The 115,343-nt window shown below is 60.5% G+C and carries 87 protein-coding genes, 1 other RNA gene, 1 pseudogene and 1 riboswitch (1 of these 90 running past the window's edge); of the genes and pseudogenes, 53 read left to right on the top strand and 36 right to left on the bottom strand.

From position 1 onward, the window contains the following. The 4 genes in view from Q7V20_RS21415 to rfbF are tightly spaced (each overlapping or abutting the next) and all read right to left on the bottom strand, a layout consistent with a single transcriptional unit that may run on beyond the window. Positions 1 to 1,071, bottom strand: partial view of a class I SAM-dependent methyltransferase gene (locus tag Q7V20_RS21415; RefSeq protein ID WP_304795745.1) — the 5' portion only. Its footprint begins 156 nt before the window's first position; the window shows 1,071 of its 1,227 coding nt (coding positions 1-1,071); the start codon lies at positions 1,069 to 1,071; its stop codon lies beyond the left edge, outside the window. Then, on the bottom strand, positions 1,068 to 1,628 hold the full coding sequence (locus Q7V20_RS21410) for a dTDP-4-dehydrorhamnose 3,5-epimerase family protein (protein WP_304795743.1): 561 nt from the start codon (positions 1,626 to 1,628) through the stop codon (positions 1,068 to 1,070). Before Q7V20_RS21410 ends, Q7V20_RS21415 begins: the two co-directional genes overlap by 4 nt. Further along, positions 1,625 to 2,701, bottom strand: coding sequence for a CDP-glucose 4,6-dehydratase (gene rfbG, locus Q7V20_RS21405; RefSeq protein ID WP_304795742.1), 1,077 nt, complete (start codon positions 2,699 to 2,701; stop codon positions 1,625 to 1,627). The genes Q7V20_RS21410 and rfbG overlap by 4 nt, the downstream gene beginning before the upstream one ends. Next, positions 2,686 to 3,456 carry a glucose-1-phosphate cytidylyltransferase gene (gene rfbF, locus Q7V20_RS21400; RefSeq protein WP_304795740.1) on the bottom strand — a complete coding sequence of 257 codons (771 nt, stop codon included), beginning with the start codon at positions 3,454 to 3,456 and terminating at the stop codon, positions 2,686 to 2,688. Before rfbF ends, rfbG begins: the two co-directional genes overlap by 16 nt. Before the next feature lie 167 nt (positions 3,457 to 3,623). Here rfbF and Q7V20_RS21395 point away from each other — a divergent pair, with 167 nt between their 5' ends. The 21 genes from Q7V20_RS21395 to Q7V20_RS21295 all read left to right on the top strand — a co-directional run bounded on the left by Q7V20_RS21395 (position 3,624) and on the right by Q7V20_RS21295 (position 24,955). Then, positions 3,624 to 4,301 (top strand): DUF4254 domain-containing protein, encoded by a 678-nt coding sequence (locus tag Q7V20_RS21395; RefSeq protein ID WP_304795737.1) that lies wholly within the window; start codon positions 3,624 to 3,626, stop codon positions 4,299 to 4,301. Then, positions 4,301 to 5,248 carry a lipopolysaccharide heptosyltransferase I gene (waaC, locus tag Q7V20_RS21390; RefSeq protein ID WP_304795736.1) on the top strand — a complete coding sequence of 316 codons (948 nt, stop codon included), beginning with the start codon at positions 4,301 to 4,303 and terminating at the stop codon, positions 5,246 to 5,248. The genes Q7V20_RS21395 and waaC overlap by 1 nt, the downstream gene beginning before the upstream one ends. Next, positions 5,248 to 6,978, top strand: coding sequence for an ABC transporter ATP-binding protein (locus tag Q7V20_RS21385; protein WP_304795734.1), 1,731 nt, complete (start codon positions 5,248 to 5,250; stop codon positions 6,976 to 6,978). The genes waaC and Q7V20_RS21385 overlap by 1 nt, the downstream gene beginning before the upstream one ends. Before the next feature lie 79 nt (positions 6,979 to 7,057). Next, positions 7,058 to 8,791, top strand: coding sequence for a type IV-A pilus assembly ATPase PilB (gene pilB / locus Q7V20_RS21380; protein ID WP_304795732.1), 1,734 nt, complete (start codon positions 7,058 to 7,060; stop codon positions 8,789 to 8,791). Between the two features lie 44 nt (positions 8,792 to 8,835). Next, entirely contained in the window at positions 8,836 to 10,053 is a 1,218-nt protein-coding gene (locus tag Q7V20_RS21375) for a type II secretion system F family protein (protein WP_304795731.1), read from the top strand. A gap of 6 nt (positions 10,054 to 10,059) precedes the next feature. Continuing rightward, positions 10,060 to 10,923, top strand: a complete 864-nt coding sequence (locus Q7V20_RS21370) for an A24 family peptidase (RefSeq protein ID WP_304795729.1) — start codon at positions 10,060 to 10,062, stop codon at positions 10,921 to 10,923. Beyond that, a complete protein-coding gene (coaE, locus tag Q7V20_RS21365) occupies positions 10,905 to 11,525 on the top strand; it encodes a dephospho-CoA kinase (RefSeq protein WP_304795727.1) in 621 nt (206 codons plus the stop codon). Before Q7V20_RS21370 ends, coaE begins: the two co-directional genes overlap by 19 nt. A 33-nt stretch (positions 11,526 to 11,558) precedes the next feature. Continuing rightward, on the top strand, positions 11,559 to 12,317 hold the full coding sequence (gene zapD, locus Q7V20_RS21360; RefSeq protein WP_304795895.1) for a cell division protein ZapD: 759 nt from the start codon (positions 11,559 to 11,561) through the stop codon (positions 12,315 to 12,317). Between the two features lie 10 nt (positions 12,318 to 12,327). After that, positions 12,328 to 12,537, top strand: a complete 210-nt coding sequence (locus Q7V20_RS21355) for a DNA gyrase inhibitor YacG (RefSeq protein ID WP_304795725.1) — start codon at positions 12,328 to 12,330, stop codon at positions 12,535 to 12,537. Positions 12,538 to 12,662: 125 nt separating this feature from the next. After that, positions 12,663 to 13,784 (top strand): glycosyltransferase, encoded by a 1,122-nt coding sequence (locus tag Q7V20_RS21350; RefSeq protein ID WP_304795723.1) that lies wholly within the window; start codon positions 12,663 to 12,665, stop codon positions 13,782 to 13,784. Between the two features lie 110 nt (positions 13,785 to 13,894). Then, positions 13,895 to 14,893, top strand: coding sequence for a UDP-N-acetylglucosamine 4,6-dehydratase (inverting) (gene pseB, locus Q7V20_RS21345; RefSeq protein WP_304795721.1), 999 nt, complete (start codon positions 13,895 to 13,897; stop codon positions 14,891 to 14,893). A gap of 3 nt (positions 14,894 to 14,896) precedes the next feature. Next, positions 14,897 to 16,057 carry a UDP-4-amino-4,6-dideoxy-N-acetyl-beta-L-altrosamine transaminase gene (pseC, locus tag Q7V20_RS21340; protein ID WP_304795719.1) on the top strand — a complete coding sequence of 387 codons (1,161 nt, stop codon included), beginning with the start codon at positions 14,897 to 14,899 and terminating at the stop codon, positions 16,055 to 16,057. Beyond that, entirely contained in the window at positions 16,054 to 16,755 is a 702-nt protein-coding gene (gene pseF, locus Q7V20_RS21335) for a pseudaminic acid cytidylyltransferase (protein ID WP_304795718.1), read from the top strand. The genes pseC and pseF overlap by 4 nt, the downstream gene beginning before the upstream one ends. Positions 16,756 to 16,795: 40 nt before the next feature. Next, the gene (locus tag Q7V20_RS21330; RefSeq protein WP_304795716.1) at positions 16,796 to 17,824 is read left to right on the top strand and encodes an NAD(P)-dependent oxidoreductase; all 1,029 of its coding nucleotides are present in this window, start codon (positions 16,796 to 16,798) and stop codon (positions 17,822 to 17,824) included. Between the two features lie 10 nt (positions 17,825 to 17,834). After that, the gene (locus Q7V20_RS21325) at positions 17,835 to 18,374 is read left to right on the top strand and encodes a DapH/DapD/GlmU-related protein (RefSeq protein WP_304795714.1); all 540 of its coding nucleotides are present in this window, start codon (positions 17,835 to 17,837) and stop codon (positions 18,372 to 18,374) included. Positions 18,375 to 18,394: 20 nt separating this feature from the next. Continuing rightward, complete coding sequence (locus Q7V20_RS21320) at positions 18,395 to 19,390, top strand: glycosyltransferase (protein WP_304795894.1); 996 nt, start codon at positions 18,395 to 18,397, stop codon at positions 19,388 to 19,390. Beyond that, positions 19,390 to 20,295, top strand: coding sequence for a hypothetical protein (locus Q7V20_RS21315; RefSeq protein ID WP_304795712.1), 906 nt, complete (start codon positions 19,390 to 19,392; stop codon positions 20,293 to 20,295). Before Q7V20_RS21320 ends, Q7V20_RS21315 begins: the two co-directional genes overlap by 1 nt. A gap of 12 nt (positions 20,296 to 20,307) precedes the next feature. After that, the gene (locus Q7V20_RS21310) at positions 20,308 to 21,078 is read left to right on the top strand and encodes a WbqC family protein (protein ID WP_304795710.1); all 771 of its coding nucleotides are present in this window, start codon (positions 20,308 to 20,310) and stop codon (positions 21,076 to 21,078) included. Continuing rightward, positions 21,059 to 22,096, top strand: coding sequence for a pseudaminic acid synthase (gene pseI / locus Q7V20_RS21305; RefSeq protein WP_304795708.1), 1,038 nt, complete (start codon positions 21,059 to 21,061; stop codon positions 22,094 to 22,096). Before Q7V20_RS21310 ends, pseI begins: the two co-directional genes overlap by 20 nt. A gap of 121 nt (positions 22,097 to 22,217) precedes the next feature. Next, positions 22,218 to 23,492: a lipopolysaccharide biosynthesis protein gene (locus tag Q7V20_RS21300; protein ID WP_304795706.1), complete on the top strand. Its 1,275-nt coding sequence runs from the start codon at positions 22,218 to 22,220 to the stop codon at positions 23,490 to 23,492. 26 nt (positions 23,493 to 23,518) lie between these two features. Continuing rightward, positions 23,519 to 24,955: a hypothetical protein gene (locus Q7V20_RS21295; RefSeq protein WP_304795704.1), complete on the top strand. Its 1,437-nt coding sequence runs from the start codon at positions 23,519 to 23,521 to the stop codon at positions 24,953 to 24,955. 90 nt (positions 24,956 to 25,045) lie between these two features. Here Q7V20_RS21295 and Q7V20_RS21290 read toward each other — a convergent pair whose 3' ends face one another. From Q7V20_RS21290 to Q7V20_RS21270, 6 genes are all read right to left on the bottom strand, one after another. Then, positions 25,046 to 25,810, bottom strand: a complete 765-nt coding sequence (locus Q7V20_RS21290) for a glycosyltransferase family 2 protein (protein WP_304795702.1) — start codon at positions 25,808 to 25,810, stop codon at positions 25,046 to 25,048. 44 nt (positions 25,811 to 25,854) lie between these two features. Then, positions 25,855 to 26,391, bottom strand: coding sequence for a WcaF family extracellular polysaccharide biosynthesis acetyltransferase (locus Q7V20_RS24415; RefSeq protein ID WP_370652537.1), 537 nt, complete (start codon positions 26,389 to 26,391; stop codon positions 25,855 to 25,857). Positions 26,392 to 26,419: 28 nt separating this feature from the next. Further along, a complete protein-coding gene (locus Q7V20_RS21285; RefSeq protein ID WP_304795700.1) occupies positions 26,420 to 27,592 on the bottom strand; it encodes a glycosyltransferase in 1,173 nt (390 codons plus the stop codon). Positions 27,593 to 27,758: 166 nt separating this feature from the next. Next, a complete protein-coding gene (locus Q7V20_RS21280) occupies positions 27,759 to 29,156 on the bottom strand; it encodes a hypothetical protein (protein WP_304795699.1) in 1,398 nt (465 codons plus the stop codon). A gap of 44 nt (positions 29,157 to 29,200) precedes the next feature. Continuing rightward, the gene (locus Q7V20_RS21275) at positions 29,201 to 30,355 is read right to left on the bottom strand and encodes a Wzz/FepE/Etk N-terminal domain-containing protein (RefSeq protein WP_304795697.1); all 1,155 of its coding nucleotides are present in this window, start codon (positions 30,353 to 30,355) and stop codon (positions 29,201 to 29,203) included. An 11-nt stretch (positions 30,356 to 30,366) separates the two neighbouring features. Further along, positions 30,367 to 32,868 (bottom strand): SLBB domain-containing protein, encoded by a 2,502-nt coding sequence (locus tag Q7V20_RS21270; RefSeq protein ID WP_304795695.1) that lies wholly within the window; start codon positions 32,866 to 32,868, stop codon positions 30,367 to 30,369. Between the two features lie 112 nt (positions 32,869 to 32,980). On the opposite strand from Q7V20_RS21270, the gene Q7V20_RS21265 reads away from it, so the two are divergent. The 4 genes from Q7V20_RS21265 (at position 32,981) to Q7V20_RS21250 (ending at position 36,177) form a co-directional block, all read left to right on the top strand. Then, complete coding sequence (locus tag Q7V20_RS21265) at positions 32,981 to 34,168, top strand: ATP-binding protein (protein WP_304795694.1); 1,188 nt, start codon at positions 32,981 to 32,983, stop codon at positions 34,166 to 34,168. Between the two features lie 116 nt (positions 34,169 to 34,284). Further along, positions 34,285 to 34,770, top strand: a complete 486-nt coding sequence (locus Q7V20_RS21260) for a rubrerythrin family protein (RefSeq protein ID WP_304795692.1) — start codon at positions 34,285 to 34,287, stop codon at positions 34,768 to 34,770. A gap of 51 nt (positions 34,771 to 34,821) precedes the next feature. Next, positions 34,822 to 34,986, top strand: coding sequence for a rubredoxin (locus tag Q7V20_RS21255; RefSeq protein WP_230181663.1), 165 nt, complete (start codon positions 34,822 to 34,824; stop codon positions 34,984 to 34,986). A 15-nt stretch (positions 34,987 to 35,001) separates the two neighbouring features. Beyond that, positions 35,002 to 36,177 (top strand): NAD(P)/FAD-dependent oxidoreductase, encoded by a 1,176-nt coding sequence (locus Q7V20_RS21250; RefSeq protein WP_304795690.1) that lies wholly within the window; start codon positions 35,002 to 35,004, stop codon positions 36,175 to 36,177. Positions 36,178 to 36,192: 15 nt separating this feature from the next. On the opposite strand, the gene Q7V20_RS21245 is transcribed toward Q7V20_RS21250, so the two are convergent. After that, positions 36,193 to 36,522, bottom strand: coding sequence for a DciA family protein (locus Q7V20_RS21245; RefSeq protein WP_304795688.1), 330 nt, complete (start codon positions 36,520 to 36,522; stop codon positions 36,193 to 36,195). A gap of 40 nt (positions 36,523 to 36,562) precedes the next feature. Between Q7V20_RS21245 and Q7V20_RS21240 the strand changes: the two genes are divergently transcribed. Next, positions 36,563 to 37,534, top strand: a complete 972-nt coding sequence (locus tag Q7V20_RS21240) for a M23 family metallopeptidase (RefSeq protein WP_304795686.1) — start codon at positions 36,563 to 36,565, stop codon at positions 37,532 to 37,534. On the opposite strand, the gene Q7V20_RS21235 is transcribed toward Q7V20_RS21240, so the two are convergent. Beyond that, entirely contained in the window at positions 37,506 to 39,500 is a 1,995-nt protein-coding gene (locus Q7V20_RS21235) for a TonB-dependent receptor (RefSeq protein ID WP_304795684.1), read from the bottom strand. The genes Q7V20_RS21240 and Q7V20_RS21235 overlap by 29 nt on opposite strands. A gap of 109 nt (positions 39,501 to 39,609) precedes the next feature. Next, positions 39,610 to 39,975, bottom strand: coding sequence for a hypothetical protein (locus Q7V20_RS21230; protein WP_304795682.1), 366 nt, complete (start codon positions 39,973 to 39,975; stop codon positions 39,610 to 39,612). Positions 39,976 to 40,066: 91 nt separating this feature from the next. On the opposite strand from Q7V20_RS21230, the gene secA reads away from it, so the two are divergent. The 7 genes from secA to Q7V20_RS21195 all read left to right on the top strand — a co-directional run bounded on the left by secA (position 40,067) and on the right by Q7V20_RS21195 (position 50,308). After that, positions 40,067 to 42,811, top strand: coding sequence for a preprotein translocase subunit SecA (secA, locus tag Q7V20_RS21225; protein ID WP_304795681.1), 2,745 nt, complete (start codon positions 40,067 to 40,069; stop codon positions 42,809 to 42,811). Positions 42,812 to 42,999: 188 nt separating this feature from the next. After that, on the top strand, positions 43,000 to 45,162 hold the full coding sequence (locus tag Q7V20_RS21220) for a TRAP transporter large permease subunit (RefSeq protein ID WP_304795679.1): 2,163 nt from the start codon (positions 43,000 to 43,002) through the stop codon (positions 45,160 to 45,162). 10 nt (positions 45,163 to 45,172) lie between these two features. Further along, the gene (locus Q7V20_RS21215; protein WP_304795677.1) at positions 45,173 to 46,348 is read left to right on the top strand and encodes a sensor histidine kinase; all 1,176 of its coding nucleotides are present in this window, start codon (positions 45,173 to 45,175) and stop codon (positions 46,346 to 46,348) included. Further along, positions 46,345 to 47,163, top strand: coding sequence for a LytTR family DNA-binding domain-containing protein (locus tag Q7V20_RS21210; RefSeq protein ID WP_304795675.1), 819 nt, complete (start codon positions 46,345 to 46,347; stop codon positions 47,161 to 47,163). The genes Q7V20_RS21215 and Q7V20_RS21210 overlap by 4 nt, the downstream gene beginning before the upstream one ends. A gap of 31 nt (positions 47,164 to 47,194) precedes the next feature. Next, positions 47,195 to 48,424, top strand: a complete 1,230-nt coding sequence (gene argJ / locus Q7V20_RS21205) for a bifunctional glutamate N-acetyltransferase/amino-acid acetyltransferase ArgJ (RefSeq protein ID WP_304795674.1) — start codon at positions 47,195 to 47,197, stop codon at positions 48,422 to 48,424. Positions 48,425 to 48,492: 68 nt separating this feature from the next. Then, positions 48,493 to 48,864: a transfer-messenger RNA gene (gene ssrA, locus Q7V20_RS21200) on the top strand. Between the two features lie 178 nt (positions 48,865 to 49,042). Continuing rightward, positions 49,043 to 50,308, top strand: coding sequence for an integrase arm-type DNA-binding domain-containing protein (locus Q7V20_RS21195; RefSeq protein WP_304795672.1), 1,266 nt, complete (start codon positions 49,043 to 49,045; stop codon positions 50,306 to 50,308). A gap of 24 nt (positions 50,309 to 50,332) precedes the next feature. Here Q7V20_RS21195 and Q7V20_RS21190 read toward each other — a convergent pair whose 3' ends face one another. After that, on the bottom strand, positions 50,333 to 51,199 hold the full coding sequence (locus Q7V20_RS21190) for a phage integrase N-terminal domain-containing protein (protein WP_304795670.1): 867 nt from the start codon (positions 51,197 to 51,199) through the stop codon (positions 50,333 to 50,335). A 1,167-nt stretch (positions 51,200 to 52,366) separates the two neighbouring features. On the opposite strand from Q7V20_RS21190, the gene Q7V20_RS21185 reads away from it, so the two are divergent. Both Q7V20_RS21185 and Q7V20_RS21180 read left to right on the top strand, forming a co-directional pair. Continuing rightward, complete coding sequence (locus Q7V20_RS21185; RefSeq protein WP_304795669.1) at positions 52,367 to 53,341, top strand: site-specific DNA-methyltransferase; 975 nt, start codon at positions 52,367 to 52,369, stop codon at positions 53,339 to 53,341. Next, positions 53,259 to 54,467, top strand: coding sequence for a NotI family restriction endonuclease (locus Q7V20_RS21180; RefSeq protein ID WP_304795667.1), 1,209 nt, complete (start codon positions 53,259 to 53,261; stop codon positions 54,465 to 54,467). The genes Q7V20_RS21185 and Q7V20_RS21180 overlap by 83 nt, the downstream gene beginning before the upstream one ends. Before the next feature lie 217 nt (positions 54,468 to 54,684). Here Q7V20_RS21180 and Q7V20_RS21175 read toward each other — a convergent pair whose 3' ends face one another. Then, the gene (locus tag Q7V20_RS21175) at positions 54,685 to 55,734 is read right to left on the bottom strand and encodes a Fic family protein (protein WP_304795665.1); all 1,050 of its coding nucleotides are present in this window, start codon (positions 55,732 to 55,734) and stop codon (positions 54,685 to 54,687) included. A 327-nt stretch (positions 55,735 to 56,061) separates the two neighbouring features. On the opposite strand from Q7V20_RS21175, the gene Q7V20_RS21170 reads away from it, so the two are divergent. Beyond that, positions 56,062 to 56,271 (top strand): hypothetical protein, encoded by a 210-nt coding sequence (locus Q7V20_RS21170; protein WP_304795663.1) that lies wholly within the window; start codon positions 56,062 to 56,064, stop codon positions 56,269 to 56,271. Between the two features lie 287 nt (positions 56,272 to 56,558). On the opposite strand, the gene Q7V20_RS21165 is transcribed toward Q7V20_RS21170, so the two are convergent. The 3 genes and pseudogenes from Q7V20_RS21165 to Q7V20_RS21160 form a co-directional block, all read right to left on the bottom strand. Continuing rightward, on the bottom strand, positions 56,559 to 56,738 hold the full coding sequence (locus Q7V20_RS21165) for a CsbD family protein (RefSeq protein WP_304795661.1): 180 nt from the start codon (positions 56,736 to 56,738) through the stop codon (positions 56,559 to 56,561). Between the two features lie 96 nt (positions 56,739 to 56,834). Further along, positions 56,835 to 57,167, bottom strand: a pseudogene (locus tag Q7V20_RS24410) (BLUF domain-containing protein); the annotation flags it as partial. A 33-nt stretch (positions 57,168 to 57,200) separates the two neighbouring features. Beyond that, complete coding sequence (locus tag Q7V20_RS21160) at positions 57,201 to 57,722, bottom strand: glycine zipper domain-containing protein (RefSeq protein WP_304795660.1); 522 nt, start codon at positions 57,720 to 57,722, stop codon at positions 57,201 to 57,203. Between the two features lie 149 nt (positions 57,723 to 57,871). Between Q7V20_RS21160 and Q7V20_RS21155 the strand changes: the two genes are divergently transcribed. Together Q7V20_RS21155 and Q7V20_RS21150 are read left to right on the top strand one after the other, a co-directional pair. Further along, positions 57,872 to 58,204: a thioredoxin family protein gene (locus Q7V20_RS21155; protein ID WP_304795658.1), complete on the top strand. Its 333-nt coding sequence runs from the start codon at positions 57,872 to 57,874 to the stop codon at positions 58,202 to 58,204. 60 nt (positions 58,205 to 58,264) lie between these two features. Then, positions 58,265 to 58,612 (top strand): YggL family protein, encoded by a 348-nt coding sequence (locus Q7V20_RS21150; RefSeq protein ID WP_304795656.1) that lies wholly within the window; start codon positions 58,265 to 58,267, stop codon positions 58,610 to 58,612. On the opposite strand, the gene Q7V20_RS21145 is transcribed toward Q7V20_RS21150, so the two are convergent. After that, positions 58,602 to 58,733, bottom strand: coding sequence for a hypothetical protein (locus Q7V20_RS21145; protein ID WP_304795654.1), 132 nt, complete (start codon positions 58,731 to 58,733; stop codon positions 58,602 to 58,604). The two genes, Q7V20_RS21150 and Q7V20_RS21145, sit on opposite strands and share 11 nt — an antisense overlap. Here Q7V20_RS21145 and Q7V20_RS21140 point away from each other — a divergent pair. From Q7V20_RS21140 to Q7V20_RS21130, 3 genes are read left to right on the top strand one after another with little or no spacing between them, the layout of a single operon-like run. Then, on the top strand, positions 58,732 to 59,280 hold the full coding sequence (locus Q7V20_RS21140; protein WP_304795653.1) for a hypothetical protein: 549 nt from the start codon (positions 58,732 to 58,734) through the stop codon (positions 59,278 to 59,280). The two genes, Q7V20_RS21145 and Q7V20_RS21140, sit on opposite strands and share 2 nt — an antisense overlap. Before the next feature lie 4 nt (positions 59,281 to 59,284). Next, entirely contained in the window at positions 59,285 to 59,533 is a 249-nt protein-coding gene (locus tag Q7V20_RS21135) for a hypothetical protein (protein WP_304795651.1), read from the top strand. A gap of 2 nt (positions 59,534 to 59,535) precedes the next feature. Further along, a complete protein-coding gene (locus Q7V20_RS21130) occupies positions 59,536 to 59,880 on the top strand; it encodes a hypothetical protein (protein WP_304795649.1) in 345 nt (114 codons plus the stop codon). A 15-nt stretch (positions 59,881 to 59,895) separates the two neighbouring features. On the opposite strand, the gene Q7V20_RS21125 is transcribed toward Q7V20_RS21130, so the two are convergent. Continuing rightward, the gene (locus tag Q7V20_RS21125; protein ID WP_304795647.1) at positions 59,896 to 60,963 is read right to left on the bottom strand and encodes a DMT family transporter; all 1,068 of its coding nucleotides are present in this window, start codon (positions 60,961 to 60,963) and stop codon (positions 59,896 to 59,898) included. A gap of 16 nt (positions 60,964 to 60,979) precedes the next feature. Further along, positions 60,980 to 62,512 carry a methyl-accepting chemotaxis protein gene (locus Q7V20_RS21120; RefSeq protein ID WP_304795645.1) on the bottom strand — a complete coding sequence of 511 codons (1,533 nt, stop codon included), beginning with the start codon at positions 62,510 to 62,512 and terminating at the stop codon, positions 60,980 to 60,982. 203 nt (positions 62,513 to 62,715) lie between these two features. Between Q7V20_RS21120 and Q7V20_RS21115 the strand changes: the two genes are divergently transcribed. From Q7V20_RS21115 to Q7V20_RS21105, 3 genes are read left to right on the top strand one after another with little or no spacing between them, the layout of a single operon-like run. Further along, on the top strand, positions 62,716 to 63,117 hold the full coding sequence (locus Q7V20_RS21115; protein ID WP_304795643.1) for a hypothetical protein: 402 nt from the start codon (positions 62,716 to 62,718) through the stop codon (positions 63,115 to 63,117). A gap of 42 nt (positions 63,118 to 63,159) precedes the next feature. Next, on the top strand, positions 63,160 to 63,495 hold the full coding sequence (locus tag Q7V20_RS21110) for a hypothetical protein (RefSeq protein WP_304795641.1): 336 nt from the start codon (positions 63,160 to 63,162) through the stop codon (positions 63,493 to 63,495). Continuing rightward, on the top strand, positions 63,492 to 63,959 hold the full coding sequence (locus Q7V20_RS21105) for a CreA family protein (RefSeq protein ID WP_304795639.1): 468 nt from the start codon (positions 63,492 to 63,494) through the stop codon (positions 63,957 to 63,959). The genes Q7V20_RS21110 and Q7V20_RS21105 overlap by 4 nt, the downstream gene beginning before the upstream one ends. Here Q7V20_RS21105 and Q7V20_RS21100 read toward each other — a convergent pair. Beyond that, the gene (locus Q7V20_RS21100) at positions 63,949 to 65,637 is read right to left on the bottom strand and encodes an FAD-dependent oxidoreductase (RefSeq protein ID WP_304795637.1); all 1,689 of its coding nucleotides are present in this window, start codon (positions 65,635 to 65,637) and stop codon (positions 63,949 to 63,951) included. The two genes, Q7V20_RS21105 and Q7V20_RS21100, sit on opposite strands and share 11 nt — an antisense overlap. A gap of 103 nt (positions 65,638 to 65,740) precedes the next feature. Here Q7V20_RS21100 and Q7V20_RS21095 point away from each other — a divergent pair, with 103 nt between their 5' ends. Further along, positions 65,741 to 65,971 (top strand): hypothetical protein, encoded by a 231-nt coding sequence (locus Q7V20_RS21095; RefSeq protein WP_304795635.1) that lies wholly within the window; start codon positions 65,741 to 65,743, stop codon positions 65,969 to 65,971. A 10-nt stretch (positions 65,972 to 65,981) separates the two neighbouring features. Here Q7V20_RS21095 and Q7V20_RS21090 read toward each other — a convergent pair whose 3' ends face one another. Then, entirely contained in the window at positions 65,982 to 66,722 is a 741-nt protein-coding gene (locus tag Q7V20_RS21090; protein ID WP_304795633.1) for a YbhB/YbcL family Raf kinase inhibitor-like protein, read from the bottom strand. 38 nt (positions 66,723 to 66,760) lie between these two features. Between Q7V20_RS21090 and Q7V20_RS21085 the strand changes: the two genes are divergently transcribed. Continuing rightward, positions 66,761 to 67,465 carry a glutathione binding-like protein gene (locus tag Q7V20_RS21085; protein ID WP_304795631.1) on the top strand — a complete coding sequence of 235 codons (705 nt, stop codon included), beginning with the start codon at positions 66,761 to 66,763 and terminating at the stop codon, positions 67,463 to 67,465. Here Q7V20_RS21085 and Q7V20_RS21080 read toward each other — a convergent pair. After that, positions 67,455 to 68,621, bottom strand: a complete 1,167-nt coding sequence (locus tag Q7V20_RS21080) for a D-alanyl-D-alanine carboxypeptidase family protein (RefSeq protein WP_304795629.1) — start codon at positions 68,619 to 68,621, stop codon at positions 67,455 to 67,457. The two genes, Q7V20_RS21085 and Q7V20_RS21080, sit on opposite strands and share 11 nt — an antisense overlap. Before the next feature lie 125 nt (positions 68,622 to 68,746). Further along, on the bottom strand, positions 68,747 to 69,844 hold the full coding sequence (locus Q7V20_RS21075) for an NADH:flavin oxidoreductase/NADH oxidase (RefSeq protein WP_304795627.1): 1,098 nt from the start codon (positions 69,842 to 69,844) through the stop codon (positions 68,747 to 68,749). Between the two features lie 86 nt (positions 69,845 to 69,930). Between Q7V20_RS21075 and Q7V20_RS21070 the strand changes: the two genes are divergently transcribed. After that, the gene (locus Q7V20_RS21070) at positions 69,931 to 71,808 is read left to right on the top strand and encodes a PAS domain-containing protein (protein ID WP_304795625.1); all 1,878 of its coding nucleotides are present in this window, start codon (positions 69,931 to 69,933) and stop codon (positions 71,806 to 71,808) included. 9 nt (positions 71,809 to 71,817) lie between these two features. On the opposite strand, the gene Q7V20_RS21065 is transcribed toward Q7V20_RS21070, so the two are convergent. Then, positions 71,818 to 73,395 carry a methyl-accepting chemotaxis protein gene (locus Q7V20_RS21065; RefSeq protein ID WP_304795623.1) on the bottom strand — a complete coding sequence of 526 codons (1,578 nt, stop codon included), beginning with the start codon at positions 73,393 to 73,395 and terminating at the stop codon, positions 71,818 to 71,820. Between the two features lie 129 nt (positions 73,396 to 73,524). Beyond that, positions 73,525 to 74,211 (bottom strand): response regulator transcription factor, encoded by a 687-nt coding sequence (locus tag Q7V20_RS21060; RefSeq protein WP_304795621.1) that lies wholly within the window; start codon positions 74,209 to 74,211, stop codon positions 73,525 to 73,527. 442 nt (positions 74,212 to 74,653) lie between these two features. After that, positions 74,654 to 74,771, top strand: a riboswitch (guanidine-I (ykkC/yxkD leader). 57 nt (positions 74,772 to 74,828) lie between these two features. On the opposite strand from Q7V20_RS21060, the gene Q7V20_RS21055 reads away from it, so the two are divergent. The 6 genes from Q7V20_RS21055 to uca all read left to right on the top strand — a co-directional run bounded on the left by Q7V20_RS21055 (position 74,829) and on the right by uca (position 81,914). Continuing rightward, a complete protein-coding gene (locus Q7V20_RS21055; RefSeq protein ID WP_304795620.1) occupies positions 74,829 to 75,008 on the top strand; it encodes a hypothetical protein in 180 nt (59 codons plus the stop codon). 61 nt (positions 75,009 to 75,069) lie between these two features. Continuing rightward, positions 75,070 to 75,888, top strand: a complete 819-nt coding sequence (locus Q7V20_RS21050; RefSeq protein ID WP_304795618.1) for an ABC transporter permease — start codon at positions 75,070 to 75,072, stop codon at positions 75,886 to 75,888. Between the two features lie 4 nt (positions 75,889 to 75,892). Continuing rightward, on the top strand, positions 75,893 to 76,768 hold the full coding sequence (locus Q7V20_RS21045) for an ABC transporter ATP-binding protein (RefSeq protein ID WP_304795616.1): 876 nt from the start codon (positions 75,893 to 75,895) through the stop codon (positions 76,766 to 76,768). Between the two features lie 140 nt (positions 76,769 to 76,908). Next, complete coding sequence (locus tag Q7V20_RS21040; RefSeq protein WP_370652541.1) at positions 76,909 to 77,607, top strand: urea amidolyase associated protein UAAP1; 699 nt, start codon at positions 76,909 to 76,911, stop codon at positions 77,605 to 77,607. Between the two features lie 13 nt (positions 77,608 to 77,620). Beyond that, positions 77,621 to 78,268 (top strand): urea amidolyase associated protein UAAP2, encoded by a 648-nt coding sequence (locus Q7V20_RS21035; RefSeq protein WP_304795613.1) that lies wholly within the window; start codon positions 77,621 to 77,623, stop codon positions 78,266 to 78,268. A 7-nt stretch (positions 78,269 to 78,275) separates the two neighbouring features. Then, the gene (uca, locus tag Q7V20_RS21030; RefSeq protein WP_370652536.1) at positions 78,276 to 81,914 is read left to right on the top strand and encodes an urea carboxylase; all 3,639 of its coding nucleotides are present in this window, start codon (positions 78,276 to 78,278) and stop codon (positions 81,912 to 81,914) included. A gap of 86 nt (positions 81,915 to 82,000) precedes the next feature. Here uca and Q7V20_RS21025 read toward each other — a convergent pair whose 3' ends face one another. The 9 genes from Q7V20_RS21025 to Q7V20_RS20985 all read right to left on the bottom strand — a co-directional run. Continuing rightward, positions 82,001 to 82,996 carry an acyltransferase domain-containing protein gene (locus Q7V20_RS21025; protein WP_304795611.1) on the bottom strand — a complete coding sequence of 332 codons (996 nt, stop codon included), beginning with the start codon at positions 82,994 to 82,996 and terminating at the stop codon, positions 82,001 to 82,003. Beyond that, a complete protein-coding gene (locus tag Q7V20_RS21020) occupies positions 82,954 to 83,706 on the bottom strand; it encodes a 4'-phosphopantetheinyl transferase superfamily protein (protein ID WP_304795609.1) in 753 nt (250 codons plus the stop codon). Before Q7V20_RS21020 ends, Q7V20_RS21025 begins: the two co-directional genes overlap by 43 nt. After that, the gene (locus tag Q7V20_RS21015; RefSeq protein WP_304795607.1) at positions 83,696 to 84,493 is read right to left on the bottom strand and encodes a thioesterase II family protein; all 798 of its coding nucleotides are present in this window, start codon (positions 84,491 to 84,493) and stop codon (positions 83,696 to 83,698) included. Before Q7V20_RS21015 ends, Q7V20_RS21020 begins: the two co-directional genes overlap by 11 nt. Next, positions 84,490 to 85,356, bottom strand: coding sequence for an ACP S-malonyltransferase (fabD, locus tag Q7V20_RS21010; protein ID WP_304795605.1), 867 nt, complete (start codon positions 85,354 to 85,356; stop codon positions 84,490 to 84,492). The genes Q7V20_RS21015 and fabD overlap by 4 nt, the downstream gene beginning before the upstream one ends. After that, positions 85,353 to 86,204, bottom strand: coding sequence for a class I SAM-dependent methyltransferase (locus tag Q7V20_RS21005; protein ID WP_304795603.1), 852 nt, complete (start codon positions 86,202 to 86,204; stop codon positions 85,353 to 85,355). Before Q7V20_RS21005 ends, fabD begins: the two co-directional genes overlap by 4 nt. Before the next feature lie 48 nt (positions 86,205 to 86,252). Next, positions 86,253 to 88,271: a polyketide synthase gene (locus Q7V20_RS21000; protein WP_304795602.1), complete on the bottom strand. Its 2,019-nt coding sequence runs from the start codon at positions 88,269 to 88,271 to the stop codon at positions 86,253 to 86,255. 31 nt (positions 88,272 to 88,302) lie between these two features. Continuing rightward, complete coding sequence (locus Q7V20_RS20995; RefSeq protein WP_304795600.1) at positions 88,303 to 108,138, bottom strand: non-ribosomal peptide synthetase; 19,836 nt, start codon at positions 108,136 to 108,138, stop codon at positions 88,303 to 88,305. A gap of 17 nt (positions 108,139 to 108,155) precedes the next feature. After that, a complete protein-coding gene (locus tag Q7V20_RS20990) occupies positions 108,156 to 111,581 on the bottom strand; it encodes a beta-ketoacyl synthase N-terminal-like domain-containing protein (RefSeq protein WP_304795598.1) in 3,426 nt (1,141 codons plus the stop codon). Positions 111,582 to 111,599: 18 nt separating this feature from the next. Continuing rightward, positions 111,600 to 115,343, bottom strand: a 3,744-nt coding sequence (locus Q7V20_RS20985) for a type I polyketide synthase (protein WP_304795596.1), incomplete at its 5' end; no start/stop codon positions are given.

Genomic DNA, 115,343 nt, shown 5'->3' with positions numbered 1-115,343 from the left:
CACGCGGCAGCCTGGCATGTACTGGCCTTGCTTGGCCGGGTTGCGGTCCACCACATAGGGCAGCAGGTCGGGCTTGATGCCGGCGAAGTTCATCAAGGTATTGCCTTTGGCGGCGGCACCGTAGGCTCCCACGCGCTTGCCTTCGCGGCGCGCCTCGATCAAGAAGGCGAGCAGGTCGTTCTTCACGCGCTCGGCCTGGGCCTGAAAGCCCTCGTAGTAGGCGGCCGAGCTCACGCCCAGCGCCTGCTCTTGCGCAAGCAGCGCACCCACCGCGCCTTCGACCGCATGCCGCCCGGTGCCCGATGGCTGCGCATACACGCGCAGGCTGCCACCGTGCGTGGGCAGTTGCTCGACGTCGAAAACCGTCAGCCCGTTGTGCGCGAAGATGCGCTGGGCGGCCGTCAAGGAAAGGTAGGAATAGTGCTCGTGGTAGGCCGTGTCGAACTGGCTGTCGCGCACCATGTTGACCAGGTGCGGGAACTCGAAGGTGGCCACGCCTTGCGGCTTGAGCAAGCGCGCGAAGCCCGACACGAAATCGTTGATGTCCGGCACGTGCGCCAACACATTGTTGGCCGCCATCAGGTCTGCCTGCTTGCCTGCGGCCACCAGTTCATCGGCCAGGGCCACGCCAAAGAAGCGCTCCACGATCTCGATGCCCAGGCGCCGCGCCGCCACGGCGGTGCTGGCCGTGGGTTCGATGCCGTAGTTGGGGATGCCCGCCTTCTGCACGTATTGCAGCAGGTAGCCATCATTGGCCGCCACTTCGACCATGCACGCATCCTTGCCCAGCTTGAAGCGCTCGACCATGGCAGAGACATAGCGCTCCGCATGCTTGAGCCACGAGCTGGAGAAGGAGCTGAAGTAGGCGTAGTCCTCGCTGAACAAGGCTTCGCGGCCTGCATAGTCTTCGGTCTGTACCAGCCAGCAGGTCTCGCACACCAACAGTCGCAAGGGGAACCATGTCTCGGGCGCGTTCACCTTGTCGGCCGACAAATAGGCGTTGGAGGGCGGGGCAACGCCCAGGTCCAGAAAAGGCAGGTGGAGTCCACTGCCACAGTGGCGGCATTTCACAATCGAATTCCTTTGAAACTTTCACTGATCCAGGGGTGCGCTTGGTCCCTGGCCGACAGCTCGGTCATGGGCAAAGGCCAGGCAATGTCCAGGATGGCATCGCGCGGATTCAGGCCTGCCTCGGACTGCGGGGCATACGCGGCCGAGTGGCAATACAGCAGTTCGGCATCATCGCTCAGGCTTTGAAAGCCATGCGCGAAACCCTGAGGGATGAGCAAGGCCGTGAGGTTGTCACTGGACAGGCGCTCGGCGTGCCATTGCAGGTAGGTGGGCGAGCCCGCGCGCAGGTCCACCGCCACATCCCACACCTCGCCACGCACGCAGCTGACCAGCTTGATCTCGGCATGCGGCGGGTGCTGAAAATGCAGGCCGCGCACGGTGCCTCGCAAAGCGGTGTAGGTGTAGTTGATCTGCGCGATGGGCTGGTGCCAGCCAGCTGCGCCCAGTTCTTCAGCGCAAAACAGGCGGGACAAGAAGCCGCGGCTGTCGCCCAGGCGCTGGCGTTGCACCCTCTTCAAGCCCGCCAGCGGCAGGTCGGTGACGCTGAAGCGGCTCATGCAGCGGCCTCGAAAGCGGCGATGTCGCGCTCGCACAGCGCCCGGGTATCGGTGCCCGGCTGCAGCTGGTGGCGGTACCAGGCCATGGTCCGGCTCACCGATTCGTGCAGGTCCCAGCGCGGCACCACGCCCAGCCGCGTGCGGGCCTTGGCAACGTCCAGCGCCAGCCAGCCAGCTTCGTGCGGGCCCGAACTGCCATCGCCATAGCTCACTTCGCCTTGGCCAAAACCCACCCGCGCCAATTCCACCACCGTTTGCACAGTGGCGGCTTCGCTGGTGTCCGGACCCAGGTTGTAGGCCCCGCTCAAATCCGGCAAGTCCCATAGTTTTTGCGCCAGGGTCAGGTAGCCGTGCAACGGCTCCAGCACATGCTGCCATGGCCGGATCGCCATGGGACGGCGCACTTCCAACGGCTGTTGGGCGCTCCAGGCGCGCACCGCGTCGGGGATCAGGCGGTCTTCCGACCAGTCGCCCCCACCGATCACGTTGCCCGCCCGTGCGCTGGCCACGGCCACGCCCTGCGCACTCAGGAAGGCGTCGCGGTAGCTCGCGATCACGATCTCGGAGGCCGCCTTGCTGGCGCTGTAGGGGTCATGGCCGCCCAGCACGTCATCCTCGCGGTAAGGCCAGCACCATTCGTTGTTGCGGTAGACCTTGTCGGTGGTAACCATGACGGCCACACGCACGCAGTCCAGGCCGCGCAGCGCCTCCAGCAAGTGGGCCGTGCCCATCACATTGGTCGAGAAGGTCTCCAGCGGCTGCCGGTAGCTGGCGCGCACCAAGGGCTGGGCCGCCAGGTGCAGCACGATCTCGGGCCTGGCCTGGCGAACGATGGCAGCCAGCCCGGCCGCATCACGAATGTCGGCCAGATGGCTGTCCATCCCGGCGGCGATGCGCGCCAGCTCGAACAGCTGAGGCGTGGTGTTGGGTGGCAAGGCCACACCCGTGACCTGGGCGCCCAGCTTTTGCAGCCACAAGGCCAGCCAGCCGCCCTTGAAGCCCGTGTGCCCGGTCAGCAGAACGCGCTTGCCAGCCCAGAATGCGGCAGGGTCCGGATTCACCATGTTTTCCATGGCGCGGCACCTGAGCTCCACAGCTCTTCGAGCTGGGTTTTGTCACGCAAAGTGTCCATGGGCTGCCAGAAGCCGCCGTGCTCCCAGGCCCGGAGCTCGCCTTGCTTGGCCAGGGTCTCCAGGGGGCCGGATTCCCAGGTGGTGCTGTCGCCGCCGATCAGCGACAGAACCTTTGGTGACAGCACGAAGAAGCCGCCATTGATGAGCCCGCCATCGCCCCGGGGCTTTTCGGTGAAGCCCGAGACCTGCTGGCCTTGCAACTGCAAAGCGCCATAGCGGCCCGGCGGCTGCACGGCGGCGATGGTCGCCAGCTTGCCGTGCGCGCGGTGGAACGCGATCTCGCTCCGGATGTCGATGTCCGACACGCCATCACCGTAGGTGAAGCAAAATGCTTCGTCGTCCCGGATGTAATCGGCCACGCGCAGCAGTCGCCCGCCCGTCAAGGTGTTGTCGCCAGTGTCGACCAGGGTCACGCGCCACGGCTCGGCCTTGCGCTGGTGGACTTCCATCGTGTTGGCCTGCATGTCGAAGGTCACGTCCGACATGTGCAAGAAATAGTTGGCGAAATATTCCTTGATGACATAGCCCTTGTAGCCGCAGCAGATCACGAAGTCATTCACGCCATGGGCCGAATACATCTTCATGATGTGCCAGAGGATAGGCTTGCCGCCAATCTCGATCATGGGCTTGGGCCTCAGGTGCGTCTCTTCAGATATGCGGGTCCCGAGACCGCCCGCCAGGATGACGGCTTTCATGACTCATGCTCCATTTTCAACAAACGGGTGAGCACAGCTCCCCGGCTTCAAGCCCACCATTCGGCGGGAGGGATCATACCCGCACCGGGCAAACGCCCGTCCTCACGGCGATAATCTCGCGCTGACACCCGACGACCACGGTGCCTTTTCGCTGAAAGACCTGCCCTATGTCCCTGTTCACCGCCCTGGCGTCCAACGTCAGCAGCCAGCACGACGACGCCCTGCTGGCCGCAGGCGGCCCGCCGGTGCCCGTCCCCGCCTCGCTGCCAGGCGGCAGCGACCGCCGCACGCTGTTGTGGCACTGGATTGCCACCAACCACTTCTTCAACAGCAGCCTGTGGGCCGAAGAAGACCTGGCTCGCCGCACCACCGTTAGCAGCGATGAGATCGCCCAGAACAAACGCGCAATCGACCGATTCAACCAGGCCCGCAACGATGCCACCGAGCGGGTGGACGAAATCTTGCTGACCGAACTCGGCCTGGTCGATGCTGCCTCGGCGCAAACCGACGCCCCCGTGTCAAAAGTACCGCCCAACGCACGCCTGAACAGCGAAACCGCCGGCAGCATCATCGACCGCATGTCCATCATGGCCCTCAAGATCCACGCCATGCGCGCCCAAACCCTGCGCACCGACGTGGACGATGACCACCGAACAAACAGCCGAGTCAAACTCGAAAAATTGCTGCAACAACGCGCCGACCTGGGCGACTGCCTGGACACCCTGATCGCCGACACCCAAGCGGGCCGTGCCTACTTCAAGGTTTACCGCCAGTTCAAGATGTACAACGACCCGCGCTTCAACCCCGCGCTGGTGGCAGAGCAGCAAGCTCGGACCAAGGCCTGATGCGCATCCTCATCGTCAAAACCAGCTCCATGGGCGATGTCGTCCACGCCCTGCCCGCCATCAGCGACATCGCCCATGCGATCCCGGGGGTCCAGATCGACTGGCTGGTGGAGAAAAGCTTCTCCGCCATGCCCAGCCAACACCGGGCGGTCAACCGCGTGATCACGCTGCAATGGCGCAAGTGGCGCAAAAGCCTTCGAGCCCCAGACACCCGATTGGCCATCAAAACCTGGCGGGCTGAAATGGCGCTGCACCGCTATGACATGGTCGTCGACATGCAAGGCCTGCTCAAAAGCGCTCTGTTTGCCTGCTTTGCACAAGGCCCCCGCGCTGGTTACGACCGCCACAGCATCCGCGAGCCCCTGGCCAGCCTGTTTTACCGCAGCAAAGCCCATGTCCCACGCGACCTGCACGCAGTGGACCGCTGCCGTCAATTGGCGGCGCAAGTGCTGGGCTATCCCCTGCCCACCACCGCCCCCGATTTTGGCCTTCAGGCCGACGCCCAGGCCTGGACGCCCGGCCCCGAACCCTATGCGGTCCTGATCCCCTGCGCCAGTCGCCCGGAAAAACTCTGGCCCGAACAAGACTGGATTGCCGTGGCCCATCAGTTGCGACAACAGGGAATGGGCATCGCCGTGATGTGGGGTAGCCCCGAAGAAGAGCAGCGCGCCAAGAGCATTGCTCAGGCCTGTGACGGCGTGGTGCCGCCCTTCCTGACTGTCGCCCAAGCCGGCGACACCTTGGCACACGCCCAATTGGTCGTGGGCCTGGACACGGGCCTGACCCACCTGGCCGCGGCACACGGCCGCCCAACCCTGGGCATTTACTGCGATCACGAACCCGGCCTGGCGGGCGTCACCGGCTCGGGCCACGTCATCAGCCTGGGTGGCAAAGGCCAAGTACCATCGCGCACCGAAGTTCTCGCCTCAATGGACCAGTTGCTTTAATGGAATCGAAAGAAACCGCTCAACAGTTGTTGAGCTACGCCCGCCCCCAATGGCGCATGCTGAGCATGGCCCTGGTGTTTTTCATGCTGGGCGCTGCGGTTGAGCCCCTGCTGCCCGCCTTGTTCAAAAAACTGATCGATTCGGGCTTTCAGGAAGGCCTGAAATACCCGCTGTGGCTGGTTCCCGTGGTGGTGATTGGCCTGTTCGTGGTCCGAGGCACCTTCAACTTCGGCGGCGCCTACGTGATGAACTCCGCCTCATCGACCATGGTGCTGAACCTGCGCCGCGATTTGATGCGGTCCTTGCTCAAGGCCGATGCCAAGTTGTTCACTTCCATCAGCCCAGGCGTGGCCGTCAGCAAGGTCATCAGTGATCCGCAAGGCGCCTCCACCTTGATGAGCAATGCGATCGTCTCCATCGTGAAAGACGCTTCGACTCTGTTCTTCCTGATCGCGTACCTGATCTACCTCAACCCTCAGCTCACCCTCATCGCCTTCATATCCATGCCCTTGCTGGGCCTGACCGTCAAACTGGTGCAAAAGCGCCTGAACAAGGTCGGGAAGGCTCAGTACCAGACGCAATTGCGTCTGGTGACCACCGTGGACGACAACGCCCGCGCCTGGCGTGTCGTGCGTACCTTCGGCGCCGTTGATTTTGAGTTGCAGCGCTTTGACCGAGAAGCCACCCTGCATCGCCGCATGACGATGAAGCAAGTGGCCACCAGCTCGCTCGTCACGCCCTTGACGCAGATCGTGGCCGCCATCGGTGTGTCCATCATCCTCACCCTGGCCCTTTGGCAAGCCAGCCAAGGCGCCTCCACCGTGGGTGAGTTCGTCTCCTTCATCACCGCCTTGTTGATGACGATTTCGCCCATGCGCCATTTAACGGACGTGTTCCAACCCATCAACAGCGCCCTGATCACGGCCGGGGGTGCGTTTGAGTTGCTCAACACCCCGCCTGAACCCGACACCGGCACGGTGGAGATGCCCAAAAGCCAGGGGCGAATTGATTTCAACGATGTGACGGTTCAATTTGACGGGGCCACCCATCCCGCCCTGGATGGCTTGAACCTGCATGTCGCACCGGGCAGCACCATTGCCCTGGTCGGCTCATCGGGTGCCGGCAAAACCACCGTCGTCAACACCCTCCTGCGCTTTGCCTACCCCAGCAGCGGCCAGATCACCCTGGATGGCGTGCCCACAGAGCAACTCAAACTGGCCAGCTTGCGCAGTCATTTCGCCGTGGTCTCGCAAGACATCGTGCTGTTCGAAGGCTCCATCGCCGAGAACGTCGCCTATGCCAGCCCCTTGGGCCTGGACCGCGCCAAGGTCGAGCACTGCCTGAAAGCCGCCAACCTCTGGAACCACGTGCTGACCTTGCCCGAAGGCATCGACGCCGCCATCGGCACCAACGGCAGCCGCCTGTCCGGCGGCCAACGCCAGCGCCTGGCCATCGCCCGGGCCCTGTACCGCGACGCGGCCGTCTGGATTTTCGACGAAGCCACCTCCGCCCTCGATTCCGAATCCGAGGCCGTGGTCCAACGCTCCATCGAAGACCTGCGCGGCAGCAAAACCCTGATCCTGATCGCCCACCGCCTCAGCACCATCCGCAACGCCGACTGCATCTACGTCATGTCCGAGGGCAGAGTGGTTGAGCAAGGCACCCATGCCGAGCTGATCGCCCGGCAAGGCCTTTACGCAGGCATGGTGAAAATCCAGTCCGCCGATTGAAACTGAACCGCCATAATCCAAGGTGATAAGCGGTCTTTTGTGGTTTACAGACGGTATTGAATCGCGGATGATTTATTAAATGGTCGATAACACCCTGGTAGAAGCTCCCGGATCCGGATCGTTGACTGGCGTGGCCCGTGTGTTGGTCAACGCCGGCAAGCTCGACGTCAAATCCGCCGGAGACCTCACCCGCTCGGCCAAAGACCAAAAGCGCAGTTTCATCAGCGCGCTGATGTCCAGCGGCGCCATCTCGGCCAGCGACCTGGCCCAGACCCTGTCCACCTCCCTGGCCGTGCCCGTGCTCGACCTGGCCGCCGTCGATCTGCAGCGCCTGCCCAAAGGCGTGATCGACAACAAGCTGTCGACCCAATACCAGGTGGTCGTGCTGTCCAAGCGCGGCAACCGCCTGTTCGTGGCCGGTGCAGACCCCACCGACCAGGAAGCCATCGAGCGCATCAAGTTCGCCACCCAGCTGACGCCAGAATGGGTCATCGTCGAGCACGACAAGCTGTCGCGCCTGCTGGAAGGGCAAACCGCCTCGGCCGAAGAGCAACTCAACGCCCTGACCTCCGGTGATTTCGAATTCGACATCACCGATGACCTGAACAACCCCAGCCAGCCCGAGGCGGCCGAGCTGTCCACCGAGGTGGAAGACGCCCCGGTCGTCAAATTCCTTCAGAAGATGCTGGTGGACGCCATCAACGCCCGCGCGTCTGACTTGCATTTCGAGCCCTACGAGTTCAACTACCGTGTGCGCTTTCGGGTCGACGGCGAACTGCGCGAAGTCACCCAGCCCCCGATCGCCATCAAGGACAAGCTGGCCTCGCGCATCAAGGTCATCTCGCGGCTGGACATCGCTGAAAAGCGCGTGCCGCAAGACGGCCGCATGAAGCTCAAGTTCGGCAACAAATCGATCGACTTCCGGGTCAGCAGCCTGCCCACCCTGTTTGGCGAGAAGATCGTGATCCGGATTCTGGATTCATCTTCCGCCAAGATGGGCATCGAGGCCCTGGGTTACGAGCCCATCGAAAAAGAACGCCTGATGAACGCCATCAGCCGCCCTTACGGCATGGTGCTCGTCACCGGGCCCACCGGCTCGGGCAAAACCGTGTCGCTGTACTCCTGCCTGAACATCCTGAACCAGCCTGGCGTCAACATCTGCACGGTCGAAGACCCGGCCGAAATCAACTTGCCCGGCATCAATCAGGTCAACGTGAACGACCGGGCGGGCCTGACCTTCGCGGCCTCGCTCAAGGCCTTCCTGCGGCAGGATCCCGACGTCATCATGGTCGGCGAAATCCGCGACCAGGAAACAGGCGACATCGCCATCAAAGCGGCCCAAACCGGCCACATGGTGATGTCCACCCTGCATACCAACGATGCACCCACCACCTTGACGCGGCTGTTGAACATGGGCATCCCGCCCTTCAACATCGCCTCCGCCGTGATCTTGATCACGGCACAACGCCTGGCGCGCAAACTTTGCGAAGTGTGCAAAGCACCGGCGGAGTATCCTAAAGAAGCATTGCTACGCGCCGGTTTCAAAGACCATGAAATCGATGGCTCATGGCGCCCCTACAAGGCCGTGGGTTGTTCAAGTTGCAACAATGGTTACAAAGGACGGGTTGGCCTTTACCAAGTCATGCCCATCAGTGAAGAAATACAACGCATCATCCTCCGACTGGGCACAGCCATGGATATTGCGGAGCAAGCCAAGCGCGAAGGCGTGCGAGACTTGCGCGAGGCCGGCTTGGTCAAAGTCAAAGCCGGCATGACTTCTCTGGAAGAGGTGATCTCGGTCACCAACGAATAGTCAACTAAATCAGATCAGCGCGACGCGCCCTCGGAGTTCCCCACATGGCCACGGCAACCGCCTCTAAAGCACAAGAATTTGTCTTCGAATGGGAAGGCAAGGACCGCAACGGCAAGGTGGTGCGCGGCGAAATGCGTTCGGCTGGCGAGGCTGTGGTCAGTGCCACCTTGCGCCGCCAAGGTATCCTGGTGCAAAAGGTCAAGAAGCGCCGCACCAAGGGCGGTGGCTCCGTCAAGCCCAAAGACATCGCGATCTTCACGCGCCAGTTGGCCACCATGATGCGCGCCGGCGTGCCTTTGCTGCAGTCGTTCGACATCGTGGGCCGGGGCAGCACCAACCCCCGCGTCACCAAATTGCTCAACGACATCCGCACCGATGTCGAAACCGGCACCAGCTTGTCGGCCGCGTTCCGCAAGCACCCTTTGTATTTCGATGCCCTGTACTGCAACCTGGTTGAAGCGGGTGAAGCCGCCGGTATTTTGGAAACCCTGCTGGATCGCCTGGCCACCTACCAGGAAAAAACCATCGCAATCAAGCAGAAGATCAAGTCAGCCCTGACCTACCCCATCGCCGTGCTGGTGGTGGCCTTCGTGGTGGTGGCCGTGATCATGATCTTCGTGATCCCGGCGTTCAAGGAAGTGTTCACCTCCTTCGGCGCCGAACTGCCCGCCCCCACCTTGTTCGTGATGGCCATGTCAGAGATTTTCGTGGCGTACTGGTGGGCCATTTTCGGGGCCATTGGCGGCAGCGTGTACTTCTTCCTGCAAACCTGGCGGCGTTCTGAAAAGATGCAGAAAACCATGGACCGCCTGCTGCTGAAAATGCCGGTGTTTGGCGACCTGATGTTCAAATCCGCCGTGGCCCGCTGGACGCGCACCTTGTCCACCATGTTCGCCGCTGGCGTGCCCCTGGTCGAGGCGCTTGATTCCGTGGGCGGCGCCGCCGGCAATGCCGTGTTCGCCGAGGCCACCGAGCAGATCCAGCGCGATGTGTCCACCGGCACCAGCCTGACCACGTCGATGCAAACGGCCAACCTGTTCCCCGTCATGGTGCTGCAAATGGCCTCCATCGGTGAAGAATCCGGCTCGCTGGACCACATGCTGGGCAAAGCCGCCGACTTCTACGAAGAAGAGGTTGACGAAGCCGTCAAGGCCCTGTCCAGCCTGATGGAGCCCTTCATCATCGTGATCCTGGGCGGCATCATCGGGGGCATCGTGGTCTCCATGTACCTGCCCATCTTCAAACTCGGCCAGGTGGTCTAAAGGCCCATGCAGTTTCATGAACTGTTGGCCATCCTCACAACGCCGTGGGGATTGGCCGTGCTGGGCCTGTGCGTCGGCAGCTTCCTGAACGTCGTCATCCACCGCATGCCGCTGATGCTGGAGCGCCAATGGCGCGCCGACAGCGCGGCCATGCTGGAGTTGCCCGCCAAAGAAGAAGACACCGCGGCACCACTGACGCTGTCCAAGCCCGCCTCGCGCTGCCCCTCCTGCGGCCACACCATCAGCTGGTACGAAAACATCCCCCTGGTCAGTTGGCTGGTTTTGCGCGGCAAGTGCTCCGCCTGCAGCGCCCGCATTTCTGTGCGCTACCCCCTGATCGAGCTTTCCACGGCCTTGTTGTTCGCGGCCTGCGGCTGGCGTTTTGGCGCCGAGCCCACCACCTTGCTGTGGTGCGGTTTTGTGGCCGTGCTGGTGGCCGCCTCCGCCATCGACTGGGACACCACCCTGCTGCCCGATGACCTGACCCTGCCTTTGCTGTGGGCGGGCTTGATCGCCGCCGCCCTGGGCTGGACCTTGCCCTTGAGCCAAGCCGTGTGGGGCGCCGTGGTGGGCTACCTGTCCCTGTGGTCGGTGTATTGGCTGTTCAAGCTCGCCACCGGCAAAGAAGGCATGGGCTACGGCGACTTCAAGCTGCTGGCAGCACTGGGCGCCTGGTTGGGGTGGCAGATGGTGTTGCCGGTGGTGCTGGCCTCGTCCATCCTTGGCGCCATCGTGGGCATCGGCATGAAGCTGTCCAGCACCCTGCGTGAAGGCCGCTACATCCCCTACGGCCCGTTCCTGGGTGGCGCAGGCCTGGTGGTCATGCTGGCCGGACCGCAACGGGTGCTGGGATGGCTGGGCTGGGCCTGACCAAAACCATCGGCCTGACCGGCGGCATTGGCAGCGGCAAATCCACCGTGGCCCAGATGCTGGTCGATTTGGGTGCGCACCTGGTTGACCTGGATGCCATCTCGCGCACCCTCACCGCGCCAGGCGGGGCCGCCATCGCCCACATCCAGCAGCAGTTCGGCCCGGACTTTGTGGACGCCCACGGCGCCATGAACCGCACCCGCATGCGCGAACTCGCCTTCACCGATCCAGGAGCCCTGATCCAGCTGGAGGGCATCCTGCACCCCTTGATCGGCCAACATGCCGATCAGCATGCCGATCAGGCCCAGCCCGACCAAATCGTCGTCTACGACGTGCCGCTGCTGGCCGAATCAGGCACGCGGTGGAAGCAAAAAGTTGACAGCGTGCTGGTGGTGGACTGCCCGGTCGAAACCCAAATTGCCCGGGTGATGGCCCGCTCCGGCTGGACTCGCGAGGCGGTGGAAAAAGTCATCGCGCAGCAAGCCACGCGCGAGATGCGCCTGGCCGTGGCCGACCAGGTGATTTTCAATGACGGTTTGAGCCTGGATGAATTAAGGGAAGAGGTCCAGAAGGTCTGGCGCCTGTGGAACAATCACGCTTGACTGCTGGTGTCCCAACTTAGCTCAGGTGGCGCGTTGATTCTGTACGAATATCCCTTCAACGAAAGCATCCGCACCATGTTGCGGCTTGAACATCTGTTCAACCGCCTGATTTTGCTGATGTGGCGCGAACACCCGACCGACCACCACTACGCCCTGGCCACCATCTTCGAGATCATGGACGTGGCCTCGCGGGCCGACCTCAAGGCCGATCTGCTCAAAGAGCTGGACCGCTTCAAATCACAGTTCATGGGCTGGCGTGGCAACCCGGCCATTCAAGAAGCCGTGCTGGACCAGGTGCTGGGCCGGATCGAACAAACCCACCACAGCCTGCAGCAAGTGCCAGGCAAAGCCGGACAAACCTTGGCCAGCAACGATTGGCTGATGAGCATCCGCAGCCGCATCAGCATTCCAGGTGGCACGTGTGAGTTTGATCTGCCTTCTTACTTTGCGTGGCAACACGAAGCAGTCCAGAAGCGGCAGGCCGATTTGCAGCAGTGGGTGGCCACCCTCACCCCGTTGGCGGAGGCCTTAAAGTTGATGCTCAGCCTGTTGCGCGACACAGGGCACCCTCACATGGTGGCCGCGCCGGGTGGGAGCTATCAGCAGAGCCTGAAAGAGAACAAGCCGTTTTTGCTGTTGCGCCTGCGCATCGACCCCAGCATGGGGCTGGTGCCCGAGATCAGTGGCAACAGGCTCATGGTGGCCATTCGCTTGATGCGGCAGGACATCGAGGGTAAGCTGAAACTGGCCTCCGACATTGATGCGGCTTTTGAATTGACCCTTTGCGCTTGAGTTTTGAGACATGAGTGAACCCCAGCCCAGTGCGGCCACCACCAAGCAGGTCATGGTGCGGTGCCCGTCGTGCAGTGAAACGGTGCCTTACCGGACCGACAATCCGTATCGGCCGTTTTGCAGCAAGGGATGCAAGGCGATTGATCTGGGGGCTTGGGCGAGTGAGCAGTTTCGGGTTGAGGTGAAGCCAAAAACAGAAGATTTTCCTGACATTGATTGAGGCAATCATCGGCGATGAAAAAGCGTCGCCTTTTAGCCATCGCACGACAGACGTCACAATTCAAGCCATAAAATTAAAATTACCCTTTTGCTGTCAGGAAGGGCCATCCGCAGGACGCTGAAACTATGTGGCACCCAGGGCTTCTGACACTTGTAGCTGTTTTCGGCACGGCATTGCTTGTTTGCTCAGGCCTGATCCTCACGCAACGTTGGCATGGCAAGCTCACGCTTGACCACGATCTCAATGGCGTTCAAAAAATCCACCAACGTCCTGTGCCTCGCATTGGCGGGGTGGCATTGTTTGCGGCCCTCTTGGCCGGTGGATCTGCAGCATGGTGGTTTGACGATCCCTTGACGCCACAAATCCTGACCTTGCTAGCCTGCGGAATTCCGGCCTTCTTGGCCGGCTTATTTGAAGATTTGACCAAGCGTGTGGGCATACGTACCCGGCTCTACGCATCATTCATCTCGGCAATCTTTGCTGTCTGGGCGATGGGTGCCCACCTCACGAGGCTCGACACCCCCGGCCTGGATTACGTCATCTCGTTCTTGCCTGTTTCGGTGTTCTTCACCTGTTTTGCTGTGGGGGGTATCACCAACTCCGTCAATATCATTGACGGACTCAACGGCTTAGCCGCAGGCAGTGTGTTGTTGATGCTTGCTGGACTGGCGGCCATGGCCTGGATGGTGGGTGACCCACTGGTTCTGAAACTCTGCTTATTAGGCATGGTTGCCATGGCGGGTTTTCTATTGCTCAATTATCCATTTGGCGGGATTTTTTTAGGTGATGGTGGCGCGTATTTGGCCGGATTTTGGTTGGCAGAATGTGCTGTGCTTTTATTGGCCCGCAACCCTGGCGTGTCCACGTGGGCAGTGCTCTTGGCTTGCTTCTACCCATTTTGGGAAACCGCTTACTCCATTTACAGGCGCCATATTGTGGGGCGGGTCAGCAGCGGGCAGGCCGACATGGGGCACCTGCATCATTTGATTTTCAAACGGATTTCGACATCGGGCTTGGTACCTTCAGTGCCAGCTTGGCTCAGGCATGGCGTGACCAGCGGCGTCATTTGGATGATGGTTCTGGGCTGCCAGTTGATCGCGGTGACCTTCACAGAAAATACCTTGGTATTGGCCTTATTCACCGCAACAATGGCCATTGTTTACCACACCGCCTACGGCAGGCTATCTGCAAACGACCAATTTACCCAGTCATCAGATGAAGGTGTCATTTCCGTCAAGGGCGTTTAATTTGGAAAGAAAACTGACACTGACGTTTGTCCTCAGGCTCAGGTTAGCAGCGCGATTCACAGTTCAGCAGACCCGCGGCACTCAACCGTTTTGAACGTAATTTATTCAATATGATGCAAGACGCTACCATCCTCATCACAGGAGGAACGGGTTCATTCGGCAATACTTTTGTACCGATGACATTGGCCAAATACAACCCTAAGAAAATCATCATTTTCTCTCGTGATGAAATGAAGCAATGGGACATGGCCAAGAAATTCGAAGGCGATGGTCGAGTCCGTTTTTTCATTGGCGACGTTCGCGACAAAGATCGCCTCTACCGCGCCCTTGACGGGGTGGATTACGTGGTTCATGCCGCCGCTACCAAGATCGTTCCAACAGCGGAATACAACCCCTTTGAGTGCGTCAAAACCAACATCAATGGGGCCATGAACCTCATTGATGCCTGCATTGACAAAGGCGTTAAACGCGTGGTGGCCCTGTCCACAGACAAAGCCAGCAGCCCTATTAACCTTTACGGAGCGACAAAGCTAGCCTCCGACAAATTGTTTGTGGCGGGCAACTCGTACTCAGGTGGTCATGACACGCGCTTTGCCGTGGTTCGTTACGGAAATGTCATGGGATCACGTGGCTCGGTCATTCCATTCTTCATGTCCATCAAGGATAAGGGCGTATTACCAATTACCGACGAACGCATGACTCGCTTCATGATTTCGCTGGAAGATGGCGTTGGCCTTGTCTGGCATGCCTTTGAAGACATGATTGGCGGAGAAATCTACGTCAAAAAGATTCCGTCCATGAAGATCACTGACCTGGCCCGAGTAGTGGCACCAACAGCACGTCAGGAGGTGATTGGCATCCGCCCCGGAGAAAAGCTGCACGAACAGATGATCAGCGCTGAAGACGCCTACTACACCTACGAGTATCCGGAACACTTCAAGATCCTGCCGACCATCAATGGTTGGTCGACCTGCGCGAAGCGCATCAAAAACGGCAAGAAAGTACCTGAAGGATTTGTGTATGCCAGTGACAACAATCATGAATGGATGACGGACGCGGACCTGCAAACCTGGATCAAGGCCAATGACGGGAAGATCGGGAGCGTGTAATCCATGATTCCGTATGGTCGCCAAGACATTACCCAAAACGACATTGATGCGGTCATTGCCGTACTGCAATCCGACTTTCTGACCCAAGGTCCCATGGTCCCGCGCTTCGAGCAACGCGTGAGCGATCACGTTGGCGCCAAATACGCCGTGGCCGTGAACAGCGCCACTTCAGCGCTGCACGTTGCTTGCATGGCCCTTGGTCTCGGTCCAGACGATTGGTTATGGACCACGCCGATCACCTTTGTCGCCTCAGCCAATTGCGCGCTGTACTGCGGGGCTAAGGTCGATTTCGTCGACATTGATCCGCACACCTACAACCTGAGCCCGCAGGCCCTTGAACGCAAGCTGGAGCAAGCCGAACGCGAAGGCAAGCTCCCCAAGGTTCTGGTGCCTGTTCACCTGTGCGGCCAATCGTGCGACATGCATGCCATTCACGCATTGGCACAACAATATGGCTTCAAGGTCATTGAGGATGCCTCGCACGCCATCGGCGGCCGTTATAAGGGCCAACCTATCGGCAACTGCGGATACAGCGACATCACGGTGTTCAGCTTCCACCCAGTCAAGATCATCACCACGGCTGAGGGCGGCATGGCACTGACCAACGATGCCGAACTGGCTCGTAAGATGGGGCTCTATCGCAGCCACGGCATCACACGCGATGCGACTCAGATGAGCCATGCGCCTGACGGTCCTTGGTATTACCAACAGATTGCGCTTGGCTACAACTACCGAATGACCGACCTCCAGGCCGCGCTGGGCTTGAGCCAGATGGATCGACTCGATGCCTATGTCGCCCGCCGCCACGAATTGGCGCGTCGATATGACGACTTGTTGGCCAACCTGCCCATCACCTGCCCCCGACAACACCCGGACAGCTACTCTGGTCTACACCTATACGTGATTCGACTGCAGCTGGGCAAGATCAGTCGCAGTCACCGAGAAGTGTTTGAGTCCTTGCGCGATCAGGGCGTCGGGGTCAATCTGCACTACATCCCCATACACACCCAGCCTCACTATGCACTAATGGGCTTCAGGGCCGGAGACTATCCTCAGGCTGAGGCTTATTACCGAGAAGTGATCAGCCTTCCCATGTACCAGATGCTGACGGATCAGCAACAGGACCAAGTGATCACCGCGGTAAGCAAAGCACTCACTACATGAGAATCGCCATCATCCCAGCTCGCGGTGGCAGCAAACGCATTCCGCGCAAGAACATCAAGCCATTCAATGGCAAGCCGATGATCGCCTGGTCGATCGAAGCTGCCAAGACATCCGGGCTCTTCGAAGAGATCATCGTCTCAACAGATGACGCAGAGATCGCGGAAATTGCTCGGCAATGCGGCGCAAAAGTACCCTTCATGCGCCCGCCAGAACTCGCTGACGATCACGCGGGCACCGGGCCAGTGATTGCCCACGCAACGCAATGGGCGTTGAACCAAGCCCCCGAAGTGACGGCAGTTTGCTGCATATATGCAACCGCACCCTTCATCGATGTCAATGATCTCAAGCGAGGTTGTGAAGCATTGGAAACCGGTTCTTGGGACTATGCATTCACAGTCACGGATTACCCGGCTCCCATTTTTCGCTCGTTCAAGCAAACTCCTGGAGGGGGGATCGAGATGTTTTACCCTCAAGAATACGAAACCCGATCTCAGGATTTGCCGACAGCCCTGCATGATGCAGGGCAGTTCTATTGGGGACGGCCAATTGCTTGGCTGGAGCAGAGATGTGTTTTTCAGTTAAATTCCAGCCCAATTTTCATACCTCGCTGGAGAGTTCAGGATATCGATACGCAGGATGATTGGATAAGAGCCGAGATGCTGGCACCGATCATCATGAGGCCCAATCAGGCAGCTTGAAGCAAGAAAATTTTCATTCATAGAATCATTCAATATTTCCATGAAGAAAAAAAATATTCTGATATTTGGCGCGTCAGGGTTCATTGCAACATACCTGATGGACGAACTATTGCGTCAAGGGTATGAAATCACTGCCTCGGACATGGGGCCCCACCGCAACGACTATTGTGAAGCCATGGGCGTGAACTACGTCCAGATCGACATCACAAAGAATGAACAGTTTGAACGCCTTGAAAACAACAAGTTTGACGTCGTTATTCATCTTGCCGCATGCCAGCCAGCCAATGTGGCAGAGGTTAAATATGATCCCCGAGACTACATCAACGTCAACATCAACGGCACCCTGAATGTGCTCGATTATTGCAAATGCAGCCAGTCCGGAAAAATAATATACGCAAGTTCTCATCGTAATACGCAAGGCCTTTGGGCCGCCCAAAGGGCCATATCGGAGGAAGATGGTCGAGCCATAAAATATGATGGTGAATACACGATGTTCAGCATTTCGGAGAGTGCTGCTCAAGATTGCGTGACCCACTATCAATGCCAGTATGGACTTCGAGGAATAATATTCAGATTGCCACCGGTCTACGGATATGGACCACACACTGAGATTTTCAAGGGCGGCGTTCCCATCAAAACAGGTTTTCAGGTTTTCATTGAAAAAGCCATGTCATGCGAACCTCTTGAGGTGTGGGGTGACGGCGGTATTGGTCGTGACATCATTTACGTCAAAGATGTTGTATCAGCATTCGTCAAAGCCATCGATCATCCCAGCGCACACGGACTTTACAACATCACCTCCGGTCAATACCTCACATTACGAGCCCAAGCTGAGGCGATTGCAAAAATATTCTGGGGATCAGGCGAGCCTCCCATCATCGTGGAGAAGCCAGAAAAGTCCAACGGCATGGACGCATTCCTTTATGATATTAGTAAAGCCAAAAAAGAACTGGGATGGAGTCCGCTTTACTCATTCGAGGATATGCTGATCGATTACAAAAAGGAATTTGACAGCAAAAGGTTTGAATGCTTGGTCACCAAAAGAAAAAGAATGTTTGAAACACTTTAAGGAGTAATGCATGGACCACTACAAATTAGACGGCATCGAGTTGATGGGCGAGAATGTTAAGGACAAATTGAGGTCTTGTGGCGAGGAAGTAAAAATATACCCAATGGCCAAGATTGCATTCCCTCATGTTGTTGATTTGGGCAGTCACAGCAAAATTCGAGATTTTGCCTTCATATTTGCAGGGGAAGGCGTCAAAATTGGCGAATACACCGACGTACAGCCCCACACAACCATTTGGGGTGGCGGGCTAACCATCATCGGTGATCGTGTCTCAACCGGGCCTGGCACGGTTTTTTTGTCTGCAACGTATTCTCACGCAGCAGGACTGAAAATGGTGGATGGGATGGCCGAAGGCGAAAGCAAGGTGCTGGGTGGGTGCCTTGAAGTTGGCAATGATGTGTATATCGGGGCACGCTGCATCATCATGCCTGTGAAGATCGGTGAAGGCTGTGTGATTGGTGCTGGTAGTTTTGTCAACAAAGATTGCGAACCCTGGGGAATCTATGTTGGCAGCCCCGCGCGGAGAATTGGCGAACGCCCAAGGCTTTAAGGCGCGGTGGATTGAACGCGATGAATATATGTTTTGTGACGGATGGGGGTGCCCACCTCGGGCTGGGCCATGTCCAGCAATCCATGGCGCTTGCGCGTGAATTAATCTCCCATGCCGATATTACCTTCATCACGAAAAGTGATCATACCGTACGCAATAAAATCACCGAAAATGGCTTCAAGACCATTGGCCTCGAAAACGACGGCGAAATTTTCAATCATCTGGAACTGATGGATCCGGACGTTGTTATTTTTGACAAATTGGATGTCGCGGAAGCCCTGGCTTGCAAGATCAAACAAGAACTTCGTGCGCGGCTAATCATATTCACTAACCTCTCTACCGCCAATCGGTTTGCCGACGTGGCGGTCACTGCAGACATTGGAAGTCGATTTGAGAATATACGCTTCCTCGATGAACAGACCAATACGGAATATTTGTATGGGCCAAGGTATTGGGTGCTCAGACGAGATTTTTACGAATACCAGAAACGTGGAAAAGAACAGGTCAAAAGTCCTACGAAAATTTTACTGATTTTTGGTGGCAGCGACCCAGCCAATTTAACATCTGCGGCGCTGGATCAACTGCTCGGCCTGAAGCGCCATTTAATCATTGAGGTGGTACTGGGCGCTCATTTTTTCCATGATGAAGATTTGCAGACTATTTTGCAAAAGCATCAAGACAAACGAGAGAATGTCAAAGTGCATCGAAATATATCCAATGTTGCGGAGCTGATGCATCGTTCGCATCTGGTCATTGCCTCCCCAGGATTGTCGGCATTCGAAGCACTTAAAGTGGGGACCCCCATCATCATCGTGCCGCATGATGAACTTCAGCGTGATACTTACCACGGCTTCATGCGCATGCTCGGCCGGGACGAGTTGGAAAGGCTGGGGGTGATGATTGAGCATAAGGATTTCACCTACCCTGCGGATGAAGCCATCACCCGGATGCAAATCGGCGAAGGTTTGGAAGATTTAAAAGATATCATCTTGAGTAACACTAGGAGAGCTGTCTAATGGGGTGGGTAAAAAAGGGTTTGATTTTCAAGCCAGATGGCCAGCATGACTGGGTAAAAACGCATGCCATGCTGCCGGTCGCAGATCACCTTGGCGGCGATCTCTACCGAATTTACTTCTCCGGCCGTGACGAGCAGAACAGGTCCCTGACTGGGTATGTTGAAATCGACATCACCAACCCACAAGATATTCTAAAAATATCTTCCGAGCCGGTCCTTGGTCTGGGCAGCTTGGGTGCATTCGATGACAATGGTGTATCTCCAACTTGGATGGTCAATCACCAAGGAAGCAAATATCTTTACTATTTCGGATGGAACAAGGGATCGCTCGTCCGTGCTGCAGAGGTCTCCGGACTTGCCATCAGCAAAGATGCTGGCGCCACTTTCCAGCGGTTTTCAAGGGCTCCGGTCATCGATCGAACAGATGCGGAGCCGTATCAAATACTGGTCATTTCCTGCATTCTCATTGAAGGCAATTTATGGCGGATGTGGTATGACTCTGCGGATGAATGGCAGACACCTGAACTACCTCGCTATAACGTCAAATATGCAGAATCGGCTGATGGTATCAATTGGGTCCGAAAAGGTATTGTCAGTGTCAACTACAAATGCCGGGATGAAAGCCGCGTATCCAGGGCATCGGTGATCAAGGAGGATGGCATCTACAAGATGTGGCATTGCTACGCGATGAACAGTGGCGGGTATCGCATGGGCTATGCAGAATCCACTGACGGCTACCAGTTTGAACGCAAAGATGATGGCTTGACCATTCAGGTTTCGCCATCAGGCTGGGACTCGGAAATGGTGTGTTACCCGCACGTCTTCAAACACCGCGGACAAAAGATGATGCTTTATTGCGGCAATGGATACGGGCGCACGGGATTCGGCCTCGCGGTTGAAGAGTAAATGACACCACGGATGACGATTGCCATTGCGCAGCCGACCTTTCTACCTTGGACAGGTTGGTTTGATCTGGCCGATCAAGTTGATCTGCTCGTGATCCTGGATGACGTTGCTTTTTCAAAGCAATCTTGGCAGCAACGCAACCGCATACGAACATCCAAGGGGCTTGAGTTCCTGACTGTTCCCGTCAAGACGTCGGGACGCATGGGGCAGTTGATCTCCGATTGCGAATTGGCAGATCAACCTTTCGCAGAAAAGATGCTCAAGTCGCTTCGCCTCAATTATGCAAAGGCGCCATTTTTTCCCGAGGCCATTGATGATCTGGCCGTCACGCTCAAAGCAGGTGCCAATTCAGCTCGATTGGTCGAGTTGAACTGCAGTTTGATTTCCTGGATGGCAGCCAGGCTCGGCGTGTCCACGCCCATGGTTCGCGCCAGCACAATGGGCGCTGGCGGGGAGCGTGGTGAGCACGTGGCGGCCATCTGCGCGCATGTCGGAGCCGACAGATACATTTCTCCGGCCGGATCTGAAGGCTATTTGATTGAAGATCGAGAGGCCTTCGACAGGCGCGGCATCTCCATTGGTTTGCATGTCTACGAGCATCCCCAATACGTCCAATGCTCGATGCCGTTCCTGTCTCATGCGTCCGCCCTCGATCTGATTTTTAACAGCGGCCCCACCGCGCCCCAGCTGATGCGATCGGGAAGACGCCCGTCAAGAGCACTTGGGACGAAAGCTTTACCACCCGATCAACAGGAGCCTTGTCGTGAAAATTCAGAATCGTGAGATTGGCGAAGATCAGCCTCCTTTTGTCATCGCAGAGATGTCAGCGAACCACAACGGGAGCATCGAAGCCGCCTTTGAGATCATTTCCAAGGCCAAGGCCGCTGGTGCCGACGCGGTGAAGTTGCAGACCTACCGTGCCGACACCATCACGATTGACAGCGACGCCGAGGAATTTCAGATTCACGGAGGCCTTTGGGGCGGCCAAACGCTTTACCAGTTGTACGGTGAAGCCCATACGCCTTGGGAATGGCATGCGCCGCTGTTCGAACATGCCCGCAAGAATGACATCATCATCTTCAGTTCGCCATTCGATAACACCGCTGTCGACCTCCTGGAAGATCTGAATGCACCTGCCTACAAGATTGCTTCGTTTGAGGCGGTGGATATCCCGCTCATCCGGTATGTGGCTCGTACAGGCAAGCCGATGATCATCTCGACCGGGATGGCCAACATCGAAGAAATTCAGGAAGCCATTGACGCGGCGAAGGGCGCCGGGTGCAAAGACTTGGCCATTTTGCATTGCGTGAGTGGTTATCCATCTCCAGCATCCGATTACAACCTGCGAACTATTCCAGACATGATTCGGCGCTTCGGCTTGATCACGGGTCTGTCGGACCACACGTTGGACAACACCACTGCCATTGCCAGCGTGGCGCTCGGCGCCTGCGTCATCGAGAAACACTTCACCTTGGATCGAAGTCGTGGTGGCCCTGATGACAGTTTCTCACTGGAACCCGCAGAGATGGCCGCCCTGTGTTGCGGCGCACGTACAGCCTGGGAGGCCCTTGGGGGCGTCAACTACGCACTCAAGTCCAGTGAAGCAGGTAATGTTAAGTACCGGCGTTCGCTCTATTTCGTCAAAGATTTGAAGATAGGCGATATCGTCACGCATGATGCTGTAAAAAGCATAAGACCTGGCTTTGGCTTGGCGCCAAAACATCTGGATGAAGTCCTTGGAAAAACAGTCGCAAAGGCAACAAAATGGGGCCAACCAGTGAATTGGGAAAGCTTTGAGTAAATATTACCTCTGTCGAATTATCAAACCAAGTTGGGGTAAGCCTCGATTTGGTAAAGATTTAACTTAGAAAAGTAACCGCGCGGGATACGGTCATGGCAGAAATTTTCTGTATCAAAATCCTATGAGCGGCAGAAAGCATCTGTTAAACGCCGCCTTGATCTACACCATGGCCAACATCGCCAATGCAAGCATCCCCTTCTTGCTGATTCCGGTGCTCACGCGCGCGCTATCGCCGTCTGAATATGGCATTGTTACCATGTTTGGCCTTTTAACTTCTCTCGCAGGCACACTTACAGGGCTAAGTGTACATGGGGCAATAGGTATCCGCTTTTTTGAAGGTACCAAATGGAACTTACCCCGTTACATCACTTCCTGTATTACTATTTTGCTTCCGAGCAGCATCGTAGTAATAACTGCCACCCTAGCATTCCATTTCTGGATTGAGCGGCTTACATACGTACCGCTAGGTTGGTTAATGATCGCCGTGCTGGTTTCAACGGCGCAATTCATAGTTCAAATCCAACTGGTGATATGGCGCGTTAATCACGAACCTATTAAATATGCCACATTCCAAATTGGACAAAGTTTAGTTAATGCTAGCCTATCGCTATTCACGGTTTTGTATATTGGAATGGCTTGGCAAGGCAGGCTTTTCGGCATCACCGCAGCATCAATTATTTTCGCGACATTATCAGCTTGTTTTTTGTGGAAATCTGGTTGGATAAAATTCCCACCCGCCACTTTCTACATGATAGATGCATTGAAATTCGGGACTCCATTAATTCCGCACGCATTAGGTATGATGGCAATCTCAATGATGGACCGTCTTTTCATCACCTACCTAATGGGCATATCACAAACCGGAATATACGCTGTAGCGATTCAAATTGGAATGGCATTGGAATTAATAGCAAGCTCTTTTAATATGGCTTTTTCGCCTTGGTTATTTGGAAAACTAAACAACATCAAAATTCCAACAAAAATCAAAATCGTGAGACTCACCTATTTATATTTCGCCGTCATTCTAGCAAGCGCCATAATTATATCATCGATCACCCCATACATAATACCAATCATTGCAGGCAACGAATACCAGCAGGCGGAAGGCATGATAAAATTTATTGTAATGGGATCCGCGTTCAAGGGGATGTACTACATGGTCACGAACTACGTCTTTTACGCTGGCAAAACAAAGCACTTAGCTGTCAACACCTTCATTTGCGGCATATTCAGCTTCACACTTAGCTACTTTTTTATAATTAAATTTGGCCTTGCTGGCGCCGCCATTGGTTTTATGATCTGTCAATTCCTGCTGTTTGCTGGAACATGGTGGATTGCAAACCGTGCATATCCAATGCCTTGGTTCGCAGCAATGAAAATTCAGTCAAAGCCATGACTATATTTAATATAATACGATTATCAATGGAGGCATTTCGACGAGAGGACGAAGCGTCCCTGGCTTATATTTTCGGGAAGAAAAATAAAAGCCCTGAATTAAAACACCTACATGAATCCAAGATAAAGTGGAGCGGCATTTTTTTTCAAATTTTGAAAATTTGCCGCTTTGTTTTCTTGCGAGGGGCAATCAAAGATCATCGCCAACCCGCTGTCAACGTGATTTTTTATGCGGGAACAGATAACCAGTTGAAAGCGTTGATTTCAACAATATCATCAATAACAACAAAGGATTTACTCATTACCACCTACATTGACCGGGAGGTTAGTTGTAAAGAATCCAAAGAAATTGAGGGCTGCGTTCAATTAAATTTTTCGCCAACCTTGGTTATCGTGGCATTTTTGTTGCTTTGCATTCGCGCGCCAATATTTTATATAAAGCTTCGAAGGTCCGGGGGAAAGAACGTATTGGAAAGACACTTCAATATATTTTGCAGATCGTTCTATTATGTTCCATTTTTTATCAAAAAAATACAAGAAGGCAACCCTGACCTAGTGGTCGTGGCAAATGACCACAACGTAGATACTAGAAGTATGAAACTGGCAGCGGAGATTTTAAAGGTCCCAACAGCTTATCTACAGCACGCGTCAGTATCGAATATATTCCCGCCTCTCGAATTTGATTATGCATTCCTTGATGGGAAAGTTGCCATGAAGAGATATATTGAATGCTACAAACTCTGGCAAACAGACGCAAGCGCCAATTACGCCTCAGAGAAAGTTAATATATTCCTCTCTGGGCAGAAAAAAAGGCTTAATTTAGAAACCACTCCTAAAAAAGAATTCGCTATCGGAATCGGTGTAAACGCAGCCGACCAGTTTGACGCCTTGTTGACGCTATTAAATTCACTGGCGAGAAAGGATACTCCATGCATCATCCGTACACACCCCAATCAATCGCAAGATTTCATAGAAGCCCTTGAACATTTCATAAAAAATAATTCAAACTTTCAACACTCTTGTAGCGTCAAGTCAGATTTATCCACTTTCTTCAAAGAATGCAGCATATTAATTGCAGCCAATACGGGCTTACATTTAGAGGCAGCTCTTGCCGGGATACCAACTTATTATCATGAATTCAGTACCTGCGAATCGGTATCTGATTACTATGGATTCGTAAAATCAGGCATATCCAACCATCTACCCCGGGAGTTCAAAGATATGGGGAAGAATGAACTCCTCGGGTTACTTGCTACAAATGAAAACAGACAAGCCGCCATTCAAGAATATAGCACCTCCTTTGGAACAATATGGCAAAATCAAGAGGGCGATTTGGTGGCTGAAACAATCCGTCGAATTATCAACGGAGACGAACTTTCTTCTATTTATGAGAGACTTGACGAGTCCGCATGTTTTAAGCAGGTTTTTGATTTAATATCAAATACTAAAAAAACACCCGCATAACCTGCATTTTCTGAGTATACACACGCTCACAAAACGTATTGAAGTAAGAACTTTACGGGCACAGGCCAATACTTGGAGTGAGTAGAAGTGTCATCGATGCCAAAATTGCCCAACTTTTCTTAAATTCTTCTTTAGAAGAGTTAGACTGCCGCCAACCTTGTTTTTCCTAAGTGCACGGAAGTCTTCCAGTGACTTCAATGCGATCGTTTTAAGCGAGCGGTTGCTTATACCTCCTGTACGCATTCTGACGAGCACTTCTGGTATATAGGCAACTCGAATTTTGCCAATTGCCAAGAAACGCAGTACTGCATCGAAATCGGCAGATATTTTATAGCTGGTGTCAAACCCCCCAAGGCGCTCATATACAGACCGACGAACATAGAATGTCGGGTGAGGGGGCATCCATCCTTGGTGTAATGCGGCCACATGAAATTGACCGGATTTCCAATATCGTACTACTTTACTCATGTCGTCTTGTTGTACATAGACAAGGTCGCCATAAATTGCGTCGATTTTTGGATTTTGAAAAGCCGTAGCCACCTTCATAAGAACATCATTGCTCTCGAAAATATCATCGGCATGCAAAAATCCGATTACGTCACCAGTAGCATACTTAATTCCCTTATTCAAGGCCTCGTAGATACCTGAATCGGGCTCACTAATCATAAAGTCCAAACGCGATCGTAAACTTCTTAGAACATCCATCGTTCCGTCGGTCGATGCTCCATCAATAACGATATATTCAATATCGGAATAGGTCTGCGATAGAACCGAATCAATAGATTGGCCAATCGTTTTCTGATTGTTATAAACGGCAGTAATGATAGAAATTTTCAACTCGCTGCACCATTTCATGACCAAGCAAATCATTCCTTCACTTAGTCAGTTGGAATTCATTATTAATGGGAACGGTCCTTCGTTTGAAATATGACTGATGTTTTGTTTATAGTCCAAGGGTCTACGGCTTGTAGAACAACACTCCCAAAACCCAAGATAGCCCCCTCACCGACGTGAACTCCAGGGGCTATTCTGCTCATCGCTCCGACCCAGACATGGGAATCAATAGTGATCGGTTTAACTATCAAATCAAATGTTGGTTTCGACCAATCGTGACTACCGGTACATATATATGTACCTTGCGATAAGCACACGTGGGAGCCTAAGCGAACATGGTCTAAATTATCTATCCAAACCGCTTCACCGATCCAGCAATGATCCCCAATCGACAGGCGCCACGGAAATTTAACTTTTATATTTGGCTTGATAACGACCCCAATTCCAATTCTAGCGCCGAACAGTCGAAGAGCAGTAACCCGCCATGAACTTCCAGGCAGCCAAGTTGAAAATAGAAAACCGCAAAACAGCAACCAACAAAACTCTTTGAAGTCGGACGCGCCACGATCAAAGTTTTGATTATTAAAATCATCTAATCGCATAAACTACGTCTGCTTTCCCTCATTAAAACTAGTCGGTATGGACAAAGTTAGGTTTTAGCGCCTTACCAAGTGTCCAGTGATATACATCTAAAGTCTGACTTGCGATGTCTCGCCAGTCAAACCTTCTAACATAGCGCATGCCATTGATACCCATGATCCGACGCTCCTCGTCACATAATGCCATCGCCACTCGTAGCGCCTGAACCAGCGGCTCCACTCCAACATCGATCCACCAACCGCAACGATGCGTAACCAAGTCCCCCCAGGGAGCTGCCCGCGTCGTGATAACTGGCACGCCGCATGTCAAAGCCTCAGCGACGACAACCCCGAAATTTTCACTGAATGTTGGCAGTACAAACAAATCTGCATCTTCGTAGCACATTGTCTTCGCGCTACCATCGCGTTCACCAAGGTATTTAACTGATTGCGTAAGTCCTCTCTCGTCAATTAAATTTATCACCTCGGCGAGATGCCCTCCTTCATCCGGTCCTACTAAGCCTAGCTCCCAGCCAACCGGCGCGGCTTGCGCCCAGGCATTGATAAGATTGAATAAACCCTTTTTGGGGTGTATTCTTGATAAGAATAGAACTTTTCTATTTCCACTGCGGTGTATTTTCTGCTCCACCGGCTGATTTTTCGTACTATTTATATTTACGCCATTTGGAATTACCGCTATTGGATGACGCAATCCTAATTTACGCAAATTTTCACACTCTTGCATTGAGGTCGCGAACAGCACGCTTGCAGATCTGATGTCCTCCTGCTGATATAGATACATCCCAATTTTTTTCTTTAAAAACTTGTGATCGAGTGCCCAAGGCTCCAGCATGCCTCGGGGGTGAATGAAAAGTGGGATTCGGTTATGCCTCGCCACTTTTGAAACCCAGTGATTTGCAGGAGACCACACACCATGACTATGAAGAAGATCAGGCGGAGCACCGCTCATGATTAGATTTAGTCCACGCAGAACAGGGATTCCAGATTTCATTGCAAATTCGGATGAAGACGTCGTGAAGTGACGCTCAACCGCAGTATTATTTGACTCTATCGCAGGTTCACCAATTTTTCCTTGAAACATTAATCCCACGCTTGTACCCGGAGTTCTCGCGAGTTCGTCAGTGAGTTGTACTACTGTGCGTGATGGGCCTCCAGAATGCGGGTGCAGATTTTGGACTACATGCAAAACGTTCAGGTTTTTCATCGAACATCAATCCGTTTTCGACGAAAAATCGCCGTTTTATCAACCCCAAATTATTGGAATTTCCCTGGCATCTGTATAGGTATCTATCACCATTTAGATTCCATCATCTTATGTAAGTGCTGTGCTTTTTTGAGGTGCTTCGACCTCCCGGCAAGTTCCGCTATGCCTAACGGCTTGACAAAATTACCATTAGTTTTCTTGCTGAGCCGATTAGAGGCGTTACGGTGACCATAAGCAGCGTTGCTACCAAGAATAGCATAGCCAGGTTAATCAAACCCGCCACGGATAATGAAGGGGCCCCGCCCACAGCAAATACGCTATATATGCAAGTGGCAAAAATAGGGAAATTGTTACGCACGAGATATCCGTAAAATCCGCCCAGCAAATATCCAGATACATAAAAAAGGAAGAAGAACCCAGGGAATCCCCAGTTCATATATCCAGCCCAGTTACCTTCAGGCCATCCAGAGGATCCAAGAGTTGAAACAGGTTGAGGTGGTGAAACCCTGTCGCCCAGAGCCATCACACGCAGATACATTCCAGTGTCATTGGGCGGCTTTTCCGGGAATAACGACCGCGGTATTGGCGCATAGATAAGGCCCAAATATGAGGCACCAAACCAGAAGTCATTGTCATCAAAATATTTCAATATAACCATATCACGTTCTATCCGCCCAATTCTCGCAATGAAGCCTTGCTCAATGCTCCCAATACTATTGGACGCCAGTTCTGAAAACTCTTTTGATGGTCCGCCGGGTGAGTTGCCTCGAAACTGCAGCATTGCAACCACAAATATCGGCACAAACAATGATAGGGCCACCAACTGCGGACTAATGAGTTTCTGGAATTTTTTTATCTTAAAGTGATACAAAAGCAAGATTGACAGCAAGAAAGTCAATACAGGACCCCTTGCGCCGATAGACCCCAACACGAAGGCGGATAGCAGTATTATTATTATTGACCTCCCAGTTCTATCGTATTTGAATGAAATATAAAGCATACTTGTTGCACCAATTTGTATCGCCATCATAAAGAAAGTCTGGAGATAACCTAGACCTGCATTCTTTACTGAACGAAGATGCAACTCAGCCCATAAAGCAAATAGCCCGCCGATAATTGTTAGAAATGCTACATAAGCAACCAACCCAAGCGCAAAAACAATTCCCCCGAATAACCATACTCTTTTATCAATGTTTTTTTCGCCCCTATCGCCCGATTCAAAACCCCGAAACATGAACACACGATTAAAGACGAACGTCGTCACCTCACCTCTTGCAAAATACCCCATTGCTATACCAACATACACCGTAATATTGCTCAGCATAGTTAGCAGCAGCGCCACATTCGCATAATACCTATCGTGGTAAGCCGCATCCAGCTGGGCCAATATTATTTCATCAAACTTATCACTCCTGAATGAGAAATAAATACCTGACAGCGCTGGAAGCAACGCAAAATATGCGAATATCGCCCCCGGCGAAAATACATTACCTCTAAAGATTTTTCGATCGATTAATATAATTAGCAGAAGCACTACTGCATTGATAAGCGAGAGTGCTATCATTTATCTGCTCAAAATATATTGCTATATAAAATACTTAAGTGTGCTTACTGCTTACGCCATGCATTGCGCAGTCGGGCCAACTTGACTGAAGACTCGGAGTCCCGTTGCATGTTTTGCACTGCTTGCCTTGCAAAGACGAAGAGCAACAGCGCGAATCCCGTAGATATCGTTGCTAAAATTGATAACATAGCCTTCTTCGGTTTGCTTTTTCGCTCAGGTGGATAGGCCACATCAATTACTTGGATCATCGCGCCCTCCCTTGATTCGTCAATTTTTGCCAACTCGAATTGCTTGGCAAAAAGTTCAAACAATGTCTCGTGATATTTCATCTCCCGGTATTTTGAAATGTAATCCGAATTGCCCACATCATTCAGCTGCGTTGTATTTGCAGCTTTTCGCGACTGTTCACGCAATGCGGCAAGCTCACTTTGTGCTTTTTTGAATTGCGGCGCGGACTCAGTCAGATATCCACGCATACTTCCTAGTTTTATTTCCTGGGCTGCTACTTGTGCTTGAAGAAATGCGATTGCTGCCACAGCCGACCCAGGATTCATTTTTAAATCTGCGCTGTTAATACCCGTTTCTTTCAATGCGATCTCAGCGCGCGTCAAATTCTTTTTGGTTTGCTGTAATTGCTTGTCAAAGAATTGGCGGCGTTGCTGCGCCTCCGTGACGGCAAGCCTTCCCACCAGCTTTTCAAGCTCTTCAACGTAACCATTAGCTAGTCGCGCCGCAAATATTGGATCAATATCATCTACCTCTATTTTTATTAACCCATCTTTCCCCGCACTAATCCGGGTATTGGCTGCCAGCATTGATGCTGCCTCCTCGTTTAATTCGGCTTTATAGCGCGACTTAAGCTGAAAGCGTTTAATCAATTCGCCTTCAATAGTTTTACTGGTTAAAAAAGAAATATACTGATCTGCTGGATTTTTAAGCCCTGCAGCCGCACCGGCTAATCCACTAAAAGACCCGAGGCTTTGCAACATCACAGCAGCAGCACTCTGCTGTTGTTGAGGAGGCAAAAATTCAGTGGTTGCTGTGTATGTTGGCCTGATTAGAAATGTAGCCCCTAACACAATCAGACCAATCATAAGGGGTCCCATCAAAAGTAGGCGCCAGCTTGCCACGACCGGATATATAAGATCTAAAAAGCTGATATCACTGCCATAGGCGTTTACTTGTGTGTTTTGAGTCATGTCTTGGGCCATTAGTCGCGTAAGGTCTTGATTGCGGCCGCACCTAAACTGAACTGATACACAATTTGTGTAATATCCTTCGCATTGCGGGTGAACGCACTCCAGCCACTTTCATGATCGGTCTTTTCCGGCAGCACGATCAAATCCCCCGCCAACACTTTGGTGCTCGTGATCCGATTGAACCAATGGTCAGCATCCGACAACACACTGCCATCTGCACGAATGATGAACAGTTCGTCCTTGTCTGCACCGCTCGTCAAGCCAGCCAGATCCAGGTAATTCTGAACCGTTCTACCCGGCTGCCATATCAATGAAGACTCGGTATTGACCGATCCCAGCACGTGGACGAAGTCAGGCCGAGCAGGCACTACCAAACGATCCTGGTTTTCCAGCTTCAACACTGGCAAGGCATCTGCAGTGGCTTGATCATCCGCCAACCCCAACATGATCCGCCCAGTCGGTTTGAGTTTGCGCAAGCGATCCAACGCCTGCTTTTGAGCCGCGGCCTCGGCTTGCACTCGCAACTGCGCCACCGCATCGCCGCTCACGTTCGACAGACTGGCCGCCGATGAACTGAGCTTGGTCTGGCTTTGCGCCTCCAGGCGCCTCACCAAACGCTCCAAATTCTCAGCCTGCGTCTTGCGCACTTCCTCGCGGTAGAAGCTCGAACCGAACAGGTAAGCATCCGGCGTCAAACCACCCGCCATCGCCACCAGCTGCGGCAAGCTGTCACCAGGCTTCATTTGATAGATGCCCGGCCGCTGCACCTCGCCCTCAACCCGAACAAACACCTGCCGCTTCGCCTGAGGCACCCGCACATCGTTGACCGAGAACACCGTGACGATGTCGCCAGGTTGCAGGGCCAAATTCTCTGGGCTGGCCGCGTCTTCCAGCGCTTTGCCAAGGTTGAAAGGCACCAGCTTGACCGACACGTCGTTGCTGTCCACCCGTTCAATCACGGCGTAATCAAGATTCACCTCATCCACGAGATTGCCAATGCGCTGAGCGAGCGTATCCGCAGTTTCACGCGCATCGCGCGGACCAGAACTGTCAGCATCGTTCACCCGTCCTTCCAAACCCAATGAACTGTCGGGCAGCGGCTGTTCGTTGTTGTCCATTCGGCTGCGGCGCAAGGCATTTCGGTCAATCCGCCGTTTCTCATCCTCCGTCAACAACACCTCGTTCTGCCGCTTCACCGACGCACGCGACATCAGGAATGCCTTGTTGGGAATCAGGTCGCGCACCTTCATGCCCTGCTTCCAGGGCAAGCGCACAGGCTGGTCCACATTGCCCCGCAAGGTGATGGCGTTGCCAAACTCGGCGGTGAGCGATTGAACGGTCAGCAAATCCCCATTCTTCAAAGAACGCTTCAGGCCTTCTCCATCCAGCGCGAAGCTTTCAACGCTGCGCGATGGCTTGCGCGAAGGGTCAACACGCTCCAGATAAGCGCGCTTGGGGTCGGCCACCACGGGCAAGCCACCCGCCAAAGCCAGCATGCTGTCGATGCTGTCGTTCTTGCCAGCCAGCTCGTAAACGCCTGGTGTGTTGACCTTGCCGGTCAGGGCCACATAGCCGCGTGCGGCAGGGATCACGATGGTGTCGCCATCCTGCAGCTTGATGTCCGCGCTTTTGTCGCCCTTGGACAAAAAGGCGTAGAGGTCCAATTCCGCCACCACGCGGTCAGCCCGCTTGACTTGCACGTGGCGCAAACTGCCATTGGCCCCGGGGCCACCGCTGGCAAACAAGGCAGACACCAAGGTGGACGTGCTGGCCAGCGTGTAAGCACCGGGCTTGCGCGCCTGCCCAACCACGTACACAGTCACGCCGCGCAATTGGCCCAGCGTGACGCTCAGTTGAAAGTCGCGGTAGTAGCGGCCCACGGCCGCGTGGATGACGCCTTCGGCTTGCGAAGACTTGACGCCGCCCAGTGACACGGCCCCGACACGCGGGATGTGAATCAGCCCATTGCGATCGACCACCGCCTTGACGTCGACGTCCACCGCACCCCACCCACGGATCAGAACCTCGTCACCGGGGCCCAGGGTGTAGTCAGGTGAGACGGGGGTGTTGGCCAGCGGCTGATAACTGCTGCCCGCTTGAGAGAAAAACGTGGCGCCATACAAGGGCAACGCTTGCCCTGTGCTGTCCAGAATGAACTTCTGAAAATCGTTGGGCGGCAGCGGTTTGAGGCTCTGGTCTGCGCTGAAGATCTGCGGGTTACCGTTGCTGCGCCCCTGCGCACCCAGGCCTTGATTCGGATAGACGATGCTGCGATCGTCGCCTGACGATTGGCGAATCTGAGGGCTGCCCATGCTGCCCATGCTGTCCATCTGACCCATGCCAGTGCCCTGGCGCGCGCCTCCCAGGGAAGAACCAAAGCCGCTCGATCCATAGGGGGCCTCGTCGCCAAACCCACCCAGCCCCTGCCCATGCGCCAAAGGCGCCACCAGCACCGAAAACGAAGTCAATAAAGCAATGATCTGGCGGAACGGATGCGACCTGCGTTGAGTCATGAGCCCACTTCTTCCATGTGAAATCGTCAACGGATTGTAGGGGGGCATTTCATGGATTAAGAACAACCGATTGATCCTTGCAATTATTCCTTGTTATGGAACAATTGCAAGGATGATCGACCGCATTGCTTTTGCCCACATTCGCCAGTTGCTGCAGGAGTTCTCTGCGGTCGCCATCTTGGGGCCACGCCAAGTTGGGAAAACAACGCTTGCGCTGAAAATGTCTGATGCGTTGGGGGCCAACGGTGTTTACCTGGATCTGGAGTCTCCTTCCGACTTGGCCAAGCTGGCAGATGCCGAAGCTTTTCTGGAGGCCCATGCAGGGCAGTTGGTCATCCTTGACGAAGTGCAACGCGCACCGGATTTATTCGCCATGTTGCGTGGCGTGATCGACCGGCGACGTCGCAGCCATCAACGCACAGGCCAGTTTTTACTTTTGGGCTCGGCATCTGGGCAATTGCTGGCGCAGTCTTCTGAAAGCTTGGCGGGCCGCTTGGCCTACGCTGAATTACCCACATTGCTGGCCATTGAGGCGCCCGACTTGGCGGCAGCGCCCCATGAGCGTTTATGGGTCAGGGGCGGCTTTCCAGACTCGGTTTTGGCCAGCTCTGATGCAGCCAGCATGCGCTGGCGCCAACAGTTCATCACAACCTACCTGGAGCGCGACATTCCCCAACTGGGGCCACGCATTCCTGCACAAACACTGCGACGGCTGTGGACCATGCTGGCCCACGAACAGGGCCAATTGATCAACGCAGCCAAACTGGCGGCTTCACTGGCGGTGAGTGGTCAGACCGTGGCAAGGTATGTCGATTTGCTGTGCGATTTGATGCTGGTGCGCCGCTTGCAGCCATGGGCATCCAATGAGGGCAAACGGCTGGTCAAGGCCCCAAAAATCTACGTGCGCGACAGCGGGCTGGTTCACGCCTTGCTGGGCCTGCCCACCCGGGATTCAATCCTGGGCCACCCTGTTGCAGGCGGCAGCTGGGAAGGCTGGGCCATCGAAAACATCATTGCCGCAGCACCTGAAAGCACCACCGCTACCTTTTACAGAACATCGGCAGGCGCAGAGGTTGATTTGGTGTTGGAGCTGCCAAACGCGCAGCGGTGGGCCATTGAAATCAAGCGGTCTAAAGCCCCGGTCGTCAGCAAAGGGTTCCACACCGGATCGGCGGATGTTCAGGCCACGCACCAATGGGTGGTTTATCCGGGTGATGACGTGTTCCCCATGGCACCTCACATCAACGCGACGCCTTTGACGCATCTGATGAATGCCTTGCAGAAGATGAACTCAGATTGATCATAGTCAAAACAAATCGATGACATTAAGTTGATTGCCTTTTGTTAATTATCAGCAAAGCCTAAAGTCAGCTCATTGGCATTCACTGCCACCCACCTGACAACAAAGGACCACACATGGCCAGCCCCTTCCACGACCCCGCCTCGGTCACCATCCACAACCTGGAGGCCGCCTTCGCAGGCGAATCCATGGCCCACATCAAATACCGCTATTTCGCCAAGCTGTGCCGCGAGATGGGCGACGAGGAAACCGCCAAACACTTTGAAGAAACCGCCAACCAGGAGGTGATGCACGCCTTCGGCCACCTGGATTTGCTGTTCCCCAAGGCCAACATGACCCCGGCCAAGGCGCTGCAGTTCGCCATCGAGGGTGAAACTTATGAGTTCACCACCATGTACCCCGGTTTTCGCAACGCCGCCGTGGCTGAAGGGCATGACGCGGCCGTGAAAGAAATCGATGAGCAGATCGCCGAATCGAAGGAACACGCCGCGCAGTTCAAGGCCGTGCTGGAGAAAGCCGCCAAGCGTTTTGCCGCCCTGACCAAGGTGGAAGAACGCCATGCCAACGCTTACCAAGCCGTGCTGGACAAGATTTCGGCCTGAAAATTGGCTTTTTGCCTCAGAATCCACCCCCTGTTTTTGAAAGTTTGCGAAATGAAGACCTTCCAATGCGTCGTTTGCGGTTTTGTGTATGACGAAGCCGCTGGTATCCCCAGCGAAGGCATCGCCGCCGGCACCCTGTGGGCCGACGTGCCCGACACCTGGACCTGCCCCGATTGCGGCGTCGGCAAGTCCGACTTCGAGATGATCGAGATCTGAAAGAGAAATCACCCCATGTCGTCTGATTCGGTCGTCATCATTGGTTCTGGCCTGGCGGGCTACAACGTGGCCCGCGAGTTGCGCAAGCTGGACGCGCAAGTGCCCATCGTGGTGGTCAGCCGCGACCACGCGGGCTTTTATTCCAAGCCCATGTTGTCCAACGCGCTGGCCGGCAAGAAAACGGCCGCCACGCTGGTGATGAAGGCCGCCGACAAGATTGGCGCCGAGATCAATGCACGGGTGCTGCCCCACAGCACGGTCGAGCGCCTGGACACCCAGGCCCGCACCTTGTTGTTGAACAGCGGCGAAGTGCTGCCCTACCGCGACCTGGTCCTGGCCATGGGCGCCGACCCGATCCGATTGCCTTTGAAAGGCAACGCCGCTGACAGCGTGCTGTCGGTGAACGACCTGGACGATTTCGCCAAGTTTGCTGAGGCGCTGGACCACCCCGATGGCGTCAAGCACGTGACCATCCTGGGCGCGGGCCTGATTGGCTGCGAGTTCGCCAACGACCTGCTGCACCGCGGCATCGAGCCCACGGTGCTGGACCTGGCCGACCGCGCCTTGGGCCGCCTGCTGCCCGAAGCCGCCAGCCTGAATTTGCAGACCAAGTTGGAAGCCGCTGGTGCGCGCTTCCGCTTTGGCGTGGCCATGCAATCGGTCGACCTGGCCAGCGATGGCCCGGGCCTGCAAGTCACCCTGACGGATGGCTCGACCTTCAAGACCGACCTGGTGCTGTCGGCCATTGGCCTGAAGCCCCGCACGGCCTTGGCAGCCAGCGCTGGCTTGCAGGTCAACCGTGGCATCGTGGCAGACAGGCACCTGGCGACCAGCTCCGAGCACGTCTACGCCGTGGGCGATTGCGCCGAGGTCGATGGGCACACCCTGCCCTATGTGCTGCCGCTGATGCAGCAGGCTCGCGCCTTGGCGGCAGGCCTGGCCGGACAGAAAACACCCGTGGCCTACCCCGCCATGCCGGTGATCGTGAAAACGCCCGCTTGCCCCACCGTGGTGTGCCCGCCTCCGCTGGATGCGCAGGGTGAATGGACCGTGACCACCACGGACGATGCCCTGGAAGCCCGCTTCACGGCCCCAGGTCAGCCTGAGCAATTGCTGGGCTTTGCCCTGCAAGGCAAGGCCGTGAGCCAACGCCAGGCTTTGGCCGCACTGATCCCGCCTTTGTGGATCTGAGCTAGCCCGGTGTTTTCACTGGGTTTGTACACGAACCCGGATTGCGTTAACCTTGAGCCCCTTTTGACGCAGCGCCTCCATGAGATGCGGCTGCAGCTGCCGCAACTTGGCCGAAACGGCTGAGTTGGCGGCCAGCAAGGTCCAGCCTTCTTCGTCCAGGGGGCCAGGGCGCACATGGGCAGCCAACCCGGCTGGCAGGATTGCCCGCACGGCCTCCAGGCACTGCTTGGAAGCTTCCAGCCGCTGCAACAAGCTCACCAAGGGCGTGGCCTTTGACAAAGCCGCCGTCAGCCCAGGCACGTCGGGCACGCTGGGCTTGAAGTTGAAGGTGGTCTTGCGGCTCATGGGCGGCTCATGAAAATCAGGTCGGCGAAAGGTTCGTTGCATGCAAATTCTGTTCACCACCAGCTCCCTGGCCCGCACCCGGGTGTTGCAGTTCACCCCGTGGTCACTGGGCTTGGCCGTGCTGGCCTTGCTGGTGCCGCTGATGCTGGCGTCTCTGGGCTTTTACCACGCCATTGTGCTCAAGGCCGCGCACGAACACTGGCCGATCATCTCCGAAGCGGTTCGCTACGTTGAGCGCAAGGAGCTGGCCCAGCGCGACCGCTTCATGCGCGAGAACCTGGACGCCATGGCCGAACGCGTGGGCGAAATGCAGGCCCGCCTGCTGCACCTGGAAGCCGTCAACGAACGCGTGGCTGGCCTGGCGGGCATCAAACCCGAAGAGCTGAAACACATCGAGGGCTTGCCCTCGTCGGCCAGTGGTGGCCCGCTGGTGCCCTTGCGCCAGCCACCCACCCCGTCCAGCACGACACTGGAAACGCTGAACAGCCAGATGGCGCAGATGGGCACCTTGAGCGACCGCAATGCCGACGTCCTCACGCTGATCGAATCGCGCCTGTTTGAAAAACGCCTGGAGGCCTTGATGGTGCCCAGCAGCGCCCCGCTTGAAGGCCCGGTGGGCTCGGGCTTTGGCTTCCGCCGAGATCCCTTCACACGCGCACCGGCCCTGCACACCGGCCTGGACTTTGCCGCCGACGTGGGCACGCCCATCAACGCGGCGGCCGGTGGCGTGGTGCTGTCGGCCGGGCCCCATCCGCAATATGGTTTACTGGTGGAGCTGGACCATGGCAATGGCCTGGTGACCCGCTACGCGCACGCCTCCAAGATGCTGGTGCACCAAGGTGACCTGGTCAAACGCGGCCAGCCCATCGCCGAAGTGGGCACCACAGGCCGATCCACCGGCCCCCACCTGCACTTCGAGGTGCTGGTGGAGGGCGTGCAACAAAACCCGGCCAAGTTCCTGGCCGGGCAGGGCAAGGCACCGGTCAAAACCGCGTCCGCAGGCCCACGATGAAGTTGCGGCCGGGCAAGGGCGCCACGTCCTTGAGCACCGAGGTCGACAAGCGGATGTCTTCGTTCAGCAGGTTCTTGCCCAGCAGGAACCAGGTCACGTCGTTGCTGCCGATGCGCTGCGTGTAGGACAGGTTGGCGTCAAGCTGGGTGTAAGAAGGTGTGGGCGTTTCAGACGCGGCCAAGCGGTCTTGCGACTGCGCATGGATCACCGAGGCCCCCGTGCGCCACGGCCCGTGCTTGAAGCCGATGTCGGCACCGAAGCGGGTGGCCGGTTGCAGCGGCAAGCTGCCCCCATCGTTCAGCGAACCGCGCGAGGTGTCGGCAAAGCCGCGCCATGACAGGCCCTGCCCGCGCAAGTTGTAGCTCACCTCGGCCTCGGCGCCACGGATGACGGCGTCGGCCTGGCCGAACACGCGCTCACGCAAGTCGCCACCCGGCAAGCCATCCTCGTCCACCAGGTTGCCGGTGATCTGGCCGTAGATGAAATCCTTGACGTGGTTCTCGAAGACGTTGGCCTTCCAGCGGACCAGTCCGTGGGTCTTTTGCAGTGACAGCTCGAAGTTCTGCGACGTCTCTTTCTTGAACGCGGCGCTGCCGATGTCGAAGGTGCCGGTGGCATCGTGCGGGCCGTTTGAATAGAGCTCTTCGGTGGCGGGTGCGCGCTCGGCCACCGAAACGGTCAGGCCCAGGCCATAGCCCGGCGTGAAGGGCCACAAGCCGCCCACGGAATACGAGGTGAGGTTGAATGAGCGGTCCTCGCCCGTCACGGGCTTGCGCTTGACGTTTTCATAGCGCAGGCCAGCGTTCATGCGCACTGGGCCAAAGTCGCGCTCTTCCACCAGGAACCCAGCGGCCGAGGTCGATTTGGTGACCGGCACGGTGTCGGGCGCCCCGCCATCTGCACTGAGTGCCGAGAACTTGCCGTCTTCGGTTTGCAGGCCAAAGGTGCCATGCCACCCGGCCACGGGCGCGTGGGTCAGCTCCCAACGGGACTCGAGTGCGCGGTTCGCGAAGTTGGTCTCGGGCACGCCCTGCAGATCCAGCTCCGAGTGCTTGTAGTCCGTGTAGCCCAGCTTGAACTTGAAGGTCTCGAAGGACGCGAACGGGTTTTTGACCAAGGTGTCCAGGTCGTAGCGCGTTTGCTTCTGATCGATCTGCGCGCCTTCTTCCGTGGGGATGCCGTAGCGGCTCTCCACCTGGCCCACCGAGGCACCAATGTGGCCCCACTCCTGGATGTAGGACGCGCCCACGCCGATGCTGTGTTGGCGCGTGTAGGACCAGGGCAATCGGTCTCCGCCCGGGATCTTGTAGTCGCTGGCGTTGCGCGCGCTGCCATCCACGTGCAGGCCAATGGCCCCGGTGGAACCGGTGGCCGAGACGGACGCCGTGCCGCTTTTGTCCACCGTGCCGTAACGCAGTTCGGCCTCACCCGTGGGCTCGGGCTCCAGCACCGTGGGGATGCGGTCGTTGACCACGTTGACCAGGCCACCGATGGCGCCCGATCCGTACAGCAGTGCGGCGGGGCCGCGCAGGATCTCGATCTGGCGGGCGGTGGGGCCATCGATCGTCACGCCATGATCGTTTGACAGGCCGGACACGTCGGACACGTCCATGCCGTTCTGCAGAATCTTGACCCGCGAGCCTTCCAGGCCACGGATGATGGGCCGCGAGGCGCCCGCGCCAAAGGCCGAGGCCGACACGCCCAATTCGTGGGACAGCGTGTCACCCAGAGAAGCGCCCATCTTGTTGTCGAGTTCGTCGCCCGACAAGACTTTGGCAGGGGCGAGGATCTGGGCGCCTTCACTGGCGCCAAAAGGTGTGGCCGTGACGGTCACCGTGGGCAAGGCCACCTCTTGTTGTGGCGCGGGCGGCGTGGTGGCGGGTACAGGGGATGCCGTTTGGGCAAAGGAGGTGGAAGCCAGGACGGACAAAACCGCGCTGGCCAACAAAGTGCGTTGGAGCTGCATGAAGAAAATTCCTTGACGGACCAATCAACGACCGGCAGCGGCGCGCGGCCCCCTCAAGTCATCAGGGATAGCGGCGGGCTGGCGCGGTCGGGCTGTGAGGCTGGAACCTTCAGGCAGCGGGCGGGGCACGCGGCTGGAAATGGCCGAAGAACAGGCCTTGCCACGACGCGAAGCCGATGGCGGACGGCAGCACATGGGCCCTGTGCTCCGCGCAGAACCCCACCAAGGCGGTGGGCAACCAATCCGCCAGGTAAGCCCCATCGAACACCACGCAAGAATGCGAAAGCGAAGACGGGCTGGCGGGCGAACTGTCAGATTGACCATGCGCCTGCTGCAGATGGGCCTGGCCACCGGCATGGTCAATCCGGTGCAGCATCCCCACCCACTGCGCGCACAGCAGCGCCGCGGCGAGCACAAGGACTCGCGCGATGCTGGTGGACGAAGCGGCGGTGCCGCTGAAGCGGGAGAGGTGCATGCCGGGCTGATTGTAGGGGCGAACCCTTGGACACGAAGCGCCATCACCCTGGTGCTACACTTTTTGGCTCCGGTTCTCTCTAAACGCTTCCATGTTGCCCAAGCTTCTCACTTCGATTTTCGGTAGCCGCAATGAACGACTGCTCAAGCAGTACCGGCGCGTGGTCGAGAAAATCAACGCCCTGGAGCCCACGTTCGAGCCCCTGACCGACGATCAGTTGCGGGCCAAGACCGAGGAGTTCAAACAGCGCGTGGCCAAGGGCGAGACGCTGGACGACCTGCTGCCCGAAGCCTTTGCCGTGGTGCGCGAAGGCTCCAAGCGCGTCTTCAAGATGCGCCACTTTGATGTGCAGATGCTGGGCGGCATGGCCCTGCACAACGGCAAGATCGCCGAAATGCGCACCGGTGAAGGCAAGACGCTGACCGCCACCCTGCCCATCTACCTCAATGCCCTGACCGGCAAGGGCACCCACCTGGTCACGGTCAACGACTACTTGGCACGCCGTGATGCGGAGTGGATGGGCAAGCTGTACAACTTCCTGGGCTTGAGCGTGGGCATCAACCTGCCCCAGATGAGCCGCGAAGAAAAGCAGAAGGCTTACAACTCGGACATCACCTACGGCACGAATAACGAGTACGGCTTCGACTACCTGCGCGACAACATGGTCTACGAGTTGGCCGATCGCGTGCAGCGTGGCCTGAACTACGCCATCGTGGACGAGGTCGACTCCATCCTGATCGACGAAGCCCGCACGCCCCTGATCATCAGCGGCCAGGCCGAAGACCACACCTCGATGTACATCAGCATCAACGCGGTGGTACCTCATTTGAAGCGCCAGATTGGCGAGGCTGACCCGCGCACGGGCGAAGGCGTGATCGAAGCGGGTGATTTCACCGCCGACGAGAAATCGCGCCAGGTCTACCTGACCGAAGAAGGCCACGAGAACGCCGAGCGCCTGATGAGCGAGGCCGGTTTGCTGGCCGAAGGCGCCAGCCTGTACGACGCCGCCAACATCACCCTGATGCACCACCTGTACGCCGCCTTGCGTGCCCACCACCTGTTCCACAAGGACCAGCATTACGTGGTGCAGCAAGGCGAAGTCGTGATCGTGGACGAATTCACCGGCCGCCTGATGTCGGGTCGCCGCTGGTCGGATGGCCTGCACCAGGCGGTGGAGGCCAAGGAAGGCGTGGACATCCAGGCCGAGAACCAGACCCTGGCCTCGATCACCTTCCAGAACTACTTCCGCATGTACGGCAAGCTGTCGGGCATGACCGGCACGGCCGACACCGAAGCCTACGAATTCCAGGAGATCTACGGCCTGGAAACCATCGTGATCCCGCCAAACCGGATCATGCTGCGCAAAGACCAGTTGGACCTGGTCTACAAGACCTCGCAGGAGAAGTACAAGGCCATCGCCGACGACATCAAGGAATGCTACGACCGCGGTCAGCCCACCCTGGTCGGCACCACCAGCATCGAGAACTCCGAGTTGCTGGCCGACATGCTGAACAAGCTGAAGCTGCCGCACCAGGTGCTCAACGCCAAGCAGCATGCCCGTGAAGCAGAGATCGTGGCCCAGGCCGGTCGCCCCGGCATGATCACCATCGCCACCAACATGGCCGGCCGCGGTACCGACATCGTGCTGGGCGGCAACGTTGAAAAGCTGGTGCAGAACATTGAAGAAGATGCGTCGCTGGACGAGGTCACCAAGGCCCAGCGCATCGCAGCTTTGAAGGCCGAGCAGATCGAGCTGAACCAGAAGGTCAAGGACCTGGGCGGCCTGCGCATCATCGCCACCGAGCGCCACGAGTCACGCCGCATCGACAACCAGTTGCGTGGCCGTGCCGGCCGCCAGGGTGACCCGGGCTCGACCCGCTTCTACCTGTCGCTGGACGACCAACTGATGCGCATCTTCGCGGGCGACCGCGTGCGCGCCATCATGGACCGCCTGAAAATGCCCGAAGGCGAGGCGATCGAAGCCGGCATCGTGAGCCGCAGCATTGAAAGCGCGCAGCGCAAGGTTGAAGGCCACAACTTCGACATGCGCAAGCAACTGCTGGAATACGACGACGTGTCCAACGACCAGCGCAAGGTCATCTACCAGCAGCGCAACGAGATCCTCGAATCCACCGAAGTGGCCGAGTCGATCAGCAGCCTGCGCAAGGGTGCGCTGACCGACGTGGTGCGCACCTTCGTGCCCGCCGAAAGTCTGGAAGAACAGTGGGACCTGACGGGCCTGGAAAAGGTCTTGAAGGACGAATGGCAGCTTGAGATAGAACTGAAGAAATGGGTCGAAGCCGCCAGCGCCGCCGATGACGACGATGTGCTGCAACAAGTGCTCAAGGCCGGTGACGAGGGTTACACCAGCAAGGTGGCGCAGGTTGGCAAGGAACAGTTCGGCACGTTTGAGCGCATGGTGCTGCTGCAGGCCATCGACAGCCATTGGCGCGAGCATTTGTCGGCGCTGGACTACCTGCGCCAGGGCATCCACCTGCGCGGCTACGCCCAGAAGAACCCCAAGCAAGAGTACAAGCGCGAAGCCTTCGAGCTGTTCGGCCAGTTGCTGGACGTGATCAAGATGAACGTGACGCGCCAGCTGATGACCGTGCGCATCCAGAGCCAGGAAGAAGCGGCCTTGGCGGCGCAGGCCATCGAAAGCCGTGGCGAGTCCATCTCCAATGTCACCTACACCCATCCCAACGAGGATGGCAGCGTGGCCACGGAAACCGACCCGTCCACCGTGGCCCAAGAAGTGCCGCGCGTGGGCCGCAACGACCCCTGCCCTTGCGGCAGCGGCCTGAAGTACAAGGCCTGCCACGGCAAGCTGGCGTGAGCTGACACCCGTTCAAAGCAAGGGCCCTTCGGGGCCCTTTTTTCGTTCACGCCCTCCAGGTACCGTTCGCGACACGCAGCAGCCGTTCGTCCCAAGGTGCTGGAACCGGATCATCTGCATCTCTATATTGCCCTGGCGAAAACACACACAAGAGACGGTGCCCCGATGCACCCTCGCCAGGAGACCACATGACTACGACAACGAGCACACCCGCCCTGGCCATGCCTCGGCTGCTGGGGCGAACCGCCTCAGAATGGCTGATCAGCCTGCCCACCATCACGCTCTTGCTGCTGATCCTGCTCATCGGCACCGGCGAGATGATCCACGGCCAGTTGCTGAAATTTGGCGAGATCCTGTTCCACGACGACCGGGGCCACGTTCAATACTTCATGATGCGAGCCGACCCCGTTCGCCCAACCTGCGACCCGCAACTGAACGTCGATGCCGAGGTCGGGCGCCTGCAGGCCGAACGCTCCCGCAAAAGCACGGTCGACGACGACATCGACGGACTGTTCACCGAACAGGCCATGGACCCGACCCTGCTGCGCCAATCGGTCGAGTCCACGGTGGCGCAGTGCCAGGCCCGGCACGCGCTGTACGAGCAGGTGGTCAAGCACATCACCCCGGCCATCGTGGCCTACCGCACGGTGGAGACCAGCTTCTTCGGCCTGTTCCACTTTGGCAGCGAGAACCGGCCGCTGATTTTGCTGTTGCTACTCACCGTGACGTCCATCGCCACCACCCTGGGCTTTCACCACATCTGTCTGCGCCCACCCAAGTTCGAGCGCGACTACCGCGTGCAATCCATCACCATGACGATGGCCTCGGCGCTGCTGCTGCAGTCGGCCGTCCGCTACCAACAGATCTCGGTCGAAGCAGGCGTGCCCATTGAACACCCTTGGCTGTACTACCTGTGGATAGTGCTGTTCGGCGTGCTGCTGGTGATCAGCGTTTACCAGTTGGCCAGGCCCGTCACAGCCGTTACCAAGGGCGTGGGCACCTGGGGCCAGGGCCTGCAGTCGATGCCCTTGTTCGCCAGCATGGGCCTCATCTCCGGCATCTACTTCCTGCTGCACGACCACCCGTCTGGCTTGGCCATCTACGTCAGCAAACTGATGGACATCCCCAACCTGCCCCTGCAACTGGCGCTGTACATCTGGGCCGGCATGCTGCTCAAGCAAAGCCGCCTGGTGGATCTGTTCATGAACACCCTGCGGCCCTGGAAGTTCTCACCAGAGTTGCTGACCTACCTGATCCTGCTGGCCGCCGCGCTGCCCACTGCTTATTCCGGTGCCTCGGGCGTGTTCGTGATCGCGGCAGGTGCCATCATTTACCACGAGGTGCGCGCCGTGGGGGGCAGCAGCCAGTACGCCCTGGCCGCCACCGCCATGTCCGGCTCGCTGGGCGTGGTGCTGCGCCCGAGCCTGCTGGTGGTGGGCATCACCATGCTCAACAAGGAGGTGACGTCGGACCAGCTCTTCCATTGGGGTGGCTACGTCTTCGTGCTGACCTCGACCATGTTCTTCATCGCCTCGCAGATGCGTCGCACGCAGCCCTCCAACATCACGCCCGCCAGGATTGCGCTGCCCGAGATGTTGCGCCAACTCGTGCCCCTGCTGCCCCATGTGGCTGCGGTGATGGCCGTGGTGGGCTTCTACAGCTTCGCCCTGGAAACCCCCCTCAACGAGATCTCCGCCCCCACCATCATCCCGGTCCTGATGATTGTGGTGCTGACCCTGGACAAGATCCTGGCCGCCCGAGAGCCCGCCAAGCCAAAGTCCCACCAGCCCAGCTACGCCGCACACCGGCAAGTTGGTGTTGAAGCCTCCATCCGCTCGGCCACCACCGAAACTGTTTCGCACATCGGCGCCTACATCGGACTGATGATGCTGTCGCAGACCGTGGGTGGCGTGGTGGAGCGCTCCGAAATCATTGAGTTGGCCCCACACCACTTCTCCAGCGTCTGGGCCGCCATGGCCTTCCTGATGATCGCGAAGGTTGTCCTGGGCATGTTCATGGAGCCCATTGGCGCCATCTTCCTGGTGTCGGGCACGCTGGCCCCCATCGCCTACCGCAACGGCATCGACCCGGTGCACTTCTGGATGATGGTGCTGGTGGCCTTCGAGCTGGGGTACTTGCTACCGCCCGTGGCGCTCAACCAGTTGCTGACCCGCCAGGTGGTGGGCGAAGACGAAATCGACAAGTCCGATCACGAAGTCGAGAATGCCAGCTTCGTGCACCGTTACGAGCGCTGGATCCTGCCCATCGTGGTGATGTCGGTCAGCTTGACGATCGTGGGTTTCGGGCCGCTGGCGGTGCAGCATTTTGAGTGGCTGCGCTTTTTAAGGTAGAACGCCATTCATGTCCGACAGCGAATACCCCAGCGACCTGATCGTCCACGGCTCCATCCCCCGGACCGGGCGCTTCAATTTGCTGTGGAGCGTGTCCATCGCACTGGTGATGTGGGCCATGGAATGGGCGCTGGGCCGCGAATCGCCCCATCGCTACGGCTTCCTGGTCAACATGATCTATGCCCTGTGCCTGGGCTACTGGTGCTGGACCTTGCTTGGCATTGTCTGGCTGAGCGAGGCCCGCAGACGTTGGAAGCAGCTGCCTGATGCCAGAGCGCGCTTTGACCGCAGCGGCGTCTACGGCCTGGTGGGCTGGCCCGCCATCGTGCTGGGCATTTTGTTTGGCATCCCCGTGGCCGGCGTCATGGGCATCGCCATGGCCCAAGCCGCGCTGGCCCTGCCCTGGCCTTTCCCGGTGCCCGAGCAGCGCCCGCCCATCGGCGTGTCGATGGTGCTGAGTTACAGCTCGGCCCTGGTCACCTTCACGGTCGATTACCTGCGCGTGCGCCTGGCCGCCAGCGAGGTGCGCGCCGAAGCCGCGCAGCGCCAGGCGGTCGAAGCCCAGCTTCAACTGCTGCAAGCCCAGTTGGAACCGCACATGCTGTTCAACACCCTGGCCAACCTGCATGCCCTGATCGCCAGCGACCCGCCACGCGCGCAAGACATGCTGGCCCACCTGATCGCTTTTCTGCGCGCCACCTTGAGCGCCACCCGCATCCCCGCCCACCCCTTGTCGGAAGAGTTCACGCGCGTGGCCGACTACCTGGCCCTGATGCAGATCCGCATGGGCTCACGCTTGCAAGTGCGGCTGGAGTTGCCCGACGAGTTGTCCGCCCTGCCGGTACCGCCCATGCTGCTGCAGCCCCTGGTTGAGAACGCCATCCAGCATGGCCTGGAGCCCAGCCGCCAAGGCGGGCAACTGACCGTGCAAGCCCGCCACGATGGCCAGCACCTGATCCTGTGCGTGAACGACACCGGCCAAGGTCTGCAAGCCACCCCCCCTTTGGCCCGGCGCGGCACCGGTGGCTTTGGTCTGAGCTGCGTGCGCGATCGTCTGCAATCGCTGTACGGCAGCACCGCCAGTCTGAGCCTGGAAACCCAGCCTGCTGGCACGGGCACCCACGTGACCCTGCGCCTGCCCGTGGCCCACCCCGCCCTCGTCACCAACGCCATCGCCTTGCCATGAACGCCACCGCCCTGATCGCCGAAGACGAACCCGTGCTGGCCCAGGCCCTGGCCACCATGCTGACCAGCCTGTGGCCCGAGCTGACCTTGTTGCCCCCCGCGCGCGATGGCGGTGAAGCCATCACCCGCGCCACGGCCGAGCAACCCGACATCCTGTTCCTGGACATCCACATGCCCGACCGCGATGGCCTGGATGCCGCTGAAGCCATCGTGGAAGCGTGGCCCGCCGAGCAGCCCCTGCCCTTGATCGTGTTCGTCACCGCCTACGACCAGTACGCCCTGGCCGCCTTTGAGCGCGCCGCCGTTGACTACGTGCTCAAGCCCGTCCAGACCACGCGCATGGCCGCCACCTGCCAACGCCTGAAAGCCCAGCTCAAACTGCGCACCACCGCGCAGGACGACGGCGCCCTGGCTGGCACCCTGCAAGCCCTGCGCAGCGCCAGCCTGGAACGCCAAGCTGACCTCACTCCCTCATCAGCGCCACTGACCGTGATCCAGGCCGCCATGGGTTCGGGCCTGCTCATGATCCCGATCGAAGAGGTGCAGTACTTTGAAGCGGCTGACAAATACGTCCGAGTGATCACCCCCAGCATCGGTGCCACTGGCGCTGAAGTGCTGATCCGCACCCCTTTGCGCGAACTGCTGCCCCGACTGAATCCGCAGCATTTCTGGCAGGTGCACCGCAGCGCCGTGGTCAACCTCAAAGCCATCGAGCGTGTCAGCCGCACCAACGGCCGCATGCGCGTGCACCTGCGCGGCCGCCCGGAAACCCTGGAAGTCGGCCGGATGTACGCCTACCAGTTCAAGGCCATGTGAAAATCACAGCCTTCGCTGGAGCCCACTCACCATGCCCGTCAATCTGTCCGCCCCCAACCACCAAGACCTGCACCCTGTTCCCGGCGTCAAGCTGGGCATCACCATGGCGGGCATCCGCAAGGCCAACCGACGCGACCTGACGGTCATCACCCTGGACGAAGGCAGTGCCGTGGCCGGCGTGTTCACCAAGAACCGCTTCTGCGCCGCCCCCGTGCAGCTGTGCCAGAAGCACCTGGCCGCCAACAGCGATATCCGCGCCCTGGTGATCAACACCGGCAATGCCAACGCGGGCACCGGCGAAGACGGCCTGGTGCGTGCGCATTCCACTTGCGTGGCCCTGGCCCAGCACCTGGACATCGCGCCCGAGCAGGTTTTGCCTTTTTCCACCGGCGTGATCATGGAAACGCTGCCCACCGACCGCCTCCAGGCCGGCCTGCCCGCAGCTTTGGCCGATCTGAAGGCCGACCAGTGGGGCTTGGCCGCCGAAGGCATCATGACCACCGACACCCTGCCCAAGGCCGCCTCGCGCCAGGTCAGCATTGGTGGGGCCACGGTCAGCATCACCGGCATCAGCAAGGGCGCGGGCATGATCCGCCCCAACATGGCCACCATGCTGGGCTTCCTGGCCACCGACGCCAAGATCGCGCCCGGCTTGCTGCAGACCCTGGTCACGGAGGCGGCTGATGCTTCCTTCAACCGCATCACCATCGACGGCGACACGTCCACGAATGACTCCTTTGTGCTGATCGCCACCAACCAGGCCGCGCACCCCGAGATCACCAGCCTGGACAGCACCGAGGGCCGCGCCCTGCGCACTGCCGTGATCGCCGTGTCGCAGCAGCTGGCCCAGGCCATCGTGCGCGACGGCGAAGGCGCCACCAAGTTCATCACCATCACGGTGGAAGGCGGCCGCACCGAGGACGAATGCAAGCTGGCCGCCTACGCGATTGCCCACTCGCCCCTGGTCAAAACTGCGTTCTTCGCCAGCGACCCGAACCTGGGCCGCATCCTGGCCGCCGTGGGCTACGCTGGCATTGGCGATCTGGACCAGACCCTGATTGAGCTGCACCTGGACGACGTTCACGTGGTGACCAAGGGCGGCCGCCACCCCGCTTACCGCGAGGAAGACGGCCAGCGCGTGATGAAGCAAAGCGAGATCACCGTGCGCGTGGGCCTGGCCCGCGGCGCGGCACAGGCCACCGTGTGGACCTGTGACTTGTCGCACGACTACGTGACCATCAACGCCGACTACCGCAGCTGATTTTTACCCGGGTGTTGACTACAAGCACGCCCGGGCGATTAAGCCTACAATGGGGTACCTTTTTCCAAGGGGCCGACCAGGTTTCGACGTGGATGCGGATCCGAAGTAGGGCATGTCGAGCTCCAGTTCGCTCGTAAATCCAGCTGGAAACAAAGTAACTGCAAACGATCAAACGTTCGCACTCGCCGCTTAACACCGGTGAGCCTCACAACAGTTGGCCGATGGGCTGGGTCTGAGTCGTAAGACAAGGACTGTGAGGTCATACACATTGGCTGGTTCTCTGCCGGGTCACTCGGTAGAGGACGAGATTAAGTGACTGGCGGGTTCTGTAGCGTGCCGCTGCGCGACAGAGTCCGTGAGATCCAAATCAGACGGCTACACATGTAGAACTGCTCGGTGATGGTTTGCGGACGGGGGTTCAATTCCCCCCGGCTCCACCATTCAATGGTCTCAAGACGGTTCTTGAGGCTCCAAAATCCCTAAGTAATCAACGACTTAGGGATTTTTTTCGTCTCAACACTTCCCATTGGGTGTCTAGACAACCCGGCCTTGTTGTGGGTAACTTTGCGGGTAACTTGGTTTCTTGAAAACGAGTTACCCACAACAGGAGGATCACCCATGAGCGCGAAGAACGCGACGAACAAGCTGTCGGACCCGGCGATCCGCAATGCCAAGCCACGGGATGTGTCGTACAACCTGCCGGATGGCGGCGGCCTGGGTCTGGAGGTTCAGCCCACCGGGGCCAAGTGGTGGCGGCTTCGATACCGGTTTGACGGCAAGGAAAAGATGCTGTCGCTGGGCACGCATCCCGAAGTCAGCCTCAAGGATGCCCGGGAGCGGCGCGAGAAGGCGCGCAAGGACATCGCGGCAGGCATCGACCCAGGCGCCAAGCGCAAGGCGGAGAAAGAGACGCGGGCCGTTCTGGCGGCCAATACGTTTGAAGCCGTCGCGCGGGAATGGCACCAGACCGTGCATACAGCGAAGGTGTCGGAGGGGCATGCCGAGCGCACGCTCATCCGCCTGGAGCAGGACGCCTTTCCCTGGATCGGCGAGATACCCATTGCCGAGGTGACCGCGCCCAAGTTGCTCGAAACCCTGCGCCGGGTTGAAGCAAGGGGCGCCATCGAAACTGCCCATCGCATCCGGCATGCTTGCGGACAGGTGTTCCGGTATGGCATCGCCACCGGCCGATGCGAACGCGATCCAGCGGCCGACCTGCGCGATGCGCTCAAGCCAGTCATTGTGAAGCACCATGCCGCTATCACCGATCCCAAGCTGGTGGGCGGCATGCTCCGCGCCTTTGATGACTATCAGGGGATGCCGACCACACGGGCGGCCCTCAAGCTGGCGCCTCTGGTCTTCCTGCGGCCTGGTGAACTGCGCCAGGCCGAATGGGCCGAGTTCGATCTGGATGGGGCGATGTGGACCATTCCCCCGGTGAAGATGAAGCGCAGCAAGCAGCAGAAGGTGAGCGGTGCGTCGCACATGGTGCCGCTTTCGACGCAGGCCGTTGCGGTGCTGCGCGAACTGACGCCGTTGACGGGGCATGGCCGGTATGTCTTCCCCAGCCCGCGCGGCGGTGATCGGCCCATGAGCGAGAACGGCGTGTTGTCTGCCCTGCGGCGCATGGGCTTTGCCAAGGACGAGATGACCGGCCACGGCTTTCGGGCGATGGCGCGCACGCTGATGGTTGAGCGCCTGGACGTGCCAGAAGCAGTGGTTGAGGCTCAGCTTGCTCACTCGGTCAAAGACAGCCTTGGGCGCGCCTACAACCGCACGGAGTTCATGGCACAGCGGCGCGCGATGATGCAGGCATGGGCGGACTATCTGGACGCCTTGAGGCGCGGAGCGGAGGTCATCCCGTTCACGAATGCACGCGGTTGAACAACAACGTCGCCTGACGTTCCATCAACGGCCCAGGTAGACCGCCGTTATCTGCTCCCTCTCGTGCCCCAGTTCGCGCGAGACGGTGAGTCTGGCTTGCCGGTCGATGGCCTTCTGTTCAGGGCTCAGTTGCTTGGAGGTTGGGCCGCCTGCGGCGGGGGCCTTCCAGCCGGTCAACTCGGCATAGCGCGACTGCGCATAAGCATGGCGGAAGCCATGAACACGGTCGATCCCTGCAAAGGCCGTCTGTGCCTTGAAGCGGTTGAGTTGATCCCTGTAGGACATCTCGGTGGGGATCAAGCTGCCTTTGCCCGCAAGCACCTTGGCTTGCCCCAACAAGTCTCGCTGCGTCTCAGTGCGGATCGGGATGTCGCGTTCCTTGCCGCCTTTGGTCCACGTGGACTTGAGCGTCAACACATCGCCCCTATCGGCCCAGCCTGGCTGGATCTTGATGCTTTCCTCACGCCGCAGACCGAAGGCCTCTTGAAGCCGCACGGACATGGCCGTGTACGGGTCGGACACCCTGTCCAGCTTGCCTTGCTCTAACTCCTTCGCCTTGGACTCGTTCGTTACATAGCGCCGGTCGGCGATGCCGTAGGCAGCGTTGTCGCGGGCGACGATGTTTTCTTTGCCGATCTTCTCGGCCACCCATCGCAGGGCCGACATGCGGTTCTTCATGGTGCCGCTGCTGGCGCCTTCGGCTTGCCAGCGTCTCACGAGGTGATCGACGTGCTTGGTGCGCAGGCCCTGCGCCCTCAGGTTCCTGAAACCGTCTTCGTGGAGCTGGTTCGCCATCATCGTCAGCAGCGGTTCGCGGTCGTGCCGCGTGGCAAAGGAGCCGTCGCGGTTGCGCTGGCACATGAGCTTGAAATCGCGGTTGAGGGCGCGCATGGCCGAGGCCTTTCAAAGACTGTTCATCGATCCGTTCGCCTTGCCTCGTGTCAGTGGAGGCGCGGGCTTATGCATGGTGTGGAGAGGTCAGGTAAGTGTTTCTGTCCGCCCTTCGCGCCGCAGCGCGATAGGGACTACAAGGGACGCGGGACACCATTCCCGTTTTGTGCAAGGTTGTTGACTGCTCGCCTGCGTTGCACGTCGTTGTGGCGTTGCGCTGGCTTGCCTGTTGGCATAGCCGATGCGCAAGGACCATTGACCCAGGGTCCAAGGGGTGTGCGTCTCACACACGTCCAGGTGCGGCCATCTGACGGGTGGCCTGGCGGTGCCGTGCGGTCGGGCCGCAAAGGCACGCACAGTCATTCACAACGGGTTCGAAACTCGCGGCGAATGTGCTGTGTGGGAAACATGGGCTCGGGGCCCATCGGATCACTGAAGGTGGTCTGGCCATCCTTCGATCCACTTCGATCAACGCGCCTTGACGTGGCCTGTTTTGCTGGCATCACTGCGCAGCGTCACGGGTCCATACCACGGTGGTTGACAAGGCGCTCGGTCGTGCTACTTGCGTCGTCACTGTCAGCAAGCTGCCAGTAACGACGCTGGCGACGAACCTGTTCTATGGCAGCTCAACCGCTGCTCCGTTTTGCTGCATGCGAACACCGCGAGGTGATCAATGCCATCAAGCGGGCAACGGATGCTTCGCCTCCACGACCGAGCGTGGGTACTGCATGGGCATGCCATTGATGCAGCATGCGGTGAGACGGCGCGCCGGTCTAGCCAGCATTAGCGCCTCGAACAAGATGCGGCAGAGCCGCATGGTGACGCTTGCAGCCCTTGACGGACTGGGGCGGTGCAACGAGTGCACCTTCTTCGAAGGCAGGTAACGACTGCGACGCCTTTTTCTCCTCAATGGACGGGGACAAGGAGCCCAGAAGAGCTTTCAGTAAACAACCATCTCAAGACATCGTCAAGTGGATGCAGGCTACTCACAACCCGAAGAGTCACAACAGACCGGGCATCCGACCGTTTGCAAGTGGCAAGTCGAGCGGCATGGCCTTGCATGCGAAATCGTTGGGACTCAAAGACGAGAAACAACGGCAGCAGCATCTTTGGTATGACTACAGCTTTTTCTCCTTGAAACGTCAATGTCGACCCTAAAATGACTGGATGGATGAACATGTACTAGTTACACCAGCTGCGCAAAAGCGACATAGCCCAGCAAAGCCCCTTGCTGAGCTACGCCTTGGTGACGCTTATGACCTGTTCGACGAAGTAGCCAAGAACTCAATCGACTTGGTGATTACGTCGCCGCCCTACTGGGGGCATCGCGACTACGGACTCCCACACAATTGGGACTACTTCAATGACATCCCAACGGTGCGCGAGATTGGACCCATAAGCCCTGGTTATGAGTGGTATCGCAAACACGGAGGTCTTCTCGGCCTTGAGCCGTACCCTGAGTGGTTTGTCCAGCACCTTTCCGAAATTCTAGATAAGGCGAAGCGGAGCCTTAAAGCCGGTGGATCGATGTGGATCAACATCGGTGATACCTATTTTGCGCGTTGGGCAAGTATTCGCGAGCAAGGGCGGCAAGGTTTGGGGTCTGATGAGCGTTATCGCCGCAAAACACCGGCGGGCGGAATTCGTGCTGAAAAAAACTTGTTGCTTATTCCGGCTCGTTTTGCGATTGCGATGCAAGAACGCGGTTGGATTCTTCGTAATGATGTGATTTGGCATAAGCCGAATGCCGTACCTCGCCCAGAAGGTGACCGACTACGGAGCGTTCACGAGCATTTTTTTCATTTTGTGAAAAAACCTACTGCTGGGCGCGCGACTTATTACTACAACATCGAACATGCAGAACCGCGCGCTGGCGATGTTGTGACTGTTAATGTCGCACCTGGCGAAGCAGGTCACAGCGCGACATTTCCTCGAGATTTAATTGAACCTCGGATCCTTACTTCATGCCCCCCTGATGGCAAAGTATTGGATCCGTTCTCAGGGACAGGCAGAGCGCTAGAAATTGCCCTGGAACATGGGCGGAGTGCAATCGGGTTCGATGCTCAAGTCCAATTTATACAACTACAAAAAACCAAGTTTGATGGAAACACTAAAAGGCAGCCGCGGAAACTACGTCAGTGAGTGGTTTGGACAACGTATCTATCCCAATGTCAGACTCGACGTTGGGGCAGTGACCGATGCCAACGCCGGCAAGTGCCCGTTTCTAAGCGATGTGCTTCATCGCTCTACCAATTGCACCAAAAACGAGAACAGCAAGGGTGTCTGCACGATCAGCAGTTCCAGCAACGGCCCAAGGCAGGACTGGCTAGTCTGTCCATACCGCGTAATCAGTTCCTCGATCGTTACACGCGCGTGCCAGTTGATCTTTGGGTTAGCCGAACCTGTAGAGCCCGTTCCGGTGTCGATTTTAAAGGTGGATGACGAACTACAGAGATTCATCGAGCAGGTGAACGAGCGTGGCGCTGGCTATGTGTTCTTCCAAGACAAGCTGGGCGGGGAGATCTCGGTGATCGGCACGCATCGGTCGCCTGAAATGTCGTTCGATGTGACCGTTGTGGAGATTCGCCCGGATGGCGCGGGCGGCTTCATGGTATCGCGCTACGGCATCCTCGAACTTCAAACGATGGACTATCACGGCACTTACAAGCACGCGGTATCTAACCTCCGCGATGGCTTGCGGCTGCATGAAGAAACATTTGCTGATGCACTGAAAGCTAACCTTGGCAAATGGGCAGGCAAGGACGTCGAAGGGCCAAACATTGCCAACGTGTTCAAGCGGACTTTCTATCAAATGCTGCTTAAATTCAGGTTGGCGGGTGAAGGCTCTGCCGCGGCAGGTACCGTATTGGCGATTCCTCAATCGGTTTGGGACTCTTGGCAGCCGTTTCTCGGGGCGCCTGCCTTGGAGGATGAATCACCAGGCATAAAACGCCTTTGCGTAGCGCCGGGATCCCCGCCAGAACCGCCTTTGAACGCTTACATCTGCGTGTTCGATCTTGACGCCGAGAGCAAAGCTGCGGTGTCGCCGGTCGACATCAAATACTTCATTCGGATCTCTCCTGAACGGATGACCCATCATGCATTTACTGAGGTGCCAGCGCACATGCTCCATTCGATCCAAAATGGAGAGTCCGTCCTTGCCACAATTAAACAAAGGCTTGGCCAGTGGTGGCCAGCTTTTCAGGTTCGGGGATCTAAACCACGTAGAAAAGCCGCAGCAAAGCCCGCTAGCCCGAAGGCTGAGTAGGCCAAGCTCTCCAAGATCAAGTCGCTGCGGGTAACTTTGCGGGTAACTCTCACCCTGCAGAACGTCAAACCCTAGCATCCATGCGGGTTCCAGCCTATGTTTCGTGTGACCCCGGCCCATTCAATGGTCTCAAGACAGCTCTTGAGATCCAAAAATCCCTAAGTAATCAACGACTTAGGGATTTTTTTCGTCGCAACACATCCCATGGGGTGTCTGCTCACCTCAGTTGGTACCAAACACCACGGCCCGCACCCTGCTGACTGAGGGCGCCACTTTCCACCAAAGCGCGGAAATGCTGCTTGAGCGTGTTGCGGTTGCCGCCGGTCAATCGGATGGCATCGCCCATCGTGATGCGCCCATGCTCCCGCGCAAATTCGACGATGTGCAGAGACAGTTCTGGCAGAGCCGCCAGCACCAGCTTCTCACGTTCAACCTTGCGGTTGAGCTTGCGCACTTGCTCGGCCAGCGCGCGCAGGTAGAAGGTGATCCAAGGCTGCCAGTTGGGTGCCACGGTTCGGATCGTGCCCTGTGTTTGGCGCAAGGCGAGGTAATAGGCTTCTTTGCTTTGCTCAACCACGCTTTCCAGCGAGCTGTAGGGCACGTAGGCATACCCGGCCTGAAGCAGCAGCAAGGTGGTCAGGACGCGGCTCAGGCGGCCATTGCCATCCTGAAAGGGGTGGATCTCGAGGAAGACCACGACCCAGATGCCAATGAGCAACAGTGGGTGAAGCTTGTTGGTCTCTCGTTGCTCGTTGAACCAGCTCACCAACTCGGCCATCAAGCGCGGCGCGTCAAAAGGCGTTGCTGTTTCGAAGACAACGCCAAGCTGCTTGCCGTCTTCGTCGAAGGCGACCACGCTGTTCGACGTGGTCTTGTAGTTGCCCCGATGCCAGGCATCCTTTTCACTGTAGACCAGCAAGTTACGGTGTAACTGTTTGATGTGGTTCTCGGTCAGGGTGATGTCCTGCCAGGACGAGAACATCAACTCCATGACCTCGGCGTAACCAGCCACTTCTTGCTCGTCGCGGGTGGCGAACGATTTGATCTGCAAGTTGGACAGCAGGCGCTCGACCTCACGGTCGGACAGCTTGCTGCCCTCGATGCGGGTGGACGAGCCAATGCTTTCGATGGTGGCCACCCGGCGCAGTGCTGACAGGCGATCAGGCGCGAGGGTGCCGAGTGCGCGCCAAGCGCCTTTGAACTCGTCAATGCCTGAGATGAGCGTGAGGATCTCTGGCGTGATTTGGAGGGATGCGGCTTGGATCATTGGATCCAATACTACAACCAATTGCACCCATTAATTTTGCACCCATGAAAGCCGCTGGCGCATTAAATAACCCAATTGCACCCATTCAAGAGCGGCGTGATTGAGAGTCCTCTGCTCTAAATCCTGTCCGGATGGTTCGAGTCCCTCCGACCAATTGCCTTCTAAACAACTGCTTTCGCAGCACCTCGCTCGGCCGCCTGGGCAAGCCCGCGCCGGATTCAAAATCCGCTGCCCTAGGAATGCAGGTTCGATTCCCCGGGCCGGACTCGAACCCGGATTACCATGGCGCGCTGTTTGCCTGCAAGAACGCACTGCAGGAGAAGCGCCATGAAGAACCCCTGGACCAAGAAGAACCCGTTCATGAGCATGTGGCTCAGCGGGGCCAATGCAGCCATTGGCTCGGCTCGGGGCCGCGCCACGGCCGAAACAAAGCGCCAGGCCAATGCAATGGTGACCGAGGGCACCAAGCAGATGGTCGATCTGTGGGCCAGCGCCCTGAGCTTGCCGACCAAGCCGCGGCGAAAGCGCAGTAAGTAGCGCCCTCACAGTGCCGCTAGCAACAGTCTTCCGTCTCGCGCTCCGCGGCCACCAGGTCCATCCCACCTGCCCCACCGATCGGCAGCAAAGCGTTCTCAGCCACGATCCCGTACGAGGAATCGACGCCGGCATAGAACGATGGGGCACCCTCGGCCTTGACCAGCCAGAAGCGCTGCGTCGGGTCGCGCGCTGGCGGGTAGCCGCTGGGCTAGGGCTCCTTGAATTTACAGGCCAGCCTGAAAAGAAAAGCCCGCCGAAGCGGGCTCAAGCAGCGGTGCAGCCGCGACTTACTTGCGTGCGTCCTTAACGGCTTCCTTCACATCGCCAACGGCCTTCTGGGTCTTGCCCTCGGCTTGCTTGGCCAGCCCCTTGGCTTCCTGCTTGTGGTTGCCGACGAGATCGCCCGCCTTTTGCTGCACCTTACCTGCGGCATCCTTGACGGCGCCTTTGACTTGGTCTTTGTTCATGGCAATGCTCCTTGTGGTTGATGTCCCCAAGCTTCGGCAAGCAGCGTGCCCGATCCTAGGGCCTGGCCAGGTCGCGAACATGAAGAAAAATCTTGCGGGCCAAGGTGCCACCGCGGTCACGGTGACTTCAGTGTGGCGCTTGTCGCGCCCGATCTTGTCGGCCAAAGCAGTCAGGTTGTCCGCAGTACCTTCAAGCACCTGCGCGAAATGCCGCCCTGAATGAGCCAGAACGCCGGTCACGTCCTTTTGCCGATTGTTGCGCTGAGATTTGAAGACGATGTCTTTCACCGTGGCACTGTCCAGCGAAGCGTCAACGCGGCGGACGTAGAAGATGCGGCGCAAATTGCCCACCGATGGACGCCATAGGCAAAACCGCACGCAGCCATGAAACAGCCCCGAGCGATCTAGCTCAGGGCTGTTGCGCGGCATCACCGCGTGCACGGAGTTGGACGACTTTCTGATTTACTTGCCGTCCCGGTCAGAATCACCAGGAATGGCCCGTTCCACACGGTCGCTCACCCGATGCCATGAATCACGCGCCGCGTGCTTGGCATGGTCCCACGACAGACTGGAACTGCCGCGAGCACTGTCCCAACTCTGGCCCAGCTCATGGTCCACCTCGTCGAAAGAACGACCGGGGTGGTTGCTGTAAGCATTGACGCCCAGGCGGTAGGCTGGGCGGTAGTCGTCATAAGTGGTGTCGGGGTTCACGTAAGAACGGCTGCTGTAATTTTCTTGCCAATAGGCATCCTCTTCGTCCGAATCAATGCGATGCGCCACGGCCTTGCCAGCCAAGCCCCCGACCACGGCGCCGACTGCCGCGCCCACCAAGGTTCCTACCGGGCCTGCCACCGTGCCAACGGCCGCCCCTGCGGCCACGCCACCTGCAGCAGCACCGACCCCGGTGCCAACGGGATGGAAATCAGGGGCTTTGGTGATGGGATCCTTCGAATGCACATGCTCTTTGTCATAGGTGATGGCCATGATGAGTTCTCCTCGTGACCGCAGCGACATGCCACGGCTTCGCTCCTTTTCGGCAAGCCACGTGCCCATCCCAAGTCTTTCATGACAATGGGCGCGGCTTTTCGCTGGCATGTCGTTTGCCGCGTTCAAACCATCACCGGAGAATGAAGATGACGCTCAGCAAGGACTACACGGCAGATGCACCAACCAGGGCGCAGCTCGACGCCACCCAGGGCCTTTTGGTGCTGGAGTTTGGTGTGGGGTGGTGCGGGTTCTGCCGCGCAGCCCAGCCTTCGATCACGGCTGCCTTGATCAGACATCCTGGTGTGCCGCACCTCAAGGTCGAGGACGGTCCGGGGCGAGCTTTGGGCCGCTCTTTCCGCGTCAAACTGTGGCCAACCCTGATTTTTTTATCGGATGGGCAGGAGGTGGCCAGGCTGGTGCGGCCAGGAGATGCCAAGGCGATCGAAGACGCACTGACGCAGATGGAACTGCCGCCTTGATGCGAAGAAAGACGCTGGACCCCTCAAAATACGGCGCTCACTACATCACAGAAAGAATTCATGGCAAAAACAAGAAGCCGCCGCCTGCGCAAGAAGCTGCACGTCGGTGAGTTCCAGCAATTGGGGTTTCTGTTCGAAGCCGAACTGGCCCCTGACGCCGACGACGAAGCCCTGGTGGACTCGTTCCTGACTCAAGCCATCGGGCCGCGCAACCTCAGCTTCGGAGGCTGGGCCACTGGCGGCGCCATCGACAAACTGGGCCGACAAAGTGTGACCGAAGACGACCGATCAGCGGTGCTGACCTGGCTTGCCGCACGCCCTGAGGTAACCACTCTGTCCGCTTCGGGCCTGGTTGACATGTGGTACTCCACCCCAGAGGCGCAACAGCGCACCAAGCTCAAGGGCTGACCGAGCCACGTCCGCCGATTGCCAAGGCAACATGCATTTCGGCGGGGTCTTCGGTCGGCAGCACCGCAGCCGCCAAAGAAGCCAAGGAAATGATGAGGGCATAAAGTCCTAGGGTTTTCATGACGGTCAGCTCCAGCGCGACGGGACCAAGGGATGCCCAAATGATGGACGTCGCATGCCGTCCAGACCGTCAGACACCCAATGCATTGCCTGTAGGACAAGGCCGATGCCCCAATCAACTCAGGAATCTCATGATCAAGCCGGCCCGCCTCAAAACCCTCACATCAACTTCACTGGTCATCCTGGCGCTGTGCCAATCAACGGCGTTTGGCGCTGTCTACAAGTGCGAGGAAAGTGGCAAAACGGTTTACCAGGCCACCCCCTGCGCTGGCGGAAAGGTCCTTGCCAACAAGGATGCTTCGCTCGGCCAGAGAAAGTGTGTTGGCAAGGAGCTTCGAATCAACTTCACCGACATGCCTTTGACAACCACCCTTCAACTCCTGGCCGATTTTTCTGGCAACAAATTGGCCGCAGAGCCATCGGTGAACGGCTCCGGCGCGTTCAACTACGATTGCGTGCCATGGGACACCGTGCTGCACGACATCGCATCCCGCCACAACCTGAGCGTCAAAGTTGAGCAAGGCACCATCTTTGCAAAGAAGCGCTGAAGAAGTGAGCCTCATACCGCGCTTGCTCACCTGCCTTCTGGCCACAGTGGTCATCGCCAGGGTGGCCATCGCGTTCGTGGTGGGCAGCACCCTGGTCACGGCGCTGGCCTGGGCTGCCTTGCTGGGCGTGTCCGTTGACGTGTCCGGTGCCCACCTCCTTGCAGCCCTGCTCTGGGCATCGCTCGTCTTGGGCGTGGGCATCTACATCCTGCGCAGCGCCAAGGTCAAGCGCTTCTATGCCCAGGCCAAGTAGCCATGGTGAAGCCCAAAGCATCGCGCACCAAACACCATCATCACGTCTACGTGGTGGAGTTGGCCGATCAGGTCTGGAACGAGCCCAGCTTTCGCAAGGCCAATCCTGACTACCAACTGGGCAAGCCTTTTGTGTACGTGGGCATGACCGGCCTGGACCCCGATCTGCGCTTTGACAGGCACAAGGCGGGCGTGCAGTCCAATCGCTTCGTGACCAGATATGGCTTGCGCTTGCTGCCCAAGCTGTACGAGGTCTACAACCCCATGCCTTACGAAGCCGCCAGGGACATGGAGGTGGAGCTGGCCATTGGCTTGCGTGAAGAGGGCTACGGGGTTTGGCAGGCTTGATGAAAGCTTGGCATCTCAATGCGGATGCGCGTGGTGCTCATCAGGCACATGCGCATGCGAATGCCGGACCAGCTCGTGCCGGTGGGGATGGCTGTGCATCCCAGTGGGCATCGGATCATGCAGGTGGCCATGGTGCCCGTCGTCGTGCGAGTGCGCGTGTTCGTGCGCCATCGGCGTGTGTTCATGTTCATGCGCATGCGTCTCGGCCAGATGGAGCACCAGGCCGCAGATCATCAGCGCAGCGCCGCCCAGCATCCAGAGGCTGATGCCTTCACCCATGTAGGCCGCCAACAAAGCCCCGATGAAGGGGGCGAAGGCGAAGACCGAACCGGTTCGGGCAGCCCCGAAGGCACGCTGCGCCAGCAGGTAAAAGCGCAGGCTCAGGCCGTAGCCACAGGCCCCCACCAACAGCAAACCCACGACCGGCCACACCCGAGGCAGGGGCTCGCCAAAAAACACAGCCAAGGACGCGGTGGCCGTGGCTCCGATGGCCCCCTTCAGCATCACCACCTGACCAGGATCTCGCTCCGCCAAGGCGCGCGACAAGGCGTTGTCCACACCCCAGGCCGCCGTGGCGGCCATGACGGCCAACAAACCCGCCACCTGACCGCGGCCCGCATCGGTGCGATCCAGCACCAACACCATGCCTCCCAGCGTCAGCAAGGTCATCGCCAGGACCACCCGGCGGTCGATGGTCTCGCCATACCAGAGCCGGGCCAGCACCGCGGTGAAGACGGCTTCCAGTGTCAGCATCAACGAGGCGCTGGTGCCGCTGGTGTGCTGCAAGCCCCAGGCCAAAGCCACCGGCCCGATCATGGCGCCAAAGAGGGCCATCAGCGCCAGACGAGGGGCATCGCTGCCTCGCACCTGGGCCTCACGCTCAACCGCGCGCCGCAAGCCAAGGCCCATCAGCGACGCGCCCGCGTACAACAAGCTCGCGGTCGAGAACGTGCCGATGCTCACGCCCCACCGTTGAACCAAGGGCGTGCTGAAGCCAAACAAAACGGCGGCCAACAGTGCCAGCAGGCCTCCACGCAAGGCAGGCAGGTGTGGGTGGCCAGGCGGGAAAAAAAGATGCCCCATGGAACGCCGTGCAGGACTAAACCGCCTGCAGCTTGAACACCGCCACGGATTGCACCAGTTGCTGGGCCTGCACCTTCAAGCTCTCGGCCGCCGCCGCGCCCTCTTCCACCAAGGCCGCGTTCTGTTGGGTGGCCTGGTCCATCTGCTGCACGGCCTGACCAATCTGCGCGATGCCTGAGCTTTGCTCGCTGTTGGCGATGCTGATCTCGCCCATGATCTCGGTGACGCGCTCAATCGCCGAGACCACTTCGGCCATCGTGATGCCCGCCTTGTCCACCAGCTGGCTGCCCAGCTCGACGCGCTCGACGCTGGCTCCGATCAGGGTTTTGATCTCTCTGGCGGCATTGGCCGAGCGCTGGGCCAGCAAGCGCACTTCGCTGGCCACCACGGCAAAGCCGCGGCCTTCCTCGCCCGCGCGGGCCGCTTCCACCGCCGCGTTCAAGGCCAGGATGTTGGTCTGAAAAGCAATGCCATCGATCACGCTGATGATGTCCACGATGCGGCGTGAACTGTCATTGATGCCCCGCATGGTCTCCACCACCTCGCCCACGACCTCGCCGCCTTTCACCGCCACCGCGCTGGCACCTTTGGCCAGTTGATTGGCCTCCAGTGCATTGGTCGCGTTGTGCTTCACCGTGGCGCTGATTTCCTCCATCGACGACGCAGTTTGCTGCAAGGCGCTGGCCTGCTCTTCAGTGCGGCTGGCCAGGTCGTTGTTGCCGTGCGAGATCTCGGAGCTGGCATTGGCCACGCTTTCGGCGTTGAAGCGCACCTCGCGCACGATGCGCACCAGGTTGCCCTGCATCTCGCGCAGGGCTCCCAGCAGCTGTGCCACTTCATCACGACCCTGCACGTGGATGGACTGGGTCAGGTCACCCTCGGCCACGGCCTTGGACAACAGCACCGCCCGGTCGATCGGATTGACGATGGACCGGCTCACCATGACCCCGATGCCCACGCCCAATCCGGTGACAGCGAGCATGATGCCCACACTCAAAACTGCGGCCTGCCGGGCGTCATCGGTGGCCCGCTTGGCGACCGCGGCACTGTCGGCGGCAATGCGCTGGCTGGCCTGTGCCAGGTACTTGGCGGGTTCACGGTCCATGCCTTTGACCGCCGCGTCGCCCACGGGTGCCAAATGCCCACTGTCGATGAACTTGGCATAGGCCAGGCGATAACTCTGGCCCATGCGGGCGTGTGCCTGAATGAATTGCTGGATCAAGGCTTTGCTGGGCCCGGCGGCCAATTGCCCGTCCAAGGTGCGGGCCGCTTGCGCCACTTCCCGCTCACTGGCCTGGAAGGCCGACCAGTACTTGCTCAACTGCTCGGGCTGTTGCCCCCGCAAAAGCGTGTTCTTCCACTCTTGCACCTGCGTCTTGAAGGCGCTTTCAATGCGGCCCACCGCGCGTTCGTGCGCCACGTGGTCTTGCACCACCGTGCCGTACAGGGTCAGGGCCTGGTTCAGTTGATGAATGCCAAAGAGCGCCGCCCCCAGCACCAGCACCAACATGCCGGCGAAGGCGAGTGGCAATTTGAGGCGAAGTTTCATGACAACCATCCCTGGCGGAGCCGTGCTGATTGTTGTGGGGATGGCGTCGCGTCAACGTCGCCTGATGCGCCCAGAACTGGCAGAACATTACGCGGTTTCGCCACAAAAGTAAAAATGAGATTCAGCCCCACAGGACCACGGCACGGCATCACGGTGCCAGAATGAGTCCTTCAAGTTCAGTCAGATTCACTGAAGGACGTTCCATGGCGATTGGTTGGCTCTCGGTCTTGCAAGCGGTTCCCTGGTCGGACGTGATCAGCAACGCGCCCAAGGTGGCAGAAGGCGCCAAAAAACTGTGGAGCACCGTGTCCAAGAAACCGGCCGCCCCCGCGCCCACGGCCACTGGCTCAACGACGGCATCGTCGTCGCCACCGGCTCAAGCCCTGGCGGTGCTGGAGGGCCGTGTGGCGGCCCTGGAAGCCGCCACTGCCCAGGCTCACGAGCAACTCGTGGCCTCGTCAGAATTGATCAAGGCCCTGGCAGAGCAGAACGCCCAACTCATCCAACGCATCGAGACCAACCGGGTGAGGGTGATGTGGCTGGCAGGCCTGGCGCTGCTGGGCGCCGTGACGGGCGTCGGCAGCCTGCTGTTGGCGCAAGGTTGAGGGCGAACTGACGGTTTGGTTTTATCAGGCTACAGTGGGCGCATGACACACCTGCGCCTCACCCTCCTCCTCTTGGCCGCCACCAGCGGTCTGGCCGCTTGCGGCACCATGTCCAGCCCGCGTTACGCGGGGTCGGTGGTGGCCAGCGAGACCGGCGCCATGGCACGCTGCCAATACCTGGGTGACATCAGCGGCAGCTCCGGACTGTCCGGCTTTTTCGCGCTCAAGGGCGCCGACGACATCCGCCAGGAGCTGCTGCGCCGGGCCGATGTGCAGGGCGCCACGCACGTGGTCTGGGACCGCCCCGACGCGGGCTACACCAGCACCACCGTCGTGGCCAAAACCTACCGTTGCCCCCCTGTTCAGGAGAAGCCATGAAAAGAAGCCTGGCCTTGGCGCTGCTGGCCGCCTCGTCCTTCGTTCACGCTGAATCCATTGGCGAAGTCGACACCGTGTTCAAGTTCATCGGGCCCGATCACAAGATCGTGATCGATGCGCACGATGACCCCAAGGTGGCTGGCATCACCTGCTACGTTTCGCGGGCCAAGATGGGCGGCATCAAAGGGGCGCTGGGCTTGGCCGAAGACCGCTCCGAAGCCTCGATCGCCTGCCGCCAGGTGGGGCCCATCACCATCAGCGGCCCGCTGCCCGTTCAGGAAGAAGTCTTCAGCGAACGCATCTCGCTGGTGTTCAAGAAGCTGCGCATCGTGCGCATGGTGGACGCCAAGCGCAACACCTTGGTCTACCTGACCTACTCGGACCGCGTCATTGAAGGCTCGCCGCAGAACAGCGTGACGGCCGTGGCGGTGGACCGGGCTCGGCCCATCCCCGTCAAGAAGTGAGCCCCGTCAGGAAGGCGTGAATCAGCGGCACCACCGCCGCACCTTCGCCAATGGCGCCCCCCACGCGCTTGACCGAGCCTGAGCGAACATCGCCCACCGCGAACACACCGGGGATGCTGGATTCCAGGCTGGCGCCGGGCCGCAGGGCTTTGCAGCTGGCCGATCGCACCTGATCGCCCGTGAGCACAAAGCCCGCCGGGTCCAGCGCCGCATGGCAACTGGCCATGCACTCGGTTTCAGGATCGGCGCCCACGAATAGGAAGAGGTGGCGGATGTCGTGGGTCTCAACCCCGCCCGTCTGGCGGTGTTGAATGGCAATGCCTTGCAGGCCCGCTTCGGCATCACCATGCAAGGCGGTCACGGCCCGGTGCGTTTTCAACTCGATGTTGGGCGTGGCCTCGATGCGCTCGATCAGGTATCTGGACATGGTGGCCGACAAGCCCTCGCCGCGCACCAACATGATGACCTTGGCGGCGTGCGCAGCCAGGAACACGGCGGCCTGGCCGGCAGAGTTGCCGCCGCCCACCAATGCAACCTGCTGGTCTCGGCAAATGCGCGCTTCGATGGGCGAGGCCCAGTACCAGACGCCGCGCCCCTCAAACGCGGCGAGGTTGTCCACGTCCAGCCGGCGGTAGCGGGCGCCCGTGGCCATGACCACCGAACGCGCACGGATGCGCCGCCCATCGGCCAGCAACACGCCCAACTCGCCTTCGGCTTCGCGTCGGCTGCAATCCAGCGACACCACCTGGGCCGGGATCAGCATCTCCACGCCAAATTTTTGCGCCTGCACGAAAGCCCGGCCCGCCAGGGCCTGCCCGGAAATGCCGGTGGGAAAGCCCAGGTAGTTTTCAATGCGGGCCGAGGCGCCAGCCTGGCCGCCATGCGCCCGGCAATCCATCACCATGACGCGCAGCCCTTCGGAGGCGGCATACACCGCGGTGGCCAGACCCGCAGGCCCCGCGCCCACGATGGCCACGTCGTACAGATCGGTGTGGTCGACCGTGTCCACCATGCCCAGGCAGCGGGCCAACTCGAGATCGGTGGGGTTGCGCAGCACGGCGCCCGTGGGACACACGGCCAGCACCTCGAACGGACCGAGCTGGTATTGCTCGGTCCAGACCTGGGCGTCGTGGTCGTCGTTGGGATCCAGGTGGTGGTAAGGGTGCCCGTTGCGTCGCAAAAAATTCTGCAGCCGAGCCAGTGTGGGCGCGTCGGAACGCGAGATGAGCACGACCCCACTGGCCCCCGATTCGATCAGGGCCACGCGGCGCAGGATCAGGGCCCGCGTGATGCGCTCGCCCAAGTCGGCCTCGGCGATCAGCAAGGCGCGCAGGGCGGCGGGTTCGATCAACAAGGCTTCAACATCGCCCACTGCCTGCCCATCGACCAAGGCTGGCCGGCCGGACAACTGCCCAACTTCGGCCAGGAAATGGCCAGGGCCTTGCTGCGCGATGGGCACCACCTGCCCCAGGCCATTGCGCTGAGTGATGGCCACCACACCGCTGAGCACCACGAACATGCCTGGCCCCAACTCGCCAGCGGTGAACAAGCACTCGTCTGCAGAGTAGCGGCGCACGGTGCCAAAGCGGCCCAGACGTTCGATCTCCGCCGCGTTGAGCACCGGGAACATCTGGTGGCGGCGGGAGGCCACGAGGTCGACGGCCGTGTCGGATGCCATGGGCAGTTCTCCGTTGAATCATGCGCAATGTGTTCATTGTGAACTGCTTCGGCACGCGGTTTGCCGCTCCAAAGGCATCTCTTTCAAACCAGGAGACTTCATCATGACGCACACCATTGCTGCCACTGAACGACTCAGGGCGAACGAAGCGGTCGAACGAATGGCACGGGCGGCCCACCATGTGGTCGACCATGCAGCGGCGAGGGCCGAGGCCTTGGGCGAAACACGCGACGCCTGGGTCAGTTTCGCCGGCCAACACATCCGGAATCGACCGCTGAGCAGTGTGCTGCTCGCCGCTGTCGCAGGCTTGTTGATCGGCCGCCTTCTGCGCTGAGCAGCGCGCCTTAAACAGCCAGAGGCCCGACAGGCACCGTTGAAGCCTGGGTTTGCTCGATCTTTTGAGAGCCATCCGGGCGCTCGTACGTGCCGATCAGGCAACCACTGGCCAGGGCATGGGCTTGCAATGTCTCCAGCACTTCTTCCCGACCCGGCTTGGCGGACCATGCTGGCAGCGTCGAGAGTGCAAACAACTGGAACGCGTAGCGGTGCACCCCATGCCCGGGCGGCGGATCGGGCGGCAGCCACTGAGCTTGCAGGAGGGAGTTGAGTCCGCACACCCATTCCGGCAGATGGCCCTCGTGCGCATCCAGCGCGCCCTCTCGCAAGGCACCATCGCCTGGCGGCAGGCCAACCACGATGGCGTGCACCCAAGGCTGCGGGGTGGGCGAATCAGCGTCCTCCACGATCAACACGGCCGATTGGGCTTGTGGCGGCAGGCCGCGCCATTGCAGCGAAGGCGAGGTGCCCGCCCCATCGGCCGTGTACAGCACCGGCAAAGGCGCGTGGTCATGAAATGCCAGGCTGGACACCGTGATGGCCGCCATGCCCGAGCGCAATGGCACCTTGTTGAAGGCCAGCTTGTCCAAGCCAGCGCGCTGGTCGTGCAGGACGTGGCCAATCACATCGGGCAGTTTTTCAAGCATGTCGTGGATCCCCAGGTTCATCAAGCCGGGCGAGCGTGCCCAACAGCATCGAGCAATCGGCGCGCCCGCCGAGTATCCCCAGCCAGCTTGGGTGATCTCCATGGCGGGCACACTGGCGAAAGCACATCACGAGGCCCGACATGATCGACCTTTACTACTGGACCACGCCCAACGGCCACAAGATCACCCTGTTCCTGGAAGAGGCTCAGGTGCCTTACCAGATCAAGCCCATCCACATCGGCAAGGGTGAGCAGTTCGCGCCTGATTTCTTGCGCATTGCGCCCAACAACCGCATCCCCGCCATCGTGGACCATGCGCCAAAAGATGGTGGCGAGCCGCTGCCCTTGTTTGAATCGGGCGCCATCTTGCTGTACCTCGCGGACAAGACCGGCCAGTTCATCGCGCAAAGCCTGCGCGGCCGTCATGACACGCTGCAATGGCTGTTCTGGCAGATGGGCGGGCTGGGGCCGATGGCCGGGCAGAACCACCATTTCAGCCAGTACGCGCCTGAAAAACTACCCTATGCCATCGAGCGCTACGTGAAGGAAACCGCGCGCCTGTACGCCGTGATGGACAAGCGCCTGGCCGATCGCGAGTTCCTGGCGGGCGAGTATTCCATCGCCGACATGGCCAGCTACCCCTGGGTGGTGCCGCATGAGCGCCAGCGGCAGGATTTGAACGACTTCCCCAATGTGAAGCGTTGGTTCGAGGCCATCAAGGCCCGGCCAGCCACGGTGCGGGCCTATGCCAAGGCCGCCGAGGTGAACCCTGGCGAGAAGCCCTCGGTGAACGAGGAGTCACGCCAGCACCTGTTTGGGCAGGACGCCAGCACCGTCAGGCGCTGAAGAACTCCATGAAGCGCTGCCACAGGCGCTTGAAGAAGCCCGCCTGATCAACAGGCTCCAGCGCCACCAGTTCTTGCTCGCCGTAGCTCTGGCCATCCAGCGAGATCACCACCTTGCCCAGCACCGCGCCCTTGGCGATCGGGGCGGTGATGCCAGGCGTGATCTGGATGTCCGTCTTCACGTTGGCCGCCTGGCCACGCGGGATGGTCGCCACCATGGGCGCGGTCAGGCCCACGTTGACCAGGTCCACCTTGCCGAAACGCACCTTGGGCGTGGCCAGGGACACGTTCGCGGCCACGGGCCTGACGTCTTCAAACGAACCAAAGCCCCAGTTGAACAGCGCGCGCGTCTGGTCAGCACGGGCCTGCATGCTCTTGGCGCCCATGATCACCGAGATCAAACGCATGTCATTGCGCTTGCTGGAGGCGGTCAGGCAGAAGCCCGCTTCGGCGGTGTGGCCTGTCTTCAAGCCATCGACCGACGAGTCGGTGTACAGCAGCGCATTGCGGTTGCCCTGCTTGATGCCGTTGTACTTGAACTCCTTCTCGGAGTAGATCTTGTAGTAGTCGGAGCTGTCGCGGATGATGGCGCGTGCCAGCAGGGCCAAATCGTGCGCCGATGCGCGGTGCTTGGGATCAGGCAGGCCGGTGGCGTTGGCGAAGTAGGTGTTCTTCATGCCCAGGCGCTGGGCTTCCTGGTTCATCATGACGGCGAACGAGGCTTCGCTGCCGGCCATGTGCTCGGCGATCGCCTTGGAGGCATCGTTGCCTGACTGCACGATGATGCCGCGCAGGATGTCGATGACCGTGGCCGAGCCGTGCACCGGCAGGTACATGCAGGATTCGGCGTTGGTGCCGCGGCACCAGGCGTTTTCGCTGACGCTGACCATGTCGGTGGGCTTGAGTCGCCCGGCCTTCAAGGCTTGCTCGACGATGTAGCTGGTCATCATCTTGGTCAGCGAGGCGGGCGGCAGAGCCTGCTCGGCGTTGACTTGCGACAGGATGCGGCCCGATTCGAAGTCCATCACCACGTAGGCGGTGTTCTCCAACGTGGGGGCGGGCGCGATGGCGATCGCGGCGGAAGCCGAGGCAGAAAAGCAGGCGGTCAGCACCGCGAGTGCCATGTGCCAGCGGGGCTTGGCTGAACCAATGTTCATGGGGATCCTTGTTGTTTGTGTACCGAAGCTGGCGCCAGGCGCAGCAGCGCGAAACCCGTCAGCCTACCCGAAGATGCGGCAGGTGCGGGAGGTTAAGAAGTGCAAAGCGCGAGGTGCCAGGGTGCTCAAGCCTTGAACAGGTTCTTGAACTCGCGTGGCTGCGAGCGCAGGTACTGGGGCGGTGCCGTGACCTGCGCGCCCAATTTGGCGGCGGCATGCCATGGCCAGCGTGGATCGTAGAGCATGGCACGCGCCAAGCCAATGGCGTCTGCCTCGCCCTTGGCCAGGATGGCTTCGGCCTGCTCTGGCTCGGTGATCAAACCCACAGCGATGGTGGGCAGCCCCACTTCGGCCTTGATGCGCTGGGCATGAGGCACCTGGTAGCCCGGGCCCAGCTTGATGTCCTGCGCCGGCGACACGCCACCCGAGCTGACGTGGATGGCGGCGCAACCACGCGCTTTCAGGGCGTGGGTGAAGGCGATGCTGCCCTCGATGTCCCACCCTCCGGGCACCCAGTCGGTGGCGGAAATGCGTGCCCACACGGGCTTGTCGGCAGGAAAGACCGCGCGCACGGCTTCGAACACTTCCAAAGGAAAACGCATGCGGTTCTCCAGGCCGCCGCCGTACTGGTCCTGCCGGTGATTGGCCAGCGGCGACAAAAACTGGTGCAGCAGGTAGCCGTGCGCGGCATGGACCTCGATGCCGTCGATGCCCAGGCGCGCAGCGCGTTGGGCGGCCTTGGCGAAGTCGTCCCTCACGCGGGCCAGGCCGCCGACGTCCAGGGCATGGGGCGCGACTTCGCCTTCAGCGTGCGGCACGGCCGAGGGCGCCTCGGTCTGCCAGCCGGTGGGCTGGTCGGGGCGAATCTGCTGGCCGCCTTCCCAGGGCACCTTGGTCGAAGCCTTGCGGCCAGCGTGGGCCAACTGGATGCCAATGGCAATGGGCGAGTGGGCACGCACCGCCTGCAGAACACGGGCCAGGCCTGCCTCGTTTTCGTCCGAATACAGGCCCAGGTCTTGGGGCGAAATGCGAGCCTCGGGCGACACACCCGTGGCCTCAATGATCAACAGGCCCGCCCCTGACAGGGCAAGGTGCCCCAGGTGGATCATGTGCCAGTCACCCGGCGTGCCGTTGGTGGCCGAGTACTGGCACATGGGCGCGATGACGATGCGGTTGGGCAAATGCAGACCGCCCATTTGCCAGGATTCAAACAATTTGCTCATGACCAGTTTTCCCTCATGCCCAAAGCCCTTGTCGGCGATCATTATGGGTTGATGCCAGGCCCCTGGCGCTCCATGGAAGATCCAAGATGGCCACCAAGATCAGCAGCACACCGCAAGACCAAGCCCACTACATGCAACGGTTGATGGACCACGTGCCATCGATGTTGGCCTACTGGGACCGCGACCTGCGCTGCCATTTTGCCAACCAGGCTTACGCCCGATGGTTCGGGGTCGATCCCAAGGCCTTGTTGGGCACGTCGATCAAGGACCTGCTCGGCCCCCGCTTGTTCTCATTGAACCAGCCTCACATCGAGGCCGTGCTGCGGGGGGAAGAACAGACCTTTGAGCGGCTCATTCCCGGCCCAGACCAGGTTCAACGCCACAGCCTGGCCAATTACGTGCCAGACTGGCTGGACGGTGAGGTCGTCGGGTTCATGGTGCAAGTCACCGAAATCACCCAACTCAAGGTAGCCCAGACCGCCCAGCAACACAGCGAGCGGAAATTTCGCGCGCTGTCCGAATCCTTGCCACTGGGCGTTTACCACGCCGATGCGTCAGGCTCCTTGACCTACACCAACGCGCGTTGGCAAGACATTCATGGACTGGCGCCCAGCGACGGCCTCGGTCAGGGCTGGCTTGAGGCACTGCACCCGGACGATCGGAACCAGGTGGTGCGGGCCTGGCAAACCATGGTCGAAGCAGGGACCACGCTTGACATCGAATTTCGCGTGTTGCGGCCCGATGGCACCTTGCGGTTGGTGCGATCCCTGGCGCAGGGCGTGCAAGGTGACACCGGGTTGACCAATGGCTTTGTGGGTGCCCTTGAAGACGTGACCGAACAGCGCCTTTCAGAGCAACGCCTGCGCGCCAGCGAAGCTCTCCTGAAAAAGACCGGGCACGTGGCGGGCGTTGGCGGCTGGAAAGTCAATTTGCGCAACAAGCAAGTGATCTGGTCTGAGCAAACGCGAAAGATCCACGAGGTGGGTCCTGACTACCAGCCCAACGTGAAAGATGGCATCAGCTTTTATGCCCCGGAGGCACGGCCCGTGGTGGAACATGCCGTTCGCAAAGCCATTGAGTTGGGCGAGCCGTGGGACCTCGAGTTGCCGTTCATCAGCGCCAAGGGCAGGCACCTGTGGGTGCGCACTTTCGGTGAGGTCGAGTTCGAGGACGGTGTTCCGGTGCGGCTGATCGGCGCTTTCCAGGACATCACCCACCACCGCCAACAACGCATCGACCTTCAGCGCGAGCAGGCCTTGCGCGCCCAGAGCGAGTTGCATGCGCAAGAGCTGGACAAGCTGCTGCACGAGCGCGGCGAAATGCTCGATGTGCTGGCCCATGAAGTGCGGCAACCACTCAACAACGCTTCTGCGGCCTTGCAAAGTGCGGCGCAGGCGCTCTCGGAGATGGGTGAAGAGATCGCCTCCATTCGCCTGACGCGCGCTCAAACCGTGATGGGCCAGGTGCTGGCCAGCATCGACAACACCCTGGCGGTGGCCTCATTGTTGGCTCGCCCCGATCCCATCCAGCGCGTGGACACGGACATCGACGTGTTGCTGGCGGTCGCCATCGCCGACATGCCAGCGGCGCAAGGGGCACGGGTCCGCATTGAGCGGCTCACCAGCACCCGCACCGCCTCGATGGACATGAGCTTGATGCGGCTGGCGCTGCGCAACCTGCTCTCCAACGCCTTGAAGCACAGCCCGGCAGACAGCGAAGTGCTGATCCGGGTTGAAGACCTGGACGAGCCACCGGCCTTGGTGATCGAGGTGATCGATGCCGGCCAAGGCATCAAGCCCAGCCTGGTGCCGCTGCTCTTTCAACGTGGCATTTCAAGTGCCACTCAAAGCCTGGGCCTGGGCCTGTACATCGTTCGCCGGGTCATGGAGCTGCATGGCGGCCATGTTGAACTGGCCAGCAATGTCCCGACCGGCGTCACCATGCGCATGGTGATCAATCAATGAAGGACGCGATCAAGCCGCGCCAGCATTGAGCTTGAAGGCGCTCATGGTGTCGACCAGCCGCCCTGCTTGCTGGCTCAAGCTCTCAGCCGCTGCGGCACTTTCTTCCACCAAGGCGGCATTTTGCTGGGTGACTTGATCAAGCTGGCCCACGGCATCGCTGACCTGGTTGATGCCCTGGAACTGCTCCTGCGTGGCCGAGCTCATCTCGGCGATCAGGTCATTCACGCGCTTGACCTGAATCACGATGTCGCTCATGGACTGACCAGCCTGGCCCACCAGATCGCTGCCCGCGGTCACCTTCTCGACGCTGTCGGTGATCAGGCCCTTGATCTCCTTGGCGGCGGCCGCTGAACGCTGGGCCAGGCTTCGAACTTCACTGGCCACCACGGCAAAGCCTCGACCTTGCTCTCCGGCACGGGCGGCTTCGACGGCCGCGTTCAACGCCAGGATGTTGGTCTGGAAGGCGATGCCATCGATCACGCCAATGATGTCGACCACCTTTTTGCTCGAAGCAGAGATGCCGTTCATGGTGTCCACCACCTGATCAACCACCTGCCCACCTTGCACCGCCGCCGCGCTGGCCGCACCAGCCAGTTGCGTGGCCTGACGGGCGGTTTCGGCATTGTTCTTCACGGTGGCGGTCAGTTGCTCCATCGACGCGGCGGTCTGCTGCAGGTTGCTGGCTTGCTCTTCCGTGCGTTGGCTCAGATCAGCGTTGCCCGTGGCGATCTGCACCGAACCGGTTGCAATCGAATCCGAAGCCTGGCGCACTTGGCTGACCACCTCGGACAGGCTTTGCTGCATGGCCCCCAGGTAGGCAAACACGCTGCCCGCGGGCGCATCAGCCGCGCCTTTGAGTTCGAGCAAATTGCCCGAGGCCACTTGTTGGGCGGCGGCGCCCAACTGGCCGGGTTCTGCACCGAGGGCGCGGGTGATGCTGCGGCCGATGACGATGCCTGCCAAGGCAGCGAAGATGAAGGCCGCTGCGCAGCTGATCATCAAGATGAGGCGTTGCGTGGCCTGCTCTGCTTCAGCAGTGGTCATGATCTCTTGAGCCCGGCCGACCGTGTAGTCCTGGTAGTCAGCTGAGGCCTTGACCAAAGCGGCCAACAAGGGACGGCATTCGTCGTCCATTTTGACGATGGCCTGTTCTTTTTTCCCATGGAGTGCCAGATCGACAATGTCGAGGGCCACGGGCGCGTAAGCGCGTTCAATCCGGCTGATCTCCGAAATGAGGCTGCGGGCCTTCTCGGGCACATCGGGCGCCTGGGCCATCTTGGTCAATTGGGCCAAGGCGTCTGCGGCATCGGCATGGGCTTTGGTCACCAGTGCTTTTTCAGACTCCAGGTCGGCGGGTTTGCTCACCAACACCAGGTTTCGGGCCGCGATGGCCCGCCGGTCAACGGCGTTTGCCAAACTCGCTGCCATCCTGGCGCGGGCATTGATGCCGTTCACGTAGTTGGTGAATCGATCGTTGGAGTCGCCCAGGGCATGCAAAGCGAGGGCGGCGACCAGCAGGACCAGGGCGGCCAAGCCGCCAAACGCCAAGATCAGCTTGGCGCGGACCGTCATGTTGTTGAAATTCATGGCTGCTTTCGACAAATGTGAAATGAACTGCATGCGAACAGACGGTCAAGTTCGCCTGCCTCATGATCATTTATCGTCAGCAATCAATCATTTATGATTTTAGTTACAAACACTTACATATAACGCAGTTCAAATGGCCTGCAGCGGCGCCCTGAACAAGTAACCCACCCTTGATTTCGAGTGCAAGGGCACCGCCATCGGCGTGGCTTTTTCGATGCGGCGCCTTAGTCGATAAATGGTGGCGTTCAGGCCATCGGCCGTGTCGGCCTCTTGGGTCCAACCCAGGCACTGCCGAAGGGTTTCTCGGCTGACCGGCTCCCCATCGGCTTCGACAAAGCACTCCATCACCGTCAGGTCAGCGTCGCTGAGATCAATGTGGGCACCATCTGGCGCCACCAACTGTTTCGCCCGCCGGTCGAATTTCCAATCCGGCTCTGGCTGGCTGGACACGCTGACCCGCCGGTAGACCGCCTGAATGGCCAGCGCCACTTGTTCAAATTTGACGGGCTTGACGAGGTACATGTCCGCCCCGGCACCAATGACCTTCTCGAACACATCCGGGGCCAGGCGACCCGACACCACCAACACGCCGGCCTGCGTGCGCAATCGCAGGACTTTGATCAAGTCCTCGCCATCGATGCCGGGCAGCATCAAGTCCAACACATAGAAATCGTAGGCGTAAGGATCGGCATGAACCAACAACTGGTTGCTGTCACCGAAAACGTCAACCCGAACGCCCTGTTCCTTCAGATATTGCGAAAGGAATTCGGCGTACTCCTTGTCGTCGTCGACCAAGGCGAGGGTTCTGGGAAGCATGGCTCAGCAGTGTAAGCAGTGGAATGGGGGCATTGGATCATGCCAAACCTGTCAAATGACACACCAATGATAGTTTCCCCCTGCGAATCTTGTGGCGATGGATTTCTATTACACGCCCCTCCATGGAAAAAGCAAGTAATTCGTCACGGAAATCCACAATCAATCATTTATTACATATGAAGGTAATAAGTTCGCTGAATATGGCGCAGATAAGGACTGCAATCATTCACGCGAGGTGCGCACCCTGGCACGGCGCAGCCACGAGGCCGCCCGCGAGATCAAGACCCTGATCAGCACCAGCGCCCCAGAGGCTGACTGGTCGCAGAGCTGACAGGCTAACTCACCAACGAATTTGGTTCATCAATCCAATCTGGTGCAAAAAACCTGGCATCAAGCTTGCATAGCCATTCACAGAGAGAAACGACGTCGTCAGTCGTTGACTCGAAAGGGTGGCTAGGGTTCCGGTTTGGTGCAAATCAAATGTCTGGTCCGAGAGCCATCGGCCTGAGTTGGCACATTCACCAACGCAGGCTCCACGGCGGGACAAAAGCCCGGGAGATTCGCTTCGATTGCTGAAGTGTTCTCTCATCGCGTCTTTGTCCCACCTGGAGCCACCCATGCGCCATGTCTTGCCATCTCCAAAGAGTTCAGTGCTCAGCGCCTTGGTTGCGGTCGCCGCGATTGAGGCGCTGACAGCACACTTGCCCGGCACCACGGCGCAGCTGCTCACCCCCTCCCCCGCCCCGCACCAAGACTTCGCCCCTGCGCTGCGCTTTGGCCAGCCCAGCGCGGCCTGAAGCTTGCGGAAGCCTGGACATCACCCCGACTCTTTCCCCAAGCAAACACCAAGGCAAAGCCATGTCGCAAGCCCCCTCTTCCATGCCCCGGCCGCCTGGCCTGTGGGCCATCCGTCAGGCCATCCCCTCGTCCGTTTATTGGACCTTGGCGGGCGTTGGCCTGATCGTGCCTTTGCTGCTGTGGGCCCTGTTGGCCGCCATGGGCACGCTGGACCCGGTCTTCCTGCCCGGCCCCGGCCTGGTGCTGGACCGCGCCAAGGCCTGGTGGGCCGATGGGCTGATGAGCGACATGGGCATCAGCGTGATGCGCGTGGTGGTGGGCTGGGCCTTGTCGGCACTGCTCGCCATCCCGCTGGGCCTGTTCATCGGCACCTGGCGCTCGGTGCAGGCCCTGCTGGAGCCGCTGATGGACTTCGTGCGCTACATGCCCGCCGTGGCCTTTGTGCCGCTGGTGATGGTGTGGGTGGGCATCGATGAAGGTGCCAAGATCGCCATCATCTTCATCGGCACCTTCTTCCAGATGGTGCTGATGGTGGCCGAGGACGTGCGCCGGGTGCCATTGCCGCAGATCGAGGCCGCGCAGACCATGGGCGCCACGCGCATCGAGATCCTGGAAAAGGTGATCGTGCCTTCGGTGAAGCCCGCACTGCTGGACACCTTGCGCATCACCATGGGCTGGGCCTGGACCTACCTGGTGGTGGCCGAACTGGTGGCCGCCAACTCGGGCCTGGGCTACGCCATTTTGAAAGCCCAGCGCTTCTTGCAGACCGACAAGATCTTCGCCGGCATCTTGCTGATCGGCCTGATCGGCCTGCTGATCGACCAGATGTTCCGCCTCGCGCACCGCAAGGCTTTCCCGTGGCTGCACGTCCGAGGTTAAGACCATGAGCACCTTCCCGCCTCCCCTGTCCGTGGGCATTGAATGCCAGGGCTTGTACAAGACCTACCCCGGTGCTTTGAATCCCGCGCTGCAGGATATCAACCTGCACATCGCGCCCAACGAGTTCGTGACCCTGGTGGGCGCCTCAGGTTGCGGCAAGTCCACCCTGCTGCGCACCATTGCCGGGCTGGAAACGCACAGCCAAGGTGCCGTGCGCGTGAACGGCCAGCCCATCCACGGGCCAGGACCAGACCGCGCCATGGTCTTTCAGCACTACAGCCTCTACCCCTGGCTCACGGTGCAGGACAACATCAAGTTCTGCCGCCAGCTCAAGACCCACACGGATGGCCGCACCAGCAACGACGTGGAGAACGCGGCCGGGCGTGCCGACGCCTTGCTGCGTTTGATGGGACTGACGCACGTGGCCAAGTCCTACCCCAGCGAGTTGTCGGGCGGCATGCAGCAGCGCGTGGCCATTGCGCGGGCGCTGATGAGCAAGCCGCCGATCATCCTGATGGACGAGCCCTTCGGAGCGCTGGATGCGCAGACGCGCGAGGTCATGCACGACCTGATCATGCATGTGCACAAGCTGGAGCGCACCACCATCGTCTTCGTCACGCACGACGTGGAAGAGGCCATGTACCTGGGCCACCGCGTGGTGCTGATGGCGCCCCGCCCAGGCCGCATCGATTCGATCCACGCGGTGCCGCTGCCTTTGATCCGTGATCAGGAAATGAAGCTGTCGCCCGAGTTCCTGCAGCTCAAGCGATTGCTGCTCGACCGCATCCGCGAGACCTCGGGCATGAAGACCGACTTCGAGTTGCTGGACCAGTTGTGCAAGTCGGCCCAGGACGTCGCCTCGGGCGCGTCATCCCATTGATGAGCGCATTAATTCAAGAAGAAGGAGCCTTGAGCATGGAAAGCTTCACCGAGATCCCGCCCAACCCCAGCGTGGCCGACCCCGTGGACGTGCCCGCGCTGTGGAGGCGCTTCGCACCCGATCTGGACGAGTCCAAAGTGATGTGGTCCGAGATCGTGCCCGGCGGCGGCCATTGGTCGTATGTGATGCCGCGCGGCAGCAGCCTGCGCATGGTGGCACTGGAAGACGGCGCCAACCTCAGCATGGTGCTGTATTCAGCGCGCGAGAAATTGGAGCGCTACAACATGCCCGATTCGCTCAAGGCCCAGCACACGGCGCACTACGCGCGCGGCCACGTGCTGATGAGCGACATGGGCCGATCACTGGCCAGCATCACGCTGGACACGGTCGGCTGGCACGACCCCATGGGCGGCCTGCTGGATGCCGAGCGATTGAAAAAGCAGTATGGCGAGCGCAGCTTCGACACGCACCGCAACGCCATGTACCGCAGCGGCAAAGATGGCCTGTTGATCGAGATCGGCAAGCACGGCCTGAGCCGCCGCGACCTGATCGCGCCGGTCAACTTCTTCAGCAGGGTCAGCGTCGATGAAGAGGGCTTGTTCCAGTTTGCACCAGGCCACGCCAAGGCTGGCGGCGCCGTGCAACTGCGCTTTGACATGGACACCTTGATCGCCTTCTCGACCGCGCCGCACCCGCTTGATCCATCAAAGGCCTACGCGCCCAAGAAGATCGGCTTGGCCGCCTGGCGCAGCGGCCCCGCCTTGAAAGACGACTTCTGCCGCGCCTACCGCCCCGAGTGCGCCCGCGCCATCCACAACGCCGACATGCTGTACCTCTGAGGACGACCACACCATGACCGCCATCCGCCTCCAGGAAAGCGCCTTGCAAGCCGAGCGCGCCGTGCTGAACCACAAGCTGCCCTCGGGCGAGCCCTACCTGCTGCAGATCAAGCAAGGCCAGACCCTGCGCATCGTCGACCTCGAAGGCAACCAGGCCGTCGACGTGATCTTCTACAACGCGCAAGACCCGGCCGAGCACTACAGCGCCACCGACACCATGCTGTCGCAGGGCGGCATCTACCTGACCACCGGCACCGTGCTGATGAGCAGCGAAGCGCGGCCCATGCTCACCATCGTGGCCGACACCTGCGGCCGCCACGACACCCTGGGCGGCGCCTGCGCCGCCGAGAGCAACACCGTGCGCTACGCCTTGCAGAAGAAGTTCATGCACAGCTGCCGCGACAACTACCTGATCGCCTTGCAGCACGCCGACATCGGCCTGGGCAAACGCGACCTGGTGCCCAACGTCAACTTCTTCATGAACGTGCCAGTCACGCCCGATGGTGGCCTGAAGTTCGAAGACGGCGTCTCGGGCCCCGGCAAGTACGTGGAGCTGCGCGCCGAGATGGACATCCTGATGCTGGTGTCCAACTGCCCGCAGCTCAACAACCCCTGCAATGCCTACAACCCCACACCTGCGCAATTTTTGATCTGGGACTGACCTCATCATGTTCGACACCGTCCTGATCGCCAACCGCGGCGCCATCGCCTGCCGCATCATCCGCACCCTGCGCAAGATGGGCTTGCGCTCGGTCGCCGTTTACTCCGAGGCCGACGCCGACGCGCGCCACGTGGCCATGGCCGATGCCAGCGTGTGCATCGGCCCCGCGTCTGCCGCGCAGAGCTACCTGGATGTGGACCGCATCCTCGCCGCTGCCCGGTCTACCGGCGCCGGTGCCATCCACCCAGGCTATGGCTTCCTGTCAGAGAACCCCGGCTTCGCCGACGCCTGCGAGCAAGCGGGCATCGCCTTCATCGGCCCCACCGGTGGGCAGATGCGCGCCTTTGGTTTGAAGCACACCGCGCGCGAGTTGGCGCAGCAACACGATGTGCCCTTGCTGCCCGGCAGTGATCTGCTGGCCGACGCGGCCGATGCACGGGCGCAAGCCGACCGCATCGGCTATCCCGTGATGCTGAAGAGCACGGCTGGCGGCGGTGGCATCGGCATGCGCCTGGTGCGCAACGAAGCCGAATTGGGTGCGGCCTATGGCGCCGTCGAACGATTGGCGCGGTCTAACTTCAAGGACGCGGGCTTGTTCCTGGAGAAGTTCGTCGAACACGCGCGCCACATCGAAGTACAGTTGTTCGGCGATGGACGCGGCCACGTCGTCGCCTTGGGTGAGCGCGATTGCTCGGCCCAGCGCCGCAACCAGAAGGTCATTGAAGAGACGCCCGCGCCCCACTTGAAACCCGAGACGCGCGATGCGCTGTTGAAAGCCGCCGTGCGCCTGGGCCAGGCTGTGAACTACCGCTCCGCCGGCACGGTGGAATACGTGCTCGATGCCGACACCGGCGCCTTCTACTTCCTCGAAGTCAACACGCGCTTGCAGGTGGAGCACGGCGTGACCGAGCAAGTCACCGGCGTCGACCTGGTCGAATGGATGGTGGGCCTGGCGCGCGGCGATCAACTCAACTTGCAGGCGCCCGAACCCAAAGGCGCCTCGATCCAGGTTCGCCTTTACGCTGAAGACCCTTCACGCAACTTCCAGCCCAGCGCAGGCGTGCTGACCGAGGTGGTCTTCCCCACCGATGTGCGGGTGGACACCTGGGTCGACACCGGCACCGACGTGCCCCCGCATTACGACCCAATGATCGGCAAGCTGATCGTCACCGCAGACACGCGCGAGGAGGCCGTGGCCAAGTTGCAGCAAGCCCTGATGGACACCCGTCTGGCCGGGATCGAAACCAACCTGCGCTACCTGCGCGCCGTCACGACATCCCAGGTCTTTGCCCAAGGCCAAGTCATCACCAAGACCTTGTCGCAACTGGCCTGGCACCCGCACGCTTTTGAAGTGCTGGAACCCGGCGTTCAAACCACCGTGCAAGACTGGCCCGGCCGCCAAGGCCATTGGGACGTGGGCGTGCCCCCTTCCGGCCCGATGGACGACCTGCACCTGCGCCTGGCCAACCAGCTGGTCGGCAACCAGCCTGATGCGGCCGGTCTGGAATGCACGCTGTCCGGCCCCACCTTGCGCTTCCACGATGCCCTGGTGATCGCGCTCAGCGGCGCCCCCATGGCCGCCACGCTTGATGGCATCGCCCTTCCAATCAACCAGGCCGTGAGCGTCAAAGCTGGCCAGACGCTCAAACTCGGCGCCGTGCCCCAAGGCCTGCCCGGCACGCGCAGCTACCTGGCCGTGCAAGGTGGCCTGGATGTGCCCTTGTACCTGGGCAGCCGCAGCACCTTCACCCTCGGGCAGTTTGGCGGCCACGCTGGCCGCACCTTGCGCACTGGCGACCTGCTGCATGTGTGGCCCGTTGACGCCGACACCATCACGCCCCAAGCCCTGCAAGGCAAAGCGCCCGCGCGCACCCAGCAATGGGACATCGGCGTGCTCTACGGCCCGCATGGCGCCCCCGACTTCTTCACGCCCGACGACATCACCACCTTCTTCGCCACCGACTGGCAGGTGCACTACAACTCCAGCCGCACCGGCGTTCGCCTCATCGGCCCCAAACCGCACTGGGCGCGCACCGATGGCGGTGAAGCCGGCCTGCACCCGTCCAACATCCACGACAACGCCTACGCCATTGGCGCCATCGACTTCACGGGCGACATGCCCGTCATCCTCGGCCCCGATGGCCCCAGCCTGGGCGGCTTCGTCTGTCCGGCCGTGGTCGTGGCCGCCGAGCGCTGGAAGCTGGGCCAGCTCAAGCCCGGCGACACCATCCGCTTCAAGGCCTTGAGCGCCGAGCAAGCCCAAGCTTTGCTCCAGGCGCAAGAAGCCTGGTTGGCTGGCACCGGCCCGTTGCCAGCCCTGCCCCAAGGCGTGCCCCCTGATGAGGTCGCCAGCACCCTGTCACCCATCGTCCACCAACGCGCCGCCCAGACCCCCCCGCAGGGCGAACAACCCGCCCTGTGCATCCGCCAGGCCGGCGACCGCTACCTGCTGATCGAGTTCGGCCCCCTGGTGCTGGACCTCACCCTGCGTTTCCGTGTACACGCACTCATGGCCTGGCTGCAAGCGCGCCGCGACGCGGGCGAGTTGCCCGGCATCATCGACATGACGCCCGGCATCCGATCCCTGCAGGTCCACTACGATCCTCGTGTGCTCACCCGCGACACGCTGCTGTCAGCCTTGCGCCAGGCCGACGAACAACTCGGCAGCATTGACGACATCGTCGTGCCCACCCGCACCGTCTGGTTGCCCTTGTCCTGGGACGACAGCGCCACCAAACTGGCCATCGAAAAATACATGCAATCGGTGCGCGCCGACGCGCCCTGGTGTCCCAGCAACATCGAGTTCATCCGCCGCATCAACGGCCTGAACAGCATCGACGATGTGAAACGCATCGTCTTCGACGCCAGCTACCTCGTCATGGGCCTGGGCGATGTCTACCTGGGCGCGCCCGTGGCCACACCATTGGATCCACGCCACCGCCTGGTCACCACCAAGTACAACCCCGCGCGCACCTGGACGCCCGAGAACGCCGTGGGCATTGGCGGTGCCTACATGTGCGTCTACGGCATGGAAGGCCCCGGCGGTTACCAGTTCGTGGGCCGCACCACCCAGATGTGGAACCGCTGGCGCGACGAACGCAGCGGCGCCATGGATTTCGAAGCCGGCAAGCCCTGGCTGCTGCGCTTCTTCGATCAAATCCGCTTCTACCCGGTGGGCGAAGAAGAACTGCTGCAACTGCGCCGCGACTTCCCCGCCGGCCGCTTCAAGCTCAAGATCGAGCATGGCCAGTTCAGCCTGGCCGACTACCAGCGCTTCCTGGCCGATGAAGCGCCCGGCATCGCCGCCTTCAAATCCCAACAGCAAGCGTCTTTTGATGCCGAACGCGAACGTTGGACAGCCAGCGGCCAGGACGGCAGCCTGAGCGAGTTGGACGTCAACCCACCAGCCGACGACCAAGCGCTGCCACCCGGCGCCCGCGCCGTCGCCAGCCCCGTGCCCGGCAGCGTCTGGAAAGTGCTGGTAGCCGAAGGCGATGCGGTGACCGAAGGCCAGACCCTGGCCGTGGTCGAGTCCATGAAGATGGAGTTCCCCGTGCTGGCGCCCGCGGATGGCACCGTGCTGCAGGTGCGCTGCAAGGAGGGCAGTGGCGTCACCGCCGGGCAGGATGTGGTGGTGATGGCCTGAAAGCAGTCGACATGCAGCCGCCAGTGCGGCAGAGGGTGTGCGCTTCGATCACTGACGGCCCAGCACATGCTGAACTGGTGGCGCGGTCAGCAAGGAACAGGCACGAACGTCGGCACGAGCTTTTGAAAGTGACTGACGTCCTGGTCAAACATGGTCATCAAAGGCTGAATCGCCGACGGCGATCCCGGCGGAAGCTGGTACTTGAGGAAGGTGGCCAAGGTGCTGGACGGCCCCACATCCACGTACAAACAGGGCCCGCTTCTTTCAAGCTCGGCCACTGCCGTCTGGAACCGGATCGGCTGCCGCACGGTCTGCCACAGCGTCTCTTCATCCACACTGGACAGGGCCGCCGCAGGGGCGCAGCACACCAGCGGCATGCGCGGCGGCAGCGCCCGCATCCCGCGGACGCAGGCTTTGAATTCAGCCTCAGCCGAATCGATCCAACGGGAATGGAAAGCCCTGGAAACCGACATGCGCTGGTAGGTCTCACCACTGTGCCTCAAGGCACTTTCCACCTCAGGCCAGGCTTCCTGCGGCAATGCCAGCACGAAATGGCCATCGAAGTTGATGGCGGCAATGTCGCTGTTATCCCGCAAGGTTGGCGTGCGGTGGTAAATCGACGGTGAGCCCAACACCGCCACCATCGTGCCCGCTTCACAGCACCGTTCGAAAACCTGTCCCTGGCGAACGGTGAGCTGCAAGGCCTGCTCGGCACTGAGCGAGCCTGCCATCACCGCGGCAGCGAACACCCCCAGGCTCGCGCCCAACACGATATCCGGCATCACCTCGTGATGGACCAGCGTCTCGGCCAGTGACAGCTCGATCATGCAGATCGCCGCTCCAGCCAGCATGGTTTGATCGAATCGATCAGAACGTGACCGTTCACCATGGATCACATCGCGCACGGAATGGCCGAGCAAGTCGGCCAGGATCTCGTCATGGCGGTCCATCCGGTTCCGGAAAACCGCACTACTGCGGTAAAGACTCCGGCCCATCTGGTAATACTGCGAACCTTGCCCGGAAAACAAGAAAACTTTCTTCATGAAGTCACTCCCTGGATGTCGAACCAACGCACCCGGCAATCCAGAGTATCTGCGTGGTCCAATGCGGCGGCCACGGCCAGAAGATGGTCTGGCAATGGCCTTTGTCTGAAAAATCGCCAGTTCTTCGCAGCTTCGATCTCATCGCTGTTGTGCAACAGCCTGGCAGACTGGGGCAGCAGTTGCACGGCGAAGCCATTGAGCGGGATGGACAAGCCCTTGCCGCAAGCCTTGATGTAGGCCTCTTTGACCGTCCACAGTGCGAGAAAGGCTTCTCTCTGCGCCCAGCCATCGAGTAGGCGCAAGGCATCCCATTCGAACGCCGAGAAGTAGTGGCATGCAATGCCCTCCACGTCGGCCTCTCGGTTCACAGTTTCGACATCGAGTCCGACCGCAGGGACGAGCGCCACGGCCAGCGCGATCAGCCCTTCCGTGTGGGAAAGGCTGAAGTGAAGCCCCATGGCCTGGCGGGGCGAGGCAATGTGAGGACGGCCGTGGTCGTTCCTCGCAAACGACAAGGACAGGGGTGGGATGCCCAGGTAGTCCGCGAGCACCTGGCGCACCATGGCCCGTGACACCACGTACTGGTCACGCGGCTTGTCCAGGAGGAATCGGCCAGCTTGCACCCGTTCTGCCGCATCCAGCAATGGCATGCACCACTGGTGCACTGTGGCGTTCATCTCGCTGAAAGGCAAAAGCCAGACGTCGACTTTTCCAGGACGGTCCAGCATCGCCATGCGCTTAGTGGACATCCAGATGCCTCGGATCAAGACCATCGCCGGGCAAAGCCAAGGTTGCCAAATGCCTGGACATGCGATCAAGCAGATCTGGATAGCACTCGCGCAAGAAAAAATGGTGCCCCGGAAACTGATGCTGCTTGAAGGCCACACTGGTGTGCGCCCGCCAGCCTTCCAGGTCCGCGAAAGCGACGAATGGATCGTCCCGACCGCCGAAGGCGGTGATGGGAATAGGCAGCGGCGCCCTGGGGCCAGGCCACCAACCATGCAGGCAGCGCAGGTCGGCCCGCAGGTTCTGCAATGCCCGGCCCATCAGCTCGGGACTGTTCAACACGGCTGCAGGCGTTCCGGACAAGGCATGCAGCCGACGCAGGAGCTCGCCATCACTCAGATCAGGCAATGGGGCGATGCCGCCTGCGGTGGGCAGATCGTGCGGCGCCGCCCGGGCCGACAAGAACAGATGCTTTGGCATGGGGCCACCGGACTGCGCCCAAAGCAATTGGGTCAGCTCGAACGCCACGGTGGCGCCCATGCTGTGCCCGAAGAACACGGTCGGCAATGCACAAAGCCCGCGCACCAATGGCAGTTGTTCGGCCAGCAGGTCTGCGAGCCGCGTGAACGGTGCTTCGCGAAATCGGTAGCCGCGCCCCGGGTACTGGGCGGCCCACAACTCCACGTCCTCCGGAAGGTGGGATCGCCATGGGTGAAAAGCCACGGCATTGCCACCGGCATAGGGGAAGCACAGCAAGCGCCCGCGTGGGCGCTCCACCGCCTTGAGTTTTACCAACGCCACCATGCTCATGTCTTCGTGATGTGCGCCAGCATGCGGGTCAGGACATTACCTGGCCCCATTTCCATGAAATCGAGGGCCCCCTGCGCACGCATGTACTGGATGCTGCTGGACCAATGCACCGAGTGCGTGATCTGCTTGACAAGCATGGTGCGGATCTGCTGAGTGGCATCACCTTCACAGGCATATGGCAGCCCGGTCACATTCGCGATGACCGGCGTCACAGGTGCCTTGAAGCTGTACCCCCACAAGAAATCCTCATAGGCTCGGGCTGCCTTGTCCATGTACCGCGAGTGGAAAGCGGCGCTGACCGGCAAGGTCACCACCGTTTGCGCGCCAGCGGCTTCCAGCAAGGGCCTGGCACGCTCCAGGTCCACGGTCTTGCCCGAGATGACCACCTGCTGCGGTGTGTTGTGGTTGGCGATGTCGATCGCAGACAGCTGGTTGCTCATCAGCACCCCACCGATCTTGTCCACCCCCATGCCCAGCACAGCCGCCATGCCACCGTCACGCGCCTGCGACATCAGCTCACCGCGCTTCTGGACCAGGCGCAAGCCCGTGAGGAAGGAGAAGGACCCCGCTGCCAGCAGGGCGTTGTACTCGCCCAGGCTGTGGCCGGCCAACATGGCGGGCTGCGCACCGTCGGCCCGCGCCTTCCAGTGGTGCAGGGCGTTGACCACGTACAGTGCCGGCTGGGTGTACTGGGTTTCTTTCAAGCGGTTGTCGGGATCCTCCAGGCAAAGCTGGCGGATTGAATAGCCCAGCAGGGCATCGATGTGCGGCTCCAGTTCGCGGAACTCGGCCACGTCATCGAAAAGTCCCTGGCCCATGCCCCGCTTCTGAGCCCCCTGCCCAGGAAAAACATGCGCAATCATCGTGCCCCCTTGAACTTGAACTCATGGACCGCATAGTCCTTCAGGTCGGGCATCAGCACATTCAGCATGAAACCGCTCGCGAAGCGCGGCAACTTCAACAATTCCTTGAATGCGCCGATCTCATGCGCATACTGGTAGGTGGGCACCACCCCCATCAGTTGATAGCCGTTGTCGAGGAATACCTTGCGGGGAACCTCGGGCAGCGTGGCGAAAGAGGCACCCAGCTCCTGGATCAGCTTGTGGATGCTTTTGGAAGCGTATTTGTCGAAAAAGCGGCGGGGCATGAGATCACAGATCACATCATGGTCCGGAAACTTCGCCGTGATCTCGGCAATGGTCTTGGCCACCGCTGGCTGCTCCAGGTACATGATCACCCCCTCGATGATGATCAGAACCGGTTTGTTTCCGTCCAGGAACGCCAGCTTGTCGCTCAACGATTCATTGGCGAAGTTGATGGCAATCCGCGTCAGGGCATTGCTGCACTGGCTGACCGGCAATTTTTCGTTCTTGTGGTCGATGATCTGGGGTTCATCCAGTTCAATCCAGTGGCCGCCCTTCAAGCGATAAGGCCGGGTGTCAAATCCGGCGCCGATGGAAATGATGGTCAGACCGCTGTCCTTTGTCAGGCGCTGTCTCACGGCATCATCAATGATCAGGCACCGGCTGATGTTGTTCACGTTGGACAAGGTCAGGTGCTTGAACTTGTCGAAAATTTTCATGCCCCGTTCATCCATGAAAACTTTCGCGTAGGCGTCGCCACAGAATGAGCGCGCTCTTTGCGCATCCTGCATGCGCACGCCGCAGCAGTAGTAGGCCGTGTCCGATACCGGGTTCATGTTGATGCTCATGTCAGATTTCCTCCATTGATTTGATTGCGTTCGCGTTGGATGGCTGGTTCAGGCCACGGACCTCGCCATGGCCTGAAGACCGTCATCTGGCGAATGTGTGATGCTCACCCTCGACATCGGGTAACCCGGCAAGGTGATGCGTTGCCGTCCCGTCCCTTCGTGCATGACGGGCCATGGCACCTTGGCGCCCGTCACCCAGCACGCGGCGATCCGCTCCAGATCCTGCTCTTGCGCGTAGCGCAAGAGCAAATCCTGTTGCGCCCGCTCGTCCAGCCACCGGCTCATCTCGGCCTGATGGTCATGGGCATTGCCCATGAAAACAGGCAACCCTCCCCCCACCGCGGCATCGTGCACTGGTGATGCACCCGCGGTGAGCGCCCTCAGCAGTTCATCGCGGTCGCGAACGATGGCGGCCCAGCGGAATGCCATGCTTTCGCGCCCGACCTGGAGCGTGTAGGCAAGATCTTCCAGCGTCACGTCGAGGTGCTTGCGCACGAAGTTGCCCAGAAGGCTCATGCTGGCGGCCAGACGATCCATGCTTCGGGCAGACAGCACCACCAGCCACGGCTGTGCCGATGGTGCCTGCCGGGCCACAAACCGGGCCGAGGGCTTGTGCTCTTCGATCACCACGCTGGCATACGAGCCGCCCGCGCCAAACGAGTTGACCAAGGCCCGCCGGTTTTGCTGGGCTTCAACAACACCCACGGACGATTCAGCACCTGGCCAATCCTGCACATGGTCGGGCAGGAAGAATGGCGTGTCATTCAGACTCAGATTGCTGTTGATCGTCTCAGGCACCCGTCCTGGCGCGATCTGGCCGTTCCGCACCTGGAGAATGGCCTTGGTCAGTTGTGTCATGCCCGATGCGGCCTCTGCATGGCCGATGGCCGATTTCGCAGAAGACAAAGCGATGGATTGCGGACCGAGAGACTGTTTTCCAAACGCCCGAACCAGTGCTGCCACTTCAATCGCATCACCCAGCGGAGAGCCATTGGCCGCAGATTCAACGCACCCGATGGTGTGTGCCGCTGCACCAGCACGCTGAAGCACGGTCTCCAGCAACCTGGCCTGCGCCGATACATTGGGAATCATGTGAGGCCCCAGACTACCAGCATGATTGGCCGCCGTGCCACGGATGATCGCCTGGATGTTGTCGCCATCGGCGACCGCGCGGTCCAGAGGTTTGAGCAGCATGGCCACCGCCCCTTCCGCCAACAACAGACCATCGCCTTGGGAAAAACTGCGGCTGTCCGGCTGGCTGGCCAGAAGGCGCAGTTGGCTCAGGTAAACGAACAACTCCGGATACAGCAAGGTGATCCCGCCAACCAATGCCGCCTGGCAATCACCTCGGTGCAGACTTTCGCAGGCCAGGTGCAGGGCCGTGAGGGACGACGAGCTTTGCGTGTCGATTGACATGCTCGGCCCGCGCCAATCGAAGGTCCGGGAAACGCGATTGGCGATTGAGCCTATCGACACCGCATGCGCCCGCGCATTGCGCTGGCTCCCGACACCAAAGTGATGATGGGTTCCCGGCGCGGTCCCGACGAACACGCCCACGTCGCCCGATACCGACTGATGCAACCCGGCCTTCGTGTAGCCCGCGGCCTCCATGGCCTGCCAAGCCACCTCCAGGAACAGCAGTTCCTTGGGGCCCAGATGCCTGGCTTCGTCATGGCTGATGCCGAAAAATTCAAGGTCGAAATGCTCGATGTCCTTGAGAAAGCCGCCCCACTTGCAGTAGCTGAGTCCTTCCGCCTTCGCGGCCTGGGGATCCTCACGGTAAAAGTCGTCCAGAAGCCACCTTCGGGCAGGCACCTCGGTGATGCAATCAACGCCCTCCACCAGGTTGCGCCAGTACTCGGCCACATCGTCAGCTTGCGGATAGCGTCCGGCCATCCCGATGATCGCCACGGCACCCGCCTCGCCACCTGATCGGTCAGGCAGGGAGCGGGAGTCGGTGGATGCCGACACCACCTTGTCCAGGTGAGCCAGGTAGCTTGCGGCCGCGTCGACGGGCAGGCGGCCATCCCGCACCTCCTGAAAGATGTATCTCTTCAAGTCTTGCATGACAGTTCTCCACTCCACATTGAAATCGTCGTCATTGCGTCATTTCCATGGCGTCATCGACATCCATCCCTCCCCGGGCCAGACGCTCCAGCACGTCTCGGTACCGGCCCGCAGCGAACGCCTGGTCGGGCGCCTCTGCCATCAGGGATGGCAAAGCCACAGAGCCTTCCAAACCGGAGATGCCAGACAAGGCTTCCCCGCGTGTATGGACCAGGTGGTTCGCCAGCTCAGCAATGGTTCGGTACTCGAACCACACCGTTGCGCTCAACTCACCCAGTTGCTGGCGCAGGGTCTCGGTCAGTGCCATGACACTGGCGGAGTCCAAGCCCAATCGATCAAGCGGCTCGGACGCATCGACACTGCCAAAGGGGATGCTCAAAGCACTTGCCACCTGTTGGCGCAGGTAGGTTTCGACCTGCGTGAGCAAAGGCATGGACTGCCCCGGCACCTGGGTACCCGGCAAAGCCATGGCAGGCCTTTGCGCCACCTTCGGGCTGTGCGCTGCGGGCGCTTCGGCCACCGGCAGCGCTTGCAACCCCGGCGGCAGGGTCCGGGGTGCCGGAACCCAATGGCGCTCCCGGGCAAAGGGATAGGTGGGCAAGCTGACCCGACGTCGGATGGAAGCTCCCGCTCCGTGCATCAGTGACCAATCGATGGCCAGTCCTTGCACCCACAGATCCGCCAGACGGTGGAGCTTGCCTCGTTCGATCCACTGGACGACCGCCTGCTGGAACTCTTCATCACCGCTGACCTGCGCCAAGGTTCCACCATCACGCCCGACGGCACCGGCATGGACACCATCTTCGCCTTGACGCCGACTCGGCGCCTCATGCCAGTGTAGAAGTTTGCTCCGCAGCTCATCCAGAGACGACACCACCAAAGCCAGGCGCTCGCGCATGGCTTCACGCCCGATCTGCAAAGTGAAGGCGATGTCGGCCAGATCGGCATCGGAAAAGGCCGGCAATGCCTTGAGCAGTCGTGCCACTTGTTCATGAAGGCTTTGGCCATCCTTGCCAGACAAGACCAACAGCACACTGGCTGGCGTCGGCACGGCATGCGCCGCCCGCGTCTCGATGTGCTCCTCCACGATCACGTGGCCATTGGCTCCGCCAGCACCAAAGGATGAGATGCCAGCGCACCGTGGACGCTCGATGGTGCGTCCACCTTGTTCGACCACGATCCGTGGCCAGGCCTCGGCCACACGTTGGACACGGAAGGGGGTTTCCTCAAAGCGAATGCCGGGATTTGTCTCCTGCGCATGCAAGCTGGGCACGAGCATGCCGTGCTTCATCTGCAGCAGGACCTTGGTCAACCCCGCCATGCCTGATGCACTTTCGCAGTGGCCCATGTTGCTCTTGACCGATCCGATGGCGCAGTACTGCCGGTTCTGCGTGTGTTCACCATAGGCTTTCGACAGGCCGGACAACTCGATGGCATCGCCCAGCGGGGTCGCCGTGCCATGCGCCTCGACGTAAGTGATGTGGCGGGCGTCAACCCCCGACGCCCGAAGGGCATCCGCGATGACGGACGACTGCGCCCCAGGGCTGGGCACGGTGTAGCCCATGGTTCGCCCGCTGTGGTTGATGGCACTGCCTTTGATCACCCCATGGATGTGGTCGCCATCGGCCAGGGCCTGTGCAAGGGGCTTGATCAGCACGGCGCCGACGCCCTCCGCGTCCACGAAGCCATCGGCCTCGGCGCCGAAGGACTTGCACTCGTTGCCGGAGGACAGCATCTTCATGGCCGACAAGCCGATGTAATGAACCGGCGTGGCGATGATGTTCACCCCGCCGACCAGAGCACAACCGATCTCGCCGCTGCGAAGACTTTGCAAGGCCAGGTGCAGTGCCGACAAAGAGGAAGAACAGGCCGTGTCCACCGCGATGCTCGGCCCGTTGAAACCCAGGGTGTAAGACACCCGGTTGGCCACAGACCAATGCGAAGGTTGCCACTGGTAGGTGTTGTTCATCACCCCCACGAACACGCCGACACGGCCTTGCTTGGCAAGCTCACCGGGCACATAGCCAGCCTCTGAGACGCAGGCATGGGCTTCCTGAAGGAACAACCTCTCCTGGGGGTCCATGCGCTCCGCCTCCTTGGCTGGTATGCCAAAGAACGGGGCATCGAAGGCATCCGCGTCTTCGATGAAACCACCCCAGCGGGTGTAGATGCGGCCCTCCATGCCCTTTTGCTCACTGAAGAGCGTCTGCCAGTCCCATCGCTGAGGTGGGATCTCGCTGACGCAGTTTGCGCCGCCCAGCAAACGATCCCAGAAGTCGGCCACCGTGGGCGCATCCGGGTACCGCCCGGACAACCCGATGATGGCCATGTCCTGAACACCCCTTTGCTCGACGGTGCGCCCAGACAAGGTCGGGACCGCCGGTCTGGCGAAGCGTCCGGGCCCCGGAGGCAGCATGGACACCGACGCCACGGCAGCAGAACGAGGAACAACCGCTGCCGGCGCCTCAGAGGCGCCTTCGGAAGCCTGTCCTTGTTCTGCGACCTGGGCAAAACGGATCAGTTCATCCCGACTGGTGGAGAACAAGTGATTCACGACCGCATCAACGGTCTGGTGCTCAAACCACATCGTCGGCGTCACGCTCTCGAATGACTCTCGCAGGACATCCGTGAGCTTGACCACCACCAACGAATCGACACCATAGTTCTCAAGCGGCTCGTTGGCCTTCACCTGGTCCACAGGCATCATCAAGTGCTCGGCGATGCTGGCCTTGACGCGCTCGGCGGCGGCCCATCGCACACGCGCGTTGAAATCTCCCGATGCCAGCGGCTCGGGATGGTCGGCCGACTTCGTGGCTGCCAGTGCGGTGGCCTGCGCCTTGGGTGGTGTCGAAGGCTTGACTGCCGCCCCTGGCGTGGCAGATGGTCTGGCCATGGCATACGCCCGCCTGAACACGCCATCGCTGGCTGCCACCACCACTTGCTGTCCCAATGGATGGGCCACTTCAGCCGGGTAAAGCGGGACCGAGAAACCTTCCGCACTCAGCACTTGGCGCCAGCTTTCGGGCGACAAGGCCGGAGAACCCGGAATGCGGCGTGCGCCATCGCTGAACAACCACCAGCCCTCCAGCATCCCGAAGGTGAGGTGCGCGAAAAGACTGTTGCTGGACACTTCGTTGAGCAGCAGAACACCCTCGCGTTTGAGCAGCGATTTGACATGCCCCACCGTGCGACGCATGTCCCGCGTCGCGTGCAGGACATTGGTGGCGATGACCACGTCGAACTCGCCGACGTCGAAGCCTTGCAGGGCCGGGGCGTCTTCGATGTTCAGCAAGCGCGTCTGCAGATACGGTGCGTCCGCGCCGTACTGCCGTTGCCCGTGCGCCAGGAAGGCCTTGGAGATGTCTGTGTAGCAATACTCCGCAATGCGGTCAGCGTACGGCGCAAGGCGCTGGAAAACCATGGCACTGGTGCCCCCCGTGCCCGAACCGACCTCAATCAAGCGCAGGCGCACAGCGGGATCTTTCTCGAGCCGTGATTCGATGTACTTGACCAAGGCCTCGACCAGAACGGCGTTGAAATAGTCCGCGATGGGGTTGTCCTTGTAGATCCCTGCAACCAACTCCATGGATGAATTCGGGAACATGATCTGCGTGGCCGGACGCCGCCCCGTCAGGATCTCGGGCAGATGGCGGAGCATGGTGTCGACCAGGCGCCACTGCGCCTGCTGGTTGGCATCCGTCACCCGGGCACACTCGGTGTCCCAGTCCTGCCACAACGCGGCTGCGTCGGGCCTTGAGCTGCTCACGGCTTCGTACTGCATGCCCTTGGAGCGAAGGTGGCCCTGGTGAACCAGAACCTCGAACGTCGCCTGCAGCCAAGCCTTGCTGGAGGGCGGCATGCCAATCAGCGAGGACACCTCGTCCACCCCCTGCGAGCCGGTCTTGAACAGCCCTGCTTCGCACAGTTGGAGCCACAGCATCTCGGCCAGGCGCGCCTCAAACGCCTGCATCCTGCTCACGGCATCGTCCACGTCCATGGGCGTCGGCAGGTTGGTCACCGCAGGCAAGGCTGCCATGCCCGGCTGGATGGCCGGGGCGATCACAATGGCCTGACTGCCATCCATGCCCATCTGCCGGGCGACGCGTTCGTCCGTCGTCTTCAGAAACGCCACCTGATCGACCGGGGCCGTCAGCAGGCGCTCCAACAGACCCATGGCCTCTGTCGGCTCGATCGACCCCTGGCCGACGCGGGCCATGCGCTCGCGGTATGCCTCAGAGGCAACAACGCCCACACTGCCCCAGTACCCCCAGTTGACAACCTTGACAGGCACATCAAGCTCAAGGTCCAGGGCCTTGGCATAGCTGTCGGTGAAAGTGCAGCCAGCGGCATAGTTGCTCTGGCCAGGCAGCTTCGCCAAAGTTTGCATTGACGAAAAGAAAAGGATGAAATCCAGGGGATCCCGGCCAAACACCCTGGTGAGATTGACGCTGGCATCCACCTTGGCCATCAAGGCACCCCGGAAGGTCTCTTCGTCCATCTTCAGCAGCGTCTGGTCTTTCAGCACGATGGTGGCGTGCACGACGCCGTGCACCGCGCCCACTTGCGCCTGGATGTCGGCTCGGGCCTGCGCCAGTGCACCCAGGTCGGCGGCATCGGCCGAGATGTACTTCGGGGGCTTGCCCAATGCGCCCAACCGTTCGCATTGCCTCTGGATTCTGTCGTCCAGGGTGCGGCGGCCAATCCAGACCACCTGCGCGTCGTATTGCCGGATCAGGTATTCACTGAAGACTTCGCCAACGCCCCCGGCCCCACCAAGGATCAGATAGGTGCCACCGCGCCGGTAGGCCGGCGCCGAGGGTTCGGGCAACAGACAGGGCAGCACCGCCTGGCGATGCCACTGGCCATGGCGGAAGGCCCGCGCATTGCCCATGGGATCGGCGGGCAGCCGCAGCGCGTCGAACAGCGGCCAGGCTTCATCGCCGCCAGGCAGGTCCAGCACGCGAATGCGCCAGCGTGAGAACTCCTTGGCAAGCGAGCCCAGCAGGCCATGCACGCTGGCATGCGCCGGATGCACTGGATCACCAGGCACCACGGCCTCGCTTTGCGAGGTCAGCACCGTCATGCTCAACGGCCGAGCATCGAAGCCCAGGCTCAACAGGGCCTTGACCATGCGGAACCCTGCCAGCACGCCAACCCCCTGGGCCTCGATCACCGATGCGCTGTCGAGCGCGATGTGCCCTGCATCGGGCAACACCCAGAACAGGTGATCGAATGCACCAGCATCCAGCCGCGTGGCGATGACGTCGATCGAGTCATGGTCACTCAGGTCGATGAGGCGAGCCGTTGGGTACAACGCGAGCAGCGCCTCCTTGCGCGAGGCCGCACCCGCCACCACCAACACACGCTCCTCGGGCGCTGGCCACACCGGTGACGATTCATGCACCAGCTCATCCATCGGTCGCCACCGCGTGGTGGCCGTCAGCTCACCGATCAGCGGCACAGGCGCCGCCGTCTCGGCTTTGCCACCGCCCATCACCCGTGATGCGAAGCCGTGCAGGCGAACACAGACGCGCCCCTCACCATCCACGACATCAATGTCGAGGTGCTGAACGGCCGAAGGTACTTCGCTCTGCAGACGGACCACCGCCCAGGCCTGGTCAGGAACGACGGCCAACACCGTCAGACGCGCCAGTTCGAAGGGAATCCGTGGCTGAAGCACGCCCCCGCCGGACAAGGCATCGACCAGACCGATGCAGGCTTGCAGAGCGCTGTCCATCAAGCTCGGGGCCAATACATGGCGATCCACGCCAGCAGTGGCCGGCTTAGCCAGTTCACCCAGGGCGAACAAGCGCCCTTCGACATCGCGGCCGGTCCGGACCGAGCGCAGTCCCTGGTGCGCCGGACCATAGGCCAGGCCCATGCCTTCGAACAAGCCGTAGCAGCGGGACGCGTCCAGGTGGTGGTCGCCCAGGCACTGTTGCAAGGAAGACAGGTCCACCATGTCCGCCCCAGATGGCCCGTCGGCCAGCACCGCGAAGCCCTGGCTGTGCAGGACCTGGTCTTCACCTTGGCCACTGTGCACGCCGAAAGCCACCCGGCCATCGTCCTGCACCTCCAGCACCACATGGACCTGCACCGGCTCGGCATCGACGGTCAGGGGGCGCATGAACACCACCTCTTCCAGGCCCAGCATCGATTCCGGCGTCTCCGTGCCGGACCACTTGGCGCCCAGCGCCAGCTTGACGGCTTCCCGCGCCATCTCCAGATAGGCCACGCCGGGCAGGACCTTGCGCCCATTGACCCGGTGATCACGCAGGAATGGCTCATTTCCCGTGAACGTTGAACTGAAGCATTGACGCTCGAAGTCCGAGGTGTTCCGGTGCAACAAGGCGTGCAGACGCGTGTCGGGCAAGGCCTTGCCCTCGGGCAGTCGGGGCACCCAGTAGCGCTTGGGCGAGAACGGGTAGCTCGGCAGGCTGATGCGCCGGGGAAGGTGCTGCCCATGCAGCGCAGCCCAATCGAACGACAGGCCCTTGACCCACAGTTCCGCCAGCTTGCCCAGCTTGCCCTTGGCCACCCATGCCTGGAGCAGCCCGCCCATGTCGTCATCGGTACTCAGGATGTCCAGGCCATCCTTGTCGGAGCGCTGTCCCTGGTAGAAGTCCTCGATGTCGAGCGCTGACTCGCCAGCAGCGAATCGGCGCAACTGATCGCGCAGCTGCTCCAGGCTGCCCGACAGGCAGGCCAGACGGCTGGCGAAGGCCTCCCGTCCCACCTGCAACGTGTAGGCGATGTCCACCAGATCCTGGTCTTGCCAGTGCGCCGCTTGCAGCGTCTGGGACAGGCCGAGCGCCATGGCGCTCAGCCTCTCGTCATCCCTGGCCGACAGAATGACGAGGACCGGCCGGTCAGCACTGACCAGGAGCGGTGAAGGTGCACGCGCTTGGCGGTACTCCTCGATGACGAGGTGCGCATTGGCGCCACCCGCGCCGAAGGAAGACAACCCGGCGATGCGAGGCATTTCGCGAGGCTCCGCAGTTCCGAGCGCCAACACGGGGCGATCCCATTCCTGCAAACCCTGCTGAACCCTGAACGGCGTCTTCTCGAAGTCGATGTTGGCATTGAGCTCATGGCTGTGCAGGCTGGGCACCAGCACGCCGTGTTTCATCTGCAGCAGAACTTTCGTCAGCCCCGCCATGCCCGATGCGCTTTCGCAATGGCCGATGTTGGACTTGACCGATCCGATGGCGCAGTACTGATGATCCTGGCCATGTTCGCCATAGGCTTTGCTCAGGCCGGTGATCTCGATGGGATCGCCCAGCGGCGTGCCCGTGCCGTGCGCCTCCAGATAGCTGATGGCGCGCGGATGCACACCCGCCTGGCGGATCGCCTGGCCGATGACCTGTGCTTGCGCATTCGGATTCGGGACTGTGTAGCCGTTGGTCTTGCCGCCATGGTTGAGCGCGCTGCCCTTGATGACCCCATAGATCTGGTCGCCGTCCTCGACAGCGCGGGCCAGTGGTTTGAGCAGCACGGCACCCACGCCTTCTCCGGGGACGTAGCCGTCGCCCCCTTCGCCAAAGCTGCGGCACAACCCTTCGCTGGAGGCGAACTGGCCTTGCGACAGCGTGATGTACTTGTTGGGGTGCACCGTGAGGTTCACGCCCCCGGCGATTGCCAGGCCGCACTCGCCCCTCAGCACGCTGTGTGCCGCCAGATGAATGGCCGTCAGCGATGACGAGCACATCGTGTCCAACGCCACGCTGGGGCCATGGAAGCCGCAGAAGTACGACACGCGGTTGGCGATGGAAGCAGGCTGGCTGGACAGGGCGAATCCATCACCCGTCACCTGGGCCTGTGCTCCGTACAACTGGTAGTCCTGGTACATGACGCCGACAAAAACACCCACCTGCCCGGGCAAGCCGTCGGCATGGTGCTTGCGCCGCAAAGCCTCGCGTGTGTAGCCCGCGTCCTCGATGGCCGAGTAGGCGCATTGCAGGAACACACGCTCCTGCGGATCGGCGCCCTGAGCATCACGAGGCGACATGTTGAAGAACAGTGGATCGAACTCGTCGAAGCCATCGATGAAGCCGCCCCATTTGCTGTAGCTCTTGCCCAGCTTTCCGCGCTCGACATCGAAGTAATGGTCATGGTCCCAGCGCTCCCTGGGAATCTCGGTGATGCAGTTCAAGCCTTGGGTCAGATTGCGCCAGTATTCCTCCAGGTTCCTGGCTTGGGGATAGCGACCACTGATGCCGATGATGGCAATGTCCAGTGCATTGGCCATCCCTGGGGCCTGGTCGCCTGCTGTCTGAGCAGCCAGGCCAAAACGTCGGCGCGTTCGGCTGGCCTTGACCGGGCCGGTCGCCTCGATCGGGATGGTGTGCCGCGGTGGCAGCGCGGTGGTCACGGCCTTCGATCCACCTACCAGGGCGGCCACACGCTCGCGGTGAGCCTGCAGAAAATAGCCCGTCAGGTCATGGATGGTCTGATACTCGAAGAACAAGGTCTTCGACAAGGCCCCAAAGGTGAGTTCGAGCGCGCTCGTCAAGTCGGTGACCATGATGGAGTCGATACCGTACTGCTCCAGGGGCGCCCGCGCGTCGATTCGATCGGCGGACAGCTTGAGCGTCTTGGCCATCAGGCTGGTGAGGTAGCGGGCCGTTTTCTCGTGCAGCACATCGTCCGCGGCCACCACGTTCTGTGTCGTTGGGGGGAGAATCTGAGCCGATGCCAACGGCTCAGGCTGAATCGCCGAGAACCCACGAACCAGCATGCCTTTCAGGCGATCGACATCCCCGGCGAGAACCACGACCTGGGCCGCATCCTGCGCCAAAGCCTGGTGCAATGCCGACAGCCCCATGGCAGTCGGCAGGGGAGCCATGCCGAAAAGACGCCGGGCGCGCTCACGCGTCGCGGCATCAACTTTCATCCCCCCCTCATCCCACAAGGGCCAATCGATGGACAGCGTGCGGCCATGGCGCTCACTGCTGCGGACCAGGCCATCTCGCCGATGTGCGTGCGCGTCGAGGTAGGCATTGGCCATGGCGTAGTCGGCCTGCGCCACATTGCCAAACACACCCGAGGTCGATGCAAACAGCACAAAGCAGTCGAGCGGTAGGTGTTTGGTCGCCTCGTCCAACACCTCCACGGCATCGACCTTGGGCGCCAGGACATCCCGCAACTCGCCAGCAGTTTTCTTCACGAGGAATCCATCGCGCAACACGCCTGCACCGTGGATCACGCCATCGATGTGGCCGTGCAGGTCCAGCACTTCTGCCACGAGGAGAGCGACCTGCTCCGGCAGAGCCACGTTCGTTTCGCGGTAATCAACGACAAGCCCTTGCCGCCGGAGTGCGTCCAACGAGGAACGCCCGGTCGTCTTCAAGGATGAGCGGCCAGTGAGCACCAGCCGTGCGCCGGGCGCATGCCGTGCGATGTCTTGCGCCACCAGCATGCCCAGCCCGCCCAGCCCCCCCGTCAACAGGTAGACACCACCCGGTTTCCAGAAAACCGGGGCCACCTCCTCACTTGCCTGGGCCTCCTTCAACTGAAGCACCTGGCGCTCGCCGCTGCGGTACGCCACCAGCGCCTCTGAACCATCACCCTCGGCCAACAAACGCCGGGCCATCTCGCCCTCGGAGGTCAAGCGGGGCATGAGCAGGACTTGCCCCAAGCACAGCGGATTTTCCTGCTGTGCGGTCTTGAGCAAGGCGCCCAATGCCTGCAAGGGCGAATCGCCTTGCTCTTCGTCAGGCGATGAAATGACCAACTGGATCAACACCTTGCTCGCGAGTTTCGCCGCCAGGATCCGCTGGACCTTCGCCAGCAGTGCCTGCGCGCAGGCACTGAACAAGGCCGCGCCTTGGTGGGTGTCGGCATCGCCTGCCAGCAGTTGCGCCACCTCGGCGCCTGGAAGGAGCCCAGCAAGGGTGGCGGCATCCACGGTAGCCCCCACCAGGAAGACATGGCGCTTCAGTGAGTGGTCGGTTGAGGCGTCCTCCGGCGCCTCCTTGGCCTGCCAGTGAGGTTGCAGCATCAAGGTTCCGACAGGGCCCTCGGGCAGGGGCTTGGGCACCTCGCTCGACGGGACCGTCTCCATGACTCGGCTGCTGAACTCGCGCAGGCGAACGCACACCCTGCCGCCTTCGTCCATGATGTCCAGGTCCAGCTTGTGCACACTGGACTTTGGCGAGCTGCCGGGGCTGAACCTGACGTACACCAGCGGTCGGGCAGGCATCACATCGAGGATCTCAAGGCTTGTCAGCGCGAATGGCACCATCGGGCGTTGAGGCAAGTGCTCTTCACCATTCGCCAGCAGCAGGCCCAGGCTGACCTGGAACGCCGCATCCAGCAGTCCCGGATGCAGGACGAAGTCCTTCAACGTCGAGGACAAGCCGGCGGGCAGTGCCAGTTCACCCAACGCCAGGGGAAGTCCTTCGTGGTCGAAGCCGGTGCGAACCAACTGCAAGCCCTGGTGGGCAGGGCCGTAGGCCAAGCCCATTCGCTGAAAGGCCTGGTAACAGGCCTGGGCCGAGACATCCCGGTGCGAAGTCAGTTGCCGCAAGCCCACCAGATCACGAGTCAACGGCTCCTCTGCCGACGCCAAGCCCACCACCGCCTGACCTTGGCTGACCAGGATGTCCGCATCGTCCAGGGACTGGTAGATCTCGTAGCCGATCCGCCCAGTTGGCGTTGGATCCAGTGAAATGTGCAGAGTCACCGGATCGCTGCCGACCACGACGGGGCGCATGAACACCACATCGCTCAAGCGGATGTTTGAAGGGAACTGGCCCATGGCGTCAGGCCCCACGGCCCACTTGACAGCCTCTCGCGCCATCTCCAGGTGCGCGGCACCTGGCAGTACCCGCCGACCGCCCACCACGTGGTCAGCCAGGAAGAACTCCGTGCCCGTCAGTGTCGAACTGAAGCGTTGCTCTGTCAGGTCCGACGTGTTGCGTTGTACCAGCGGGTGCAGGCGCTCTGCGGCCAGTGCCCGGTCCACGCGCGGTGAAGCCCAATGCCGCTCGCGGGCGAACGGGTAGGTAGGCAGGTGGATGCGCCGAGGTGCCTTGTCGCCAAACATCCGGCGCCAGGGTAACTCGTAGCCTTGGCAATACATGTCGCCCAGTGCCAGCAGCGCATCCCGGGTGTCCACGCTCTGATCGGCGATCTGCGCAAGGAGCTGCTCGCCATGACGCTGCAGCACCGACTGCCCGCCGAACTGCCTGGGCACCTGGGCCATGAAGAGGTTGGGCAGCTTCTCGCGTCCTCCCACCTGGGCCAGCACGTGAAGGGCATCCTCCCGGTCCTGGACCACCACAGCGCAGCGGTGGCTGAAATGCTGTCGGCCGGACAACAAAGTGTGGCTCATGGCCGCCAGATCGGGCAAGGACCAAGCCCGCTCCCGCAACGCGGCCAGCAGGTCCATGACCCTGGCCTGCAAGGCTTCAGCTGTCTTGGCGGACAAGGCCAGCAGTACCCAGGGCAGCGCATGTGCTGCCTCATCCACATCCGGCGCGTCGTGGCTTTGCACCACCATGTGCGCGTTGGTGCCGCTCATGCCAAACGCACTCACCGCCCCCAGGCGGGGCTGCCCATCCCTCACAGGCCAGGGGAGGAGGCGTTTGTTGACACGGAAAGGACTGGCCGCCCAGGGGATGTAATCGCTTTCCTTGGAACAATGAAGGCTGGGCGGGATCGCCTCATGGCGCATGGCCTGCACCAGGCAGGCCAGGTTCACCAGACCCGATGCCGCGAAGGTGTGGCCGAAGTTCGTCTTGGTGGACGTCAGCGCACAAGCCCCCGGTCGAGTCGACTCGGATTTGAAGGCCTCATAGAGCGCATTGATCTCGATCGGATCACCAAGACGGGTGCCTGTGCCATGTGTGACGATGTAGTCGATCTGCCCCGGATCAATCCGATGCCGACCGTAGATGTCCTGCAACAGCCTTGTCTGAGCCGCACCGCTCGGGGCGGTGATGCCATTGGTCTTGCCGTCGTAGTTGATGCCGCTACCCCGGATCACCGCGTACACAGGATCGCCATCCCGCAAGGCATGGCGCCATGGCTTGAGCACCATGGCGACCACCGCCTCACCGGGCACCATCCCGTTGGCCGCCACATCGAAGGCATGGCACTTTCCGTCCGAAGACAACATGCCCGCCTGTCCCAGCCCCACGAATATCTCAGGTGACAGCAACAGATTCACCCCGGCCGCGATCGCGGTGTCGCAATCGCCGGCGCGCAGGCTCACACACGCCTGGTGCGCCGCCACCAGTCCCGAAGAGCACGAGGTGTTGATGGCCATCACGGGGCCTCGCAAGTCCAGAACATACGCCAGGCGTGCCGCGAGAACGCCATCGTGGTTGGAGGTCACGCTGCCTTCGTCTGCGGTCACCGCGCGGTAGTCGCCCTGCTCCACGCCGACGAACACGCCCGTGCGTCCGCTTTGCAACTGCTCCTTGCCGTGTCCGGCGTCCTCCAGGGCGCGCCAGGCCTCCTGCAGCAAGAGTCGTTGACGAGGATCCATGGCCGCAGCCTCGCGCGGGGACAGCTCGAAGAACAATGGATCGAACTCATCGATGCCTTCCAGGGCCCCCAGCCATTGCCCATTGGTCTTGCCCGGCTCCTTGGCGGGATCACCGTGGTAGACCCGCCAGTCGAAGCGCTCAGGGGGAATCTCCGCGACCGTCTCTTGGCCTTCGCGCAAGACACGCCAGAACTCTTCCACCGTGCGGGCACCCGGGAAACGACCACTCATGCCAATGATGGCAATGGGCTCGAGCTCATCGCTGGAAGGCACAGTCGACCGCTGCTGTGGCAACAGGGCACTGGGCACAACAGGCGCCCGGGGAAGCGCGGGCGCATGCTCCACCGCAGTCGCATAGAAGACCGAAAGACTTTCCCCGAAGGACTGCACCAAGTGCGATTCCAACTGCCCCAGCGTGGGGTGGCTGAAGAAAGCCGTCGGAGCGATCTCAAAGCCGAAGTGCGATGTCAGCCGCTTGGCAAAGGAAGCCAGGTTGACCGAGTCGAATCCGAAGTCGGCCAGGTTCACGGCGGGGTCCAGTTTGTCCCGGGACATCTTCAAGGACTCGCTGGCCAACTCCTTCAAGTCCCAGGCCACGCATTGCGTCAGCGTCAGGCCCTTCATCTGGGGACGCCAACCCGGACCGGCCATGGATGGCATGGCTTGAGCCACCACCTCTGGCACACCCAGTACATCATCCTGCTCCAGCCCTAGGAACCGGTGCACGCGGTGTTTCTGACCGAGGAAGACCAAGGGCTGTTCACAGTCCTGCGCCAGCAGGCTCTCGAAAATCCGCAGGCCCTCGGCAGTTGGCAAGGCTTTCTGGCCACTTGACCGCAGGTAGAAATCTGTTTGCTGTGCCGAGCCAGGACGCATGGCACCGTCCTGCCACAGCGGCCAAGCAATCGTCAGGATCCTGAGCGAAGAATCCGCACGGCCCTGCTGGCGGAGCCGGGCGTAGGCCGAGAGGAAACGATTGGCCATGGCGTAGTCGCCAGCGCCGCCATCTCCCAGAATGCCTGCGGACGATCCAAAGCAGCACAGGAAGTCCACAGGCTGGTCCGCCAGGAGTTTGTCCAGAACCAGCAGGCCTTCGACTTTCGGCGCCAGGTTCTGCGCCAACTCGACCTCTGTTTTCTCCCGGAAAGGCCGTGGATCCACCAAGCCTGCAGCATGCAGCACCCCATGAAGGGGACCGAACAGCTCCTGGCCTTGCATCATGGCCTGCCGCATGGCCGCTTCGTCAGAGGAATCCGCCTGCACATACAGGGCCTGCCCTCCCAACGCCCGCAATGCCTGCAGTTGCCGTTCGATGCGCTCATCCGGCGCGCTGCGGCCGGTCAGAATCAGGCGGGCCGAGAAGCGCTCGGCCAGGTGTCGGGCAAAAGCATGGCCCAAGGCACCCGCCCCTCCCGTGATGAGGTAGCTGCCCGAGGACTTCAGCACTGGTGCATGAACAGGCGCGCAAGCCAGGGCCCGCACGGCACACACATGCCGCTGTGCCCGCCGGTACAGGACATTCTGGATGCAGTCGAGGCTCGATTCGAGCCACAGGCGGCTCAGCCAGTCGACCGGGGCCAGGTCTTCGGATTCGAACGCATCCACCACCAGCGCCAGTTGTGTCTCTGGCAAGACCTGTCCCAGCGACTTGGGCAAGGCCATCACCGACTCCAGATGGGCCTGATCCGTCAGGCTCATGCTCGCCCCCGCGATCAACACCCTTCCGCAGGGCAAGGGCTTGTGCAGCAGAGCCCGCAGGAATCGCAACACCGATGACATGCCCAGCGATGCGGGCCTGGCATCGGCAGCCCACAAGCAAAGCACACGGTCCAGGCGCCCGAACTGCGACCGGATCGAGGCCAGCACATCGGCATGGCCGACGATGTCCTGCTCATCAACGACATGCTGGTGCTGCACATCCTGCAGGACCGCATCCCCGCTCCGGGTCACGAACACCAGGTGGGCTTGCGGTGCCAGTTCAGCGAGGCGAGCCGCAACAGACTGTCCCGCATCGTTGCCCGCCAGGTAGCAGACCACGACCTGCCCTGCAGCATCGCTTCGGTTCGCCACGTCCAAATCGCGAGGCTCCCAATGCTCTTCGAAACCCATGGTCTCGAATGAGGGCTCGGCCACCGGAGAGGCTACAGGAGCCGAAATGGCCAGTCCATGACCGGAGGGAGGCACCTTGCGATCGGCCCAGTAACGCTGCCGGGCGAACGGGTAGGTCGGCAAGCTCATGCGCCGAGGCGTGCCAGCCCCGTAGAGCTTTTTCCAGTCCAATGGCAAGCCGCGGATCCAGGCATTCGCCAGCTTGTAGGCCGACCCATCGCGAAACCATTTTTCCAGCAGCGCATTGCCATCATCCGCGTCCATCGCGTCCAGCCTGCCAGCACCCACATCGATCCGGCCGGTCAGGCAGCCATCCACGCGCTCGCCCGCGACATGGCGCACCAGCAAAGTCACCAGCGCATCAACATCGCTGACCAGAAACACTACTCGGCAAGCCATGGCCTGGCGGCCAACCTGCAGGGTGTAGGCCAGGCGCTGCAAATCGATGGTCTCGCGCTTGGACGACTCTTGGAGGAAACCGAGCAATGCCACGGCATGCGCTTTCAGCCGATCCTCGTCGCGGGCCGACAGGGGCACGATCCATTGGCCCTGCCAGCATCCCGAATGAGGGTTGGCGATGGAAGGCAGGGCAGGTGCCTGCTCCAGGATGGCATGTGCATTGGTGCCACCAATGCCGAAAGAGCTGAGCGCCGCGCGGCGTGGCCCTTCCCCCTCGGGCCAGAGACGGTGACGGTCGGCCACGTAGAAAGGCGAGTCCTCCAGCTTGATGCGTGGATTGGGAACGGTGTAGTTGAGCGTGGGGGGTATCTCGCCGTGCGTCAACGCCAGCGCCACCTTGATACAGCCGGCGAGTCCCGCCGCAGTGTCGAGATGGCCGATGTTGGTCTTGACCGATCCGATGCCACAGAACTGCGTCTTGTCGGTGCCCCTGGTGTAGGCCCCGCGCAGTGCCGCGAACTCGATCGGGTCGCCCAGGGCCGTGCCCGTGCCGTGCGTTTCGACATAGCCGATGCTGCAGGGATCGATGGCAGTGGCAGCCAGCACCTTCTCGATCACGGCGCGTTGGCCCTGGACGCTCGGCGCATAGAAACCGGCCTTGTCTGCGCCATCGTTGTTCAGACCCACGCCGCGGATCAGGGCATGGATGTGGTCGCCATCGGCCAGGGCTTGCAGCGCGCCTTTGACCATGATCACGGCCACCCCTTCGCCGGGGATCATGCCGTCGGCGCTGGCATCGAACGCCTTGATGTGGCCATCGCTTGAGAAGTTCATGCCACGCTGATGGAGGTAGCCAAAACCTTCCCCGGCGAAGATGGTGGACGCCCCCACCAACGCGGCGCGGGATTCTCCGCAGCGGATCGATTGACCAGCCGCCTGCAAGGCCACCAACGACGATGAGCAGTTGGAATGAACCGCATGGCTGGGGCCTTTCAAACCCAGCTTGTGTGACACCATGGTGGGTGTGGTTCCCGGCTGGGCCAGGACCCAGGCCAGGTAGTCATCGGCCTCCGTGATGACTTGCGCCGAGTCTTCACCGATGAGCCGCGTGTTGTACCCGTTGGTGCTGATCGCCATGAACACGCTCGTGTCCGGCACGTCGGCGGGAACGTAGCCGGCATCCTCCAGGGCATGCCAAGCGTTCTGCAAAAGCAGCCGCGATTGCGGGTCCATCAGTTCGGCGTCCTTGGGCGAGATCTTGAAGAACTCGGGATCGAACAAATCCTTTCCGTCGATCGTCGCACGCACGGGCACATGGGCGGGATGCCGTATCAACGCTTCGGGAACGCCATGCTGCCGGAGTTCATCGGCACTGAAGATCTGCACGCTTTCACGGCCCTGGCAAAGGTTGTCCCAGAACGCGCGGTAACCCTCCGCTCCCGGCACCTGGCACGACATGCCAACGATGGCCAGGCAGTCTTTGTAGTAATCGGGAAAAACCTGGTCGGCGTTATTTTCTGCGATTGACGCGGCCCCGGTCACATCCAATGGCGCCGCCTTTTCAGGCGCCGCTGCGGGCCCCGAACCGCCAGGCTCGCGGCCGTGTAAAAGGCGCTGGCTGATGGCCCTCACGGTGCCATATTCGAACAATTGGGTGACCGTGAAATCACCCTCACAGGCCTTCTCGATTTCCTGGGCCACGGTGACCGCGAGCAGGGAGTCGCCACCAGCATCGAAGAAGTGATCGTCCAGCCCGACCGAATCGTGGCCCAGGGCCTTGCGCCATATCCCCAAGACTCGGGCCTGGATCTGAGAAAGATCCGGCAAGGTGTGCGTGGTCTGAACCACCGCGTCCTGCGCCAGCGGGCGGGTGGCGAGTGCCTTGCGGTCAACTTTGCCGCTGGGCGTCAGCGGAAAATCGTCTACACCCACGAAATGCGCCGGAACCATGTAGTCGGGCAGCTTGAGTTTGAGGTGCTCACGACATTCACGGCCATCCGGCTGGGCGTGCCCCTCCACCGTCTTCAAGAAAGCCACCAGCTGCTTGCGCTCGGCATGTTCATGAACCACCACCGCGCATTGGCTGACCGCGAGGTGCTCGCACAGAACCTTCTCGATCTCGCCCAGTTCAATGCGGTGCCCCCGGATCTTGACCTGAGTGTCGATGCGGCCCAGGTACTCGATCTGGCCATTGTTCAGCCACCGCACCAGGTCACCGGTTTTGTAGAGCTTGGCACCATGCGCGGTGAAGGGATCGTCGATGAAACGCTTCGCCGTGAGCTCGGGTTGGTTCAGGTAGCCCCTGGCCACGCCATCGCCCCCAATGTGCATCTCGCCCGGCACCATCGCAGGTAAAGGCCTCAGCTCCTCATCCAGCACATGGATTTGCGTGTTGCCGATCGGCATGCCGATGGAGATGGGGCCTTCGGCTTCAACCTGACCGGCGGTGGACCAGATGGTCGTCTCGGTGGGGCCAAACAGGTTCCAGGCATTGGTGCCACTGTGCTTGAACCATTGCCTCAGACTCTCAGGCAAGGCTTCTCCACCACACAGAGCGGTCAGCTGTTCCTCATTGCGCCATCCCGATTGAAACAGCATGGTCCAGGTGGCTGGCGTCGCCTGCATGACCGTGGGCCGGACTCGGGCGATTTCTCTTCGCAGCGCCTCGACGTTGCGGGTCGCGGCAGCAGGACAGATGTGGCATGTGGCACCCACCACCAAGGGTAGGAACAGCTCCAGACCTGCAATGTCGAAGCTGTAGGTCGTCACCGCGAGCAGCCGGTCCTGGTCCGTCAATCCGGGCCGGATTGCCATGGTCGACAAGAAGTTGCTCAAGGCGCGGTGGGGAATCATCACCCCTTTGGGCAGACCCGTGCTGCCCGAGGTGTAGATCACATAAGCCAGGTCATCGGGTGCTTGCGTGGCGCCGGCCCACGTTTCGCCTTCGTGCTGCAGCACTTCGACATCCACCGCGCGGCTGCCCGCTGGCAGCAGGGATTGAAGACGACCGAGCAACGGGGCCTGGGTCAATACCAGGCGGACACCGCTGTCTTGCACCATGTAGCGCAAGCGATCCTCGGGGTAGGCGGGATCCAATGGCACATAGGCGGCTCCGGCCCTGAGTATCCCGAGCAAGGACACCAGCATCTCGGGTGAGCGGGTCACGTGGACGCCGACCAGGTGCCCGACCTGGACGCCTTGATCGCGCAAGCAGGTCGCCACCCGGCCCACCTCTGCATCCAACCGGGCATAGCTCAAGCTGCGCCCTTCCATGGCAACCGCCAGGTCATCCGGTCGCTGCGCGGCGCGCTGCGCAAACAGTTGGTCTACCCGCAGGTGTCGAGGATAGGACTGGGCGGTGTCATTCCAGCACGCCAGTTGATGGCGCTCGTGTTCGAGCAGCATGGGCAGATCCCGCAATGGGTTGCCAGGATCTCGCAGCGCCCCCTCCAGCAGCACCAGGAAATGCTCGGCCATGCGTTCGACCATGGCCGATCCGTGGACAAGGGTGTCGTACTTGAAGTTCAAGGTGAAGTCTGAGGGCTGCTCGTGCACCTCCAGCGCCAGCTCGTACTCGCCGTCCTGATTGATCCCCGGCAGCACCTCGATGGTCAGCCCGTCCACGGACTGTGTCAGCCCACCGATCACATTCGCGTTCTGGTACTCGAAGGCCACTTGGAACACCGGTGCTTGCCCTGGCGTCCGAGGCAGCTTCAATTCGCGCACCAGCGCGGGGAAGGGGTAGGCGGCGTGGTCAATGCCATCGACCATGGTCAACTGCAAGGCCTTCAGTGTGGCCAGGAAAGTCTGCGCCTGGTCCAGCCGGCTGCGCACCGGGATCATGTTGACGAAATAGCCCACGAGCGATTCGAATCGCTCTTCCAGCCGACCCAGCGTCGGCATGCCGACAATGATGTCCGATTGCTGTGTGTAGCGGTGGAGCAAGATCTGGAAGACGCCCAGCAAGACCACCGCCGGGTTGAAGCCCTGATCTCGGGCGAAGGCCCGAACACGCTGAGCCAGCCCGGTCCCCATGGCGATCGACCACGTGGTGGCCCCCTGCGGGCCCATGGAAGCCTGCATGCCCGCATGCCGAGGCTTCGCGGTGGGCAGTTCAAGACCGGGCAATGGTCCCGCCAGTTGACCTTGCCAGTAATCGCGCAATGCACGGCCGCGATCGCTGGCCATCAGGCCTGCCTCCCATGCCACGAAGTCGGCATAGCGGGCAGGCAAGGGCTTCAACTCGACCGGCAGACCTCGAAGCAGGTCTGCGTAGTCAGCAAGCAAGGTCGACACCAGCACTTGCAAAGACCGTGCATCACAGACGATGTGGTGGACCACCAGGAGCAGCACGCTGCCCTCGCCGCCCGCGTCCACAAGGTGGGCACGCATCAGCGGCCCCTGCGTGAGCACAAAGGGACGTTGGGCCAGTTGCTTGAGAAACAAAGGCAGCGCTTGCCCGATCAGTGGGGCCGCCGATTCACAGCTCAATGTCACCTTGCCATCCGGCTGAGGCACCTGGACAAGCCCGTCCTGCTGACGAATGGCGCTGGCCAGCAAAGGATGGCGGCGCACCAGGAGATCCAGCGCCTGCTGCAGGCGTTCTGCGTCCACGGAGCCACGCAAACGCAAGGCCAGGGGGACATGGTAAGCCGCAGAATGGGGCTGCATCATCTGCAGTACCCACAAGCCTTGCTGCCCCTGTGACAAGGGATGCGACCGATCGCCTTGATCCATGGCGGCATCATCGGCTTGCTGCCCCTTCGCAGACTTGATCTGGCCCAGCACCTCGGCCGCTGTGAGCGTTCCACTCTTGAGGGCGTGAAGAAGCCCGTCGATGTGGTTCTGGTTCGCAAATGTGCTCATGGTGTTCCCTGTTTTTTTCATGCTGTCAATGCCTGCTCGAGCAGACCCCTGAGGTCATCGAGCGCCAGGCGTCCCTGTTGATACTGTTCCAGTGCCTCTGCAAGCCGCGCCTCCTCCGTGGACTGCCGATGGCGCGCTGCCTGCTTCTCGGCCACGTGACGCCCAAGGCCCGCGATGCTGGGGTTCTCAAGCAGGTCACGGCCACTCAACTCCACGCCAAACTCCGCCGACAATCGCCTGCAAAGACGCATGCCTGTAATCGAGTCGGCCCCCAGGCTGGTCACAGGCCGGTGGAGAGGCAGCTTGTCCGAGGTCGTTCCCAACATGTCGGCCAGCACCTCCGCGATGAAGCGCTGGACAAGCAATCGGGCCTGCTCTGGCCCCTCCTCCGACTCGCTCAAAGGAGCTGCCAGGGCCTCCAGTCCTGCGCCGGGCAGTTCGGCGTCGAGCCAATGACGTTGCCTGGCGAAGGGGTAGGTTGGCAGCACCAACATTTGCAAGACCACGCCACGGTGCAGATCCGCCCAAGGCACATCGCCACCCCACACCCAATGGGCACCCAGGGCGTCGAGTGAACGGTCGGCAACCAGGCGCTCGAGGCCCTCACGATCCTGGATGGGAAGGCTTTGGCCATCTCCCACCGCGCGCGCTTCTTCCAGGTCACCCCGATGGAGCGTCGGGCAAGCACGATCGCCTGCCGCGGCAGAGGCCAGCTTCTGCAGCAACTGATCGCGACTGTCGGCCACGAAGGCAAGCCGCACTTCCATGGCCTCACGTCCCGTTTGCAAGGTATGGGCCAGACTGGCCAGGTCGAGGCTGCTTGCATTGGCCACGTGATCGTGCAGCCGCCTCGCCATGCGCACCAATGCGTCGGCATCGCGCGCAGACAGAACTATCAGTTGTGGGCTGGGCATCGCAGGCGATGGCACACCAACCAGGGGATCGGGACAACGGTGCTCTTCCACCACCAGGCTCACGTACGATCCACCCGCCGCGAACGAATTGATCAAGGCCCGTCTTGGAGACTCGTGCGAGGCCTCTCTCGCATCGCGCCCGACAGGCCGTTGCCAGGGCGCCAGATCGCGTTGCAGCACAAAGGGGCCGCCTTCCAACGCCAGGTCCGGGTTCAAGGGCCCCGCAATCACGGTGGGTGCCAGTTGCCCATGTTGAAGTTGCAGCACCACCTTGGCCAACTGGGCCATGCCCGAGGCGGCCTCGGGGTGGCCGATGTTCGATTTCACAGCACCCAGTGCGCAAGGCGTGCCTCTTCCCCCCGAAGCGTTGAACACCTTGGTCAACGCCGCCACCTCGATTGCGTCCCCCAAAGGCGACCCATTGGCAGCGGCTTCCACATAACTCACCGTCTCGGGCAGAGCACCTGCCTGGTCCAGACTTTTGGCCATCACCTTGGATTGGGCACGGAGGCTGGGCACCATGTAGGCATTGGCATGGCCGCTGTGATGGCAAGCCGAACCGGTGACGAGGGCCAGCACCCGGTCGCCGTCGGCCACTGCGCTCGCCAAGGGTTTGAGCAAAACAGCGCCAACACCTTCGGCCGGCACATAGCCATCGCCCTGGCAGAAACTGCGGCTACCGGCATGGCTGGCCAGGATCTGCAACTGGCTCAGTCCAATGTATTTTTTTTCGTCCAGCGACAGATTGACGCCCCCCACCACGGCCAGCTCACACTCTCCCAGCCGCAGGTCCTTGCAGGCCTGGTGGATGGCCATGGCAGCCGATGAACACATGGTGTCAATCGCCATGCTCGGCCCCTCGAACCCGAAAAAATGCGACACCCGATTGGCCATGGCACTGTAGGACGCCAAGGAGGCCAGCGCACGCTGGTTGGTCGAGGCATTGGCCTGTGCATAGTGCTGGTACATGGCGCCCACATAAACGCCAACGGCCCCCTTGTGGCGACGGTTCAAGGCCTGCCGTGTCTGGCCAGCGCCCTCCAGCAGTTGCCAGACCGTCTCCAGGAGCAAGCGTCCCTGGGGATCCATCACCTTGGCTTCGCGGGGCGAGATGCCAAAAAAAAGCGGATCGAACTGGTCCACGTCCGTCAGGAATCCGCCGTGCCGCGCATAGGTCTTTCCAGCAACGCCCTTGTCCACGTCGAAGCACGCGGCATGATCCCAGCGTTGGCTCGGGACCTCCGAGACAGCATCGCGCCCCTGGGAAATCAAGGTCCAGAAATCGTCCAGGTTGTCCGCCCCGGGATAGCGGCCAGCCATGGCGATGATGGCGATGGGCTCCACACCCGCAGGTGGCGCTGCCGGGGCAGGATCTTCGGCAGGCCGGGCAAGCTTTGCGTCCACCACCGGTTTCGTCATGAAACGATCGCCGTGGCATTCCGCCAGGTGCGCCGCCAGTTCTCGCACATTGGTGTACTCAAACAACAAGGTCGGCGCGATGGTCACGCCCACGGTCTTCGACAGCTCCTGCACCATGTCCAGCAAGTGTCCCGACACCAGGCCCAACTCGTAGTAGCCTGCGTCGATGTCAATGCGGGAAGGCGGGCACTTCAGGCGGCGAGCCAGCATCTCTCGCAAACTGGCCTGCACCAGGTCGGTGATCGAAGTGCTCTGAAGCGCTGGCAAAGCCAGCCCCTGCAGACGGACCTCCTTCGCCGCCAGCTTGTGCAATTCACCCACCTTGCGGCCTGCAGCGTTGAAGAACTCCAGCGTCAGAAAGCGAAGTTCATGGCGCTCCCGGAAGTCGGTCCGTTTCAGGCGGGCAAAGCAATGGTCCTGCAGCGATTCGGTGGCCCGGAACGACTCGAAATGCAGGGGCAGGAACAGGTTGACTTGCTCGCCACGGGCTCGAACCTCGTCCGACAGCAGTCCGGCAATCGCCACGGCGCAGCCATCGAGCAACACGGGGTGGAACAGCGCTTCTCCGGCCAGGGCGCTTGCCTCGGCGCCCAAGCGGGCTTCGACCCGGAACGACTGGCTGTCCGCCAGCGCCCGGCCCTGGGCTTGCATGCAGCCATCGTGGACCAGGTCCAGCATTCTGGCACTGGCATACACATCCGTCAGGGGCTTGGCGCCTTCGAAATCGACAGACCACTGCACCGGATCGATGTGTTCATCGAACTCTGCGAGGGAAGTCCAATGCATTTCCGCCGTCACGTGCCGGACGGCCGACTCAGGCTCCCGGCCCACACCCCGCACCTGCCCCTGCACGGCAATGTGCCACACGCCTTTACCGACCGAGTGCCAATCGATGGACAGCAGCACTTCCTCATCCTCGCGCAACGCCAGCGGTGCGAGGATGGTCAGGTTCCGCAGCACCAGTTCACGCGGATCATGTCCGTGCTCCTTGAACACCTGGAAAAGCAGATCGACATAGGCCAGGCCAGGCATGACATGGAGGCCTTGCACACGATGTCCCGCCAGCATCTGCATGCGCGGGGTCATGGAAAGTTCGGTACGAACCAACATTTTTGGTGTTCCCTGATGTCAATGGTCTGCAAGCGTGACCGAGGTGAATCGACCCCACAGCCCCGACTGAGAAGGCTGATCAATCGGCAAGGAAGGTCTGTCCGATGCGCGAAGATCAATCCGCTGAAGCAAGGGCATGGTGATCGGCCCGCGTCGAGGCACCTGACCTGCATGAGGCTCCCAGCCTTGCAAAATGGCATGCGCATTCGTGCCGCCATCCGCGAAACAATTGATGGCCGCCACGCGGTGTGCGCCATCCCAGGGCTCCGACAAGCGATGGAACTGGAAGGGCGAGGACGCGAGGTCATAGTGCTGCATGGCTTGCTGACCTGACAGGAAAGGCACCCACCGCCGGTGATGCATCATCAGCACCACCTTGATGAAGCTGGCCATTCCTTCGGCACACAACGGATGCCCGATGTTCGGCTTCATGGAGCCCAGCGCACAAGGCTTTCGGCTGCTGACCCGGTAAACCGCTTCGATGGACTTCAGCTCCAGCAGGTCCATCAACTCGGAACCCGAGCCATTGGCATCGATGTACTGGATGTCATCGGGACTGTGGCCGCTTTTGGCCAAGGCTGTCTGCATGACCTCACGCTGAGTTTGAGGGTTCGGCGATGACGGGCCCGCCGTGCGCCCATCGTTGTTGATGGCCAGGCCCTTGAGCACCGCGTAGACCTGATCGCCATCCTGCAAAGCCTGGTCCAGACGCTTCAACAGGACCAAACCGACGCCTTCACCCAGCACCATGCCCTTGGCCCGGCTGTCGAACACATGGAATGCGGGATCGGGGCTGAGGATGCCACGTTGGGAGAACAGCGTGATGGCACCGTCCACATCCAGCACATTCACGCCACCCACCAGCGCCATGCTGATCTCATCGCTGTGCAGGGCCTGGACGGCCAGGTTCATGGCCACCAGCGAAGAGGAGCAGGCCGTGTCAACCACCAGGCTGGGGCCCCGCAGATCGAAATGACGAGAGACGTTGGCGGCCAGGTAGTTCTGCCCAACGGCGAGGATCGGGTTGGCCGCCCCCGCCAGCACCTGAGCGCCCGGCCGATGCTGACTTCGCCCACCCAGGTACACGCCAATGGGCTGCCCTTTGACATCTTGAGGCCGGTAGCCCGCGTGATACCACAGTTTCAGGCTTTCCTCGAGCACGGCCAAGGCCTGCGGATCCATGGCGCGCGCATCGCTTTCGGGCAGGTGGAAGAACGCAGGGTCGAACCAATCCAAATCCTTAAGCAAGGCGGCATGGTGACCCGCCCCTCGCAGGCCCTGGCGGTCCACCGGGATCGGGGCAATCGCGCTGCGGCCTTCCGACAGAAGCCGCCAGTAGCCGGCCAGGTCTTCCGCGCCGGGAAACCTGCAACTCATGCCCACGACCGCGATGTCTGCGCCTTCCTCACTGCGGGTGGGCCGACTGCTGACACGGGGACGAGCCATGGGGGCCGGGGCATCATGCTCAAGCAGGGGCTCGGGGGCTGCTTGCGGCACGGCCTGTGCGGGCGACAAGGCGTCGGCCAATTCTTCGCCGTGGTGTGCCAGCAGCCAATCGCTGAATCCCGCGATGGTTGGATACTCATACAACACCGAGGGATCCAGTGGGCGGTCGCCCAGCCGTTTGCCGATCGACCTCATCACCTGCGCCAGCAATACCGAATCAGCACCATAGTCTTGCAGCGGCACATCCACCTCGACACTGGAAGCGTCCATCTTGAGCTGCGTGGCCAACAGATCGCGGACCCACGCCAGAATGGCCGCCCTCAAGCCTTCCGGGTTTTTCGTGATCACCGCCTTTGGCATGGATGATGCGCCTTCGTCGAGCCGACGTGCAGACCTTTCATCGCTCATGACGGCAGGTCGGTTGCCTCGTGTCAGATCGCGGGGTTGGAACACCTGGGGATTCACAACGAGCGGCATCATCACTTGCCTGCGCCCGTCCCGCTCCAGGCAGCTTGCCAGCATCTGGTCAAACAGGGCAAGCCCCTGCTCGTCCGTCTGGCTGAGCAGGCCGGTCTGGGCGTAGGCTCTGGTGCCAACCTCGCCCATGCCCGACTCCTTCCAATTGCCCCATTGCACGCTGAGCACCGGCCATGCGGCAGACGAGGACTGCGCCAGGTAGTCCATGTAGGAGTTGGCCACCGCGTAATCGCTCTGCCCCACAGCCAGGCCAGGGATGACAGCGGACACCGACGAGAGGAGCAAGGCCGCCCTCAGTGGTTGCTTGCCCAGCACCGCCAGCAACGCATCCAGGCCTGCCACTTTGGGTGCCATGACCTTCTCGATCGTTTCCATGGGCTTGCTCACGAAAGCGGGATGGTCAAGATCAATGAGCCCCGCCGCATGGATCAAGCCCGTCACCGGCCCCCACTCGCGCGTCACCCCATCGACCTCGGCACCCAGTGCCCGCTCGTCGTGCAGAGACACCACACTGGTACGAACCTGCGCACCCAGCAATTCCAAGGACTGGAGGGCGCGGATCTTGCGCGCCATGGCATCGCTGGCCGGAACGCTCTGCAGATAGGTAGCCCAACTGTCGCGAGGAGGCAGTGCATCGCGCCCGCCCAGCACCAGGCGCCGAACGCCGTGACGCAGAACCAGATGACGCGCACAGAGCAAGCCAATGCCCCGGGTTCCACCCGTGACCCACCACACCGGATGGTCACCCAGATCAACGGCCTTCGGCCTGGGCCCCATGGCCTCCTTGACCATGACGGGCCGATGGCGTCGGCCCATGCGATGACAGATGACGGGCTCGGCATCGTCCATGCACAGTTCGGCCAGGATGCAGTCCACCATCGAACCATGATCGTCTGCGGCCTCCACATCGAGGTGGCGAGAGCGCAGGCGGCCATACTCGCTCTGGAGCATCCGGTACAGGCCGGCACGGTCGGCACCAGCCATGTTCACCCGAGGGTTCTCCAGCGATTCGAGGGCCTGGGTGACTCCCAGAACACGCACACCGGCCCGAGGTCCATGCTCAAGCCAGCGCTGCAATGACGACATCCAGCGCCAATCGTGCGGACTTCGAGGAACGCTTGCTGCGCCACAGCCGACCACGTCGATCCAGGTGGTGCAACGCGACAACCAATCTTCGCCGGCCGCCAAAGCATCACCATCCTTCAGCAGTTCGACCTCTCCATCCTGCAGGCGCGCGCCCAGGGCAAGTTGCAGCCGCCGGGCCAGGGCCTCGGTGCGCTCGTCGTGCACGATGACAGCATGCCCTTGCGGATGCACTCCCAAGGAAACCGGCGCAGGCGCCTCTTCCCATTGCCGCATCAGCACGACGGCCTCTGATTCCGCCAACGACGGTGCGGCCGGGGCCACGCGAACCGGGGCATCGAACCAGCAGCGTTGCCGGGCGAATGGATAGGTCGGCAGAGCGATCCGCCGAGGACGAGTGTCGCCATACAGTGCACGCCAATCGACCGACAGGCCATCCACCCACAGGGTCAGAATCCTGGCCCACTTGCCGCGCCGCATCCAGACCGACAAGGTCTCTTGCAGATCATCGTCGGAGGTGAAGAGATCCACCATGCCCTTGGCATTCCTGGCATGACCTCGGTACCAGCCATCACCACGAAGCGCATCATTTGATGCCGATCGCCCAAGGTGGCGTTGCAGCAAGGTGCGCAGCTGATCAATGCTGGAGACCATGCAGGCCATGCGGTGGGCCATGGCCTCGCGGCCAACCTGCAGGGTGTACGCAATGTCGGCCAGATCATCCTGCCCGAAGCCTTCCAGCGCCTCCAGCAACTG

Source organism: Aquabacterium sp. (genome assembly GCF_030652515.1).
Lineage (GTDB): Bacteria > Pseudomonadota > Gammaproteobacteria > Burkholderiales > Burkholderiaceae_C > Aquabacterium.
Note: the sequence above shows the minus strand (reverse complement) of the source record. Positions and strands in the feature narration are given on the sequence as shown.

Coding starts and splice junctions, on each gene's coding strand:
- Q7V20_RS21110 (WP_304795641.1), top strand. CDS start 63,160: ATGACACACCTGCGCCTCACCCTCCTCCTCTTGGCCGCCACCAGCGGT.
- Q7V20_RS21230 (WP_304795682.1), bottom strand. CDS start 39,975: ATGCACCTCTCCCGCTTCAGCGGCACCGCCGCTTCGTCCACCAGCATC.
- Q7V20_RS21160 (WP_304795660.1), bottom strand. CDS start 57,722: ATGGCCATCACCTATGACAAAGAGCATGTGCATTCGAAGGATCCCATC.
- Q7V20_RS21005 (WP_304795603.1), bottom strand. CDS start 86,204: ATGAGCATCAACATGAACCCGGTATCGGACACGGCCTACTACTGCTGC.
- Q7V20_RS21055 (WP_304795620.1), top strand. CDS start 74,829: ATGCGCCATGTCTTGCCATCTCCAAAGAGTTCAGTGCTCAGCGCCTTG.
- Q7V20_RS21090 (WP_304795633.1), bottom strand. CDS start 66,722: ATGGAGATCACCCAAGCTGGCTGGGGATACTCGGCGGGCGCGCCGATT.
- Q7V20_RS21145 (WP_304795654.1), bottom strand. CDS start 58,733: ATGAAAACCCTAGGACTTTATGCCCTCATCATTTCCTTGGCTTCTTTG.
- coaE (WP_304795727.1), top strand. CDS start 10,905: ATGGCTGGGCTGGGCCTGACCAAAACCATCGGCCTGACCGGCGGCATT.
- Q7V20_RS21275 (WP_304795697.1), bottom strand. CDS start 30,355: ATGACTCAAAACACACAAGTAAACGCCTATGGCAGTGATATCAGCTTT.
- Q7V20_RS21385 (WP_304795734.1), top strand. CDS start 5,248: ATGGAATCGAAAGAAACCGCTCAACAGTTGTTGAGCTACGCCCGCCCC.
- Q7V20_RS21300 (WP_304795706.1), top strand. CDS start 22,218: ATGAGCGGCAGAAAGCATCTGTTAAACGCCGCCTTGATCTACACCATG.
- Q7V20_RS21080 (WP_304795629.1), bottom strand. CDS start 68,621: ATGAACATTGGTTCAGCCAAGCCCCGCTGGCACATGGCACTCGCGGTG.
- fabD (WP_304795605.1), bottom strand. CDS start 85,356: ATGATTGCGCATGTTTTTCCTGGGCAGGGGGCTCAGAAGCGGGGCATG.
- Q7V20_RS21120 (WP_304795645.1), bottom strand. CDS start 62,512: ATGAAACTTCGCCTCAAATTGCCACTCGCCTTCGCCGGCATGTTGGTG.
- Q7V20_RS21320 (WP_304795894.1), top strand. CDS start 18,395: ATGAATATATGTTTTGTGACGGATGGGGGTGCCCACCTCGGGCTGGGC.
- pseC (WP_304795719.1), top strand. CDS start 14,897: ATGATTCCGTATGGTCGCCAAGACATTACCCAAAACGACATTGATGCG.
- Q7V20_RS21395 (WP_304795737.1), top strand. CDS start 3,624: ATGTCCCTGTTCACCGCCCTGGCGTCCAACGTCAGCAGCCAGCACGAC.
- Q7V20_RS24415 (WP_370652537.1), bottom strand. CDS start 26,391: ATGCGATTAGATGATTTTAATAATCAAAACTTTGATCGTGGCGCGTCC.
- Q7V20_RS21215 (WP_304795677.1), top strand. CDS start 45,173: ATGTCCGACAGCGAATACCCCAGCGACCTGATCGTCCACGGCTCCATC.
- Q7V20_RS20990 (WP_304795598.1), bottom strand. CDS start 111,581: ATGTTGGTTCGTACCGAACTTTCCATGACCCCGCGCATGCAGATGCTG.
- Q7V20_RS21325 (WP_304795714.1), top strand. CDS start 17,835: ATGGACCACTACAAATTAGACGGCATCGAGTTGATGGGCGAGAATGTT.
- Q7V20_RS21315 (WP_304795712.1), top strand. CDS start 19,390: ATGGGGTGGGTAAAAAAGGGTTTGATTTTCAAGCCAGATGGCCAGCAT.
- Q7V20_RS21285 (WP_304795700.1), bottom strand. CDS start 27,592: ATGAAAAACCTGAACGTTTTGCATGTAGTCCAAAATCTGCACCCGCAT.
- Q7V20_RS21175 (WP_304795665.1), bottom strand. CDS start 55,734: ATGATCCAAGCCGCATCCCTCCAAATCACGCCAGAGATCCTCACGCTC.
- Q7V20_RS21000 (WP_304795602.1), bottom strand. CDS start 88,271: ATGCAAGACTTGAAGAGATACATCTTTCAGGAGGTGCGGGATGGCCGC.
- Q7V20_RS21270 (WP_304795695.1), bottom strand. CDS start 32,868: ATGACTCAACGCAGGTCGCATCCGTTCCGCCAGATCATTGCTTTATTG.
- Q7V20_RS21050 (WP_304795618.1), top strand. CDS start 75,070: ATGTCGCAAGCCCCCTCTTCCATGCCCCGGCCGCCTGGCCTGTGGGCC.
- Q7V20_RS21150 (WP_304795656.1), top strand. CDS start 58,265: ATGGCAAAAACAAGAAGCCGCCGCCTGCGCAAGAAGCTGCACGTCGGT.
- pseB (WP_304795721.1), top strand. CDS start 13,895: ATGATGCAAGACGCTACCATCCTCATCACAGGAGGAACGGGTTCATTC.
- Q7V20_RS21095 (WP_304795635.1), top strand. CDS start 65,741: ATGACGCACACCATTGCTGCCACTGAACGACTCAGGGCGAACGAAGCG.
- rfbG (WP_304795742.1), bottom strand. CDS start 2,701: ATGGAAAACATGGTGAATCCGGACCCTGCCGCATTCTGGGCTGGCAAG.
- Q7V20_RS21240 (WP_304795686.1), top strand. CDS start 36,563: ATGCAAATTCTGTTCACCACCAGCTCCCTGGCCCGCACCCGGGTGTTG.
- Q7V20_RS21260 (WP_304795692.1), top strand. CDS start 34,285: ATGGCCAGCCCCTTCCACGACCCCGCCTCGGTCACCATCCACAACCTG.
- Q7V20_RS21245 (WP_304795688.1), bottom strand. CDS start 36,522: ATGAGCCGCAAGACCACCTTCAACTTCAAGCCCAGCGTGCCCGACGTG.
- Q7V20_RS21065 (WP_304795623.1), bottom strand. CDS start 73,395: ATGAATTTCAACAACATGACGGTCCGCGCCAAGCTGATCTTGGCGTTT.
- Q7V20_RS21130 (WP_304795649.1), top strand. CDS start 59,536: ATGGTGAAGCCCAAAGCATCGCGCACCAAACACCATCATCACGTCTAC.
- Q7V20_RS21060 (WP_304795621.1), bottom strand. CDS start 74,211: ATGCTTCCCAGAACCCTCGCCTTGGTCGACGACGACAAGGAGTACGCC.
- Q7V20_RS21075 (WP_304795627.1), bottom strand. CDS start 69,844: ATGAGCAAATTGTTTGAATCCTGGCAAATGGGCGGTCTGCATTTGCCC.
- Q7V20_RS21070 (WP_304795625.1), top strand. CDS start 69,931: ATGGCCACCAAGATCAGCAGCACACCGCAAGACCAAGCCCACTACATG.
- Q7V20_RS21155 (WP_304795658.1), top strand. CDS start 57,872: ATGACGCTCAGCAAGGACTACACGGCAGATGCACCAACCAGGGCGCAG.
- Q7V20_RS21125 (WP_304795647.1), bottom strand. CDS start 60,963: ATGGGGCATCTTTTTTTCCCGCCTGGCCACCCACACCTGCCTGCCTTG.
- Q7V20_RS21255 (WP_230181663.1), top strand. CDS start 34,822: ATGAAGACCTTCCAATGCGTCGTTTGCGGTTTTGTGTATGACGAAGCC.
- Q7V20_RS21375 (WP_304795731.1), top strand. CDS start 8,836: ATGGCCACGGCAACCGCCTCTAAAGCACAAGAATTTGTCTTCGAATGG.
- Q7V20_RS21190 (WP_304795670.1), bottom strand. CDS start 51,199: ATGCGCGCCCTCAACCGCGATTTCAAGCTCATGTGCCAGCGCAACCGC.
- Q7V20_RS21105 (WP_304795639.1), top strand. CDS start 63,492: ATGAAAAGAAGCCTGGCCTTGGCGCTGCTGGCCGCCTCGTCCTTCGTT.
- Q7V20_RS21165 (WP_304795661.1), bottom strand. CDS start 56,738: ATGAACAAAGACCAAGTCAAAGGCGCCGTCAAGGATGCCGCAGGTAAG.
- Q7V20_RS21170 (WP_304795663.1), top strand. CDS start 56,062: ATGAAGAACCCCTGGACCAAGAAGAACCCGTTCATGAGCATGTGGCTC.
- Q7V20_RS21280 (WP_304795699.1), bottom strand. CDS start 29,156: ATGATAGCACTCTCGCTTATCAATGCAGTAGTGCTTCTGCTAATTATA.
- Q7V20_RS21330 (WP_304795716.1), top strand. CDS start 16,796: ATGAAGAAAAAAAATATTCTGATATTTGGCGCGTCAGGGTTCATTGCA.
- Q7V20_RS21290 (WP_304795702.1), bottom strand. CDS start 25,810: ATGAAATGGTGCAGCGAGTTGAAAATTTCTATCATTACTGCCGTTTAT.
- Q7V20_RS21210 (WP_304795675.1), top strand. CDS start 46,345: ATGAACGCCACCGCCCTGATCGCCGAAGACGAACCCGTGCTGGCCCAG.
- pilB (WP_304795732.1), top strand. CDS start 7,058: ATGGTCGATAACACCCTGGTAGAAGCTCCCGGATCCGGATCGTTGACT.
- Q7V20_RS21040 (WP_370652541.1), top strand. CDS start 76,909: ATGTGGTCCGAGATCGTGCCCGGCGGCGGCCATTGGTCGTATGTGATG.
- Q7V20_RS21265 (WP_304795694.1), top strand. CDS start 32,981: ATGATCGACCGCATTGCTTTTGCCCACATTCGCCAGTTGCTGCAGGAG.
- Q7V20_RS21355 (WP_304795725.1), top strand. CDS start 12,328: ATGAGTGAACCCCAGCCCAGTGCGGCCACCACCAAGCAGGTCATGGTG.
- Q7V20_RS21370 (WP_304795729.1), top strand. CDS start 10,060: ATGCAGTTTCATGAACTGTTGGCCATCCTCACAACGCCGTGGGGATTG.
- Q7V20_RS21015 (WP_304795607.1), bottom strand. CDS start 84,493: ATGAGCATGGTGGCGTTGGTAAAACTCAAGGCGGTGGAGCGCCCACGC.
- Q7V20_RS20995 (WP_304795600.1), bottom strand. CDS start 108,138: ATGAGCACATTTGCGAACCAGAACCACATCGACGGGCTTCTTCACGCC.
- Q7V20_RS21035 (WP_304795613.1), top strand. CDS start 77,621: ATGACCGCCATCCGCCTCCAGGAAAGCGCCTTGCAAGCCGAGCGCGCC.
- Q7V20_RS21020 (WP_304795609.1), bottom strand. CDS start 83,706: ATGTCCACTAAGCGCATGGCGATGCTGGACCGTCCTGGAAAAGTCGAC.
- argJ (WP_304795674.1), top strand. CDS start 47,195: ATGCCCGTCAATCTGTCCGCCCCCAACCACCAAGACCTGCACCCTGTT.
- secA (WP_304795681.1), top strand. CDS start 40,067: ATGTTGCCCAAGCTTCTCACTTCGATTTTCGGTAGCCGCAATGAACGA.
- Q7V20_RS21410 (WP_304795743.1), bottom strand. CDS start 1,628: ATGAGCCGCTTCAGCGTCACCGACCTGCCGCTGGCGGGCTTGAAGAGG.
- Q7V20_RS21180 (WP_304795667.1), top strand. CDS start 53,259: ATGCTCAAGTCCAATTTATACAACTACAAAAAACCAAGTTTGATGGAA.
- Q7V20_RS21310 (WP_304795710.1), top strand. CDS start 20,308: ATGACGATTGCCATTGCGCAGCCGACCTTTCTACCTTGGACAGGTTGG.
- Q7V20_RS21195 (WP_304795672.1), top strand. CDS start 49,043: ATGAGCGCGAAGAACGCGACGAACAAGCTGTCGGACCCGGCGATCCGC.
- Q7V20_RS21350 (WP_304795723.1), top strand. CDS start 12,663: ATGTGGCACCCAGGGCTTCTGACACTTGTAGCTGTTTTCGGCACGGCA.
- Q7V20_RS21235 (WP_304795684.1), bottom strand. CDS start 39,500: ATGCAGCTCCAACGCACTTTGTTGGCCAGCGCGGTTTTGTCCGTCCTG.
- Q7V20_RS21045 (WP_304795616.1), top strand. CDS start 75,893: ATGAGCACCTTCCCGCCTCCCCTGTCCGTGGGCATTGAATGCCAGGGC.
- pseF (WP_304795718.1), top strand. CDS start 16,054: ATGAGAATCGCCATCATCCCAGCTCGCGGTGGCAGCAAACGCATTCCG.
- rfbF (WP_304795740.1), bottom strand. CDS start 3,456: ATGAAAGCCGTCATCCTGGCGGGCGGTCTCGGGACCCGCATATCTGAA.
- Q7V20_RS21295 (WP_304795704.1), top strand. CDS start 23,519: ATGGAGGCATTTCGACGAGAGGACGAAGCGTCCCTGGCTTATATTTTC.
- Q7V20_RS21220 (WP_304795679.1), top strand. CDS start 43,000: ATGACTACGACAACGAGCACACCCGCCCTGGCCATGCCTCGGCTGCTG.
- uca (WP_370652536.1), top strand. CDS start 78,276: ATGTTCGACACCGTCCTGATCGCCAACCGCGGCGCCATCGCCTGCCGC.
- Q7V20_RS21250 (WP_304795690.1), top strand. CDS start 35,002: ATGTCGTCTGATTCGGTCGTCATCATTGGTTCTGGCCTGGCGGGCTAC.
- Q7V20_RS21140 (WP_304795653.1), top strand. CDS start 58,732: ATGACGGTCAGCTCCAGCGCGACGGGACCAAGGGATGCCCAAATGATG.
- Q7V20_RS21085 (WP_304795631.1), top strand. CDS start 66,761: ATGATCGACCTTTACTACTGGACCACGCCCAACGGCCACAAGATCACC.
- Q7V20_RS21185 (WP_304795669.1), top strand. CDS start 52,367: ATGGATGAACATGTACTAGTTACACCAGCTGCGCAAAAGCGACATAGC.
- Q7V20_RS21115 (WP_304795643.1), top strand. CDS start 62,716: ATGGCGATTGGTTGGCTCTCGGTCTTGCAAGCGGTTCCCTGGTCGGAC.
- waaC (WP_304795736.1), top strand. CDS start 4,301: ATGCGCATCCTCATCGTCAAAACCAGCTCCATGGGCGATGTCGTCCAC.
- Q7V20_RS21100 (WP_304795637.1), bottom strand. CDS start 65,637: ATGGCATCCGACACGGCCGTCGACCTCGTGGCCTCCCGCCGCCACCAG.